The following is an 81,351-nucleotide window of genomic DNA, read 5'->3' as shown; positions in this document are numbered from 1 at the left end:
CCTCTTCCCCTACCCGCCGCTCTTCCTTTCTGCGGCGGCGCGGAGCGGAGCCCCGGGCGGTGGACCGCCGGGCCGGCCCGGGCCTGCCCGGCGGACCAGGGTCCAACACCCCCTAGGGCCGGCGCTTCTGGGCCGCGGCCGGCGGCCGCCTCCGCTGCTGCCCCATGTCCGCCACCTTCCGTACGCAGGTGATGAGCCCGGCGACGAGGGTGCCGCCGTACAGCCAGCCGGCGTGGACGGCGAGCGCCGTGACGACGGCCATGGCCTGGCCGCCGAGTCCCCCCGTACCGCCGGCGATGGGGACGACGCCGACGGCGAAGGCGATGGGTACGGCGATGGGGGCCGTGACCAGGTCGGCGGTACGGACCCAGAGGGCGGTGAGCGCGCTGACGGGCAGGAACAGCAGCCCGAAGGCGAGCGGCGAGCCGTCCAGGATCAGCCGGTCGAGGAAGCCGATCAACAGCATCGCGACGGAGGCGAAGAGCCCGGCGCCGAGCCCGGTCAGGCGCGGCGAGGGCAGCCGGCGGAGGGCGAGCGCGACGGGCGGTACGGACCGGGCGGCGGCGCCGCTCACCGCGGCCCGGCCGGAGCCGCCGGCCGCCGGCCCGGCGGCGACGGGCTCGAACCGGCCGGCGCCGACGGGCCGGGAGTCCGGACCGCCCCGCAGGCCTCGGGCGCGGTAGACGGCCGCGCCGCCCTCCAGAATCACGCCCTCCACCCGGGCACCCTGGGCGTCGGCGGGTGCCGCGGGCGCCTTCGGGGGCGCGGAAACGGGGTTCCGGGGCCGTCGGCGGCCGGTCGGCTGACTAGTCCTGTGCTGCTCCACACCACCAACGTAGGTCGGGGAGGGCCGGGAACCGGGTCCGGGACACGCCCTTTGGATGACCTTGACCGGAAGTCCGGCGGACGGCCGCCGTCACCGCCCACCGCGACCCGCCCGTAAACTGGGGGATCGGCCCACCATCCACACTTCAGGAAGTCGCCACCGTGTCGCTCACGATCGGAATCGTCGGTCTGCCGAATGTCGGCAAGTCGACCCTGTTCAACGCCCTGACCAAGAACGACGTGCTGGCGGCCAACTACCCGTTCGCCACGATCGAGCCCAACGTCGGCGTCGTCGGCGTCCCCGACGCCCGCCTGGACAAGCTCGCGGAGATCTTCGGCTCGCAGCGCATCCTCCCGGCGACCGTCGACTTCGTCGACATCGCCGGCATCGTGCGCGGTGCGAGCGAGGGCGAGGGCCTCGGCAACAAGTTCCTCGCGAACATCCGCGAGTCGGACGCGATCTGCCAGGTCATCCGCGCCTTCAAGGACGAGAACGTCGTCCACGTCGACGGCAAGGTCTCGCCGAAGGACGACATCGAGACGATCAACACGGAGCTGATCCTCGCGGACCTCCAGACGATCGAGAAGGTCCTCCCGCGCCTCCAGAAGGAGATGCGGATCAAGAAGGACACGGCGCCGAAGGTCGCCGCGGTCGAGGCCGCCCAGGCGATCCTGGAGAAGGGCGACACCCTCTTCTCCCAGGGCATCGTCCAGGGCTCGGAGAAGGCGGAGCTCCTCCACGACCTCCACCTCCTCACCACGAAGCCCTTCCTCTACGTCTTCAACGTCGACGAGGACGAGCTGACGGACGACGCCTTCAAGGCCGAGCAGAGCGCCCTGGTCGCCCCGGCCGAGGCCATCTTCCTGAACGCCAAGCTGGAGCAGGACCTCGCCGAGCTGGACGACGCGGATGCCATGGAGCTCCTCGAGTCCGTCGGCGCCGAGGAGCCCGGCCTCGCCACCCTCGCCCGCGTCGGCTTCGCCACCCTCGGCCTCCAGACCTACCTGACGGCCGGCCCGAAGGAATCCCGCGCCTGGACGATCAAGCAGGGCGCGACGGCCCCCGAGGCTGCCGGTGTCATCCACACCGACTTCCAGAAGGGCTTCATCAAGGCCGAGGTCATCTCATTCGCCGACCTGGTCGAAACCGGCTCCGTCGCCGAGGCCCGCGCCGCCGGCAAGGCCCGCATGGAGGGCAAGGAGTACGTCATGCAGGACGGCGACGTGGTGGAGTTCCGCTTCAACGTGTAGTCCCGTACGCGCACCAGAAGGGGCCGGGCTCTGTCGAGTCCGGCCCCTTCGCCGTCACCGGGTCCCGGGGCAGGGGTGGAGACGCGAGGGAGCGGGCGAGGTCGTGCCATGTCCAGGAGCGGTCAAGGCCAGCGCTTGATCCACGGCGATGTCGCCGCCCGACACGCACCCTCCTTCTTCCGCCCGGTCGATCCGCCGGGAGAACGAGACATGGGCCGGCTGTTCGGCGGTTCATCTTCGTCGGCGTGAACTCTGCCGAACGACCGATCAGCCAGGCTCACGCATCTGTGGAACCTTCCCGTGAGGAGCCGAGATGCCGCTCGAAGCCTTCGCCTTTCTGGCCTCCGCTGTCGCGGGCTCAGCGCGCCAGGCCCGTCTTCGCCCCCGCGCCGCACAGCGGGACCACCGTCAGGCCCGGGCGGGGTGGGGTTGACCGGACGGCCGCCCAGCAGGCTGCCGCCGTGGGTTCGACGAAGAGGCCGCGGTGGGCCAGGTCCTTTTGGGCGGTGCGGAGTTGGTCGTCGCTGACCGTTTCGAAGGTGCCGCCCGCGGCCCGTACCGCTTCAAGGATCTGGTGGGCCCTGGGCGGGGCGGTGATCGCGATTCCCTCGGCGAGGGTGGGGTGCGGAACGGCTGGTTCCGTGAGGTCGTCCGCGCCCGCGTGGAAGGCCTGGGACAAGGGGGAGACGGGCTCTGCCTGGACCGCCACCAGGGTGGGGCGGGAGTCGGCGAGGCCCTGGGCGTGGAGTTCGGCCAGGGCCAGGGCCGCGCCGAGGAGGAGGGTGCCGTTGCCCACCGGGACCACGATCGTGTCCGGCAGCCGGCCGCCCAGGTCCTCCCAGAGTTCGTAGACGTAGGTCTTCGTCCCCTGGAGGAAGTACGGGTTGTGGACGTGCGAGGCGTAGAAGGTGCGCGGGGCGTTCGCCGCCTCTCGGGCGGCGCTCGCTGTGTCCTCGCGGTCGCCCTCCACCTCGACCACCCGTGCTCCGTGCGCCCGGATCTGGTCCAGCTTCTTCGGGCTCGTGCCCTCGGGGACGTACACCGTCGTGGGCAGGCCCGCCCTCGCTCCGTACGCCGCCACCGCCGTGCCCGCGTTGCCGCTGCTGTCCGCCACCATCCGGTCCACCAGGCCCAGGCGCGCCAGGCGCAGGGCGTGGGCGGCGAGCATCACCGCGCCTCGGTCCTTGAAGGAGAGGGTCGGCATCAGGAAGTCGAGTTTGGCCGCGACGGAGTCGGTGAGGGGGACGAGGGGGGTGCGGCCCTCGCCGAGGGTGACCGCGGGGGCGCACGGCATCGGGGGGAGTGCTTCCGCGTAGCGCCAGAGGGAGTTCGTGCGGGGCGCCAGTGCGGGGAGTTGCGGGAGGGGGCGGTGGGGTTCCGCGGTCTCCAGGTCCCACGGGCCGCCGCACTTCGGGCAACACCAGGTCAGCGCGGTCGTGGGGGTGTGGACGTCGCAGTTCCGGCAGGTGTAGGTCTCCGTGGGTGCGCTCATGGGGTCAGCGTGTCAGCTGTGTGTCGTCCGCGTGTCCCGTTCGTCGTGCCCCTTGTGGGATTCCTATGGATCCGTCAATCTTTCGGTCGGCAGGCGGACTTGAAGAAACCGTTACTTGTCATGGGCATGCCTTTGCGTGGTGCCTGTGCGTGACGTCGGCTCGGCTGCCGTACCCCCACAGCAACGCACCACCAATGAGGAGGACCCCTCACATGTCAGTGATGCGTGATCCACAGCACCGCAGCCGGCTCGTGACGGCCGCCGCCGTCGCCGTCGTCGCCCTCGCCCTCGGCACCGCCTCCACCCTCCCCGCCGCCGCCTCTCCGGCCGCGGCCGAGGGCGTCATCGAGAACGCCGGGGCCGAAGGCACCATCCCCGGCAGCTACATCGTCACCCTCGACGAGTCCGCCCAGGCGGAGACGGCCAAGGGGCGGGCGGTCGCCGCCAAGTTCGGTGCGAAGATCGAGCGGACGTACACGTCGGCGCTCAACGGCTACGCCGTCGAACTCTCCGAGGCGCAGGCGAAGAAGCTCGCGGCCGACCCCGCCGTGAAGTCCGTCGTGCAGAACCGCGTCTTCACCGTCGACACGACCCAGCCCTCCCCGCCGTCCTGGGGCCTCGACCGCATCGACCAGAAGGCGCTCCCGCTCAACCAGAGCTACACCTACCCGGACTCCGCGGGCCAGGGCGTCACCGCGTACATCATCGACACGGGCGTACGGATCTCGCACACCGACTTCGGCGGCCGCGCCTTCAACGGCTACGACGCCATCGACAACGACAACGTCGCCCAGGACGGCCACGGCCACGGCACGCACGTCGCCGGTACGGTCGGCGGCACCTCGTACGGCGTCGCGAAGAAGGCGAAGATCGTCGGCGTCCGCGTGCTCAACAACCAGGGCTCCGGCACGACGGCGCAGGTCGTCGCGGGCATCGACTGGGTCACGCGGAACGCCGTGAAGCCGGCCGTCGCCAACATGAGCCTCGGCGGTGGCGTCGACTCCGCGCTCGACACCGCCGTCAAGAACTCGATCGCCTCCGGCGTCACCTACGCCGTCGCCGCCGGCAACGACAACTCCAACGCCTCCAACTACTCCCCGGCGCGCGTCGCCGAGGCCATCACCGTCGGCTCCACCACCAACACCGACGCCCGGTCCAGCTTCTCCAACTACGGCTCGATCCTGGACATCTTCGCCCCCGGCTCCAACATCACCTCGTCGTGGGGCACGGGCGACACCGCCACCAACACCATCTCCGGTACGTCGATGGCGACCCCGCACGTCGCCGGCGCCGCCGCCCTCTACCTGGCCGACAACCCGACGGCCACCCCCGCGCAGGTGTCCACGGCCCTCGTGAACGCCGCCACCCCGAACGTCGTCACCAGCCCCGGCACGGGCTCCCCGAACCGGCTCCTGTACGTCGGCGGCGGCACCACCACCCCGCCCGGGCCGCGCTTCGAGAACACCGCCGACTTCGCCATCGCCGACAACACGACCGTCGAGTCCCCGGTCACCGTCAGCGGCGTCTCCGGCAACGCCCCCGCCACCCTCCAGGTCCCGGTCAACATCGTCCACACCTACATCGGTGACCTCCAGGTCCAGCTGATCGCCCCCGACGGCACCGCCTACACGCTGAAGGCGTACGGCACCGGCGGCAGCGCGGACAACATCAACACCACGTACTCCGTGAACGCCTCCTCCGAGGTCGCCAACGGCACGTGGAAGCTCCGCGTCTCCGACAACGCCGCCGCGGACGTCGGCAAGATCGACTCCTGGGCTCTCCAGTTCTGACCCGTCACGCCGAGTGCCGGCAAGGGGGCGGTCTCCTTCGGGGGGCCGCCCCTTCCGTACGATGTGCGACCGATCGTTTGTTCGTTTCGATCGTCAGTCGTCAGATGTCGTCAGCCGTCAGTCGCCCCTAGGAGCGTTCCCGCCGTGGAGCCGACCCCGCCGCAGCAGCCCCAGCAGCCCCAGCAGGGCGGCTGGCCCGCCCCGCAGGCCCCCGGCCCGTACACCTCGCCCGGGATGCCGTACGCCCCGGGCCCCTACGGCGTCCCTCCCCGGCGCACCACCAACGGGCTCGCCGTCGGGTCCTTCGTCACAGGCCTCGTCTGCTGCCTCCCGCCGCTCGGGCTGATCCTCGGCCTCTTCGCCCTCCCGCAGATCAAGAAGAAGGGGCAGGCGGGCAAGGGGCTCGCGATCACCGGCATCGTCCTCTCCGCCGTCAGCTGCCTGCTCGTCGCCCTCGGCTTCGCGACCGGAGCCTTCGGCGCGATCGCCGACGAGTTCGAGGAGGGCCTGGACGAGGCGGCGCGCACCAGGTCGACGTTCTCGCTGCGCACCGGGCAGTGCTTCGACGACAACGGCGGGCCGGGGGCCGACTACTCGACCGACGTCGAGGTCCTCGACTGTGACGAGCCGCACCGGGGCGAGGTCAGCGGCTCCTTCAGGATCACCGGGCACGACGGCTGGCCCGGCGAGAAGGCGATCTTCCAGCAGGCCGACGAGCGCTGCGACGAGATCGGCTTCGCCTACGCGATGGACTCGTGGGCCATCCCCGGCGAGCTGTGGATCTCCTACTACTACCCGACCGACGACAGCTGGCGGGACGGCGACCGGACCGTGACCTGCACGTTCGCCAGTGACAAGAAGCCCGTCACGGGTTCGGTGCGGGCCGACGAGACCACCCTGACCGCCGACCAGCTGGCCTTCCTCAAGGCGCTCAACCCGGTCGAGGAGGTCGGCTCCCGGGAGCCCGAGGAGGACCCGGACGAGGACTTCGAGGGGAACAGGGCCTGGTCCGCGGAGATGCTGACGGCGATCGACGGCGCCCGCGCGGGGCTCGACGCCCAGAGCTGGCCCGGCGCCTCCACCGGCCCCGTCGCGGCGCTCGGCAAGGAGCTCGACGAGGCCTCGACGGTGTGGAGGAAGCTCGCCTCGGCGGCCGACGCGGAGGCGTACTGGGAGGCCTACGACACGGCATGGGAAGCCCTGCCCGAGGACCTGGGCGCCGACGCGCGGACGGGCCTCGGCCTGACGGACACCCTGCCGGAGCGGGACGGCACCGGCGACGGCGCGAGCGGCGGAAGCGGTGGCAGTGGCGGGACCGGTTCCGTCTGAGCGGCCGGCCGGTCCGCTCGGACTGTGTGTACGGGAACGGGGCCGGGCCTCCTTCGGGAGACCCGGCCCCGTCGCGTGCGGACCGGGTGCGGTGGCCCGGCGTGACGACGGTCCGTGACCGACCGTCGTCACCCCGGGGCGCACCGCCGACGGGGGCCGGTCCGCGGCTCGGGGGCGGGAGGGCGGCCGGGTCCGGGTGACCCGGCCGCCGTCCGCCTCTCAGCGGCGGGTGAGGCCCCGGTCGATCGCCGTGATCAGCTCGCCGTCCACCGTGTCGGCGTCGAGCGACCAGACCATGGCGCCGCCCAGGCCCTGCCGGCGGACGTACTCCGCCTTGGTGCGCAGCACCGTCGGGTCGTCGTAGGTCCACAGGGTGGTGCCGTCGAACAGCCAGGCGTGGCCGTTCCGGTGGCCGCGGTGGAGCGTGTACGTCCCCGAGTCGGCGAGCTTCTTGAGGTGCTTGTAGTCCTCCGTGCCGGCCACCCAGGTCGCCGGGGCGGGGCCCGTCGCGGGCTGGCCGAGGCCGTCGCCGCCGCCCGTGACGCCGGTCCATCCCTGGCCGTAGAAGGGCATGCCGACCACGAGCTTGTGGGCGGGGGCGCCGCGCCGCAGCCAGGACTTCACGGTCCCCTCGACGCTCCAGTCGTTCTTCGCGAAGAGCGCGGACTGCTGGGCCGTGGTCGTCTCGCCGGAGACGTGGAAGTCGTAGCCCTGGAGGTTGACGAAGTCGAAGTCCCGCATGATGGCGGGGACTTCGAAGCCCGCGTCGATCTTGGCGGGCGCCGTCGGCACGTACGCGCTGAGGTCGAAGCGCTTGCGCTTCGGCAGCGAGCGGCCGTACGCGTCGAGCTGCGTGCGGAACTCCCGTACGAGCTTGGTGAAGTTGGGCTTGTCCTCGGGGCGGATCACGTTCCCCGGGTTGCCCTCCGAACCGGGCCACTCCCAGTCGAGGTCGATGCCGTCGAAGACCCCGGCGGCGGCCCCGGCGCCGCCGCGGACGCCGTCGGCGGGGAGGTTCCCCTTGAGGAAGAGGTCGATGCAGGAGGCGACGAGCGCCTTGCGTCCCGCGTCGGTGCGCACGGCGTCGGAGAAGTGGGCCGAGCCGGTCCAACCGCCCAGCGAGATCATGACTTTGAGGTTCGGGTGGAGCGTCTTGAGCTCGCGCAGCTGGTTGAAGTTCCCGGCGAGCGCCTGCTCGGCGGAGTCGGCGACGCCGTCCACGGAGTTGGCGGCGTCCACCGGACGCACGTAGTCGGCCCAGGTGTCGGGGGTGGCGCACCTGCCGTCCGAACTGACGACGCCGAAGGCGTAGTTGATGTGGGTGAGCTTGGCGGCCGTGCCGCTCGTCTCCAGATCCTGGACCTGGAAGTCGCGTCCGTAGATGCCCCATTGGGTGAAGTACCCAACGCGCTTGAGTGCGCCGGAGGGGGAGGAGGCGGTGCCGGGGTGGCGGTCGTGGGCGCTCGCGGTGGGGGTCAGGGTGGCGAGGAGGCCGAGGGTGGCCGCGGCTGCGGCGCCGATGGTCAGCTTCGTGATGGCTCTGGGGCGCATGGGCTCGTTCCTGTGGAAGCGGGAGGGAGCTTGCGGGGTGGAGCGGCGTACCGCACAGGAAAGTATTGGTCTGGACCAATGAGGTCAAGGGGTCGGGCGCCACTTACTGGTGGTGACCGGTGGTAGCAAGCCCCCCACCAGCCAGTCATCACTTCGAGTGAAACTCTGGCCCATGCTTGCGCTCGGCGACCCTGGGTTGTCAATCTGTAGCTGTCAGTCAACCTGAGGGGAGTGTCCTGTGACGTTCGGTGAGCAGCCCGCCTATCTGCGCGTGGCGAGCGATCTGCGGGAGAAGATCGCGAACGGCTCGCTTCCGCCGCACACCCGTCTCCCGTCGCAAGCGCGCATCCGCGAGGAGTACGGCGTCTCGGACACCGTCGCGCTCGAAGCCCGCAAGGTGCTCATGGCGGAGGGCCTCGTCGAGGGCCGCTCCGGCTCGGGGACGTACGTGCGTGAGCGCCCGGTGCCGCGCCGGATCGCCCGCTCCGGCTACCGCCCCGCGTCCGGCGCGACCCCGTTCCGGCAGGAGCAGGCGATCGAAGGGGCGCGTGGGACCTGGGAGTCGAGCAGCGCGCAGGAGCCGGCCAGCGCCGAGGTGGCCGCCCGGCTCGACATCGAACCGGGCGACCGCGTCATGCGCACGCGGTACGTGTACCGGGACGGGGGCGAGCCGATGATGGTCTCCACTTCGTGGGAGCCCCTCGCCGTCACGGGGCGGACACCCGTGATGCTGCCCGAGGAGGGCCCGCTCGGCGGCTGCGGTGTCGTGGAGCGCATGGCCGCGATCGACGTCGTCGTGGACAACGTGGTGGAGCAGGTCGGCGCCAGGCCGGGGCTCGCCGAGGAGCTCGTCGAGCTCGGCGGGGTGCCGGGGCACGTGGTGATCGTCGTAGAGCGGACGTACTACGCGTCGGGGCGGGCCGTCGAGACGGCGGACGTGGTGGTCCCGGCGGACCGCTACCGCATCTCGTACCACCTGCCGGTCCGGTGACGGTCCGTCGGGCGACGCTCGGTCCGGTGAGCCCCGTCGGGCGGCCCGCGGTCCGGTGACGGCCCGTCGGGCGGCCGCAAGGCCGATGGCGGCCCGCACCCGGCGGCCCTCGGTCCGGTGAGCGGGGCTCCTCGTCCGGGTGGTGTTTCCGCGAGTTAACGGCGCGTCGGGGTGTGTAACAGCGCCGCAACCCCGCGTCATGACGAGTCGTCACGACCGGCTCCTACCTTCCTGGTCCGTACCCGCGATCCGGTCGGACCACAGGAGCCCTCATGACGGACACGGCCCTCACGCACGCTTCGGGGCAGGGGGCGGACTCCCCGCCGCCCCCGACCCCGCCCGCACCCCCGGCCCCGCCCGCACCCCCGGCGTCACCCCGCCGCAGCTACGCCAAGCTCGCCGCCGACGAGAGCCGCGAGGACTACTCGCTGCGCTACGCCCCGCACTCCTTCCGGCGCTGGTCGCCGGTGACCGTCGCCGGGACCGCGCTCGGCGGCATCGCCTACCTCGCCGACTTCGCGATCGGCGCCTCGATCGTCTTCACCTACGGCTTCACCAGCGGCCTCGCCTCGATCCTCACCGCCGCCGCGATCATCTTCCTCACCGGCATCCCCATCGCCCGGGCCTGCGCCAAGTACGGCCTGGACATGGACCTCATCACGCGGGGGGCGGGCTTCGGCTACTTCGGCTCCACCCTCACCTCCCTCATCTACGCCTCCTTCACCTTCATCTTCTTCGCGCTCGAAGGCTCGATCATGGCCCAGGCCATGCACCAGGCCGTCGGCCTCCCCGTCGAGATCGGCTACCTCGTCACCACACTGATCGTCATCCCGATCGTCTTCCGCGGGATGGGCGCGCTCGCCAAGGTCCAGGCATGGACCCAGCCGATCTGGATCGTCGGCATGGTCCTCCCGTTCGTCGTCCTCGCCTTCGAGGCCCCGGACGCCTGGGGGGCCTTCGCCTCCTTCGGCGGTACCGAGGGGGCCGGCGCGGGCTTCTCGTGGGTCGGCTTCGGCCTCGGCACCGGCATCGCGCTCTCCCTCATCGCCCAGATCGGCGAGCAGGCCGACTACCTGCGGTTCATGCCGGCGAAGACGGAGGCGAACCGCCGCCGGTGGAACCTCGCCGTGCTCGCCGCCGGGCCCGGCTGGGTCGTCATCGGCGCGGCCAAGCAGCTCGGCGGGGCCTTCCTCGCCTTCGTCGCCCTGGAGGCGGTCGGCAGGACCCACGCGCTGGAGCCGATCGCCCCGCAGATCGAGGCCCTCAAGCCCTGGCTCGGCACCTTCGCGCTGCCCGCCGCCGCGCTCTTCGTGATCGTCTCCCAGGTCAAGATCAACGTCACCAACGCGTACAGCGGCTCGCTGTCCTGGTCGAACTTCTTCTCCCGCGTCACCCACCGCCACCCCGGCCGCGTCTGGTACATCTTCCTCAACCTCGCCATCGCGCTGACGCTGATGGAGATGAACATGTTCGCGGCCCTGGGCAAGCTGCTCGGGTTCTACTCCAACGTCGGCATCGCCTGGATCGCCGCCGTCGCCGCCGACCTCGTCATCAACAAGCGGGCCGGCTGGAGCCCGCCGTACATCGAGTTCAAGCGCGCCTACCTGTACGCGGTGAACCCGGCCGGGTTCGGGGCGATGGTCATCGCCTCCGTCGTCTCGATCCTCGCCTTCTTCGGGCTCTTCGGCACGTACGCGGAGGCGTTCTCCACCTTCATCGCCGCCGGTCTCGCCCTCGTCCTCTGCCCGCTGATCGCCTGGGCCACCAAGGGCCGCTACTACCTGGCCCGCCCGAACCCGGTGAACGGGCCGGACGTCGAGGTCGCCGACGTGCGGGCGACCCACACGTGCGCCGAGTGCGAGACCGCGTACGAGCTCCCGGACATCGCCGACTGCCCGGTCCGGTCGGGCCCGGTCTGCTCCCTCTGCTGCTCGCTCGACGCGACCTGCGGCGACGCTTGCCGCAAGGACCGCGCCGGGGCCGGGACCCCCGTCCTCCTGCCCGTACCCACGCTGCCGAAGGCGTGACGAAGGGCGTGACGTTCGGCCTCCCTCCGTCGGTTACCGGCCGATCCGTATCTCTTTGTGCAAACACATATCCGCTGAGTGAAGGTCAGGCGTAAGCTCCGGCATATGCGGATTGCGGTTGCGGAGGGAGAAGCCTGATGGGCGACAGCGGAGCCCTTCTTACCTGGGTGGTCGTGCGACAGGACGACAACGGCAACCGCTATCGGGTGGGCCGGTACGAGACCGAGGCCGAGGCCCAGAAGATGGCGGACAGCCTCGATTCCCGGGGCCACAAGCAGCTGTACTGGGTCGAGCGGGTCGGCAGTCCGGCGCTCTGACCGGGTCCCGCACGGGCCGCACGGGCCGTGCCGACCGGCCGGGCCGTGCCGACCGCTGGGCTACGCTCGCGACCATGTCGGAACATGTCGTGGTCGTCGTCGCGGGAGCCGTGTACGACCGGGGGCGCCTGCTCGCCGCGCGCCGCAGCGCCCCCGCCGAGCTCGCCGGCCGCTGGGAGCTGCCGGGCGGCAAGCTCGAACCGGGCGAGAGCCCCGAAGAGGCCCTGGTCAGGGAGTTGCGCGAGGAGCTCGGCGTCGAGACGGAGCCCGTCGAGCGGATCCCCGGCGAGTGGCCGCTCAAGCCCGGTTACGTCCTCCGGGTGTGGACCGCCCGCCTGCTCTCCGGCGAGCCGCGCCCCCTGGAGGACCACGACGAGCTGCGCTGGCTCGCCCGGCACGAGCTGGACTCGGTCGACTGGCTGGACCAGGACCGCCCCGCCGTCGCCGAGGCGGGGCTGCGCCTTCCGGAGACCGCCGCCCCGGAGACCGCCGTCCCGGAGGCCGTCGTCCCGGAGGCCGTCGTCCCGGAGGCCGCCCCGACGCCCCCGGCGGCCTTCCCGGGCGGGACCGGCGCCTGATCCGAAGCGCGTGTGCGCCCCGCGGCCCGGTTTCTACGCCGTTCGTGCCACCGTGCGCCCGTGCCTGCGCCCTACGCGATATCCCGCCCCGAATTACGGGTATGTCCAGAATGACCCTCTGGGGGAGTGCTGGGGTCTTCCTGCTGACACACGGCTGGGGAAGTGATCGGGTGTGATCGACACCGACGGCGACCGTGCCGAGTGGACCTTCCCGGCAGAGGCCAACGCCGTGCGCACCGCCCGCCACGCGGTGCGCGAGGCGCTCAGGGCCTGGGACCTCGACGCGGCCGTGGGTGACGTGACCGTCCTGCTGGTCAGCGAGCTGGTGACCAACTCCCTGCGGTACGCCTCCGGACCCATCGGGGTCCGCCTCGTCCGCCCCGGCCCGACCGGCTCCGACCCCGGTAACGAGCCCGGCCCGTCCCCCGCCCTGCTCGTGGAGGTTTCCGATCCGCTTCCGGATCCCCCGACGGAACGGTCGGCCGGGCCCGAGGACGAAGGGGGGCGCGGACTCGGGCTCGTGGCCTGTTCCGCTCGGCGCTGGGGGACCCGTAAGGGAAGGACGGGCAAAACCGTATGGTTCGAGCTGGCTCTCCCTGGTGAGTAAACAGGGTGGGACAACGATCACCGGTACTCGCCGCGGAGGGGACGAAGCGACCGAGACCACCCTGTGATCGTGAACGTCGTGCCGTCGGGGCCCGCCGTATTGAATACTGCGGGCATGGCCGGTCCGGTGCGGTGAGCTGGAGGGGACGGTCGCGTGAGCGAGATATCCGAGACGGCGAGCGGCGTCGTGTGGCAGAGCAGCCCGCCCGGCTCGATCTATGACTACATCCGGGTCGCGTCCTTCTCGATCGGGTCCGACGGGCTCGTCGAGCAGTGGAGCAGGCGGGCCGTGGACCTCTTCGGCGTGACCGCCGAGCAGGCGATGGGGAAGGATCCCGTCGAGGCCTTCATGCCCCCCGACCTGCGAGAGCGTGCCCACCGGCGGGTCCGGGACATCCTCGACGGCAAGGAGTGGACGGGCCTGGTCCCCTTCCGCATGCCGGGTGAGGACGAGCCCCGCGGCATCGCCGAGATGTACGTGATGCCGAGTGAGACCGAGTCCGGCGAGCGGGCCGCGCTGTGCATCGTCGTCGACGTCCGCGCCCTGCGCCGCATCGAGACCGACCTCGCCGCCTCCCAGGCGATTTTCGGCCAGTCTCCCTTCGGCTTTCTCCTCTTCGGCACGGACCTCACGGTGCAGCGCACCAACCAGCGCTTCGCGACCGTCTTCGGCGGCTCCGCCGACGACCACCGGGGCCGTACCGTCCACGACTACCTCGCCCGCTCCGAGGCCGACCGGATGACCGCCGCCCTCCGCAAGGTCCTGGACACCGGCCAGTCCGTCACCGACCTCCAGATCGTCGGCGCCGCCCCCGGCGCCCGCGACCGGCGCCACTGGTCCATCAACCTCTACCGCGTCCACAGCGGAACCGGCCGCCCGATCGGCGTCGCCGGGCTCGGCGTCGACGTCACCCGGCGGCACAACGCGGCCCGCGAGGCCGCCAGCGCCCGCCGGAACCTCGCCCTCCTCAACGAGGCCGGAGCCCGCATCGGGAACTCCCTCGACCTGGAGGCCACCGCCCGCGAACTCCTCGACGTCGCCGTCCCCGGCTTCTGCGACCTCGCCTCCGTCGACCTCTACCAGGGCCTCCTGACCGGCGACGAGGCCCCGCCCGGCCGCTGGGGCAGCTCCCACGACGTCGGGTACGGGGCCGGCAGCGCCGAGCTCCGCCGGGTCGCCCACGCCAGCGCCGTGTCGGACACCCCCCGCAGGACCGACGAGGGCCACGGCCCCGACAGCGGCTGCGGACCCGTCCCCATCGAGGTCGGGGCCGTCCACCGCTTCCCCTTCAACTCGCCGTGCGCCGGAGCGCTGCGCACCGGCCGCCTCCGGACCGTGCCCGGCGGCGAGGGGGAGCTCGTCCAGTCCACCCTGGTCGTCCCGATGGTCGCCCACGACATCGTCGTCGGCCTCGTCCAGTTCTCCCGGACGAAGGGCAGCGAGCCCTTCGGGGAGCGGGACCGGGCCCTCGCCGTCGAGCTCGCCGCCCGCGCCGCCGTCTGCATCGACAACGCCCGCCTCTACCGCCGGGAGCACGAGCGGGCCCTCATCCTCCAGCGCAGCCTGCTCCCGCCCGGCGACCCCGAGGCGGCGGGGCTCGACATCGCCTGCCGCTACCTGCCCGGCACCGCCGCCACCGAGGTCGGCGGCGACTGGTTCGACGTCATCGAGCTGCCGGGCCACCGCACCGCCCTCGTCATCGGCGACGTCATGGGCCGCGGCCTGCGCGCCGCCGTCGCCATGGGCGAACTGCGCACCGCCGTCCGCACCCTCGCCCAGCTCGACCTGGAGCCGGCCGAGGTCCTCTCCCACCTCGACGAGATCGCCCGCGGCCTCGGCGCCCCCATCGGCGCCCAGCAGTCCCGCGCCCAGAAGTCGCAGAAGCCGCGCGGCCCGGAACTCTCCGAGGTCTACCTCGCGACCTGCGTGTACGCGGTCTACGACCCGGTCACCCGACGCTGTACGTTCGCCAACGCGGGCCACCTCCCGCCCGTGCTCGTCGCACCCGGCCGGGACGCCGTCCTCGTCGACGTACCGCCGGGGATGCCGCTCGGCGTCGGCGGCGAACCCTTCGAGGAGGTCGAGGTCGAGCTGCCCGAGGGCGCGCTCCTCGCGCTCTACACGGACGGGCTGGTCGAGTCCCGCGACCACCCGCTCGACGAGGGGCTCAGCGCCTTCCGGCGGGCCCTCGCCGACCAGGACCGCCCGCTCGAGGACGTCTGCGACCGGGTCCTGACCAGCCTCGACACCGGGCACGGCGAGGACGACATCGCCCTCCTCATGGCCCGTATCCAGGGACTGCCCGGCGACGCCGTCGGCGACTGGCGGCTCCCCAGGGAACCCCGCTCGGTGGGCAGGGCCCGCGAGCTCGCCCGCGCCCAGCTGCGCGCCTGGGACCTCGACCCGCTCGCCGACACCGTCGAACTCCTCGTCAGCGAGCTCGTCACCAACGCCCTGCGCTACGGCGAGGGGGAGATACGGCTCCGCCTGCTCCGCGACCGCACCCTCGTCTGCGAGGTCTGGGACGCCGGGCTCGTCCAGCCCCGGCGGCGCCGGGCCAAGGACACCGACGAGGGCGGCCGCGGGCTCCAGCTGGTCGGGCTGCTCAGCTCCTCCTGGGGATCGCGCCGCACCCCGCGCGGCAAGACGGTCTGGTTCGAGCTCGCCCTGCCGGACGGGGACGGGGCGGCGGCGGAGCCCACGGTGGAGCAGTTGCTGAGCATGTTCTGAGCCGGCCCGTCCGGGGGTGTCAGCCCTTCATGGCGGCCAGCCTGGCCTCGATCTCGGCGCTGTCGCCGAGCGCGTCCAGCTGCTCGAACTGCGCGTCCAGCGAGGAGGCGGCGAGCTCCTGCTTGCCCATCGCCTTCGCCTCCTCCCGGCGCACCTTGTCCTCGAAGCGGCTGAGTTCGCTCGTCGGGTCGAGGACGTCGATGTTCTTCACCGCGTCCATCATCGTGTTCTGGGCCTGCGCCGACTTCGCGCGCGCCACGAGCTCGTCGCGCTTCGCCTGGAGCTCGACCAGTTTGGCCTTCATCTGGTCGAGGCCGGACCTGAGCTTCGTCACCACCTCGGTCTGCGCGGCGATCGTGGGCTCCGCCGTGCTCGCCTCCTTCTCCGACTGGAGCTGGCGGCCGAGCGCCACCTTCGCCAGGTTGTCGAATCGGTCCGCCTCGGCCGTCTGCCCGCCGGCCCGCAGCTCGTCCGCCTTCCTGCTGGCGGCGAGCGCCTTGCCGCCCCACTCCTTCGCCGCGTCCACGTCCTCCTGGTGGTCCTGCTCCATCAGGCGGAGGTTGCCGATGGTGGTGGCCACCGCCTCCTCCGCCTCCGTGATGTTGTTCGCGTAGTCGCGGATCAGCTGGTCCAGCATCTTCTGCGGGTCCTCGGCCTGGTCGAGGAGGGCGTTGATGTTGGCCTTGGCCAGCTGGGTGACGCGGCCGAGGACGGTCTGCTTGCTCATGGCTGTTCTCTTCTCCCTGACGTAGTGGCGTGCGGGCTCAGAACCGGCCGCCGCCGCCCAGCCGGCCGCGCGTGCCGCTGCCGCCGAAGCTGCCGGGCCCGCCGCCGAAACCTCCGCCCCCCGAACCCCCGCCGAAGCCCCCGCCGCCGAGGCCCCCGCCCCGGGAGGGCCCGCCCCCGCCGAACAGGCCGCCGAGGATGATCCCGCCGAGCACGGCCCCGCCGAGCCCGCCGCCCCCGCCGCCCGCGACACCCGTCGTGCCGCCCATGCCGTTCGGGTTGCCGTACGTGCGGACGTCCTGCTCGGCGAGCTCCTGCGCGCGCCGGGCCAGCGCGTCCACCTGCTGGGCCTCCGCGAGCGCCGCCTGCGGGTCGTCGGCCGCGGACAGGGCCCGCGCCTTCTCCCAGCGCCGCTGCGCCTCCGCCAGGCGCGTACGGGCCTCGCTGCCCACGGCGCCCCGGTGGGTGGTGACGTAGTCCGAGGCCGCCCCGATCGCCGAGCGGGCCGTCAGCATCGCCTGGTCCAGGAGCGTCCGGGCCCGCCGGTTGCCCGACTCGCGCTCCCGCGCGCCCGCGAGGGCCTCGTCGAGCGCCGTGTCGGCCTCCTCGACCCGCCGGAGGGCGTCGATCGGGTCGTACCGTCCGGCCTCGACCCCGCGGCGCACCTCCGCGACGACGGACTCGGCGCGGGCGACACGGCCCTGGAGGTCGGCCGTCGAGACGCCCTCGGCCGTGCCGTCGAGGCCCTTCAGGAGCCCGCGCGCGTCGGCGAGGTCCGCGTCCGTCTCGGAGAGCGCGCTCGTCAGCTTCCCCACGGCCTCGGCCAGGTCCTGGGCCCGCCGGTCGACGGCCTCGACGAGCCGGGCCGCCTGGTCCACGGCGCCCTCGGCGGCCCGGATGTGCACGGCGGCGGCGCCGTTGTCGCCGTCGTCGATCAGCTGGCGGGCCTGGTTGACGTGGGTCGTCGCGAAGACGAGCCGGTCCTTGGCCTGTTCGACGCCGCCGGCGACCGGGGAGGCGGCGGTCTCGGCGTACCGCTCGCGCATCGCCCTCAGCGCCGCCTCGGCCAGCCCCATCCGCCCGTTCTGCTCGCGGAACGCGGCCTCGACGGCCGCGAGCGCCTGCGGGGCCGTCCGTTCCAGGTCGCGGAGCCGGTCGAACTCCTCGCTCTCGGCGTCGAGCCGCGCGTCGGCCTCGGCGCAGCGGCGGAGGATCTCGTCGAGCATCGAGCGGCGGGTGGCGTCGTCCTCGGGGAAGGAGTCGTCGAGCTTCTGCCGCAGCCGGAAGGAGGCGGTCAGCTGTTCCTTGGCGAAGGCGACCGCCTCCGTGAAGGGCCGCACGGCCTCGTCGCCGAACTGGGCGGTCGCGAAGCCCAGCTCCTCCTGGCTGGTGCGGACGGCGTCGTCGGTGGTGACGAGCGCGAGCCGCGCCTTCCCGTCGAGCTCCTCCAGGGACGGCGGCGGAGGTACGGACTCCTTCGCCTGGCCCCAGCCGGTCTGCTCCGCCCGGCCGCCGCCCGGGGTCGTACGGGTCCGGGCCCTGCGACGCCGCTTGGTGTACGCGTACGCCGCCACGGCCCCCGCGCCGCCGACGAGCACCACCGGGAGGACCAGGTCCGTCGCGGAGGTGCCGCTGTCCCCGGAGGCGCCGGGGTCGGCGGGCCCCGGGGTGATCGCGGGGGTGGGGACGGGCCGCCCGGCGAGGACGGCGGCGTACCCGTCGGCCGCGCCGATCGCGGCGCCCGCCCAGTCGTTCTGCCGCAGGGCGGGCTCGATCGCGGTGCTCGCCACGTCGTCCAGCTGCGCCTGGGTGAAGCGGGAGTCGGGGTCGGCGGAGTAGCCGTACTGCCGGTCGTGGGTGGCGACGGCGAGCAGCAGGTCCTCGCGGCCCAGCCCGTTGCGCTCGGCGGTGTCGTCGGCCCAGCTCTGCGCCGGGCGTCCGGAGAAGTCCCGTACGTACACGACGAAGAGCTGAACGCGCTGGTCGTCGTAGAGCTGGTCGAGGGCCCGGACGACCGGGGCGCGGCGGTCGCCGAGGGCTCCGACCCTGTCGGTGATCTGCCCGTCGCGGGACAGGACGACGGGATCGTCGGCGAAGGCACCGTGAACGGCGGGCACGAGGAGCCACCACGCCGCCACCAGTGCCGCGAGAAGGGTTCGGGCGGCTGTTCGCGTCACAAAGGTGAGGCTATGTCCGGGTATACGGCTCCGCGACTGGACCGATCAGCTCCGGAAACCGTTCGAAGGCCGTACGACGTCACTGTCAGTGGTCACCTCTACGGTGGCAACAGGTCGGTCGTGGAGGGGGAGCGGATGATGGCCGGACGAGGGAAACGCTGGTGGCGCCGGGGACGCTGGTTCGTCCTGGGGCTCGTGCTGCTGCTCGTCCTGCCCCCGCTCGCCGGCGCGGTCGCCCTGCGCCTCAACTTCACGGGGGACGTGCGGGAGGACGCGCGGACGCGCGGCAAGGACGCCATCTGGCTCGGCCACGCCTGGGTCGACGGCCGGAGGACGGACGCCGACCTCGCCGCCTTCGCCGAGCGGATCGAGGGCACCGGGATCCGCGACCTGTACGTCCACGCGGGACCCCTGCGCCACGACGGCACCCTGCCGGCGGCCAGGTATCCCCGCGCGAAGTGGCTGATCGACGCGGTCCACCGCACGATGCCCGGGATACGGGTGCAGGCCTGGCTCGGTGACGTCCTCGCGACCGAGGGGCCCGACGGGCTGCGCCTGGAGCGGCCGGAGTCGAGAGCGGCCGTGGTCGCCTCGACCCGCCAGATCCTCGACGCGGGCTTCGACGGGGTCCACTTCGACCTCGAACCGCTGCTGTCCGACGACGAGCACTACCTGTCGCTCCTCGACGACCTCGGGGCGGTCACCCGGGCCCGGAAGGTGCCGCTCTCGGTCGCCGCCCACCAGATCGACCCGGTGCCGGCCCTCCACTCCGTGAACGGCGCGATCAGCGGCAGCGAGAAGTGGTGGTCCCAGGAGTTCTTCGGCCAGGTCGCCCGGCGGGTCGACCAGATCGCCGTCATGTCGTACGACACGTGGATGCCGCTGGAGGGGATGTACGGCGGGTACGTGGCCCAGCAGACGAGCCTCGCCCTCGAAGTGACCCCCGAGTCCACCGACCTCCTGATGGGGCTCCCGTTCTTCCACGAGGACGACTGGGGCCACCACGAGAACGCGGAGACCGTCGCCGCCGCCGTGCGCGGCGCGCGACTCGGTCTCGGCCGGACGGACCCCGGCCGCGAGCGGTTCGGCCTCGCGCTGTACGTGGACTTCGCGGCCGAGGAGCGGGACTGGGCGGCCTACCGGGAGGGCTGGCACTGACAGGGCCGGGCCCGTGGCGGAGGATGGGCGCACGCGGACCTGACCGGGTCGCGTGACCGAGGGGGAGTGCGTACGCCATGACCAGCCGCATGCTGATGCCCATCCGTGCCGACCGGAGGCGGGGGGACGCGGACCGGGGACCGGGTTCCGGGACCGCCGACGTCGCCGGGTCGACCGCCGCCACGCCGGTCCTCGACCTCGGCCACCCCCGGGTCCGCGCGCTCGTCGCGCGGGTGGAGCGGGAGGCGGCGGCGCGGGGCGCGGTCACCGACCGCGACCGGCTCCGGACCGCCCACTCCCTCCTCGTCACCGCCGTCCGGCCGGTGTACTCCGTCGAGGACCTGCACCCGGTCTCGCGGACGCTCCGGCTCGGGCGCGGCTCGTGCAGCCAGCGCATGGCCGCCCTGGAGGCCGTGGCCCGGTCGCTCGGGGTGCCGACCCGGGTGCGGGGCCTGCTCGTCGACGGCGTCTTCTGGTACCCGCGCTTCCCGAGGCTGCGCTCCCTCGTGCCGGACGAGGTCCTGCTCGCCTGGCCCGAGTTCCTCCTGGAAGGGGCCTGGACGCCGATCGCCGAGCTGTTCGCCGGGCTGCCCGCCCCCGAGCACGGCGGCGGGTTCACCAACTCCGGGGCGGAGACCCTCTTCGAGGCCGTGGCCAGGACCTCCGTCGACTGGGACGCGCCCGCCGCGTGCGACGGCGCCACCTCCTGCGACCTCTCGGCCCACCTCCGTACCGACCTCGGCCACTTCGGCTCGCGCGACGAGCTGTTCGCACGGCACGGCCAGACGATGTGCCGCCTGGCCCGTACCGTCGCCGAACCCGTCCTCGGCCGCTGGAGCGCGGGCGCCGGGGGATCCGCCGCGCCGGTCAGTCCTTCCGCCGCCTGATCGTCCTGCCGAGCCGGACGAGCGGGTCGTACTTCCGGTCCACGACCCGCTCCTTCATGGGGATCAGCGCGTTGTCGGTGATCCGGATGGACTCGGGGCACACCTCCGTACAGCACTTGGTGATGTTGCAGTAGCCGAGCCCGTGCTCCTCCTGCGCGCTCGCGCGCCGGTCGAGGCCGCTCGCGGCCGCCGCGTCCAGCGGGTGCATGTCGAGCTCCGCGATCCGCATGAGGAAGCGGGGTCCGGCGAAGGACTCCTTGTTCTCCTCGTGGTCGCGGACCACATGGCAGGTGTCCTGGCAGAGGAAGCACTCGATGCACTTCCGGAACTCCTGCGAGCGGTCCACGTCCTCCTGCCGCATTCGGTACTCGCCGGGCCCCAGACCGGCCGGCGGCACGAAGGCGGGGACCTCGCGGGCCTTCGCGTAGTTGAAGGAGACGTCCGTGACGAGGTCGCGGACGACGGGGAAGGCGCGCATCGGCGTCACCGTGACCACCTCGTCCCGCGCGAAGACCGACATCCGGGTCATGCAGAGCAGCCGCGGCCGGCCGTTGATCTCGGCGGAGCAGGAGCCGCACTTGCCGGCCTTGCAGTTCCAGCGCACGGCGAGGTCCGGCGTCTGGGTGGCCTGGAGCCGGTGCACGACGTCGAGGACGACCTCGCCGTCCTGCACCTCGACCGTGTAGTCGGTGAGCTCCCCGCCGTCCGCGTCGCCCCGCCAGATCCGGAAGCGGGCCCGGTACGTGCCCGTGCGAGGCGTGCTCATGCGTCCAACTCCTCTTCCGCGAGGTACTTCGCCAGCTCTTCCCTCTCGAAGAGCGCGAGCAGGTCGGGTCTGATGGGCTCGGTCCGCACGCGTTCCAGGACGACTCCGGAGCCCTCGGCCCGGCACAGCAGGTTCACCGGCCGCCACGACCGGTCCATCGACGGCCGGTCCTCGCGGGTGTGCCCGCCCCGGGACTCGGTGCGCTCCAGGGCCGCGCGGGCCACGCACTCGCTGACGAGCAGCATGTTCCGCAGGTCGAGCGCGAGGTGCCAGCCCGGGTTGAACTGCCGGTGCCCCTCGACGGCGAGCCGCCCGGCCCGTTCCCGCAGGGCGCCGATCCGCTCCAGGGCCTCGGCCATCTCGCCCTCCCGCCGGATGATCCCGACGAGGTCGTTCATCGTCTGCTGGAGCTCCTGGTGGAGGGTGTACGGGTTCTCCTCACCGTCGCCGAAGGGGGCCAGGGCCTCCGCCCGGGCCGCCGCCACGTCGGCCTCGACGACCCCGCCGCCCGCGCCCGACACCGCGTACCGCGCCGCGTGGAGCCCGGCGCGCCGCCCGAAGACCAGCAGGTCGGAGAGGGAGTTGCCGCCGAGCCGGTTCGAGCCGTGCATTCCGCCGGCCACCTCGCCGCAGGCGAAGAGCCCCGGGACGCCGAGCGTGGCGGCCGTCTCGGAGTCGACGGCGACCCCGCCCATCACGTAGTGGCAGGTCGGCCCGACCTCCATCGCCTCGGCCGTGATGTCGACGTCCGCCAGCTCCTTGAACTGGTGGTACATCGAGGGCAGCCGCCGCCGGATCGTCTCCGCCGGCATGCGCGTCGACACGTCGAGGAACACCCCGCCGTGCGGGGAGCCCCGCCCCGCCTTCACCTCGGCGTTGATGGCCCGCGCCACCTCGTCGCGCGGCAGCAGCTCGGGCGGGCGCCGGTTGTGGTCGGGGTCCTCGTACCAGCGGTCGCCCTCCTCCTCCGACTCCGCGTACTTCTCCTTGAAGACGTCGGGGACGTAGTCGAACATGAACCGCCTGCCCTCGGAGTTCCGCAGGACGCCGCCGTCGCCCCGTACGGACTCGGTGACGAGGATCCCCTTCACCGACGGCGGCCAGACCATCCCGGTCGGGTGGAACTGCACGAACTCCATGTTCACCAGCGGTGCCCCCGCGAGCAGTGCGAGCGCGTGCCCGTCGCCCGTGTACTCCCACGAGTTCGAGGTCACCTTGAAGGACTTGCCGATCCCGCCGGTCGCGAGGACGACCGCGGGGGCCTCCAGGACGAGGAAGCGTCCGCTCTCCCGCTCGTAGCAGAAGACGCCGGAGACCCGCCCGTCCCCGTCCTTGAGGACGCGGGTGACGGTGAACTCCTGGAAGACCTTCAGACCGGACTCGTGGTCGCCGCTCTCGCGGCGGTCCTCCTGCTGGAGCCCGACGATCCGCTGCTGGAGGGTCCGGATCAGTTCGAGCCCGGTCCGGTCGCCGACGTGCGCGAGCCGGGGGTACTCGTGGCCGCCGAAGTTCCGCTGCGAGATCCGGCCGTCCGGGGTCCGGTCGAAGAGCGCTCCCCAGGTCTCCAGCTCCCAGACCCGCTCGGGCGCCTCCCGCGCGTGCAGCTCCGCCATCCGCCACTGGTTGAGGAACTTCCCACCGCGCATGGTGTCGCGGAAGTGGACCTTCCAGTCGTCGTGCTCGTTGGCGTTGGCCATGGCGGCGGCGATCCCGCCCTCGGCCATCACCGTGTGCGCCTTGCCGAAGAGGGACTTGCAGATCACGGCGGTACGGGCGCCCGCGCGGCGCGCCTCGATCGCGGCCCGCAGCCCGGCGCCGCCCGCGCCGACCACGACCACGTCCCACTGCTGCCGCTCCACGGGAACGGGGCTCGCATGACTCATCTCAGAAGAACCTCGGGTCGTCGAAGGTGCCGGTCGCGAGCAGGTACACGTACAGGTCGCAGACGGCGACGCTGACCAGCGAGGCCCAGGCGAGCTTCGCGTGCCGGGCGTTGAGCCGCCCCAGCCGGGTCCACAGCCGGTAGCGCACCGGGTGCTTCGAGAAGTGCCGCAGCCGGCCGCCGACGATGTGGCGGCAGGAGTGGCAGGAGAGCGTGTACGCCCAGATGAGGACGGTGTTGGCGAGGAAGAGGAGCGTCCCGAGCCCCGCGTGGCCCCAGTCGTAGGAGGCGTCGCGGAAGGTCAGGACGGTGTCGTACGTGAGGATCGCGGCGACCGGCACCGCCGCGTAGAAGAAGTACCGGTGGAGGTTCTGCAGCAGCAGCGGGAAGCGCGTCTCGCCGGTGTACGAGCGGTGCGGCTCGGCGACCGCGCAGGCCGGGGGAGAGGACCAGAAGGCCCGGTAGTAGGCCTTGCGGTAGTAGTAGCAGGTCAGCCGGAAGCCCAGCGGGAAGACCAGGATCAGCAGGGCGGGGGAGAGGACCCACCAGCTGCCGAAGAGCTCCCAGTTCGGCCCGCCCCGCATCGGGACGCAGTTCGACGCGAGGCAGGGCGAGTAGAAGGGGGAGACGTAGGGGGCGGCGTAGTAGTCGGCGTTGGCGAACGCCCGCCAGGTCGAGTACGCGACGAAGGCGAGCAGTCCGGCGGCGGTGGCGGCGGGGGAGAGCCACCAGCGGTCGGTGCGCAGATGGCGGGCGGCGACGGCGGCGCGCCCCGGGGAGCGCACCCCCGTCGCGGTCTCTCGGCTCGTGCGGGGTCCGGTACCAGTGGCCAACAGAACCTCCTCGGCTCCACGGCGGGGCCTTCGGAGTGTCCTGCGTCGCTCCGTACTTGTGAAGGCGTGCGGACGTGATCGCGTCGGTTGCGCCGCGCGGGTGGGCTTTGCCGCCGTGTCGCCGTGCCTCCGTGGCCGGAAAAGACCTGTCCCGTTCAGTGGATGAGCAAGAGGTCTGATTATCGCCAAATGGCATGAAAATGGACGAAGGGGTACAAGTCATGTCCCAGTTCGGCGCCCCTCGCGGGAGGACATGCTCCAGGAGCCCCCGCTCCCGCACGCTCCGCTCCGTCGCCGCCCTCACCAGCGCGGTGCTCGCCGTCACCGTGCTCGCCGGCTGCAGCTCCGACGAGACGACGGAGGGCGGACCGGCCGCGGCGCAGGACAACGCGCCCGCCGCACGCGAGGCCGTCGCCGACGGCGGCACCCTGCGCTGGGCGGTCGACGCCCTGCCCACCACCCTCAACGCCTTCCAGGCCGACGCCGACGGCGCCACCGCCCGCGTCGCCGGAGCCGTACTCCCCGCGCTCTACACGCTCGACGAGCGCGGCCGTCCGGTGATGAACCCGGACTACCTGGAGTCCGCGCAGATCGTCGAGGCCGAGCCCAAGCAGGTCGTCCTCTACAAGCTCAACCAGCAGGCGGTCTGGAGCGACGGGCGCGAGATCGGCGCCGCCGACTTCGTCGCCCAGTGGCGCGCGCTGAGCGGCCGCGACACCGCGTACTGGACCGCCCGCAACAGCGGCTACGAGCGGATCGAGAAGATCGAGCGGGGCAAGAACGACCTGGAGGTACGGGTCACCTTCGCGAAGCCCTACGCCGACTGGCAGTCCCTCTTCACCCCGCTCTACCCGAAGCAGGTCATGGGCTCCCCGGCCTCCTTCAACGACGGGGCGCGCACCACGCTCAAGGCGACCGCAGGACCGTTCCTGCTGAAGTCGACCGACCGCAGGAGCGGCGACATCACCCTCGCCCGCAACCCCCGCTGGTGGGGCCGGACGGCCAAGCTCGACAGCCTGGTCCTCAAGGCCGTCCCCCGCGCCGACCGGGCCGCCGCCCTGGCCTCGGGCAAGCTCGACCTGGCCGAGATCGACCGGTCCACCGCCGAGCGGATCGCCCTCGCGCTCCGCGACGCCCGCACCGGACAGGGCGGCGCCCAGGCCCCCCTCGCCCACGGCCCCGACTCGTCGACCACCCCGGCCAAGGCCCTCAAGTCCTGGGCCGTCGCGAACGGCTCCGACGAGGAGCGCGCCGAGGAGGTCCAGGCAGCGCGCGAGAAGAACCGGAAGGCCGTTGCCCGGTACGCGGGCGAGCAGAACGCCCTCGCGGGCTTCGCCGTCCGCAAGTCCCTGGAGCCCGCCTACACGCAGCTCTCCCTGAACGGCGAGTCCGGACCGCTCGCCGACGAACGGGTGCGCAGGGCGGTCGCCCGCGCGATCAACCGCCAGGAACTGGCCGAATCCGTGCTGGGGCCGCTCGGCCTCCCGGCCTCGCCCCCCGGCAGCCACCTCGCCCTCGCGGGCCAGGCCGCCTACGCCGACAGCAGCGACGCGCTCGGCGACCAGGACACCAAGGAGGCGCGCGCGCTCCTCGCCGACGCGGGCTGGGTCCCGGGCGGGGCGCAGCGCAGGCCCGCCGGGGCGAAGGACACCAAGGCGGCCGAGAAGAAGAAGGGGGAGGGCCCGGCCGACGCGAAGAAGCAGGAGAAGGGCTCGACCGACGCGAAGAAGAAGGCCGCGACCGGGAGCGACACCGCCTCCGACGAGGGCCTCTACATCGTCGGCGACGACAAGCCGGGCGCCGACGCCCCGGGAGCGGTCCTCGACGCGAGCAACGGCAGCGGCGTCGCCGGGGCCTACGCCCCGCTCGGCACCGCCGCCCCCGTGGCCGTGCCGCAGGCGGCGCAGGCCCTCGGCAAGGACGGCAAGGCGCTCAGCCTCCGCTTCGTCCTGCCCTCGGGTCCCGGCTCCGAGTCGCTGCGGGCGGTCGGTGACCGGATCGTGCGGATGCTGGACGCCGTGGGCATCCGCACCCAGGTCACGAAGGTCTCCGACGAGAGCTTCTTCAAGGACCACATCGCCTCCGGCGACTACGACCTGGCCCTCTACTCCTGGCCGGCCTCCGCCTTCCCGGCCACCGACGCCCGGCCGATCTTCGCCAAGCCGGAGCCCGCGTCGGACGGCTCGCTCCTGGTCGAACAGAACTACTCGCGCGTCGGCACCGACCGTATCGACCAACTGTTCGATCAGGCGGCGGGGACGCTCGACGAGGAGGAGGCCCGCGACCTCGTCCGCCAGGCGGACGCCCGGATCTGGGCCGCGGCCGGATCCATCCCCCTCTACCAGCGCCCGCAGCTCGTCGCCGCCAGGGCCGACGTCGTGAACGCCGGGGCCCTCGGCTTCGCCGCACCCCGCTACCAGGACATGGGCTTCAAGAAGCCCGAATCCGCCAAGGGCGCGGAGCGAAACCGCTGAAAGCTCCAGGCCCTCGGAAAACCCCCGGTCGCAACCTCAGATGACGCTCAAGTTCCTTGCCCGTCGGCGACCCCGGCGGGCAGGATCGCGTCGGCCCCTTGACCCGGCCCGTATGACCTTCCCCACACCCTCGAAACCCCCTCCGGGCCCGCGTGCGGACCCTCTCGGATCAGCCGGGGAAGCCCCTCGTGTGGCGGCCCCGTACCATAGGACATAGCCGTGGCGCGTCCGCCCGGCGGGCGTACGAGGAACTGACGCCGCATCCCACGATCCGAGAGAAGCGCAAGCACCCATGCCCACGCGCAACGACATCCGTAACGTCGCCATCGTCGCCCACGTCGACCATGGCAAGACGACCATCGTCGACGCCATGCTCAAGCAGGCCGGTGCTTTCGCCGCCCACCAGCAGCTCGACGACCGCATGATGGACTCGAACGACCTGGAGCGTGAGAAGGGCATCACGATCCTCGCCAAGAACACGGCGGTGAAGTACCACCCCAAGGACGGCGGGGAGCCCATCACGATCAACATCATCGACACTCCCGGTCACGCCGACTTCGGTGGCGAGGTCGAGCGTGGTCTGTCGATGGTGGACGCGGTCGTCCTCCTCGTGGACGCCTCCGAGGGCCCGCTCCCGCAGACCCGCTTCGTGCTGCGCAAGGCCCTCCAGCAGCGCAAGCCCGTCATCCTCTGCATCAACAAGACGGACCGTCCGGACTCCCGCATCGACGAGGTCGTCAACGAGACGTACGACCTCTTCCTCGACCTGGACGCGGACGAGGACCAGATCGAGTTCCCGATCGTCTACGCCTGCGGCCGTGACGGCATCGCCTCGCTGACCAAGCCGGAGAACGGCACGGTCCCGCAGGACAGCGACAACCTGGAGCCGTTCTTCTCGGCCATCCTGGAGCACGTCCCGGCCCCGTCGTACGACGAGGAGGCGCCGCTCCAGGCCCACGTCACCAACCTCGACGCCGACAACTTCCTCGGCCGCATCGCGCTGCTCCGCGTCGAGCAGGGCGAGCTCCGCAAGGGCCAGACGGTCGCGTGGATCAAGCGTGACGGCACGATCTCCAACGTCCGCATCACCGAGCTGATGATGACCGAGGCGCTCACCCGCAAGCCGGCCGAGGTCGCCGGCCCCGGTGACATCTGCGCCGTCGCCGGCATCCCGGACATCATGATCGGCGAGACCCTCGCCGACCCGGAGAACCCGATCGCGCTCCCGCTGATCACGGTCGACCAGCCGGCCATCTCCATGACCATCGGTACGAACACCTCGCCGCTCGTCGGCCGCGGTGGCACGGGCAAGGGCGCGGACGCCAAGTCCGCCGTCAAGAACCGCAAGGTCACCGCCCGCCAGGTCAAGGACCGTCTGGACCGCGAGCTGATCGGTAACGTCTCGCTCCGCGTCCTCGACACCGAGCGTCCGGACGCCTGGGAGGTCCAGGGCCGTGGTGAGCTCGCGCTCGCCATCCTGGTCGAGCAGATGCGCCGCGAGGGCTTCGAGCTGACCATCGGCAAGCCGCAGGTCGTCACCAAGCTCGTCGACGGCAAGGTCCACGAGCCCGTCGAGCGCCTCACGGTCGACGTCCCCGAGGAGCACATGGGCGCGGTCACGCAGCTCATGGGCGTCCGCAAGGGCCGCATGGACAACATGTCGAACCACGGCTCCGGCTGGGTCCGCATGGAGTTCGTCGTCCCGTCCCGCGGCCTCATCGGCTTCCGTACGGAGTTCCTCACCAACACCCGCGGTACGGGCATCGCCCACTCCATCCACGAGGGCCACGAGCCGTGGTTCGGCACGCTGACGACCCGTAACAACGGTTCGCTGGTCGCCGACCGCGCCGGCGCCGTCACCGCCTTCGCGATGACCAACCTCCAGGAGCGCGGCGTCCTGTTCACCGACCCCGGCACCGAGGTGTACGAGGGCATGATCGTCGGCGAGAACTCGCGCTCCGACGACATGGACGTGAACATCACCAAGGAGAAGAAGCTCACCAACATGCGCTCCTCCTCGGCCGACTCCTTCGAGGCGATCGTCCCGCCGCGGAAGCTCTCCCTGGAGCAGTCCCTGGAGTTCTGCCGCGACGACGAGTGCGTCGAGGTCACCCCGGAGGCCGTGCGCATCCGCAAGGTCATCCTCGACCAGAACGCGCGTGGTCGTGCGTCTTCCCGTGCCAAGAACGGCTGAGTAAGGTCTCACCCGGCCCAGCACGGACACGGAACCACCGAGCCCGGCCCCCCGCAGACAGCTGCGGGGGGCCGGGCTTTTGGGTGGGTCACGTCAAGTTCCGTCAACTCGATTTCCAAGATCACCTGTCCGGATATCGGCCATCGCTCTCCGGTACGTGTGTTAACGGTCCGTTTCGGGCGTGTCTGTCTGTGCTCAGTTTGTCCGGATTTCGGTATCTCGCGGCTTGGTGATGTTGTCAAAACGAGACCACTTAAGTGTGGTTTACAGCCCGGACGTACTTAATAGTTGGCTCCATTGAGCTCGGGTCAATGGGTCACGCACTGTGGGGAGTGCCGACTCACGAGCACACTCGGGGCACTTGAGTGCAGCGCCGTCAGGGGTGTCGGCGAAACTCGAAGTGCCCCTCTTGTAGTGACAAGTGGACTCATGAGGAGGAACCCATGCGCGGTGCCAAGAGCGCCAAGTGGGTAACGGGCGCGATCATCGTCGCCCTGGCTGCGACCGCCTGTGGCGGGGGTAAGGGCGACGACGCCGCCGGTAAGGGCGGAGCCGTTGACCCGAACGGAATCTTCTCCGTCGAGCTGGGCGAGCCTGAGAAGCCCCTGCTGACCGGTGACACGATGGAGTCCAACGGCTCCGCCGTCATGGACGGCCTGTTCTCGACGCTGGTCCAGTACAAGCCCGACGGCTCGCTCGAGATGATCAACGCCGAGTCGGTCACCACCACGGACTCGAAGCTGTGGACCGTCAAGCTCAAGCCGGGCTGGACCTTCCACGACGGCACCCCGGTGACCTCCAAGTCCTACGTGGACGCGTGGAACTGGAACGCCAGCCTGAAGAACGCCCAGGGCCTCGCGTCCTGGTTCGCGGACATCAAGGGCTACGACAAGGTCCACCCGGACGCCGAGGGCGCCAAGCAGACCGCCGACAAGCTCGACGGCCTGAAGGTCGTCGACGAGAACACCTTCACCATCGAGCTGTCGAAGGCCGTTCCGTACTTCGCGCACAAGCTGGCCTACATCGTCTTCGCGCCGATGGCCGAGTCCTTCTACAAGGACCCGACCAAGGGTGGCCAGGCTCCGGTCGGCAACGGTCCCTACAAGTTCAAGAGCTGGGACCACAAGAAGAAGATCGAGATCACTCGATTCGACGGCTACAAGGGCCCGAACAAGGCGAAGAACGGCGGTGTGGTCTTCAAGAACTACACCACCCTCGAGGCCGCGTACGAGGACCTGAAGTCCGGCAACGTCGACGTCCTGCGTCAGATCGCGCCGAAGGACCTCCCGGTCTACCGTCAGGACCTCGGCGACCGCGCCGTGGACCAGGCGTACTCCGCCGTCCAGACCATCGCCGTCGCCTTCTACGCCGACCAGTGGAAGAAGCCGAAGCAGGTCGACCCGCGCGTCATCCAGGGTCTGTCCATGGCGATCGACCGCGCGACCATCACCAAGACGGTCCTGCAGGGCACCCGTGAGCCCGCGACCGGCTGGGTCGCCAAGGGCGTCCTGGGCTTCCAGGAGGACGGCGGCAACGGCGTCACCAAGTTCGACCCCGCCAAGGCCAAGGAGCTCATCAAGGCCGGCGGCGGCGTCCCGAACAACGCCATCTCCATCCAGTTCAACGCCGATGGTGGCCACAAGGAGTGGGTCGACGCTGTCTGCAACAGCATCACCCAGTCCACCGGCGTCAAGTGCGTCGGCGACGGCAAGCCGGACTTCCAGGCCGACCTGACCGCTCGCAAGACCAAGCAGGTCAAGTCGCTCTACCGCTCCGGCTGGGTGCTCGACTACCCGGTGAACGCCAACTTCATCTCGGACCTGTTCCGCACGGGTGCGGCCGGCAACCAGGGCGACTTCTCCAACAAGGAGCTGGACGCCAAGATCGCCAAGGCTGACGGTGCGGCCACGCTGGACGAGTCGGTCAAGCAGTTCCAGGCCATCGAGAAGGACCTGAAGAACTACATGCCGTCCATCCCGCTCTGGTACTACAAGGTCAACGCGGGCTACTCCGAGAAGGTTTCGGGCGTGGCTTACGGCCAGGACGGCGACCCGATCCTGACCGGCGTCGAGGTCAAGAAGTAATCACCCAAGCGTAGTCCGCACGCCGTCACGGGACTGACGGACAGTCAGTCCCGTCTCGGTGCCTTACGCAGTGGCTGGGGGGCCCTTCCACGACACAGCCATGCCCGCATCCGGGCATGGTGTCGAGGAAGGGCCCGTCGGCTGCCGCCGCTACATCTCAACGGAGGCATGATGGGGCGTTATGTCGCACGACGACTGCTCCAGATGATCCCGGTATTCCTCGGGACGACCCTGCTGATCTTCCTCATGGTGCGCAGCCTGCCCGGTGACCCCGTGCTTGCCATGTTCGGCGACAAGGGCGCCGACCCGGCGACGCTCGCCGCGAAGCGCCATGAACTCGGTCTCGACCGACCTCAGTGGGTGCAGTACGTCACGTATATGTGGGACATGGTCTGGCACCAGGACTTCGGTACCCAGATCCGCAACGGGCGTCCGGTCACGGAAGTGCTCGGCGACGCGTTCCCCATCACGCTCCAGCTCGCCGCCCTGGCCTTCGCCATCGAGCTGATCTTCGGCATCGGCCTCGGCGTCATCGGCGGCCTCCGTGCCGGTCGTCTCGCCGACAACGTGATCCTGATCTTCACCCTGCTGATCATCTCGATCCCGGTCTTCGTGCTCGGCTACATCATCAAGATGGTGTTCGCCTTCAATCTGGGCTGGATCTCACCGAACGTCAGCACCGAACCGGTACTGAGCGAGATGATCGCTCCGGCCATCGTCCTCGGTGGTCTCTCCCTTGCCTATGTGGCGCGCCTCACGCGTACGTCCATGGCGGAGAACCTGCGCGCCGACTACATGCGCACGGCCGTCGCCAAGGGCCTCCCGCGCCGCCGCGTCATCGGCGTCCACCTGATGCGCAACTCGATGATCCCGGTCGTCACCTTCCTCGGCACCGACATCGGCGCCCTCATGGGCGGTGCGGTCGTCACCGAGGCGATCTTCAACATCAAGGGTGTCGGTGGCGTCATCGCCGAGTCGATCTCCCGGCGTGAAGGCGAGACGCTCGTCGGCCTCGTGACCATCCTGGTGATCGTCTACCTCATCACCAGCCTCCTCATCGACCTGCTGTACGCGGTCCTGGACCCGAGGATCCGGTATGCCTGACGTGACCAAGACCGCGACCGCCGTCGACCAGGCCGTCGCCGCCCCCGCGGCCGGCGTGTCCGCGCCGGTGGAGAAGCCGGAGAAGGCGCGCAGCCTCTGGGGCGACGCCTGGGCCGACCTGCGCCGCAACCCGTACTTCATCGTCTCGTCCGTGCTGATCGCCCTGCTGCTGATCATCTCGGCCGTGCCGAGCCTCTTCACCAGCGCGTCCCCGACGACCGGTGACCTGGTCCACCACTTCCTCAGCAAGCCGGAGCTCGGCTCCATAGGCTCGCCCGAGTGGCTGGGCTACGACCAGCAGGGCCGTTCCGTCTACGCCCGACTGATCTACGGCACCCGTGCCTCGATCATCGTCGGCGTCGCCGTGACCGCGATCGTCACCCTCGTCGGCGGCATCATGGGCATGATCTCCGGCTACTTCGGTGGCTGGGTCGACGCCGTGCTGTCCCGCCTGACGGACGTCTTCTTCGGCATCCCGTTCCTGCTCGGTGCCATGGTCGTCCTGCAGTCCTTCGTCGAGCGCACCGTCTGGGTCGTCGTCTTCGCCCTGGCGTTCCTCGGCTGGACCCAGATCACCCGCGTCATGCGCGGTGCCGTGATCACGATCAAGCAGGCCGACTACGTCCACGCCGCCAAGGCGCTCGGCGCGGGTACGAGCCGGATCCTCTTCCGGCACATCCTGCCCAACGCCATGGCGCCCGTGATCGTCGTCGCGACCATCGCGCTCGGCGGCTACATCTCGGCCGAGGCCACCCTGTCCTTCCTCGGCCTGGGCCTCGCCGCCCCGACCGTCTCCTGGGGTGTCGACATCTCCGCCGGTGTCGCCCAGATCCGAGTGGCCCCGCACGTCCTGCTCTGGCCCTCGATCATGCTGAGCCTCACCGTTCTGGCGTTCATCATGCTCGGCGAAGCCGTCCGCAACGCCCTCGACCCCAAGCTGCGCTGAGGAGGGCGTAAAAGATGAGCATCATCGACCAGACCGCGACCGTCCCGTCGCCGCGCGGCGACTCCGACCACAACGGTCCGCTGCTCGAAGTCCGTGACCTGCACGTCGAGTTCCACACCCGTGACGGTGTGGCCAAGGCGGTCAACGGCGTGAACTACTCGGTGAACGCCGGCGAGACCCTCGCCGTCCTCGGCGAGTCCGGTTCCGGCAAGTCCGTGACGGCGCAGGCCGTCATGGGCATCCTCGACATGCCCCCCGGCAAGATCCCGCAGGGCGAGATCCTCTTCCGCGGCCAGGACATGCTGAAGATGTCCGAGGAGGAGCGCCGGAAGATCCGCGGCCGGAAGATCGCCATGATCTTCCAGGACGCGCTGTCCTCCCTGAACCCGGTCCTCTCCGTCGGCTACCAGCTCGGCGAGATGTTCCGCGTGCACCACGGCATGTCCAAGAAGGACGCCAAGGTCAAGGCCATCGAGCTGATGGACAAGGTCAAGATCCCCGCCGCCAAGGCGCGGGTCACCGACTACCCCCACCAGTTCTCCGGCGGTATGCGCCAGCGCATCATGATCGCCATGGCGCTCGCCCTGGAGCCGGACCTGATCATCGCCGACGAGCCCACCACGGCTCTCGACGTGACCGTCCAGGCCCAGGTCATGGACCTCCTCGCGGAGCTCCAGCAGGAATACAACATGGGTCTGATCCTGATCACCCACGACCTCGGCGTCGTCGCCGACGTCGCGGACAAGATCGCCGTGATGTACGCCGGCCGGATCGTCGAGCAGGCGCCGGTGCACGAGCTGTACGCGCGCCCCGCGCACCCGTACACCCGGGGTCTCCTCGACTCGATCCCGCGCCTGGACCAGAAGGGCCAGGAGCTCTACGCGATCAAGGGTCTGCCGCCCAACCTCCTGAAGGTGCCCACCGGTTGCGCCTTCAACCCGCGTTGCCCCAAGGCCGACGACCTCTGCCGCACGGAGATCCCCGCGCTGGTTCCGGTCACCGAGCTGGACGGCGCGGACCTCCCGGGCCGCAAGAGCGCCTGCCACTTCTGGAAGGAGACGATCCATGGCTGACATCAACAACGAGGACGCCGTGGCCGCCGCCCTTGAGGCCCCCGTGGGCCGCGGGGAGCCGATCCTCCAGGTGCGCAACCTGAAGAAGCACTTCCCGCTGACGCAGGGCATCCTCTTCAAGAAGCAGGTCGGCGCGGTCAAGGCCGTGGACGGGGTCTCCTTCGACCTCTACCAGGGCGAGACCCTCGGCATCGTGGGCGAGTCCGGCTGTGGCAAGTCCACGGTCGCCAAGCTCCTCATGAACCTGGAGCGCGCCACCGCGGGCGAGGTCTTCTACAAGGGCCAGGACATCACCAAGCTGTCCGGCCGCGCCCTGAAGGCCGTCCGCCGCAACATCCAGATGGTGTTCCAGGACCCGTACACCTCGCTGAACCCGCGCATGACGGTCGGCGACATCATCGGCGAGCCCTTCGACATCCACCCCGAGGTGGCCCCCAAGGGCGACCGGCGCCGCAAGGTGCAGGAGCTCCTGGACGTCGTCGGTCTCAACCCGGAGTACATCAACCGGTACCCGCACCAGTTCTCCGGCGGTCAGCGCCAGCGCATCGGCATCGCCCGCGGCCTCGCGCTCAACCCGGAGATCATCATCTGCGACGAGCCGGTCTCGGCCCTGGACGTCTCCGTCCAGGCGCAGGTCATCAACCTGATGGGGAAGCTGCAGGACGAGTTCAACCTCTCCTACGTCTTCATCGCGCACGACCTGTCGATCGTCCGGCACATCTCCGACCGTGTCGGCGTCATGTACCTCGGCAAGATGGCCGAGATCGGTACGGACGAGCAGATCTACGAGCACCCGACGCACCCCTACACCCAGGCGCTGCTCTCCGCGGTGCCGGTGCCGGACCCGGAGGCCCGCGCGCACCGCGAGCGGATCATCCTCACCGGTGACGTCCCCTCGCCGGCGAACCCGCCGTCGGGCTGCAGCTTCCGCACCCGTTGCTGGAAGGCGCAGGAGAAGTGCGCGCAGGAGACCCCTGTCCTCGCGGTCCCGCAGCGCTTCCAGGGCCAGAACACCCCGGCCGCCCACTTCTCGGCGTGCCACTTCGCCGAGGAGAAGCAGGTCGTGCCGGTGCACTGACGCCAGTGCGCTGAAACACCCCGCAGCACGGCCGGCCCCCGGCGCCCGAGACGGCGCGGGGGGCCGGCCGTTTCGCACGCGCGCCCGGGGGAGGCGACCTGCGTCAGGGTGAAGTACGACCCCGGGCACGGCGGCGTCTCCACGTCCCGGCCCGTCGCCCGGGACATGGTCGTGCCCATGATCACCGCGACCGGACCGATGAACCCCCGCCGCCGCACGTTCCTGACCGGTGCGCTGACCGGCGCATTCGCCCTGGGCGCGACCGCCGCCCTGCCGCCCGCCGAGGCGCGCGCCGCCGCCCCCCTCGCGCCGCCGCCCCCGGCCCCCCTCGCGGAGCCGCGCGCCGCCGCCTCCGCCGAGCCGCCCGCCGCCTCCCCGCCGGAGCCCCCCGCCGTCGCGGACTGCGGAACCTGGGGCGCCGCCCCGCCGGCCGAGCCCCTCACCACCGTCCCCGCCCCGCCGGTCAAGATCCTCGTCCACCACACGGCCACGCCCAACGTCACCGACTACAGCCGGGAGGCGGCCTTCCGGCTCGCCCGCTCCATGCAGCACTGGGCGATCGCCGACCGGGGCTGGAGCGACACCGGCCAGCACTTCACCCTCAGCCGCGGCGGGCACGTCGTCGAGGGCCGGCACGGTTCCCTCGCCGAGCTCCGGCGGGGGACCCGTACGGTCGAGTCCGCGCACTGCACCGGACAGAACACCGTGGCCATCGGCATCGAGACCGAGGGCACGTACGGCTCCGTCGACCCGCGCGAGACGCAGTACGAGGCCCTCGTCGACCTCTGCGCCCACATCTGCCACCAGTACGGCCTGCGGGCGTACCAGATCTACGGCCACCGGGACTTCAACGCCACCGAGTGCCCCGGAGACCGGCTGTACGCCCTGCTGCCGAAGCTCCGCGCGGACGTGGCCGACCGGATCGGCGGCGACCCGGCGGCCCCGGAGTGGCCCGTCCTCCACCCCGGCGACTCCGGCCCGGCCGTGCGGGCGCTGCAGCACCTCCTGGCCGGCCGTGGCGCGCCCCTCGCCGCCGACGGCTTCTACGGCCCCGCCACCGACCGGGCCGTACGGGACTTCCGGGCGCTGGTCCGCGCGACCCCCGACGCGCTGGCGGGCCCTCAGCTCTGGCACCAGCTCTCCGCGCCGGTGCGGCGGGACGCGTCGGGCGAGAGCGTCAGGGCCGTCCAGCTGCTGCTGGCCGCGCGCGGCCTCCCGACCCCGCTCGACGGGGTCTTCGGGCCGGTGACGGAGAAGTCGGTCACGGCCTTCCAGGAGGGCGCGGCACTGCCCCCCGACGGACGCGTCGACGCCCGCACGTTCGCCCGTCTGCTCGCCTGAGCGGTGACGGCGCCGCACATCCGTCCCCTATCCGGACGCCGACAACATGCGTGCCTTCTGATTTCGGGTCATATTGAGCCCTAAGTCACACTTGAGGACATATGGGAGGCACTCCATGCGCGGAGCCACGCACGCCAAGTGGGCCGCACTGGCCACCGCAGTCGCCCTCGCGGCGACCGCATGCGGCGGCGGCGACGACAGCGGCGGTGGTGGAGGGGCCGACGGCATCGTGACCTCCTCGTGGGGCGACCCCCAGAACCCACTGGAGCCGGCGAACACCAACGAGGTGCAGGGCGGCAAGGTCCTCTCCATGATCTTCCGGGGGCTGAAGGAGTACGACCCGAAGACCGGCGAGGCCAAGGACATGCTCGCCGAGAAGATCGAGACGACCGACTCGACGAACTTCACCATCACGGTCAAGGACGGCTGGACCTTCTCCAACGGCGAGAAGGTCACCGCCAAGTCCTTCGTGGACGCCTGGAACTACGGCGCCCACCTGAAGAACAACCAGAAGAACGCGTACTTCTTCGGCCAGATCGAGGGCTACGACAAGGTCCACCCCGAGTCGGGCGAGCCGACCGCCGAGACCATGTCCGGCCTCAAGGTCACCGGCGACCGGACCTTCACGGTCAAGCTCACCCAGAAGTTCTCCACCTGGCCGGTGACCCTCGGCTACTCCGCCTTCTCCCCGCTGCCGAAGGCCTTCTTCGACGACCACGCGGCCTGGCTGTCGAAGCCCGTCGGCAACGGCCCGTACACGATCGACTCGTACGCCAAGGGCTCGCAGATGCAGCTCAAGCGCTGGGACGACTACCCGGGCGCCGACAAGGCGCAGAACGGCGGCGTGACCCTCAAGGTCTACACCGACAACAACACCGCCTACACCGACCTGACGGCCGGCAACCTCGACCTCGTCGACGACGTCCCCGCCGCCCAGCTGAAGAACGTCTCGGCGGACCTCGGCGACCGGTACATCAACGTCCCCGCCGGCATCATCCAGACCCTGTCGTTCCCGTTCTACGACGCCAACTGGAACAAGCCCAACCAGAACAAGCTCCGGCAGGGCCTCTCCATGGCCATCGACCGGGAGCAGATCACCGAGACGATCTTCCAGAAGACCCGCACCCCCGCCAAGGACTGGACCTCCCCGGTGCTCGGCGAGGACGGCGGCTACAAGGACGTCTGCGGCGAGTTCTGCCAGTACGACCCGGCCAAGGCCAAGGCCCTGGTCGCGGAGGGCGGCGGCATCCCCGGCGGCACGATGAAGATCTCGTACAACGCCGACACGGGCTCCCACAAGGAGTGGGTGGACGCGGTCTGCAACTCCATCAACCGCGCCCTCGGCAACAACACCGCCTGTGTCGGCAATCCGGTCGGCACCTTCGCCGACTACCGCAACCAGGTCACGACCCAGAAGCTGACGGGGCCGTTCCGCGCCGGCTGGCAGATGGACTACCCGCTCATCCAGAACTTCCTCCAGCCGCTGTACTACACGAACGCCTCGTCCAACGACGGCAAGTACTCGGACAAGGAGTTCGACAAGCTGGTGGACCAGGCCAACGCCGAGAGCGACACGGCCAAGGCGGTGCAGCTCTTCCAGCAGGCCGAGGGCGTCCTCCGCGACGACATGGGCGCGATCCCGCTCTGGTACCAGAACGGCAGCGCCGGCTACTCGGAGAAGGTCTCCAACGTGAGCCTGAACTCCTTCAGCGTGCCGGTCTACGACCAGATCAAGGTCAACTGACGTCGTAGAAGGTCGGCGGCGCACGGCCCGGCCAGCGGACACCCCGCGCCGGGCCGTACGCCGTTCCGGGCCCCACCCGGAGCCCACCACCCTCTACCCGGAGCCAACCCCCGGAGCCCCTCATGGGTCGTTATGTGATCCGGCGACTGCTGCAGATGATCCCGGTCTTCTTCGGCGCCACGCTGTTGATCTTCCTGATGGTGAACGTGATGGGCGACCCCATCGCCGGACTGTGCGGCGACCGCGCGTGCGACCCGGCGACCGCCGCCCAGCTGAGGAAGGAGTTCGGACTCGACAAGCCCGTCTGGCAGCAGTACCTGACCTACATGGGCAACGTCTTCACCGGAGACTTCGGCACCGCCTTCAACGGGCAGCCGGTCACCGAACTGATGGCCGCCGCCTTCCCCGTCACCATCAGGCTCACCATCGTCGCGATCCTCTTCGAGATCGTCATCGGCATCAGCCTCGGCGTGCTCACCGGCCTCAAGCGCGGACGCCCCGTCGACACGGCCGTCCTGCTGCTCACCCTGGTCGTCCTCGCCATCCCGACCTTCGTCACCGGCCTGCTCGTGCAGCTCCTCCTCGGCGTCAAGTGGGGCTGGATCAAGCCCGCCGTCTCGCCCGAGGCCCCCTTCAACGAGCTCATCGTCCCCGGCCTCGTCCTCGCCTCGGTCTCGCTCGCGTACGTCACCCGGCTCACCCGGACCTCGATCGCCGAGAACAAGCGGGCCGACTACGTCCGCACCGCCGTCGCCAAGGGCCTGCCGCGCCGCCGGGTCATCAGCCGCCACCTGCTGCGCAACAGCCTCATCCCCGTCGTCACCTTCATCGGCGCGGACGTCGGCGCGCTCATGGGCGGCGCCATCGTCACCGAGCGGATCTTCAACATCCACGGTGTCGGCTACCAGCTCTACCAGGGCATCCTCCGCCAGAACACGCAGACCGTGGTCGGCTTCGTCACCATCCTCGTCCTGATCTTCCTGCTGGCGAACCTGCTGGTCGATCTCCTGTACGCCGTCCTTGACCCGAGGATCCGCTATGCCTGAGCCGCTCGAACCCGTCGAAGAGGGCCGCTCCATCGCCGCCACCGGCGCCGGAGGCGCGACCGACCTCGCCATGGCCGAGGCGGAGACCCTCGAGAAGACCCCCGGGGGCCCCCGGGGCACGGGAACCGACAAGAAGCCCCGCTCCCTGTGGTCCGACGCCTGGCACGACCTGCGCCGCAACCCCGTCTTCATCATCTCGGGCCTGGTCATCCTCTTCCTGGTCGTCATCGCCATCTGGCCGCAGCTCATCGCCTCCGGCGACCCCCTCGACTGCGACCTCTCCAAGGCACAGGAAGGCTCCCAGCCCGGCCACCCCTTCGGCTTCAACGGCCAGGGCTGCGACGTCTACACCCGAACCGTCTACGGAGCCAGGGCCTCCATCCAGGTCGGCGTCTTCGCCACCCTCGGCGTGACCCTCATCGGCTCGCTCCTCGGCGGCCTCGCCGGCTTCTTCGGCGGATTCTGGGACGGGATCCTCTCCCGCATCACCGACGTCTTCTTCGCCATCCCCGTCGTCCTCGGCGGCCTCGTCCTGCTCTCCGTCGTCAGCAACGCCACCGTCTGGCCCGTCATCGGCTTCATGATCCTGCTCGGCTGGCCGCAGATCTCCCGCATCGCCCGCGGCTCGGTCATCACCGCCAAACAGAACGACTACGTCCAGGCCGCCCGCGCGCTCGGCGCCTCCAACTCCCGGATGCTGCTGCGGCACATCACGCCCAACGCCGTCGCGCCGGTCATCGTCGTCGCCACCATCGCCCTCGGCACCTACATCGCCCTGGAGGCGACGCTCTCCTTCCTCGGCGTCGGCCTGAAGCCCCCGACCGTCTCCTGGGGCATCGACATCTCCTCGGCGTCGCCGTACATCCGCAACGCGCCGCACATGCTGCTCTGGCCCTCCGGCGCCCTCGCGGTGACGGTGCTCGCCTTCATCATGCTCGGCGACGCCGTCCGCGACGCCCTCGACCCGAAGCTGAGGTAGGGACCCATGCTGCTCGAAGTGCGCAACCTGCACGTGGAGTTCCACACCCGCGAGGGCGTCGCCAAGGCCGTCAACGGCGTCGACTACTCCGTCGACGCCGGGGAGACCCTCGCCGTCCTCGGCGAGTCCGGCTCCGGCAAGTCCGTCACCGCCCAGGCCGTCATGGGCATCCTCGACATGCCCCCCGGCAAGATCAGCCAGGGCGAGATCCTCTTCCAGGGACAGGACCTCCTCAAGCTCAAGGAGGAGGAGCGCCGCAAGATCCGCGGCGCCAAGATGGCGATGGTCTTCCAGGACGCCCTGTCCTCGCTCAACCCCGTGGTCAGCGTCGGCGACCAGCTCGGCGAGATGTTCCAGGTCCACAAGGGCATGTCCCGGAAGGACTCCCGGGCCAAGGCCGTCGAGCTCATGGACCGCGTCCGCATCCCCGCCGCCAAGGAACGCGTGGGCCAGTACCCCCACCAGTTCTCCGGCGGCATGCGCCAGCGCATCATGATCGCCATGGCGCTCGCCCTCGAACCCGAGCTGATCATCGCGGACGAGCCCACCACCGCCCTCGACGTCACCGTCCAGGCCCAGGTCATGGACCTCCTCGCCGAGCTCCAGCGCGAACTCAACATGGGGCTCATCCTCATCACCCACGACCTCGGCGTCGTCGCCGACGTCGCCGACAAGATCGCCGTCATGTACGCCGGCCGGATCGTCGAACGGGCCCCCGTCCACGAGATCTACAAGGCCCCCGCCCACCCCTACACCCGGGGCCTGCTCGACTCCATCCCGCGCCTGGACCAGAAGGGCCAGGAGCTGTACGCGATCAAGGGCCTCCCGCCCAACCTGCTCGCCATCCCGCCCGGCTGCGCCTTCAACCCCCGCTGCCCCATGGCCCAGGACGTCTGCCGCACCGACGTGCCCCCGCTGTACGAGGTGACCGAGTCCCCGGTACCGCGCTCCAGCGCCTGCCACTTCTGGAAGGAGTGCCTCCATGGCTGACACGGCTGCCACGGCTGAGAAAGCCAGGACGTCCGAGGCCATCCTCGAAGTCCGGGACCTCCACAAGCACTACCCCCTCACCCAGGGCATCCTGTTCAAGAAGCAGGTCGGCGCCGTCAAGGCCGTCGACGGCGTCGACTTCACCCTCGCCGCCGGCGAGACCCTCGGCATCGTCGGCGAGTCCGGCTGCGGCAAGTCCACCGTCGCCAAGATGCTCGTCAACCTCGAACGCCCCACCTCCGGCGAGATCCGCTACAAGGGCGAGGACATCACCAAGCTCTCCCCGCGCGCCCTCAAGGCCGTCCGCCGCAACATCCAGATGGTGTTCCAGGACCCGTACACCTCGCTCAACCCCCGCATGACGGTCGGCGACATCATCGGCGAGCCGTACGAGATCCACCCCGAGGTCGCGCCGAAGGGGGACCGCCGCCGCAAGGTCCAGGACCTCCTGGACGTCGTCGGCCTCAACCCCGAGTACATCAACCGCTATCCGCACCAGTTCTCCGGCGGCCAGCGCCAGCGCATCGGCATCGCCCGCGGCCTCGCGCTCCAGCCCGAGATCATCGTCGCGGACGAGCCCGTCTCCGCCCTCGACGTCTCCGTCCAGGCGCAGGTCGTCAACCTCCTGGAGAAGCTCCAGCAGGAGTTCTCCCTCAGTTACGTGTTCATCGCCCACGACCTGTCGATCGTCCGGCACATCTCCGACCGCGTCGGCGTCATGTACCTGGGCCGGGTCGTCGAGATCGGCAGCGACGCCGAGATCTACGACCACCCCACCCACCCGTACACGCAGGCGCTGCTCTCCGCCGTCCCCGTCCCCGACCCGGAGGCCCGCGCCCACCGCGAACGGATCATCCTCACCGGCGACGTCCCCTCACCGGCCAACGTCCCCTCAGGCTGCCGCTTCCGCACCCGCTGCTGGAAGGCGCAGGAACGGTGCGCCCTGGAGGTCCCGCTCCTCGCCGTGCCCGCCGTCTTCCGCCTCACCGACAGCCCGGCGAAGCACGACTCGGCCTGCCACTTCGCCGAGGAGAAGCAGGTCGTCCCGCCGGAGGACACCGGCGGACAGGAGCCGCCCGGCGGCTTGGAGCCCCCGGCGGAGCCCGGCCCCAAGTCCCTTTAACGCACCGGCAATCCGGCGGAATCGGGACCGATATACGGACACGCGAGACTGCTCTGCGTACGGCCGTGCGGGTGCCGTGAGCCGGGCCGGAGGCGCGCCATGTCGCCCCCGGTCCGGCTTCCCGCATCCCCGGCCCCTCGCGTTACGCGGAACCGCTTGTTTCGCCGGGCCGCGACCGTGAGTATCGGGACCGTGACTGTGACGCGACCCGCACGTCTCACGGGCGCCGCGCTCTGCGCCGTGCTCGCCCTCGTCTCCGCCGTCTGGGTCCTCAAGGACCTCGCGGCGGTCGGTTCGCCCGCCGACCTCTTATGGGCCTGGGCCGGGGACTACCAGTACGTCGTGCGGGGGTCGGCCGCCACCTCCCTGCTCGACCCGCTGCTCCTCGCCGTCTCCGTCGCCGCCGCCGTCGCGGCCCTGCGCTCCGGCCACGCCGCCTCCGCGCTCGCCGCCGCCGGAGCCCTCACCCTTGCCGTACGCCTGCCCGGCGTCTGGGGCGGTGACAACGCGGCGCTCGTCACCTCGCTGCTCGACGTCGCCCTCGCCGTCGGCCTGCTGGTCGTCGCCGCCGCAGGCCGCCGCGACCCCCACTCGCCCGCCGAGCGGGTCCCCACCCGGCCGGTCCCGGGCAGGGCCGCCGGCGCGGGCGTCCTCCTCCTGGCCGGAGCGCTCGTCGTGCTCGGGTGGGAGATCTACGTCGCCACCGAACTGGACCTGCAGTACACGGTCGACCGCGTCCTCGGCGGCCGGACCGTCATGGCCGTGAGCCTCGCGCCGCCGCCCGCCTGGATGTCGCTGACCCTCCTCGGCCTGTACGCGACAGGGGCCTTCGCCGCATTCGCCCGCGCCGGGCACACCCGGGCCTTCGGGCTCCTGGGCGGCGCGGTCCTGGCCACGTACGGCCTCCTCGGGACCGCGCAGGCCCTCCGGGCGGGGACGTTCGTCCACGTCTGGGACGGCGGCGCGGCCCTGGAGGTCCTGTCGCTCCTCACCGTCGTCTTCGAGCTGCTCGCCGGGAGCGCCGTCCTGGCCCTCCTGGCCGGACGCGGCACCCCCGTCACCACGCCCGCCCGCCACGGCTCGTACGGCTCCTATGGCGGCGCGCCGGGCTCGTACGGCGCTCCCGGCTCATACGGTGCTCCCGGCTCGTACGGTGCACCGGGCTCGTACGGGCCGCCGCCCGGTTCCCACGGCCCGCCCGCGCCCCCGTCCTCCCCGCCGCCCGGCTGGTGACGGCAGGGCCCGACGGCCCTGCCGCCCGACCGGCCCGCCCTACCCCTCCATCCCCAGCGCCCGCTTCAGGAAGTCCACCTGAAGCAGCAGCAGGTTCTCCGCCACCTGTTCCTGCGGCGTCATGTGCGTGACCCCCGACAGCGGCAGCACCTCGTGCGGCCGGCCCGCGGCGAGCAGCGCCGACGAGAGGCGCAGCGCGTGCGCGACGACCACGTTGTCGTCGGCGAGGCCGTGCACCACCATCAGGGGCCGCACCGGCTCCTCGGGCGCGACGAGCCCGTCGTCGGTGAGCAGCGACTGCGTCGCGTACACCTCCGGATCGTCCTGCGGGGTGCCGAGGTACCGCTCCGTGTAGTGGGTGTCGTACAGCCGCCAGTCCGTCACCGGCGCGCCCGCGACCGCCGCGTGGAAGACGTCGGGCCGCTGGAGCACCGCACGCGCGGCGAGGTAACCGCCGTACGACCAGCCCCGGATCGCGACCCGCTCCAGATCGAACGGGAACCGCTCGGCGAGTGCGCGCAGCGCGTCCACCTGGTCGTCGAGGGTTGGCGTGAAGTCGCGCAGGATCGCCTTCTCCCAGGCGGGGGAGCGGCCCGGCGTGCCCCGCCCGTCCGCCACGACCACCGCGAACCCCTGGTCGGCGAACCACTGGGACGTCAGATGCGGGTTGTGGGACGCCGTCACGCGCTGCCCGTGCGGGCCGCCGTACGGGTCCATGAGGACCGGCAGCGGCCCGTCCCCCTCCTCGTACCCCGTGGGCAGCAGCACCGCGCACGGGATCCGCCGCGCGCCCGCCTCCGTGAGGCGTACGCGCGCGGAGACCACCGGCTTCTGGGCGTACGAGGCCACCACGGCGACCTCCTCGCCGTCCCGCAGCACCCGGGCCGTGCTCCCCGGCGCCTCCGGCCGCGCCGAGACGAGGACGGTCACCGGCCCGCCCCGTACGGCCCCGTGGACGCCGACGCCCTCGGAGAGCCGCTCGGCACCCCCGGCGGTCACCCGGTAGACGTGGATCTCGCCGGTCTCCGGCGCGGGCGCCGAGGCCCCCGCGGAGGCGGAGACGAGCACGTCGTCCTCACCGAGCCCGAGGACCGCCCGCACGTGCAGCGAACCGTCCGTCAGCGCCTCCTCGCCCACGACGAGCGCCCGCGCCCCGCTCTCGTCCGAGAGCCGCACGAGCCGCCCGTCCGGGGCCCACGCCGGCACCCCGGGGAGCAGTTCGAGCCAGGCCGGGTCCTCCTCGGCCCGGACGGCCGTCGTCTTCCCCGACGCGACGTCCACCGACAGGTTCAGCTGCGTCCGCTGGTCCCGGCCCTGGACGACGAGGAGCGGCGCGCCCGCCGACGACCAGTGCACCCGCGCCAGACAGGGGTACCGCTCGCGGTCCCACACGACCTCCGTGCGGTCGGCACCGGACGCCCCGCCGAGGCCCATGAGGAAGAGCCGCACCTCCGCGTTGGCCGTCCCCGCCGCCGGGTACGCGACCCGCTGCGGCTCCCGCTCCGGGTGCGCCGGGTCCGCGATCCACCAACGGCGTACGTCCCCGTCGTCCGCGCGCGCGACGAGCAACCGGTCGGAGGCGGGGGACCACCAGTACCCACGGTCTCTTCCCATCTCCTCCGATGCGATGAATTCGGCCAATCCGTAGGAGACGTTCCCGTCCTCGGGCCCGGCGACCTCCCGATCGCCGGAACCGTCCGCTCCGACCACCCGCAGCGCCCCCTGCGCCACGTAGGCCACCAGGCGCCCGTCCGGCGACGGACGAGGGTCGACGACCGGCCCCGGCACCGCCAGCTCCCGCGCCGTACCGGCCCGCAGCTCGGCCGTGAACAGCCGCCCCGACAGGGCGAACGCCGCCACCTCGACCGCCGAGTCCACCGCGTACGCGACGACCCCGGCCGAGCCCTCCCGGCTCCGCTCGCGCCGCGCCCGCTCCTCGGCGGACAGCTCCTCGGCCGCGCCGCCGAGCAGCACGGCCGGGTCGGCGGCCACCCGCTCGACCGGCGCGCCGTCGCGCGGCAGATCGAGAACCCACAGCTTGTGCGTGCGGTCGTCACCCGCGCCCGACCGGACGAAGACGACCCGCTCCCCGTCCGGGGAGACCGAGAAACCACGGGGAACGCCCAGCGTGAACCGCTGTGTCCGGGCGAACTGACGGGGGAAGGAGAGCGTCGCCCGGGGTGTGGGCGGCGTGTGCGGCGTAGAGGTCATGCGGCTGAAACTAGCGCCGTGCGCCCCCCTCGTGCCTCCGTCCGCCGATCGATGCGGTGGCACGGATAGTTATGATCCGTAGCGCTAGGTGGGTATGCAGTCCGATGTGTGAGGCGACCGGCACATGCCGCTTGCCCGTTCCGACCGAAGAAGCGTGGAGGTGAACCGCCGTGGCACTCTCGATTTCGGTGGTGGTGCTGCTGGCGATCGTCGTCTTCCTGCTCATCCGGAAATCCGGGCTGAAGGCGGGACACGCGGCGATCTGCGCGCTCCTCGGGTTCTACCTGGCGAGCTCCTCCATCGCCCCGTCCGTCAGCACCCTGACGACGAACGTGGCGAACATGATCGGCGGCATCAAGTTCTGACCCGTCAGGCTTCGGGAGCCCCCGCGACAGGGGTCTCGTAGGCTGGGGCCATGTCCGATCTCCCCGCCCGTCGTCTGCTCCTCGTGCACGCGCACCCCGACGACGAGTCGATCAACAACGGCGCCACGATGGCCAGGTACGCGGCCGAGGGCGCCCTCGTCACCCTGGTCACCTGCACCCTCGGCGAGGAGGGCGAGGTCATCCCGCCCGAACTCGCCCACCTGGCCCCCGACCGCGAGGACCGGCTCGGCCCGCACCGCGTCGGCGAACTCGCCGCCGCCATGGCCGAGCTCGGCGTCACCGACCACCGCTTCCTCGGCGGCCCCGGCCGCTTCCGCGACTCCGGGATGATGGGCGCCGAGCAGAACAAGCGCGACAACGCGTTCTGGAACACGGACGTCGACACCGCCGCCCCCCACCTCGTCGAGGTCATCCGCGAGACCCGCCCGCAGGTCCTCGTCACGTACGACCCCGACGGCGGGTACGGCCACCCGGACCACATCCAGGCCCACCGCGTCGCCACCCGCGCCGCCGAACTCGCGGCGGACGCCTCGTACCGGCCCGACCTCGGCCCGGCCCACGCGATCGCCAAGATCTACTGGAACCGCGTCCCGCGCCCGGTCGCCGAGGCCGGCTTCGCCCGCCTCCGCGCCGAGGGCTCCGCCTTCCCCGCCGTCGCCGAGGTCGCCGACGTCCCCGGCGTCGTCGACGAGGACCGCATCACCACCGAGATCGCCCCCGACCCGGTGTACGCGGCCCGCAAGACCGCCGCCATGGCCGCGCACGCGACCCAGGTCGCCGTCGACGGCCCCTTCTTCGCCCTCTCCAACGACCTCGCCCAGCCCGTCTTCACCACCGAGTACTACGAGCTGGTCCAGGGCGTCCCCGGCGCCCCCGAAGGCACCCGTGAGACCGACCTCTTCGCCGGAGTGACCGCCGCATGAGCACCGCGCCCACCCCGCCCGCCGCCGAGGTCTCCCCGGCCGCCCGCTACACCTGGTACGCCGTCCTCCTCGTCCTCGGCGCCCTCGTCGGCACCGCCGGAGCGCTCGTCCAGGCCGCCTGGTTCCCCGCCGGACTGCTCCTCGGCCTCCTCGCGACCGCCGGACTCTTCTACGGAGGGCTGCGCGCCACCGGCACCCAGCTCGGCGTCGTCGCCGCCGGCGTCGGCTGGCTCCTCGCCGTCATCGTCCTGAGCTTCGGACGCCCCGAGGGTGACGGCGTGTTCGGCGGCGGCCTCGGGGAGCTGCTCTTCCTCTTCGGAGGCATGGCCACCGCTGTGATCTGCGCCACGCTGTCCCGGCTGTCACGACCGCCCCTGTGAACAGCCGGACTTGAGGGCACGGGCGGCCCGACTTCGGCCGGAATACGCGTCGTCGGCCGCCCACGGGTCGGGTATGCGGCGGCGGTGTTCAGTATGGTGGTGCGCGCCGCCGAACCGCCCGGGTTACACGAGCCTCAGCAAGAGCGGGCGGTGGAGCCAACCGGGAGATCCTGCTTTGAGTCGTGAAACTGGTCGAGAGACTGACAGTTCGTCCTCCGGCGCCCAGGGGCGCGGTGGAGCCGCGTACCCGTCGGGTACCCAGCCGTACGGATCCCGCCAGTATCCGTCGCTCCACCCCACGCAGGACGCGCCGGAGGAGACCCCCGCCGCGCCCGAGCCGCCGGAGGAGCCCAAGACCGAGACGACGCTGACGACCCGGATCCGGATCAACATCCCGGGTTCGCGTCCGATCCCGCCGGTCGTGGTCCGCACCCCGGTCGCCGACGCGGCGGCCGACGGGGCCGCCGAGGCGGAGCCGGCACCGGAAGCGGCGGCCCCCGCCGTCGAGCCCGTGCCCGAGCCCGTCGCGGCCCCCGAACCGGTGACGGCCGAGGAGGCGCCGAAGGCGAAGCCCAAGGAGACGAGCGACTGGTTCGCCCCGCGCAAGGCGGCGCCCCCGGCGCCCCCGACCGCACCCCAGGCCCCGCCGGCCCCCGCCGCCCCCTCCGCTCCCGCGGCCCCCTCCGCCCCGTCGGTGACGGACACCCAGGCGATGGGCTTCGTGGGCTCCGCGACCTCCGGTGTCCCGACGGCCGGCGCGACCTCGACGAGCCGCCCGGTACCGACCCCGGCTCCGACCCCGTCCCCGTCCCCGACCCCGCAGGGAGCGCACCCGGGCGCGGGCAACCCGCTGTACGACATGGGCACGCCCGCCGAGGGCGTCCCGATGTACGACGGGACTCCGGCGGCGGGCACGCCGATGTACGACGGGACTCCGGCGGCGGGCACGCCGATGTACGACGGGACTCCGGCGGCGGGCACGCCCCTGTACGACGGCGGCCTCCCCGCCGGCCCCATGGGTGCCGGCCCCATGAACCCGCAGGCCCCCACCGGCCCCACCGCGGGCCCGGTCACCGGCACCGCGTCCCTCGGCGGCGGCGCCCCCGCCTCCCCGCCCGCCCGGACGGCGGCCCCGACGGCCCCGTTCCCCGGCACGGCCCCGACCCCGGCGGCGCCGTTCCCGGGCGGCCAGGAAGGCCCCGGCGCCCCGGCTGGCCCCGGCGCGCCCGGAGCCCCCGCCGCTCCCCGTCTCTCCGACGACACGGCGATCCTCACCCCGCAGGCCCCGGCCCCGCGCCCGCCCCAGGGCCAGGGCCCGCGCCCGGCGGGCCCCGGCGGCGCCCCGGGCGGCCACGGCCGCGTCCCCGGCGACACCCTGTCCGGCGGGATGCAGGCGGTCCCGCCCACGGCGGCCCGGCCCAACCTCACCCCGCGCATCGAGGAGCCCCGTAACCCGGCCCCCGCGCCCGCCCCGCGCCCGGCAGCCCCGGCCCCGAGCCGTGCCCAGGCGAAGAAGGGCCGCTCCAAGCTGGTCCTGGTGGCCGCCGGCGTCGTCGGCCTCGCGGGCGTCGCGTACGGCGCGGGCCTGCTCCTCAACCACTCCGACGTCCCCAAGGGCACCACCGTGCTCGGTGTGGACATCGGCGGCGGTACGAAGGAGGAGGCCGTCGCCACCCTGGAGGCGACCCTCGGCAAGCGCGCCCACGCGCCGCTCCAGCTCAGCGTCGGCGGCAAGAAGGTCGAACTCGCCCCGGACAAGGCGGGCCTCGCCCTGGACACCCAGGAGACCGTCCGCGCGGCCGCCGGCAGCGACTACAACCCGGTCTCCGTCATCGGATCCCTCTTCGGCGGCGAGCGCGTGGCCAAGCCCGTCTTCCCGGTCGACGACGAGAAGCTCGCCGTCGCCCTGACGGACATCGCGGGCCGCTCCGCGCAGGCCACCGAGGCGACCATCCGCTTCGCGCCGAACAAGATCACCCCCGTCGAGGGCAAGCCCGGCAGCGGCCTGGACGTCCGCCACTCGATGATCTCGGTCAAGGACGCCTTCCGCGCCCAGGTCGAGACGGGCCAGAAGCGGGTCGTCCAGCTCCCGGTCACCACGCTCAAGCCCTCGATCTCGAAGGCGGAGCTGGACCGGGCGATGAAGGAGTTCGCCCAGCCGGCGATGTCCGACCGCATCACCATCAGGGCGGGCGGCAAGGAGATCCAGTTCGGCCCGGCGCGCTCGCTGCCGCAGATCCTCACCATGCAGGCCGTCGACGGCCGCCTGGTCCCGGCCTACGACAAGAAGGCGATCGACCGTCTCCTCGACGGAGCCTTCGACGGCGTCATGATCACGAAGGCCGACGGGACCAAGCAGCAGGTCTCCGCCGACGACGTGGCCAAGGTGATGGGCGGCGCGCTGGTCGGCAAGACGAAGGCGGAACGGACGAAGACGATCGCCCTGACCGCCAACGGCTGACCGTACGAGCCCGTACGCCGCGGAGGAGCCCCGCCCGGACAGGGCGGGGCTCCTCCGCGTTCACTCACTACTCACCACTCGCCGCCGTACCGCTCCTGCTTCGCGCGCAGCCACTCCTGGATCTCCCGCGTCTCGACCGCGTTCGCGCGCCGCAGGTCGGCGGCCTTGATCGTGGCCACGAAGTGCGTGAACCGCACCCGCCGCTGCTCGCCCTCCACGCCGATGACCTTCCCCGGCCCGTACACGTCGGTACCGGTGTGGGCGACGAAGCTGCCAGTGTCGAGAGGGATTCCCATCACGCGCCTTTCCGCTCGTTCTCGCTGTGGTGTTGCTCCCGTCACACAGTGCCGTGTCCGTCCCCGGACCCGACGGGGACGCGCGAGAAGTCCCCTGCCGGGCGCTCCGTAAGGCCCCTGTCAAGCGGCACTCCGGTGGCGCGGGGGACTGCCATATGCTTGTCACTTCATTGACTGCGAACCGTCGTCCTCCTCGGCGTGCACCGCCGCCGGCTGTGGTCCGGCGACCGGCCCACCGGAGGGCGCCCGGGAATGGGAGCGAGAATGACATCTGGAGCCGTCGGGGACGCCCGTGCCTCGGGTGAGGACCTGCGGGCGGAGATAGCTCGCCTCGACCGCCGCGTCGCCGAGCTGGAGGCGGACCGTCGCAGGAGCTCCGGAGCCCTCACCCTCGACGAGTTCCTCGAGCCGGTCCGTCTCGCGCGCCGGTCCCTGGACCTGCGCCGGGCGAGCGGGGAGAAGCAGGACAAGGTCATCAAGGTGGTCCGGCCGGCCGCGGTGACGCTGCCCGAGTCCTCCTCCTTCCGCCGCAACCCGCCGCGCAAGCCGGAGGACCGGCAGCCCGAGTACCTCGAGCAGTTCGACGACCGCACCGTCTTCTACGACGTCTTCCAGTACGGCGACGACGTGTGGCTGAACGGCCCGCCGCTGAGCAACCTCAAGGCTCCGCTCGGCAACGGCGCCTGGCGCGTCGACGGCGCCGACGTCACGGGCGACCTCGACCTCCGCGACTGGGGCCGCACGCAGCGCTCGGTGATCACCGGGGCCGGCGGCGGCCGCGAGGTCTCCTTCAGCCTGGGCAACGACCGGTTCACCGCGGAGATCCAGCCGAACGAGTCGGACCTCTTCGCCGGGCAGCGCACGATCATCACGAAGTCCAAGGACAACGACCTGGTCTGGATCCAGGACTTCCTGCGCTACTACCACCTCGTGCACGGCGTGACGGGCATCGTCTTCTACGACAACAACTCCACGAGCTACACCCCGCAGGACGTCGCCGACGCCATCGCGGAGGTGGACGGCATCACCACGGCCGTCGTCGTGGACTGGCCCTTCCCCTTCGGCCCCCAGGGCGGCCCGAACAAGGTCTGGGACTCCGACTACTGCCAGTACGGGCTCCTGGAGCACGGCCGCTTCCGCTACCTGTCCCAGGCGGCCGGTGTGATCAGCGCCGACATCGACGAGCTGATGCTCGCCGACGACGGCCGGTCCGTCTTCGACCACGCCGCCGAGGCGGAGACCGGCGTCGTGATGTTCTCCGGCTACTGGATGGCCAAGGCGACCCGCACCCCGATGCCCGCCGACCGCCAGCGCCGCTTCACCGACTACCACCACCGCGCCAAGGGCACGACGACGGTGAAGTGGGCGGCCCTGCCGGCCGTCGTGGACGAGCTGACCACGCAGTGGCGCGTCCACAGCGTCGCGGGCTCGGGAGCCGTGAAGACCGACAAGATCCACCACCGCCACTTCGAGGGCGTCAACAGCGGCTGGCGCTACAACCGCTCCGAGGGCGTCGCCCAGACGGACGCCCACGTCTACGACGCGCGCATGAGCCGGGTCCTCGACCTGGTCTTCGGCTCCGACCCCGAGGGCGTCCCGGGCGCCTGGTAGGAGACACCGCCGTCGGCCACCTCCTCGGACGCGGAAGCGCCCGGGAAGGTGGCCGCGGCATGTGGGCGCGGGGCCCGGTCAGTTCATCCGGGCCCGCGCCGCCAGGGCCCTGCGGCGGATCGTCGTCGCCGACTCCGGGTCCACCGCGTCCATGATCTGGGCGTACGCCTCCATCTCCAGGGCGCCGGTGAGGAACTCCCCGCGCTGGACGAGCAGTTCGGCCCGCTCGTACCGCAGGCGGGCCGGGTGGGAGGGCAGCAGGAGCGAGAGCTCGACGGCCCAGAGGCCGACGTCCGAGCGTTCGGGGCGGGGGGCCGCCCAGGCGCGGATGTTGTTGAGGACGCGGAGCACGATCGCGCCGGGTTCGGCGGGCCGCAGCATCGAACGGTCGAGCGCCTCGCCCGTCGCGCCGGCCACGAGGAGCTCCGCGTCCGCGCCGGTCATCGCCCGGCCGCCGGCGAAGGGGTCGGCGAGGTCCAGGTCGGCGGGGTCGCCGAAGCCGACGACGAAGTGGCCGGGGAGGCCGAGCCCGTACACGGGCGCGCCCGCGCGGCGGGCGACCTCCATCCAGACCACGGAGAGCAGGATCGGCAGGCCCCTGCGGCGGCGCAGCACCTCGTGCAGGAGCGAGGACTCCAGGCGCTGGTAGTCGGCCGGCACGCCCTCGAAGCCCTCGCGGTCACCGAGGAGCGCGGCGAGTTCCGCGGCCCAGTCGCCGGTGAAGCGGGTCGCGTACGGGACGAGTCCGGCGAGCCGGTCGAGCTCCATCTCGGCCGCGTCGATGTCCGCGCGGGTGACGGTGGGGTCGGCGACGGCGCCGACGAGCAGGCAGAGCCGGGCCAGGTCGGGCCGCTCGGACCGCGCCTCCTCGGCGAACTCCCGCCGCCAGTCGGGTGCGTCCTCGGCCGGCGGGCGGTCGGGCGTCTCCGGCGTCACGTACTCCGGCGTCACGTACTCGGGCGCCGCGTAGTCGGGCGAGGTGTAGGGCGTCATGTACTCCGGCAGGGCGTACTGCACCGGCCCGGGTGCGTCCCCCGGCGGAGCGTCGTCGTCCCCGGACGCCGGCGCGTCCCCGGGGTCCCCCTCGGCCGCCGTCCCGCCCCCGGGTGCGGGGCTCCCGGCCGGATCCCCGGCTGGCGGCCCTTCCGCGCCCGCGGCGCCGTCACCCGCCGCGCCGCCGTCCCCCGTGCGTCCCTCGTCCGCCGGTCCGCCCGTCCCGGCTCCGTCCTCGGTCACGCCTCCGTCACGACTCCGTCCATCGGTAGTGGTGGTAGTGGTGATGGACCGCGAAGCCCATCCCGTCGTACAACGCCTGGGCGCCGTGGTTTTCCTCCTCCACCTGGAGCCAGGCCGCCGAGGCGCCCTCGTCGAGCGCCTGCCGGGCGAGCGCGGTCATGACGGCCGAGGCCAGGCCCTGCCGGCGCCGGTCGGGGGCGACCTCTATGGCCATGAAGCCCGCCCAGCGGCCGTCGACCACGCAGCGCCCGATCGCCGCCGGTACCCCTCCCGTGCCCGCCACGGACGCGAACCACACACTCGGACCGGCGCCGAGCACCGTGCGGACGACGGGGCGGGAGTCGCCGGGGCGGTAGCAGCGGAGCCAGGGCTCCTCGAGCGTCCGCGTGAGCCGTACGGCGGACACGTCCGCGTCCGCGTCGCCGATCGGGGCGAGCGCCGCGATCCGCACCTCGGCGGAGACCTCGCGCTTCCAGCCGTACCGGTCGAGCGCGGCGCCCAGCAGCTCCTGCGTCCCCTCGGCGCCGGTGGCGACCTGGACGAACGGGGGCAGGCCGCGGGCCGCGTACCACTCCCGTACGCGGTCGAGCGCGTCCGGCACGGGCATGCCGGGATCTCCGAGCGGGAGCACGGAGTTGGCGCGCCGGGTCAGGCCGTCGGCGGCCCGCAGGGTCCACTCCCCGAGCGCCTCGCTCTCGGACGGCTGCCACGCGCGCGCGGTGGCCCGGGCGAGCTCGGCGAAGGTGGCGGCGGGACCCTTCCGGCGGGCGGGAGCGGGGGGTACGACCTTCCCCGCCACCAGGGAGACCTCGTCGATTCTGACGGTCTCGCCGCTCTTTCGTGTGATCAGCAGCACACCGGAGTCCCACGATGTGAGAACTCCGACCGCGTCGGTGTACTTCTCACCCCTCGTCCCCGAGTCCGTCACGTACCGGACGGAGACGCGTTTTCCCACGTCAGCGCCGGTGACGCGGACCTCGAGCCGTCCTCCGCCGATGATTTCCACAGCTTCTCCGCCCCTCCTGTTCGGATCGCCCCCAAGAACGGAGATACTAGGTGCGGGCATCGACGACGCCGCGCTCCCGCGCAGACCAGCCCTATCGAGGAGGAACGACAGCGTGACTTACGTCATCGCGCAGCCTTGTGTCGACGTGAAGGACAAGGCGTGCATCGAGGAGTGCCCCGTCGACTGCATCTACGAGGGCAAGCGGTCCTTGTACATCCACCCGGACGAATGCGTCGACTGCGGGGCCTGTGAGCCGGTGTGCCCGGTGGAAGCGATCTTCTACGAGGACGACACCCCGGAGGAGTGGAAGGACTACTACAAGGCGAACGTCGAGTTCTTCGACGAGCTCGGTTCGCCCGGTGGCGCCTCCAAGCTCGGTGAGATCGACCGTGACCACCCCTTCATCGCCGCGCTCCCGCCGCAGAACGGCTGAGAGAACGACCGCGCTTCCGGTCCCGCACGGCCTTCGGTCGCCGTGCGGGACCGAGGCGTTTTCCCGCACGTACAGGAAGTGAGAGCCAACCCGTGAGCGCAGTCTCTTCGCGCCTGCCCGTCTTCCCCTGGGACAAGCTGGAGCCGTACAAGACGACGGCCCTGTCCCACCCCGACGGAATCGTGGACCTCTCGGTCGGCACGCCCGTCGACCCGGTCCCCGCGCTGATCCAGGAGGCCCTGGTCGCGGCGGCGGACTCGCCGGGCTATCCCACCGTGTGGGGGACGAAGGAGCTCAGGGACGCGCTCACGGGCTGGTGCGAGCGGCGCCTCGGGGCGGTCGGCTTCGCCCACGAGAACGTCCTGCCGGTCGTCGGCTCCAAGGAGCTCGTGGCCTGGCTGCCGACGCAGCTCGGTCTCGGCGCCGGTGACGTCGTCGCGTACCCGCGCCTCGCCTACCCGACGTACGAGGTGGGCGCGCGGCTCTGCGGCGCGACCCCCGTCGTCTACGACGACCCGGTGGCCGACCTCGACCCGGCCGCGGTCAGGCTGCTCTGGCTCAACTCCCCGTCGAACCCGACCGGCAAGGTCCTCGGCAGGGACGAGCTGACCCGGATCGTGGCCTGGGCTCGCGAGCACGGCGTCCTCGTCTTCTCCGACGAGTGCTACCTGGAGCTCGGCTGGGAGGCCGAGCCGGTCTCCGTGCTGCACGAGGACGTCTCCGGCGGCTCGTACGAGGGCATCGTCGCCGTCCACTCGCTCTCCAAGCGCTCCAACCTGGCCGGCTACCGCGCCGCGTTCGTCGCGGGCGACGCGGCCGTCCTCGGCGAGCTGCTCCGGATCCGCAAGCACGGCGGCATGATGACCGCCGCGCCCGTGCAGGCGGCGACCGTGGCGGCGCTCGGCGACGACGCGCACGTGGCGGAGCAGCGCGAGCGGTACGCGGCCCGGCGGGCGGCGCTGCGGGCGGCCCTGGAGGCGCACGGCTTCCGGATCGAGCACAGCGAGGCGAGCCTGTACCTGTGGGCGACCCGGGACGAGCCGTGCTGGGAGACCGTGGCGTACCTCGCCGAGAAGGGCATCCTCGTGGCGCCCGGCGACTTCTACGGCGAGGCCGGGGAGCGGTTCGTGCGGGTGGCGTTCACGGCGACGGACGAGCGCGTGGCGGCCGCGGTGAAGCGGCTCGGGTAGCCCGTCCCGTCCGCACGCGTGCGGGTACGCCGGAGGCCCGGGGAGCAGGTGACGCTCCCCGGGCCTCCGGCGTACCGCGTACCGGCGTACCGGCGTCTCGTGGGTCAGCCGATCGGCAGGCCCGACGGGAGGCCGTTGGTCGGCAGGCCGCCGCCGACCGGGAGGCCGCCGAGGGACGGGGCGGCGGGGGCCGGGGAGCCCGCGCTCTCGGCGGCGGCGCCGGCGGTCTTGCCGACGGCCTCGCCGGTGCTGCCCGCGGCCTCGCCGGCGACCTCCTGGGCGGCCGGGGTGGCGGTCTTGGCGGTCGCGCCGACGGTCTTGCCCGCGGCCGGGACGGCCGTGCCGACGGCCTCGCTGCCGGTGGCGCCGACGACGCCCGTGGCGGCCTGCGAGGCGCCGTCGACGGCGCTGCCCGCTCCGGCGGCGTCGAGGGCGGAGAGGCCGCCGACGGCGCCCACGGGCGAGCTGTCCAGGGCGCTCGCGGAACCGGCCGCACCGACGACCACGGGGGCTCCGGCCGCGATGAGGAGGGCGGCGCGGGCGATCCGGCGGGTCAGGGGGAGGGACATGGTGCTCCTTCGACAGGGTGCGACGAGTGGTGTTCGGACGCAGTGACAACCGGCCCTGGGGGAGGGTTGGTTGCGGAAGTCGAAGGTAAAGAGTTGGCAATGCGTCGTATTGTCGGGTGGGGAGGAAAGCGGACGAACGCGATCATTGAGCGAGAGATTGGCGAACCGTCACTTCCCTTGTCCCGCAAGGGAAGTGACGGGTCCAACCATGGCGTGCGCGGGACGGCGTGAAGTGCCGTGGAAACACCGGGAATTCGCGCCGGGCGCGTGACACGGGAGAGTGAAGGCCCGCACGGGCGAGCGCACCGAGGGGAACGCCGGACGGCTACTTCGCGAGCCGGACGCGCACCTGCGCGGTGTCGGAGGAGGCGCCGTCCCCCGGCGACCCCGAGGACCCCGAGGACTTCTCCCACCCCCCGGACGCGTCGGCGGCACGCCAGACCCGCCCGTCGTACGCGACCTCGACGACGCGGAGCTCGTCCGCCCGCGCGACCGCCCACTGCGCGAGCTCCCACCCGCGCCGCTTGCCCGCCCCCGAGTCCGCCTTCGCGCCGACCGGCACCACGAGCAGCGGCGGCTCCGCCGCCGAGCGGCCCGCGCTCGACCCGCCGGTGACCGCCGTGGGCGCCGCCCGCTCGCCGAAGGCGCGTACCAGCTCCGCCCGCACCTTCGACGGATCGCCGGGCTCGCCCTTCAGGTCGCTCGCCGTACACGTCAGGGCGGCCGGGGCGCGGCCGGTGAGCGCGGCGGAGAGGAGGGTCGCGTCGGGCTCGTGCTTCGCGTACGCCTGCGGGAAACCGCTCTTCTGCACCTTCTGCGCGGCCACCGTCAGCGGCAGCCGCGAGTATCCGGGGACCTTCTCCAGGCCCTCGTAGAACTTCCCGGCGGAGTAGACCGGATCCATGATCTGCGCGGGCGTCCCCCACCCCATCGACGGCCGCTGCTGGAAGAGGCCGAGGGAGTCCCGGTCGCCGTGCTCGATGTTCCGCAGCGCCGACTCCTGGAGCGCGGTGGCGAGCGCGATCGTCACCGCCCGCTCGGGCAGCCCGCGCGACGTCCCGACGGCCGAGATCGTCGCCGCGTTGGACGCCTGCTCCGGAGTGAACTCGTACCGGTTGTCACCCGTCCCGACGCTGCACCGAGGCGTGCCCTTGCTGCCGGTGACCTGATGGAACGCCACGTACGAGGCAAGGCCGGCGAGCGCGACGAAGGTGGCCGCGGTGCGGGCGAGACGACCGCGACGGGCGGGCCGGCGGCGACGGGCGGTGCGGGTGGGCTCGGACACGGGGCCCACCGTACTGGAGGGCGGGTTAGGGTCGGCACATGGCTGACATCACTCCGCACGGGACCCGGCTGGACCTCTTCCAGGACGGAGCCGCGCTCACCGCCGCACTCGTCGACTTCCCGTCCGTGAGCGGTACGGAGGAGCCGCTCGCGGACGCCATCGAGGAGGCCCTGCGCGCCCTCCCGCACCTCACCGTCGACCGGTACGGCAACAACGTCGTCGCGCGCACGAACCTCGGCCACGGCGAGCGGGTCGTCCTCGCCGGGCACATCGACACCGTGCCGATCGCCGACAACGTGCCCTCGCGGCTCGACGAGAACGGCATCCTCTGGGGCTGCGGGACGAGCGACATGAAGTCCGGCGTCGCCCTCCAGCTCCGGATCGCCGCCACCGTCCCCGAGCCCAACCGGGACCTCACGTTCGTCTTCTACGACAACGAGGAGGTCGCCGCCGACCTCAACGGCCTCGGCAAGATCGCCGGGGCGCACCCGGACTGGCTGGAAGGCGACTTCGCCGTCCTCCTGGAGCCCTCGGACGCGCAGGTCGAGGGCGGCTGCCAGGGCACGCTGCGGGTGATCCTGCACACCGCCGGCGAGCGCGCCCACTCCGCGCGCTCCTGGATGGGCTCCAACGCCATCCACGCCGCCGCCCCCATCCTGGCCCGCCTCGCCGCGTACGAGCCGCGCAAGCCGGTCATCGACGGCCTGCAGTACCACGAGGGCCTGAACGCGGTCGCGATCCAGGGCGGCGTCGCCACCAACGTCATCCCCGACGCCTGCACGGTGACCGTCAACTACCGGTACGCCCCCGACCGCTCGCCGGCCGAGGCCCTCGCGTACGTCCGCGAGTACTTCGACGGCTGCGGGATCACCGAGCTCGTCGTGGACGACGAGAGCGCGGGCGCGCTGCCCGGCCTCTCGCACCCGGCGGCCGAGGCGTTCATGAAGGCCGTGGGCGGGAGCGCGCAGCCGAAGTTCGGCTGGACGGACGTGGCGCGTTTCAGCGCGCTGGGGGTGCCGGCCGTCAACTACGGTCCCGGCGACCCGATCTACGCGCACAAGCGCGACGAGCACGTTCCGGTGGAGCGGATCCACCACTGCGAGGCACGCCTCAGGGAATGGCTCACCGCCTGACTTCCGTAATTTCGTGTTTCGTCACCTCTGTCGTCCTACGCTGACCCAACCAGAAGATCAGTGGATCGGCGGAGGGAGCAGGCCATGGGCATTCCCGAGGGAATGGCGAAGCCCGAGGAGCAGCGTCTGGGGCCGGTGCTGAGGCGCAGGGACCAGGTCCAGCCGGGCACCACGGACCAGCGGCTGCTCGACACCGAGGGCGACTCGGAGTGGGTGCACACCGACCCCTGGCGGGTCATGCGGATCCAGTCCGAGTTCGTCGAGGGCTTCGGCGCCCTCGCCGAGCTCCCGAGCGCGATCAGCGTCTTCGGCTCGGCCCGCACGAAGCCGGACTCACCGGAGTACGAGGCGGGCGTGCGGATCGGCCGCGCGCTCGTCGAGGCCGGCTTCGCCGTCATCACGGGCGGCGGGCCGGGCGCGATGGAGGCGGCGAACAAGGGCGCGCGCGAGGCCAAGGGCGTCTCGGTGGGCCTCGGGATCGAGCTCCCCTTCGAACAGGGGCTCAACCCGCACGTCGACATCGGCGTGAACTTCCGCTACTTCTTCGTCCGCAAGACGATGTTCGTGAAGTACGCGCAGGGCTTCGTCGTCCTGCCCGGCGGCCTCGGCACCCTCGACGAGCTCTTCGAGGCCCTGACCCTGGTCCAGACCCGCAAGGTGACCCGCTTCCCGATCGTGCTGTTCGGCACGGAGTACTGGAAGGGCCTGGTGGACTGGCTGAAGGACTCGGTGGTGGCGGGCGGCAAGGCGAGCGAGCGGGACCTGCTGCTCTTCCACGTGACGGACGACGTGGACGAGGCGGTCGCCCTCGTCACCAAGGAGACGGGCAAGTAGCCGCCTCACCCGCCGGCGGGTGAGGCGCGGGGTCCGGGGCCGGGGCGCGGCCCCGGACCCCACCCGCGCCCGCCCCGCTACGCCAGCCCGCGCCGGGCGACGGCGGGAGCCCGGTGCCCGGCGATCGACGCGACCATGTCGAGCACCTGCCGGGTCTCGGCGACCTCGTGCACGCGGTACACCTGCGCCCCCAGCCACGCCGAGACCGCCGTGGTCGCGAGCGTCCCGAGCACCCGCTCCTTGACCGGCCGGTCGAGCGTCTCCCCGACGAAGTCCTTGTTGGACAGCGAGACGAGCACCGGCCAGCCCGTCTCGGTCATCTCCCCGAGCCGCCGCGTGGCCTCCAGGCTGTGCCGCGTGTTCTTCCCGAAGTCGTGCCCCGGGTCGATCATGATCGCGTCCCGCCGCACGCCGAGCGCGACGGCCCGCTCCGCGAGCCCGACGGTGACGCGGAGGATGTCGGCCATGACGTCCTCGTACTCCACCCGGTGCGGCCGCGTCCGCGGCTCCGCGCCGCCCGCGTGCGTGCACACGAGCCCCGCGCCGTACTTGGCGGCGACCTCGGCGAGACCGGGGTCGACGCCGCCCCAGGCGTCGTTGAGGACGTCCGCGCCGGCCTCGCAGACGGCCGCGCCGACGTCGGCGCGCCAGGTGTCGACGCTGATGATCACGTCGGGGTGGCGGCGGCGTACCTCCGCCACGAACCCGACGGTCCGCCGGGCCTCCTCCTCGGCCGTGACCTCCTCGCCGGGGCCGGCCTTGACGCCGCCGATGTCGACGATCGCCGCGCCCTCGGCCACGGCCTGCTCCACGCGCGCGAGGGCGGGCTCGTCGCGGAAGGTGGCGCCCTGGTCGTAGAAGGAATCCGGGGTCCGGTTCACGATCGCCATGATCACCGGCTCGTGCGGCCCGAATTCACGCCGTCCCAAGCGCAGCATCCCTTTTGTCCTCCCTCGTCTTCGTTCGCCTGCGACCCTAGCCGTCGGCGGCGCATGGCACGATCGGCACGGGACGTTTTCCACTCCGGGGAGAGGCGCGCAGTGTTCTGGTTTCTGCTCATCACGATGGTCGTGGTCGTGGCCGCGGTGACGCTGGCCGTGGTCGGCGGCGGGGACAGCGAGGTGCTGCCCGAGGTGGCGCCCGAGCAGCTCGTCGACCCGCTGCCGACGGCCCGCCCGGTCGACCGCGCGGACGTCGAGGCGCTGCGCCTGCCGGTCGCGGTCCGCGGCTACCGCATGGCGGACGTGGACGACGTCCTGGTCCGCCTGGGCGCGGAGCTGGCGGAGCGGGACGCGCGGATCGCGGAGCTGGAGGGCGCGCTCGCCGGCGCCGCCGCCCCGGCGGCCCCCGCCCCGGCCCCCGCGCCCGGAGAGGACGAGCAGGCATGACGACCACCGACCCGGCCCCCGCGGCCCCCACCGAGACGGTCCCCGGCGCGGCGATCCCCGGCCCGGACGGCCTGCTGCGCTGCCCCTGGGGCCTGTCGACCGAGGACTACACGCCGTACCACGACGACGAGTGGGGACGCCCGGTCCACGGCGACGACGCGCTCTTCGAGCGGCTCTGCCTGGAGGCCTTCCAGTCGGGCCTCTCCTGGATCACGATCCTGCGCCGCCGCGAGGGCTTCAGGAAGGCCTTCGCGGGCTTCGGGATCGCCAGGGTGGCGGGCTTCGACGAGACGGACCGCGAGCGGCTCCTGGCCGACGAGGGCATCATCCGCAACCGCGCCAAGGTCGACGCGACCCTGGCCAACGCGAAGGTGCTCGCCGAGTGGTCCCCCGGCGAACTCGACGCCCTGATCTGGTCGTACGCCCCCGAGCCGGGCCGCCCGGCCCCCCGTACGGTCGCGGAGGTCCCCGCGATCACCGACGAGTCGACGGCCCTCTCCAAGGCCCTCAAGAAGCGGGGCCTCCGCTTCATCGGTCCCACCACGGCCTACGCCCTGATGCAGGCCTGCGGACTGGTCGACGACCACGTGGAGGGATGCCTGGCCCGGGGCGGGCGGTAGGTACCCACCGCCCCGGCCGGCCCCGGCTCACCTGCCCAGGTACTTCGGCTTCTCCTTGGCGATGAAGGCGCGGACCGCGATCGTGTGGTCCTCCGACGCGCCCGCGAGGGACTGGAGTTCGTCCTCCTTCTCCAGGGCCTCGGTGAGGGAGTGGTCGGCGCCGTAGGCGAGGGACTCCTTGAGGGCCGCGTAGGCGACCGTGGGGCCCTCGGCGAGGGTGCGGGCGACCTTCTCGGCCTCGGTGGCGAGGTCGGCGGCGGGGACCAGACGGTTCGCGATGCCGAGCTCGTACGCCTCCTGGGCGCTGATCGAGCGGGGGAAGAGCAGCAGGTCCGAGGCGCGGCTCGCGCCGACGAGGCGGGGGAGCGTCCAGGACATGCCCGAGTCCGAGGTGAGCGCGACCCCCGCGAAGGACGTGTTGAACGCGGCCGTGTCGGCGACGACGCGGAAGTCCGCCGCGAGCGCGAAGCCGAAGCCCGCCCCCGCCGCGACGCCGTTCACGCCCGCCACGACCGGCTTCCTCATGCCCGTGAGGGCCCGCACGATCGGGTTGTAGTGGTCGCGGACGGTGTTCATCGTCTCGCGCGTGCCGGACTCGGCGTCCGCCATGAGCAGGCCCACGTGCTCCTTGAGGTCCTGGCCCACGCAGAACGCCCGGTCGCCCGCGGCGGTGAGGAGGACCGCCCGGACGGCGGAGTCGGCCGCCGCGGTTTCGACGGCGTCGCGGAGGGCGACCTTCGTGGCCACGTTCATCGCGTTCATGGCCTCGGGCCGGTTGAGCGTGATGGTGGCGAGCCCGTCGCTCACCTCGTACAGCACCGTGTCGGCCATGATGTGTGGGTTTCCCTTCGCCTCATTGCGTGGTTGACCCGCCCAGCATGGCGGAGATCACCCGCGTCGCCCATGTGAGCTGCGTCAAAGATTTCCGCTCTCCGCCTTGATCCGGCGCGGCGCAGTATCGCAGGCCGACCGCCGAAATGTGTGGTTTTGCGCGAGCGCGTTGCCCAAGCGATGCGGATCGATGTTGGTCATCGGGTGCTGAGATGCGGGATAATGACCTGGAAGCAATGTGTTCGAAGCCGGTGAAGCGTGCTCCGCATCAACGAGCTGCCCGGCTGACAATGAGCTGGTTTCAGGAAGGGGAACAAGCATGGCGGCCATGAAGCCGCGGACGGGTGACGGCCCGCTCGAGGTGACCAAGGAGGGGCGGGGCATCGTCATGCGCGTTCCGCTCGAAGGCGGCGGTCGGCTTGTCGTCGAGCTGACCCCGGGTGAGGCCGAGGCGCTGGGCGACGCCCTCAAGCAGGTCGTCGGCTGACGACCCGACCCCTCGATTCCTGAACCACTGCCCCGGACGGTCCGCCGTGCCGGGGCAGTGGCGTACCCGGGGGGCGGTCCCGCGTACGGGCTCCGCGCTCCGCGTACGAGCTTCGCGTACGGGGCGTCAGCCCCGGCGCACCGCGCACAGCAGGCCGTCGCCCACCGGCAGCAGGCTCGGCACCAGCTCCTGGCTCTCCCGCACCGCCCGGAGCAGCTCCCGCACCCGCAGGACCTCCGGCGGCTGCGCCGCCGAATCCACCGTCCTGCCGTCCGCGAAGACGCCCTCGAAGCAGACAAGACCCCCAGGTCGGAGCAGGCGCAACGATTCAGCGAGATAGTCCAGGTACTCCAGCCGGTCGCCGTCGCAGAAGACGAGGTCGTACCCGCCGTCCGCGAGCCGCGGCAGCACGTCGAGCGCCCGCCCCGGAATGAACCGCGCCCGGTTGCCGGCGAAACCCGCCGCACGGAACGCCGTCTTCGCCAGCTGCTGGCGCTCCGGCTGGAGGTCCACCGTCGTCAGGACCCCGTCGGGCCGCATCCCGGCCAGCAGGTAGATGCCCGACACGCCCGTGCCGGTACCGATCTCGGCCACCGCCTTGGCGTCCGCCGTCGCCGCCAGCAGACGCAAGGCCCCACCGGCGGACGGGGACACCGAAGGCAGCCCTGCCTCCCTGGCCCGGTCCCGGGCCCAGCGCAGAGCCTCGTCCTCGGCGACGTAGGCGTCGGCGAACGACCAGCCCGTCTGCCGGTTGGCGGTAATGGCCCTCTCCTGTCCCCGTAGTTGACGCAACGGTGACTGTATCCGCTGTCAGCGGGAACCCGCAGATGGGACCGGGCGTTCACAGGGGGCAGGCAGCGACGTCGGGAGCCGGGCGAGTCCACTCCCAAATTCGCGTAAAGATTCTTATCCGGAGCTAACGGGCGAGGTGGCTATGGTAGGGACTCCACTGGACACCACCAGAGCCGACAGGGGAGGTGCGGCTGCGCCTGTGGATCGGGGAGGGCGGCTTCGACGTCTTCTCAGGTCGGCGGGTGAGCCGAAATCCGTGACAAACACCGCTGACCGAATCCGCACCGCCGACTCCGCACCCACCACCGCGACCTTCGCATCGGACGCGGAATCGCAGGCGTGGACCCCTCCCACGTGGGAGGAGATCGTCAGCACGCACAGTGGCAGGGTCTACCGCCTCGCCTACCGCCTCACGGGCAACCAGCACGACGCCGAGGACCTCACCCAGGAGGTCTTCGTCCGCGTCTTCCGCTCGCTGTCGACGTACACCCCCGGCACCTTCGAGGGCTGGCTCCACCGCATCACCACCAACCTCTTCCTCGACATGGTCCGCCGCAAGCAGCGCATCCGCTTCGACGCGCTCGCCGACGACGCCGCCGAGCGGCTTCCCAGCCGTGAGCCCTCCCCGCAGCAGGTGTTCAACGACACCCACTTCGACGCCGACGTGCAGCAGGCACTCGACACCCTCGCGCCCGAGTTCCGCGCGGCCGTCGTCCTCTGCGACATCGAAGGGCTGTCGTACGAGGAGATCGCCGCGACCCTCGGCGTGAAGCTCGGCACCGTCCGCAGCCGTATCCACCGCGGCCGCTCCCACCTGCGCAAGGCCCTCAAGCACCGCTCGCCCGAGGCCCGGGCGGAGCGTGCGCTGGCCACCGTCGGATGGGAGGCCGGGACAGCGTGAGCGGCACACGTCCCTCCTCGTCGAGCTCCGCGGAGCACCACCTCGGGGACCGGCTCGCCGCGCTCGTCGACGGTGAGCTCGGCCACGACGCCCGCGAGCGGGTGCTCGCGCACCTCGCGACCTGTCCGCGCTGCAAGGCCGAGGCCGACGCGCAGCGCGCCCTGAAGAGCGTCTTCGCCTCCGCGGCGCCCCCGCCGCCCTCCGAGGGCTTCCTCGCGCGCCTCCAGGGGCTGCCCGGGGGACCAGGTGACCCGTCGGGCGGACCCGGCGGATCCGGCGGACCCGGAGCCCCCCGAGGGCCCCTCGAAGAGCTCCTCGGCTCCGCCGTCCTGAAGTCCGACGGGTTCGCCACCGCCGCCGTGGTCACCCCCGGCGCCGGCCGCTCCACCGGCGGCTTCCGGGTCCACGACGTGGGCGACCGCGCCTCCGGCCCGTCCGGGCGCGGACGGCGCTTCGCCTTCGCCGCGGCCAGCGCGGTCTCCTTCGCGGCCATCGCCCTCGGCGGCACGCTGCCCGCGGAGACCTCGGTCACCGCGAGCGGCCGCGGCGGCCAGGGCACGGGCAGCGCCGTCACCCCGGTGCGCACCTCCACGTCCGGCGGCGCGGGCGGCACCACCTCGGCCGTGCGCGGTACGCGCTCCGGCGAGCGCGGCGCCCAGACGGTCGCCGAGGAGCCGTTCGTCCCGCTCGTCCCGCTCGCCGCCCACAGCGGCGCGCCCGTCTCCCGGGCGGCCGGTACCGGCACCGTCCCCTCGGGCGCGGTCCCGGTGGACGTGCGGCGGTCCGGCGGCGGCTCCGAGGCGCAGGCGCGGCTCCGGGACCAGGCCATGCGGTCGTTCTTCGCGCTCTCGCCGTTCATACGGCCGACGCACCAGGCCCTCGATCTGTCCTTCGCCCCCGCGCCCGGCCCGGTCGCCAGCCCGACGAACGTGCCTCTCGGCTCCCACCGCTGACCCCCGACCTGGTTGAATCCAGGGACAGCGACGCCCGCGTCAGGGGGCGCGGACGGGTCAGCGGTTGCGGGGAGAGCATGAACGACGGGAAGCCGAACTGGTGGAGCCGGCCTTCGACGGCACCGGAGCCTGCCCGGGAGCCGGCGCCCGACGGGGCCGACGGCGACTTCCCGCTGCCCGCGCCCCAGCCGCCGGGTGACATATCCGGTGCGGCGGCCGAACCGGCCGCCGCCCCGGCGACGCCGTCCGCCCCGGCGACGTCCGCCGAGCCGGCCGGTGCCGCCGAGGCCGCCGCTCCGGACGTGTCGGCCGAAGCCGCCGGATCCACCGCCCCGGCGGCGCAGGCGGAGCCTGCCGGGCCGACCGCACCGGCCGCGCCCGCGGCCGGCCACGGCGAGCCCACCGAGCCTGCCGAGCCCACCGTGCTCCTGACCAAGGGCGAGCCCGCCGCGCCGGCCGAACCGGCCGCCGCGGAACACGGGACGGCCGCCCCCGCGCAGGCCCAGCCCCTGCACGCGCCCGACGAGTACCGGACCCCGCCGTACGGCGAGCCCGGGCCGTGGGCGCCCGCGCCGCCCGTGCAGCATCCCGCCGCCGCGCCCGCCGCGCCCGCGCCCGCCTCCGTACCGCCACAGGGCGCCGTGCCTCCCGTACCCCCGCAGCAGGGTGCCGGCGCGCCCTGGATGCAGTACGACCCCTGGGGCGGGCCCGCCGCCGCCCCGCAGCCCGCCGCCGCGAAGAAGTCCCGCAAGGGGCTCGCGGTCGCCGGTGCCCTGGTGTTCGCGCTGATCACCGGGGTCATCGGCGGCGGCGTCGGTGCGTACGTCGAGCGGAACAACGGCCTCACCACCGTCGAGCTGCCGCAGGCCGAGGCCGGTGAGCTCGACCGTGCCCCCGAGAGCGTCGCCGGCATCGCCGCCGGCGCCCTGCCCGGCGTCGTCACCCTGCACGTCAGCGGCGGCGGCTCCTCCGGCACCGGCACCGGCTTCGTCCTGGACACCAAGGGCCACATCCTCACCAACAACCACGTGGTGGACGCCGCCGAGTCCTCCGGCGAGATCTCGGTGACCTTCTCCAGCGGCGAGACGGCCCGCGCCAGGCTCGTCGGCAAGGACTCCGGCTACGACCTCGCCGTCGTCCGGGTCACCGGCGTCTCCGGCCTCAAGCCGCTCGCCCTCGGCAACTCCGACAACGTCCGCGTCGGCGACCCCGTGGTCGCCATCGGCGCCCCCTTCGACCTCTCCAACACGGTCACCTCCGGGATCATCAGCGCCAAGGAGCGCCCGATCACCGCGGGCGGCGAGAAGGGCGACGGCACGGACATCAGCTACGTCGACGCCCTCCAGACCGACGCCCCCATCAACCCCGGCAACTCCGGCGGCCCGCTGCTCGACTCCAAGGGCCGGGTCATCGGCATCAACAGCGCCATCCGCGCCGCGGGCGGCGGCGGCTCGGGCGACGGCGAGGGCAGCGCGAGCCAGCCCGGCTCGATCGGCCTCGGCTTCGCGATACCGATCAACCAGGGCAAGCGGGTCGCCGAGGAGCTCATCAACACCGGCAAGGCCACCCACCCCGTCATCGGTGTGAGCCTCGACATGCAGTACACCGGCGACGGCGCCCGCGTCGGCGAGAAGGGCAAGGACGGCGCCGCCTCCGTCACGCCCGGCGGTCCGGCCGCCAAGGCGGGACTCCGTCCGGGTGACGTCATCACCAAGGTCGACGGCCAGCGCGTGCACAACGGCGAGGAGTTGATCGTGAAGATCCGCGCCCACCGTCCCGGCGACCAGCTGGAGCTGACGCTGACCCGCGGCGGCAAGGAGCTGAACAAGACCCTGACCCTGGGGTCCTCGCAGGGAACCTGACGGAAACCCGACGGAACCCGACCGCCATGTGGTGGTCGCCACGAGGTACCCGACCGACAGGTTCGGCGGGTACCGTGGACCGGGCCTCGGACCGGCGAGAAGGAGCTACTAGGTGTTCAGCGACATAGGCGCACTCGAGCTGGTGACGCTCGTCGTCCTCGCCGTGCTCGTCTTCGGGCCCGACAAGCTGCCCAAGGTGATCCAGGACGTCTCGCGCTTCATCAGGAAGGTCAAGGACTTCTCCGACAGCGCGAAGGAGGACATCCGCACCGAGCTCGGCCCGGAGTTCAAGGACTTCGAGTTCGAGGACCTCAACCCGAAGACGTTCCTCAAGAAGCAGCTGGACGGCAACGAGGACCTGCGGGAGCTGAAGGAGCTGCGCGGCACCTTCGACCTCAAGAAGGAGATCAACGAGGTCGCCGACGCGGTCAACGGCCGCGAGACGGCCCCGGCGACCGCCCCCGCCGCCCCCGCGACCGTCAACGGATCCTCTCCCGACCTCCTCAAGAAGCAGGACAAGCCGGACGCGCCCGAGCGCCCGCCGTACGACTCCGACGCCACCTGACGACGGCCTGTCACCGTACGACTGCGTCCCGGTGGCTATCCTCCCTGTGTTGATGCAACGAGGAGGCTGCCGGAATGACGACGACGAGTCGGGTGGAAGCGGAAGGGTTCCTGCGCGCGCCCTTCGCCTGGTACGGGCTCGACGAGGCGTTCACCGGGCCTCGCCGGCTCATGCAGGTCGGTACGGCGGCGGACGGCTCCGTCCAGTACGGATCCGTCGGCCACGGTGACGAGCCGTCGATAAAGTCCGAGGCCGGCGGTGCGGAGAAGGAGCGCTTCGCGGTCGTCGTGACGGTCGCGGCGAGCCCGGTCCGCAGGACCGGCGACGGTACGGGCGTCCTCGACGCGACCACGGTGTCCTCGGCCGCCTGGCTGGCCGGCTCCGGGCTGCTCGTCCACACCTGGCCCGCCTCGCTCGACCACGTGACCCGCGACAACTGGCTCGACCAGCAGACGGAGACGGCCTTCGAGCTCGCCGACGACCTCGACGGGCCGGCCTGGTCGGTCCTCTCGCTGCCCGTCGACGGCGTGCCGATGCCCTTCCACTACCGCGAGACCGAGTTCGGCTGGGTCCTCGCCGGCTCGGCCGCCGGGGTCCACCTGGGGGCGTACGGGCGGGGGATGAGCGCGTACGGGCTCGGCTTCGCGCAGATCCCCGACCTCTACGCGTACGCGTAGACATGACGGAGTAGGCGCGGCACGGCAGGCACGGCAGGCACGGCAGGCACGGCGAAGGGGCGCCCCGTGAGGCGCCCCTTCGTCATGTCGTGTCTCAGAACTTGTTGCGCGGCGTGATGCCCAGGCTCATGCCCGACAGGCCGCGCTGACGGCCGCCCAGCTTGCCCGCGATGGCGCGCAGGGCCGCGCCGGCGGGGGAGTCGGGGTCGGAGAGGACGACCGGCTTGCCGTCGTCGCCGCCCTCGCGGAGCCGCACGTCGATCGGGATCGAGCCGAGGACCGGGACGGTCGCGCCCGTGGTCTGGGTCAGGCCGTCCGCGACCTTCTGGCCGCCGCCGGTGCCGAAGACGTCCACCATCTCGTCGCAGTGCGGACACGGCAGGCCCGCCATGTTCTCGACGACGCCGACGATCTTCTGGTGCGTCTGCACCGCGATCGAGCCGGCCCGCTCGGCGACCTCGGCGGCCGCCTGCTGCGGGGTGGTGACGACGAGGATCTCCGCGTTCGGGACGAGCTGCGCGACCGAGATCGCGATGTCGCCGGTGCCCGGGGGGAGGTCGAGGAGGAGGACGTCGAGGTCGCCCCAGTACACGTCGGCCAGGAACTGCTGGAGCGCGCGGTGGAGCATCGGGCCGCGCCACACGACCGGCGCGTTGCCCGGGGTGAACATGCCGATGGAGATGACCTTCACGCCGTTCGCCGACGGCGGCATGATCATGTTCTCGACCTGGGTCGGACGGCCGTCCGCGCCCAGCATGCGGGGCACGCTGTGGCCGTAGATGTCGGCGTCGACGACGCCGACCTTCAGGCCGTCGGCGGCCATCGCCGCGGCGAGGTTCACGGTCACGGAGGACTTGCCGACGCCGCCCTTGCCGGACGCGACCGCGTACACGCGGGTCAGCGAGCCGGGCTTCGCGAAGGGCACCTCGCGCTCGGCGCCCGTGCCGCGCAGCGCCGCCGCCAGCTCCTTGCGCTGCTCGTCGCTCATGACGTCGAGGGTGACCTCGACGCCGGAGACGCCCTCGACCCGGGACACGGCCTCCGTCACGCGCTGCGTGATGGTCTCGCGCATGGGGCAGCCGGAGACCGTCAGGTAGACCGTGACGGCGACCCCGCCGTCCGGACCGATCTCCACCGACTTGACCATGCCGAGCTCAGTGATCGGCTTGTTGATCTCAGGGTCGTTCACCGTCGCCAGTGCTTCGAGCACCGCGTCTTCCGTAGCCATACGGACGATGGTACGGCGCCGGGCACCGGCCCATGGAGGCGTGTCAACGGTCGGGTACGTCACTTCCGCGCGCGTCGTCCGGCGGGAATAGATCGCGCCGCCCGTCGAGGCGTTCCGCCAGGCGCTCGTCGAGGCGCTCCTCCATGCGTTCCTCCAGCTCCTTGAGCATGTCCTGCAGCTCGGAGCGGATCCAGTCGCGGGTGGCGACCTCGCCGAGGCCCATCCGCAGCGCGGCGATCTCCCGCGTGAGGTACTCGGTGTCCGCGATCGACCGCTCGTTCTGCTTCCGGTCCTGTTCGAGGTTGACCCGGTCGCGGTCGTCCTGCCGGTTCTGCGCGAGGAGGATCAGCGGAGCCGCGTACGAGGCCTGGAGGGACAGGACGAGGGTCAGGAAGATGAACGGGTACTGGTCGAACTTCAGCGAAGCCGGCGCGAAGATGTTCCACGCGACCCAGACGACGATCGTCACCGTCATCCAGACGAGGAACCGGCCCGTCCCCAGGAAGCGGGCGATGCGCTCCGAGAGCCGCCCGAAGGCCTCGGGGTCGTACTCCGGCAGCAGTCTGGCCCGGCGCTCGCGCGGGAGGTCGAGCCGGATGCGCGCCATCGGCCGCTCCCGCTCCCGGTCCCTCTCCTGCGTACGCTCAGCGGCCATGCGTGGTCCCCTCCTGGTGGAACTCGGTCTCGCGCCAGTCCTCGGGCAGCAGGTGGTCGAGCACGTCGTCGACGGTGACCGCGCCGAGCAGCGAGCCGGTCTCGTCGACGACGGGCGCGGCGACCATGTTGTACGCGGCGAGGTAGCTGGTCACGGCCGGCAGCGGGGTGTCCGGACCGAGCGGCGGCAGGTCGCTGTCGACGACCGAGCTGACGAGCGTGAACGGCGGGTCGCGAAGCAGCCGCTGGAAGTGGACGGTCCCCAGGTACTTGCCCGTCGGCGTCTCGTCCGGCGGCCGGCAGACGTACACCTGCGCGGCGAGGGCCGGTGACAGGTCCTGCTGGCGGACCCGGGCGAGCGCGTCCGCGATGGTGGCGTCCGGGCGGAGCACGATCGGCTCGGTCGTCATCAGACCGCCCGCGGTGTTCTCCTCGTACGACATCAGGCGGCGCACGTCGGCGGCGTCGTCCGGCCGCATCAGGGTGAGGAGCCGTTCCTTCTCGTCCTCGGGGAGCTCGGAGAGCAGGTCGGCGGCGTCGTCCGGGTCCATCGCCTCCAGGACGTCGGCGGCGCGCTCCTCCTTGAGTTCGCCGAGGATCTCGATCTGGTCGTCCTCGGGGAGCTCCTCGAGGACGTCGGCGAGGCGGTCGTCGTCGAGGGCCGCGGCGACCTCGACGCGCCGCTTGGGGGAGAGGTGGTGCAGGGCGTTGGCGAGGTCGGCGGGGCGGAGCTTCTCGAAGGTGGCGAGAAGGCTCTCGGCGCCCTGGCCGTGCTCCTCCAGGGAGAAGCCGGTGACGGCGGACCACTCGACGGTCAGAGTCTCGCCCTTGCGGCTGAGCACCCCGCCCTTGCCCTTGCGGACGAAGACCTTGTCGATCTCCCAGTCGCGGCGGGCGGGCATCCGCTGGATGGCGACGTCGAGGACGGTCACCTCCTCGCCCGAGTCGACCAGGGTGACCCGGCGGTCGAGGAGCTCGCCGAGGACGAGCCGCTCGGTGGGACGGCGCTCGAAGCGGCGCATGTTGACGACGCCGGTGGTGATGACCTGGCCGGAGGCGACGCCGGTGATCCGGGTCATGGGGACGAAGACGCGGCGGCGGCTGAGCACCTCGACGACCATGCCGAGCAGGCGCGGGGGCCTGCGGCCGACCCGGAGCATGGCGACGAGATCGCTGACGCGGCCCACCTGGTCGCCGACGGGGTCGAAGACGGGGACTCCCGCGAGGTGGGAGACGAAGATCCGGGGGGCGCCTGCCGCCATGCCACGCGCCTCCTGGATGCCGAACGATTCGAGTCGTCGCCGGACCGCCGTCCGACCGGTGGCCTTGCTTTGCCGGGGATTGCAGAGCTTTGCCGGGTTCAGGCTAGCCCGTGCCGATCATCCCCGCTCCGGCAGCGCCTCCGTCCGGCTGGCCGTCGGCGGCTTCATCCGGCCCGGGTACGCTGCGGTCTGCCGTCCCCCCACTCGGCCCAGAAAACGGACCCGGTCATTCCGGACGCTCCGGACAGCGGTCGCCCACGGCACCCCGCCCCCACGATTCGAGAGGCAGCGCTGATGGCCGTACGTTCCCCGGCGTCGCGTATCCGCAGGACCGTCGCGCCCCTGGCGCTCTGTGCCGGTCTCACGGTCGGGCTCGGTGCCTGCGCCGCCGATCCGGACGAGGGGACCAACGGGGTGGGCAGGCTCTCCGCCCCCGAGATCGAGCAGAAGGCGCAGACCGCCGCCGACTCCGCGAAGGCGGTACGGCTCGCGGGCACGCTGGTCAGCAAGGGCGGCACGTACAAGCTCGACATGCGGCTCAAGCAGGACGGCGCCACCGGCTCCGTCGCGACGAAGAACAGCACCTTCGAGCTGCTCAGGGTCGGCGACGCGCTGTACCTGAAGGCGGACGCCGACTTCTGGGCCCATGAGGAGACGGCGACGGCGGAACCGACCGACGCGGACGCGGAGGCCGCCGACACCCTCGACGACATGTACGTGAAGGTGCCGCAGGACGACCCCTCGTACAAGCAGCTGCGCGGCTTCACGGAGATGGACGTGCTCCTGGACGGCCTGATCGGGCTGCACGGGACGACCGTCAAGGGCGACCGCGACCAGATCGGCGGAGTCCGCACGGTCAAGGTCAAGGGCGGCGAGGACGGCGAGGGCGGCACCCTCGACGTGGCCCTCGACGGCTCCCCCTACCCGCTGAGGTTCGCGCGCGGCGGGGGAGCGGGCGTCGTGGTGCTCTCCGAGTGGAACAAGGAGTTCCCGCTGGAGGAGCCCTCCCAGGAGGAGACCCTCGACTACGGCATGCAGCTGCCCCGGACCTGACCCCGGGCCCGATCGCTACTTCCCGCGGCGCTTCTTCTTCAGGAGCAGCTTCGGGAGCGCCGCCGGGACCGGCCGGCGGGTGGTCGCCGGTGACGGCAGCGGTACGGCGGCGAGGGAGCCGTCCGGCAGGTCGGTCGTCGAGGCGACCGGGTCGAGCCGCAGGACCCGGCACTCGCGCGCCCAGCGGTCCGGCACGGCCTCGCCGTCGGAGGCGTTCAGCCGCTTGCCCTTGAGCTCGGTGACGGCCGCGTCCCACTCCTCCGTCCGCGGGGCGATCTCGCGCACCGAGGCGGTCCAGGCGACGATCCGGCCGCCCTTGTCCTTGCTGCGGACGGTCACCTCGGCCGTACCGCCGTCGGCGAGGCCGGGCAGCGGCTGCTCGCCGGGGCCGTCGCCGACGACGTGCGCCGCCCCGTCGTGCCAGACGTGCCAGAGGGCGCGGGAGGGCCCGGTGCCGCGCACCCAGACGAGGCCGGACTTCTTGGTGGCCTCCTCGACGAGGGCGCCGGTGAGCAGCGTGTCGGTCATGGGCCGAAGCCTATCCAGAGGGGCGGGCCCTACAGCCAGCCGTTGCGCTTGAGGGTGCGGTGGATGGTGAGGCAGACCGCGATGATGCCGGTGAGCACCATCGGGTAGCCGTACTTCCAGTGGAGCTCCGGCATGTGGTCGAAGTTCATGCCGTAGACGCCGCAGACCGCCGTGGGGACGGCGACGATCGCCGCCCACGAGGTGATCTTGCGCATGTCCTCGTTCTGCGCGACGGTCGCCTGCGCCAGGTTGGCCTGGAGGATCGAGTTGAGCAGCTCGTCGAAGCCGACGACCTGCTCCTGGACGCGCGCGAGGTGGTCGGCGACGTCCCGGAAGTACTTCTGGATGTCGGGGTCGACCAGCCGCATCGGCCGCTCGCTGAGCAGCGCGAGCGGGCGCAGGAGCGGGGTGACGGCCCGCTTGAACTCCAGGACCTCGCGCTTGAGCTGGTAGATCCGGCCGGTGTCCGTACCGCGCGTGGAGCCCTTCTTCGCGGTCGGCGAGAAGACGTCGATCTCCAGCTGGTCGATGTCGAGCTCGACGGCGTCGGCGACCGCGATGTAGCCGTCGACGACGTGGTCGGCGATGGCGTGGAGGACGGCGGACGGGCCCTTGGCGAGGAGCTCGGGCTCGCCCTGGAGGCGGTGCCGGAGGTTGCGCAGGGAGCCCTGGCCGCCGTGCCGGACGGTGATGACGAAGTCGGGGCCGGTGAAGCACATGACCTCGCCGGTCTCGACGACCTCGCTGGTCGCGGTGAGTTCGGCGTGCTCGACGTAGTGGATCGTCTTGAAGACGGTGAAGAGCGTGTCGTCGTACCGCTCCAGCTTGGGCCGCTGGTGGGCGTGGACGGCGTCCTCGACGGCGAGCGGGTGGAGTCCGAACTCGGCGGCGATTCCGGCGAATTCGGCCTCGGTGGGCTCGTGGAGCCCGATCCAGGCGAAGCCGCCGCTCTCCCGCACCTGGCTCATCGCGCCCCGGGGCGTGAGGCAGGAGCGGTCGTCGACGCGCTGCCCGTCGCGGTAGACGGCGCAGTCGACGACGGCGCTGGAGGCGGAGTGGTCGCGGGTGGGGTCGTACGCGGTGTACGTGGTCGGGGTCTTGCGCAGGCCGGGCCGCAGGCTCGGACGGACGGCTGCGCGCAGGTCACGGATCATCGACATGGGCATGCTCCCTCACGGAGTGGCCGTCGGCGCGATGCGTGGCACAGCCCGGAATGGGGACGTGGAGCTACGTCGTCCACAAAGCGGGCGGCACCGGGAACCACGGTGACGGCGTTCGCTACAAGACAGGCAAAGGCGAAGTTGCTCTTCCGTCGAGCGAGATGCCGGAGGGGCGGGTCCGAGCCGGACCCGGGAATCACCGGAGAGAAGGCCGCACCGGGCGGGGGTGCGAGACGGCGGAAGAGCGGCTGGTACTGCCCGACCGACTTCGGTCCATCGCAGTCCCACCTCCTCCGGCCGGTCCCCCGTGGGGGATGACGTGTGACGAGTAATCAGGAGTTCGGGACTCCCGACCAGCGGCCAAGACTATCAGCCGACAGAGGGTCAATCCTTGACTTTGCCCGTTCCATACGCGCTTTATGCTCAACCCATGGGAGAAGTTCTTGCTCTGGTCGAGGCCCGGCTGCGGACGGCGCTCGGCGAACCGGACGCGCGGGCCGCGGTGACCTTCCTCGGCACCGACCGGATCGAGGTCCTCCGCTTCGTCGAGGGCGACCTCGTGCGGTACGCGACCCTCGGCATGTCCGCCGCGCCGATGGCCGACCCCACCGCCGCGCTCGCCGACCCTGTCAAGGGGCCGCGCGCCGAGCTCGTCCTCACCGTACGGGCCGGCCTCGCCGACACCGACAAGGTGCTCCGCCCCCTCGCAGTGCTCGCCGCCACCCCCCAGGTCGAGGGCGTGATCGTCGCCCCCGGCGCCTCGCTCGACGTCGGCGAGCCCCTCTGGCCCGGCGCCTCCTTCACCTCCGTCCTCGTCGCCGAGTCCGGCGGGCTCGTCGAGGACCTGGAGCTCGACGACCCGATGGACCCCGTCCGCTTCCTGCCGCTGCTGCCGATGACCTCGAACGAGGCCGCGTGGAAGCGGGTGCACGGGGCGCAGGCCCTGGAGGAGCGCTGGCTCGCCGGGGGGACCGACCTCCGGGATCCGCTGCGCAGGTCCGTCGCCCTGGACTGACCCTCGGAAGGGGCTCGTGTGACCCCTGTGGGCACTGCGGGTGAACGGCTCGGGCCGGACGGGTGATCGTCCCCCGGCGTCCTTGACGCGGGGCACGAGGGGTAGGACCGTTGAGCCCTATGAGGGGCGAACCCAGTTGTCCGAAGTGCGGTGGCCGGGTCAGGGCGCCCGGTCTCTTCGCCGACTCCTGGCAGTGTGACGTGCACGGCTCGGTGCACCCGCTCCAGCCCGTGATCCCGCCCAGCGTCGAGGCCCTCGGCGTCGTGGTCCACCGCTCCCACGTGCCCGTGTGGATGCCGTGGCCGCTGCCCGTCGGCTGGCTCTTCACCGGCGTCGCGTACGCCGGCGACGACCGCAGCGGCGGACGGGCGACCGCCGTCGCCTGCTCGGGCCCCGGCCCGCTCGGCGGCATCGGCGAGCTGATCCTCGTCGCCGAGGAGCTCGGCGTCGGCCTCGGCGCGCGGTACGCGGGCATCGACGGCCTCGACCCCGGCTCCGGCATGGCCATCGACAAGCCGCCCGCGGCCAAGGTGCTCGCCGCCGGCCGCCCCACCCCGCTCTGGCACGTCACCGGCACCCCGCACGACCGCGCCGTCTTCGCGGGCGAGGCGCGCGGCCTGTGGCTCTGGGCGATCGTCTGGCCCGAGCAGTCGGGCCTCCTCATGTACGACGAGCTCGTCCTGACCGACCTGCGCGACGCCGGCGCCGAGGTCGAGCTCGTGCCGTGCGGCGCGCTCACGCCGAGGCTCCTGGGCCCCGTCTGACCGCGGGCGCGGGGTCCGGCCCGCCCGGCACGCGCGCTCCGGACGCCGCCCGGGTCCCTGACGGTCCGTACGGGAGTGTTCGATTCGCCCGTTATGCTGGAGCGTCCCTCGTCCGTCCCGAGCCCCCGGAGTACCGCGTCGTGCGCATCGACCTGCACACCCACTCCACGGCCTCCGACGGTACGGACACGCCCGCCGAGCTCGTCAGGAACGCGGCCGCGGCCGGGCTCGACGTCGTCGCGCTCACGGACCACGACACCACCCGCGGACACGCCGAGGCGATCGCCGCGCTGCCCGAGGGCCTGACCCTCGTCACCGGAGCCGAGCTCTCCTGCCGCCTCGACGGCATCGGCCTGCACATGCTCGCCTACCTCTTCGACCCCGAGGAGCCCGAGCTCCTCGCCGAGCGCGAGCTCGTCCGCGACGACCGCGTGCCGCGCGCGCAGGGCATGGTCGCGAAGCTCCAGGAGCTCGGCGTCCCGGTCACCTGGGAGCAGGTCGCCCGCATCGCCGGAGACGGCTCCGTCGGCCGCCCGCACGTCGCCGAGGCGCTCGTCGAGCTCGGGGTCGTCCCCGACGTCTCCGGCGCCTTCACGCCCGAGTGGCTCTCGGACGGCGGCCGTGCGTACGTCGGGAAGCACGAGCTCGACCCCGTCGAGGCGATCCGGCTGGTCAAGGCCGCCGGCGGCGTCACCGTCTTCGCGCACCCGGCCGCCGTCAAGCGCGGCCAGGTCGTGCCGGAGAGCGCGATAGCCCGGCTCGCGGAGGCCGGACTCGACGGCATCGAGGTCGACCACATGGACCACGACGAGGCGACGCGCGCGCGGCTTCGCGGGCTCGCGAAGGAGCTGGGTCTGCTGACCACGGGCTCCAGCGACTACCACGGCAGCCGCAAGACCTGCCGCCTCGGCGAGTACACCACCGACCCCGAGATCTACGGCGAGATCACCCGCCGCGCGGCGGGGGCCTTCCCGGTCCCCGGCGCCGGGGGAGCCGTGTAGCTCCTCTTCGGGGGTGAGGCCGGTGCCGGGCGGTTGCTCCCGCGCCGGTCGGGCTCGTCCGCGTCCGCCGTCACGGTTCCGGCTCCTGGGCCCCGCGCGCTCCGCGCCGGGCACACGAGCGGCCCGCAGCCGTGCGGGCGTCCCGTACGGCGTGCTGTGCGCCGTCCCTGACCTGCCGCGCGTCCGCCGCCGTCCGTCCCGGACCGGTGCGCCGCCGCCCCCGCCCCGTACCCCGCAAGCCAGCCCCGTGCGGCCCCGAGCCGCGCGGTGGTGGCGCTCCTGCCGCCCTTCTTCCGGAATCTCTTGTTCCGGTCGACGGGCGCGACACCCCACTGTTCGACCTCTCCCGCAAGGCACCCTCACCGTGTTCGACGCCGCCGTCTTCGGCTCGCTGTTCCTGACCCTCTTCGTGATCATGGACCCCCCGGGGATCACGCCGATCTTCCTCGCCCTCACCTCCGGCCGCCCGGCCAAGGTGCAGCGCCGCATGGCCTGGCAGGCCGTCGCCGTCGCCTTCGGCGTCATCACCGTCTTCGGCCTGCTCGGTCAGCAGATCCTCGACTACCTGCACGTCTCCGTCCCCGCGCTGATGATCGCGGGCGGCCTGCTCCTGCTGCTCATCGCGCTCGACCTGCTCACCGGCAAGACCGACGAGCCGAAGCAGACCAAGGACGTCAACGTCGCGCTCGTCCCGCTCGGCATGCCGCTGCTCGCCGGGCCCGGCGCGATCGTCTCGGTGATCCTCGCCGTCCAGAACGCCGACAGCGTCTCCGCGCAGGTCTCCGTCTGGGCCGCGATCGCCGCCATGCACGTCGTGCTCTGGCTGACCATGCGCTACTCGCTCGTGATCATCCGCGTCATCAAGGACGGCGGCGTCGTCCTCGTGACCCGCCTCGCCGGCATGATGCTCTCCGCCATCGCGGTGCAGCAGATCATCAACGGCGTCACCCAGGTCATCCAGAACGCCTGACCGCCCTCCCCGGGCGGACACCACTGCGCCCCCGTACGGATTCCGCTGTGCGGAGTCCATGCGGGGGCGCGGTGCGTGGTGCGGACCTGACCGGTTATGAGGCCGAGGTCTCGGCGGGGCGGATCCAGATGCGCTGGCCGATCGCGGCGGCCTGCTGCACGATCCGATTGACGGAGGCGGCGTCCACGACGGTCCGGTCGACGGGCGTGCCGTCGATGTCGTCCAGTCGCAGAATTTCGAAGCGCATGGGCTTCTCCCTTCGTCTGAGTTGATCCTCCTGGAGGAGAACTGCGTTACGTAGAGATCCAACGGACGGCATGCCGGAAACATTCCTTACGCTAAGGAAAATTTTCGGATGGCTAAATACTGGCTGGTAGAAAGGGCCGTATGAACGACGAGGACACGATCGGCGCCCGGCTTGAGCGCACCAATGAGCTCCTGCAACGGATGCTTGCCGAGGTCGCCAAGACCCCCTCCACCCACGCCATCTTCGTCGACGCGGGTTACGTCTATGCGTCGGCCGGGTTGCTGGTGACGGGAACCGAGGACCGGCGCTCCTTCGACCTCGACGCCGAGGGCCTCATCGAGGCCTTCATCGACAAGGCCCGCACGATCTTCGCCGACAGCCGGCTCCTGCGCGTCTACTGGTACGACGGCGCCCGCCGCCGCATCCACACGCCCGAGCAGCAGGCCATCGCCGAGCTCCCCGACGTCAAGGTCCGCCTCGGCAACCTCAACGCCAACAACCAGCAGAAGGGCGTCGACTCCCTCATCCGCACCGACCTGGAGTCCCTCGCCCGCCACCGCGCCATCAGCGACGCCGCCCTCGTCGGCGGCGACGAGGACCTCGTCTCGGCCGTCGAGGCCGCGCAGGGCTACGGCGCCCGCGTCCACCTCTGGGGCATCGAGGCCGCCGAGGGCCGCAACCAGGCCGAGGCCCTCCTCTGGGAGGTCGACAGCCAGCGCACCTTCGACCTCGACTTCTGCCGCCCGTACGTCACCCGCCGCCCCGTCACGACGTACGAGAACGAGGGCGAGCCGCCGCCCTCCCGCGAGGAGGTCCGCTTCGTCGGCGCGCAGATCGCAGCCACCTGGCTCGCCGAGCGCGGCCGCGACCGCCTCGCCGAGCTCCTGCCGGGCGCGCCCTACCTGCCGGGCGCCGTCGACCAGGACCTCCTGGTCGAGGCGGAACGCCTGCTCAGCCGCTCCCTGCGCGGCCACGCCGCCCTCCGCAGGGCCCTGCGGGACGGCTTCTGGCAGCACCTCAAGACGCAGTACTAGCACCCGTACGGGAACCGGCACGGGCGACGGCGTCGGCGTCGGCCCGGTCCCAGAAGGCCGTCAGCCGCTCCGCCAGCTCGCGCGGGTGCGAGACGTTGGGGGAGTGGCCCGCGCCCGTGACCACCGAGTGGTGCGCGCCGGTGCGGGCCGCCGCCGCGGCCAGCTCCGCCGTGGGCCAGACCATCTCGTCCGCCCCGTACGCGAAGTGCAGCGGCATCCGCAGGTCGAGGAGTTCCTCCGTACCGTCCCTGGTGGCGACGAGCAGCCGGCCCGCGCCCGAGAGCTGCGCGATCCTGGTCCGCATCCAGCGCCGCCGCAGGAAGCGGGTCAGCTCCGGCGCGTCGACCGCGCCGGGCTCCTCGCCGCGCGCGTCGAGACGGCACATCGCCTCCCACACCCGGTCCTTCGGCAGCACCGCGAGCGCGCCCCGCAGCATCCGCACGCGGACGCGCTGGGGGCGGGCCACCCGGCCCGTACCGGAGGAGAGCAGGGTGAGTGAGCGGAAGGCGGCCGGGGCGAGCGAGGCCGCGGCGCGGGCCACGAGCCCGCCGAAGGAGTGGCCGAGCAGGTGCACCGGCCCCTCGCCGAGGGCGGCGGCCTGCGCGACGGCGTCCAGCGCGAGCGCCTTCCGGCGGTACGCGGCCCGGCCCCGGGGACCGGGCGTCTCGTGCTGGCCCCGCCCGTCCACCGCCACCGCCCGGTAACCGGCGTCGGAGAGCGGTCCGAGCAGCGCGAGGAAGTCCTCCTTGCTGCCGGTGTACCCGGGCAGCAGCAGCACCGTCCCCCGCCGCTCGCCCGCCGGGGCCGTGTCGAGCACGGCGAAGTCACCACGGGCGGTGACGAGACGACGGGCCTGGGTGCGGGGAGGGAGGGCGAGGGACCGGGGCTTGCTCATGTACGGACTGTAATCCCGCCGCCCCCGGCCGGCCCTCCGGGGGCGGCGGCGGAACGGCCGTGCGGCCCGACCCCCTCTCGGGGGCGGGCCGCACGGTTTCCGCTGTTCCGTTGTCCCGTGTCGGGCGCGGGATCAGTCCTCGGCCGTGGCCGCCGCCTTCTTGGTGGTGCGGCGGCGCGGAGCCTTGGGGGCCTCCTCGGCCGGGGCCGGAGCCTCGGACGCGACGGCCTTCTTCGTCGTGCGCCGACGGGTCGGCGTCTTCGGCTCCGAGGCGTCGGGCGCCTCGGCGGCGACGGCCTTCTTCGTGGTGCGGCGGCGCGGAGCCTTCGGGGCCTCCTCCGTCACCGGCGCCTCGACGACGGCCTCGGCGACCGGCTCGGCGGCGGCCTTCTTGGCCGTACGGCGGCGGGGGGCGGCCTTGGGGGCCTCCTCCGCGGCGACCGGGGCCTCGACGACCGGGGCCTCGGCGACCGGGGCCTTGGCGGCGACCGCTTCCGCGGCCGCCTTCTTCGTCGTCCGGCGGGCGCGCGGGGCCTTGGGAGCCTCCTCGGCGACCGGGGCCGGAGCCTCGGCGGCGGCCTTCTTCGTCGTACGGCGACGGGAGGGCGCCTTCGGGGCCTCCTCGACGACCGGCGCGGCCTCGACGACCGGGGCGGCCGGCTCGACGACGACCGGGGCGGCGGCCTCGGCGGCGGCGACCGGCGCACCGGCGGCGCGACGGGCCGTGCGGCGGGCGCGCGGGGCCTTGGGGGCCTCCTCTGCGACCGGCGCGGCGACGACGGGCGACTCGACGACGATGACCGCGGCGGCCTCCGCGTTCACCGGCGAACCGGCGGCGCGACGAGCGGTGCGGCGGGCGCGGGGAGCCTTGGGGGCCTCCTCGACGACCGGCGCGGGCTCGGCGGCCGGGGCCTCGACGACCGCCGGGGCGGCCTCGGGGGCGCCCGGCGAACCGGCGGCGCGGCGGGCCGTGCGGCGACGGCGCGGGGCCGGAACCTCGGCCGCGACCTCGGCGGCCGGCGTCTCGACGACGGGGGCCTCGGCGACCGGGGCCTCGACGGCGGTCTCGACCCTGGCGGCCTCGACGACCGGCTCGGCGGCGGCCTTCCTCGCCGACCGGCGCGCGCGCGGGGCCTTGGGGGCCTCCTCGGCGACCGGGGCGGCCTCGGCGACCGGGGCCGCCG

General features: G+C 72.2%; 72 protein-coding genes and 1 pseudogene. 48 read left to right on the top strand and 25 right to left on the bottom strand.

Annotated elements, in window-relative coordinates:
* Window positions 1–112 precede the first annotated feature (112 nt).
* Window positions 113–574, bottom strand: coding sequence for a DUF6542 domain-containing protein (locus tag AB0G79_RS29480; protein ID WP_360811758.1), 462 nt, complete (start codon window positions 572–574; stop codon window positions 113–115).
* 413 nt (window positions 575–987) lie between these two features.
* On the opposite strand from AB0G79_RS29480, the gene ychF reads away from it, so the two are divergent.
* Window positions 988–2,076: a redox-regulated ATPase YchF gene (gene ychF / locus AB0G79_RS29475; RefSeq protein ID WP_360811746.1), complete on the top strand. Its 1,089-nt coding sequence runs from the start codon at window positions 988–990 to the stop codon at window positions 2,074–2,076.
* A gap of 358 nt (window positions 2,077–2,434) precedes the next feature.
* Here the strand turns inward: ychF and AB0G79_RS29470 are convergent, their stop codons facing one another.
* Window positions 2,435–3,568 (bottom strand): threonine synthase, encoded by a 1,134-nt coding sequence (locus AB0G79_RS29470; RefSeq protein ID WP_360811744.1) that lies wholly within the window; start codon window positions 3,566–3,568, stop codon window positions 2,435–2,437.
* Window positions 3,569–3,780: 212 nt separating this feature from the next.
* Here AB0G79_RS29470 and AB0G79_RS29465 point away from each other — a divergent pair, with 212 nt between their 5' ends.
* Both AB0G79_RS29465 and AB0G79_RS29460 read left to right on the top strand, forming a co-directional pair.
* Window positions 3,781–5,358 (top strand): S8 family peptidase, encoded by a 1,578-nt coding sequence (locus tag AB0G79_RS29465; protein ID WP_360811742.1) that lies wholly within the window; start codon window positions 3,781–3,783, stop codon window positions 5,356–5,358.
* 144 nt (window positions 5,359–5,502) lie between these two features.
* Entirely contained in the window at window positions 5,503–6,687 is a 1,185-nt protein-coding gene (locus AB0G79_RS29460; protein WP_360811740.1) for a DUF4190 domain-containing protein, read from the top strand.
* Window positions 6,688–6,906: 219 nt separating this feature from the next.
* Here AB0G79_RS29460 and AB0G79_RS29455 read toward each other — a convergent pair whose 3' ends face one another.
* Entirely contained in the window at window positions 6,907–8,238 is a 1,332-nt protein-coding gene (locus AB0G79_RS29455) for a glycoside hydrolase family 18 protein (protein WP_360811738.1), read from the bottom strand.
* 238 nt (window positions 8,239–8,476) lie between these two features.
* Here AB0G79_RS29455 and AB0G79_RS29450 point away from each other — a divergent pair, with 238 nt between their 5' ends.
* From AB0G79_RS29450 to AB0G79_RS29425, 6 genes are all read left to right on the top strand, one after another.
* The gene (locus AB0G79_RS29450) at window positions 8,477–9,229 is read left to right on the top strand and encodes a GntR family transcriptional regulator (RefSeq protein ID WP_360811736.1); all 753 of its coding nucleotides are present in this window, start codon (window positions 8,477–8,479) and stop codon (window positions 9,227–9,229) included.
* Between the two features lie 272 nt (window positions 9,230–9,501).
* Entirely contained in the window at window positions 9,502–11,256 is a 1,755-nt protein-coding gene (locus AB0G79_RS29445; RefSeq protein WP_360811734.1) for a hypothetical protein, read from the top strand.
* A 137-nt stretch (window positions 11,257–11,393) separates the two neighbouring features.
* Entirely contained in the window at window positions 11,394–11,573 is a 180-nt protein-coding gene (locus tag AB0G79_RS29440) for an SPOR domain-containing protein (protein ID WP_360811732.1), read from the top strand.
* Window positions 11,574–11,647: 74 nt separating this feature from the next.
* Window positions 11,648–12,151 (top strand): (deoxy)nucleoside triphosphate pyrophosphohydrolase, encoded by a 504-nt coding sequence (locus tag AB0G79_RS29435; RefSeq protein ID WP_360811730.1) that lies wholly within the window; start codon window positions 11,648–11,650, stop codon window positions 12,149–12,151.
* Window positions 12,152–12,323: 172 nt separating this feature from the next.
* Complete coding sequence (locus AB0G79_RS29430) at window positions 12,324–12,758, top strand: ATP-binding protein (RefSeq protein WP_360811728.1); 435 nt, start codon at window positions 12,324–12,326, stop codon at window positions 12,756–12,758.
* Between the two features lie 153 nt (window positions 12,759–12,911).
* Window positions 12,912–15,488 (top strand): SpoIIE family protein phosphatase, encoded by a 2,577-nt coding sequence (locus AB0G79_RS29425; RefSeq protein WP_360811726.1) that lies wholly within the window; start codon window positions 12,912–12,914, stop codon window positions 15,486–15,488.
* A gap of 19 nt (window positions 15,489–15,507) precedes the next feature.
* On the opposite strand, the gene AB0G79_RS29420 is transcribed toward AB0G79_RS29425, so the two are convergent.
* Window positions 15,508–16,215 carry a PspA/IM30 family protein gene (locus AB0G79_RS29420; RefSeq protein WP_360811724.1) on the bottom strand — a complete coding sequence of 236 codons (708 nt, stop codon included), beginning with the start codon at window positions 16,213–16,215 and terminating at the stop codon, window positions 15,508–15,510.
* A 37-nt stretch (window positions 16,216–16,252) separates the two neighbouring features.
* A complete protein-coding gene (locus tag AB0G79_RS29415; protein ID WP_360811722.1) occupies window positions 16,253–18,391 on the bottom strand; it encodes a TPM domain-containing protein in 2,139 nt (712 codons plus the stop codon).
* Window positions 18,392–18,529: 138 nt separating this feature from the next.
* Between AB0G79_RS29415 and AB0G79_RS29410 the strand changes: the two genes are divergently transcribed.
* Entirely contained in the window at window positions 18,530–19,549 is a 1,020-nt protein-coding gene (locus AB0G79_RS29410; protein WP_360811756.1) for a hypothetical protein, read from the top strand.
* Window positions 19,550–19,644: 95 nt separating this feature from the next.
* Window positions 19,645–20,436: a transglutaminase domain-containing protein gene (locus tag AB0G79_RS29405; protein ID WP_360811754.1), complete on the top strand. Its 792-nt coding sequence runs from the start codon at window positions 19,645–19,647 to the stop codon at window positions 20,434–20,436.
* Here the strand turns inward: AB0G79_RS29405 and AB0G79_RS29400 are convergent.
* The 3 genes from AB0G79_RS29400 to AB0G79_RS29390 are packed head-to-tail and all read right to left on the bottom strand — an operon-like array spanning window position 20,417 to window position 23,917.
* Window positions 20,417–21,202, bottom strand: a complete 786-nt coding sequence (locus AB0G79_RS29400; protein WP_360811720.1) for a succinate dehydrogenase/fumarate reductase iron-sulfur subunit — start codon at window positions 21,200–21,202, stop codon at window positions 20,417–20,419. The two genes, AB0G79_RS29405 and AB0G79_RS29400, sit on opposite strands and share 20 nt — an antisense overlap.
* The gene (locus AB0G79_RS29395) at window positions 21,199–23,085 is read right to left on the bottom strand and encodes a fumarate reductase/succinate dehydrogenase flavoprotein subunit (protein WP_360811718.1); all 1,887 of its coding nucleotides are present in this window, start codon (window positions 23,083–23,085) and stop codon (window positions 21,199–21,201) included. The genes AB0G79_RS29400 and AB0G79_RS29395 overlap by 4 nt, the downstream gene beginning before the upstream one ends.
* Before the next feature lies 1 nt (window position 23,086).
* Window positions 23,087–23,917 carry a hypothetical protein gene (locus AB0G79_RS29390; protein ID WP_360811716.1) on the bottom strand — a complete coding sequence of 277 codons (831 nt, stop codon included), beginning with the start codon at window positions 23,915–23,917 and terminating at the stop codon, window positions 23,087–23,089.
* Window positions 23,918–24,138: 221 nt separating this feature from the next.
* Between AB0G79_RS29390 and AB0G79_RS29385 the strand changes: the two genes are divergently transcribed.
* The 14 genes from AB0G79_RS29385 to AB0G79_RS29320 all read left to right on the top strand — a co-directional run bounded on the left by AB0G79_RS29385 (window position 24,139) and on the right by AB0G79_RS29320 (window position 43,326).
* Window positions 24,139–26,391, top strand: coding sequence for an ABC transporter family substrate-binding protein (locus AB0G79_RS29385; protein WP_360811714.1), 2,253 nt, complete (start codon window positions 24,139–24,141; stop codon window positions 26,389–26,391).
* A 292-nt stretch (window positions 26,392–26,683) separates the two neighbouring features.
* Entirely contained in the window at window positions 26,684–28,585 is a 1,902-nt protein-coding gene (gene typA, locus AB0G79_RS29380) for a translational GTPase TypA (protein ID WP_360811712.1), read from the top strand.
* Window positions 28,586–29,028: 443 nt separating this feature from the next.
* A complete protein-coding gene (locus tag AB0G79_RS29375; RefSeq protein WP_360811710.1) occupies window positions 29,029–30,669 on the top strand; it encodes an ABC transporter substrate-binding protein in 1,641 nt (546 codons plus the stop codon).
* A gap of 171 nt (window positions 30,670–30,840) precedes the next feature.
* Complete coding sequence (locus tag AB0G79_RS29370; protein ID WP_360811752.1) at window positions 30,841–31,773, top strand: ABC transporter permease; 933 nt, start codon at window positions 30,841–30,843, stop codon at window positions 31,771–31,773.
* A complete protein-coding gene (locus AB0G79_RS29365; RefSeq protein ID WP_360811708.1) occupies window positions 31,766–32,719 on the top strand; it encodes an ABC transporter permease in 954 nt (317 codons plus the stop codon). Before AB0G79_RS29370 ends, AB0G79_RS29365 begins: the two co-directional genes overlap by 8 nt.
* Window positions 32,720–32,733: 14 nt before the next feature.
* Complete coding sequence (locus tag AB0G79_RS29360) at window positions 32,734–33,792, top strand: ABC transporter ATP-binding protein (protein ID WP_360811706.1); 1,059 nt, start codon at window positions 32,734–32,736, stop codon at window positions 33,790–33,792.
* On the top strand, window positions 33,785–34,870 hold the full coding sequence (locus tag AB0G79_RS29355) for a dipeptide ABC transporter ATP-binding protein (RefSeq protein ID WP_360811704.1): 1,086 nt from the start codon (window positions 33,785–33,787) through the stop codon (window positions 34,868–34,870). Before AB0G79_RS29360 ends, AB0G79_RS29355 begins: the two co-directional genes overlap by 8 nt.
* A gap of 108 nt (window positions 34,871–34,978) precedes the next feature.
* Entirely contained in the window at window positions 34,979–36,211 is a 1,233-nt protein-coding gene (locus AB0G79_RS29350; RefSeq protein ID WP_360811702.1) for an N-acetylmuramoyl-L-alanine amidase, read from the top strand.
* 115 nt (window positions 36,212–36,326) lie between these two features.
* Window positions 36,327–37,955 (top strand): ABC transporter substrate-binding protein, encoded by a 1,629-nt coding sequence (locus AB0G79_RS29345; RefSeq protein ID WP_360811700.1) that lies wholly within the window; start codon window positions 36,327–36,329, stop codon window positions 37,953–37,955.
* A 122-nt stretch (window positions 37,956–38,077) separates the two neighbouring features.
* Entirely contained in the window at window positions 38,078–39,001 is a 924-nt protein-coding gene (locus tag AB0G79_RS29340; protein ID WP_360811698.1) for an ABC transporter permease, read from the top strand.
* Window positions 38,994–39,980: an ABC transporter permease gene (locus AB0G79_RS29335; RefSeq protein WP_360811696.1), complete on the top strand. Its 987-nt coding sequence runs from the start codon at window positions 38,994–38,996 to the stop codon at window positions 39,978–39,980. Before AB0G79_RS29340 ends, AB0G79_RS29335 begins: the two co-directional genes overlap by 8 nt.
* Window positions 39,981–39,986: 6 nt before the next feature.
* Window positions 39,987–40,970: an ABC transporter ATP-binding protein gene (locus AB0G79_RS29330; protein WP_360811694.1), complete on the top strand. Its 984-nt coding sequence runs from the start codon at window positions 39,987–39,989 to the stop codon at window positions 40,968–40,970.
* Complete coding sequence (locus AB0G79_RS29325) at window positions 40,963–42,093, top strand: dipeptide ABC transporter ATP-binding protein (RefSeq protein WP_360811692.1); 1,131 nt, start codon at window positions 40,963–40,965, stop codon at window positions 42,091–42,093. The genes AB0G79_RS29330 and AB0G79_RS29325 overlap by 8 nt, the downstream gene beginning before the upstream one ends.
* Before the next feature lie 192 nt (window positions 42,094–42,285).
* Complete coding sequence (locus tag AB0G79_RS29320) at window positions 42,286–43,326, top strand: hypothetical protein (RefSeq protein ID WP_360811690.1); 1,041 nt, start codon at window positions 42,286–42,288, stop codon at window positions 43,324–43,326.
* A 39-nt stretch (window positions 43,327–43,365) separates the two neighbouring features.
* On the opposite strand, the gene AB0G79_RS29315 is transcribed toward AB0G79_RS29320, so the two are convergent.
* Complete coding sequence (locus AB0G79_RS29315; protein WP_360811688.1) at window positions 43,366–45,537, bottom strand: alpha/beta fold hydrolase; 2,172 nt, start codon at window positions 45,535–45,537, stop codon at window positions 43,366–43,368.
* A gap of 170 nt (window positions 45,538–45,707) precedes the next feature.
* Here AB0G79_RS29315 and AB0G79_RS29310 point away from each other — a divergent pair, with 170 nt between their 5' ends.
* The 4 genes from AB0G79_RS29310 (at window position 45,708) to AB0G79_RS29295 (ending at window position 49,687) form a co-directional block, all read left to right on the top strand.
* Window positions 45,708–45,902, top strand: a complete 195-nt coding sequence (locus AB0G79_RS29310) for a hypothetical protein (RefSeq protein WP_360811686.1) — start codon at window positions 45,708–45,710, stop codon at window positions 45,900–45,902.
* Between the two features lie 50 nt (window positions 45,903–45,952).
* Window positions 45,953–46,846 carry an N-acetyl-1-D-myo-inositol-2-amino-2-deoxy-alpha-D-glucopyranoside deacetylase gene (gene mshB / locus AB0G79_RS29305; RefSeq protein ID WP_360811684.1) on the top strand — a complete coding sequence of 298 codons (894 nt, stop codon included), beginning with the start codon at window positions 45,953–45,955 and terminating at the stop codon, window positions 46,844–46,846.
* Window positions 46,843–47,226, top strand: a complete 384-nt coding sequence (locus tag AB0G79_RS29300) for a DUF6113 family protein (RefSeq protein ID WP_360811682.1) — start codon at window positions 46,843–46,845, stop codon at window positions 47,224–47,226. The genes mshB and AB0G79_RS29300 overlap by 4 nt, the downstream gene beginning before the upstream one ends.
* Window positions 47,227–47,299: 73 nt before the next feature.
* Window positions 47,300–49,687, top strand: a complete 2,388-nt coding sequence (locus tag AB0G79_RS29295) for a hypothetical protein (RefSeq protein WP_360811680.1) — start codon at window positions 47,300–47,302, stop codon at window positions 49,685–49,687.
* Between the two features lie 71 nt (window positions 49,688–49,758).
* Here AB0G79_RS29295 and AB0G79_RS29290 read toward each other — a convergent pair whose 3' ends face one another.
* Window positions 49,759–49,983 (bottom strand): hypothetical protein, encoded by a 225-nt coding sequence (locus AB0G79_RS29290; RefSeq protein ID WP_360811750.1) that lies wholly within the window; start codon window positions 49,981–49,983, stop codon window positions 49,759–49,761.
* 264 nt (window positions 49,984–50,247) lie between these two features.
* Here AB0G79_RS29290 and AB0G79_RS29285 point away from each other — a divergent pair, with 264 nt between their 5' ends.
* Entirely contained in the window at window positions 50,248–51,594 is a 1,347-nt protein-coding gene (locus AB0G79_RS29285) for a capsule biosynthesis protein CapZ (RefSeq protein WP_360811678.1), read from the top strand.
* A 78-nt stretch (window positions 51,595–51,672) separates the two neighbouring features.
* Here AB0G79_RS29285 and AB0G79_RS29280 read toward each other — a convergent pair whose 3' ends face one another.
* Together AB0G79_RS29280 and AB0G79_RS29275 are read right to left on the bottom strand one after the other, a co-directional pair.
* Window positions 51,673–52,530, bottom strand: coding sequence for a transglutaminase-like domain-containing protein (locus tag AB0G79_RS29280; protein WP_360811748.1), 858 nt, complete (start codon window positions 52,528–52,530; stop codon window positions 51,673–51,675).
* 307 nt (window positions 52,531–52,837) lie between these two features.
* Window positions 52,838–53,836 carry a GNAT family N-acetyltransferase gene (locus AB0G79_RS29275; protein ID WP_360811676.1) on the bottom strand — a complete coding sequence of 333 codons (999 nt, stop codon included), beginning with the start codon at window positions 53,834–53,836 and terminating at the stop codon, window positions 52,838–52,840.
* A gap of 112 nt (window positions 53,837–53,948) precedes the next feature.
* On the opposite strand from AB0G79_RS29275, the gene fdxA reads away from it, so the two are divergent.
* On the top strand, window positions 53,949–54,269 hold the full coding sequence (fdxA, locus tag AB0G79_RS29270; protein ID WP_360811674.1) for a ferredoxin: 321 nt from the start codon (window positions 53,949–53,951) through the stop codon (window positions 54,267–54,269).
* A gap of 92 nt (window positions 54,270–54,361) precedes the next feature.
* On the top strand, window positions 54,362–55,459 hold the full coding sequence (dapC, locus tag AB0G79_RS29265; protein ID WP_360811672.1) for a succinyldiaminopimelate transaminase: 1,098 nt from the start codon (window positions 54,362–54,364) through the stop codon (window positions 55,457–55,459).
* Between the two features lie 104 nt (window positions 55,460–55,563).
* Here dapC and AB0G79_RS29260 read toward each other — a convergent pair whose 3' ends face one another.
* A complete protein-coding gene (locus AB0G79_RS29260) occupies window positions 55,564–56,028 on the bottom strand; it encodes an ATP-binding protein (protein ID WP_360811670.1) in 465 nt (154 codons plus the stop codon).
* Window positions 56,029–56,353: 325 nt separating this feature from the next.
* Entirely contained in the window at window positions 56,354–57,313 is a 960-nt protein-coding gene (locus AB0G79_RS29255) for a hypothetical protein (RefSeq protein ID WP_360811668.1), read from the bottom strand.
* A gap of 38 nt (window positions 57,314–57,351) precedes the next feature.
* On the opposite strand from AB0G79_RS29255, the gene dapE reads away from it, so the two are divergent.
* Window positions 57,352–58,446, top strand: coding sequence for a succinyl-diaminopimelate desuccinylase (gene dapE / locus AB0G79_RS29250; RefSeq protein WP_360811666.1), 1,095 nt, complete (start codon window positions 57,352–57,354; stop codon window positions 58,444–58,446).
* Window positions 58,447–58,530: 84 nt separating this feature from the next.
* On the top strand, window positions 58,531–59,280 hold the full coding sequence (locus AB0G79_RS29245; RefSeq protein WP_360811664.1) for a TIGR00730 family Rossman fold protein: 750 nt from the start codon (window positions 58,531–58,533) through the stop codon (window positions 59,278–59,280).
* A 77-nt stretch (window positions 59,281–59,357) separates the two neighbouring features.
* On the opposite strand, the gene folP is transcribed toward AB0G79_RS29245, so the two are convergent.
* A complete protein-coding gene (gene folP / locus AB0G79_RS29240) occupies window positions 59,358–60,218 on the bottom strand; it encodes a dihydropteroate synthase (protein WP_360811662.1) in 861 nt (286 codons plus the stop codon).
* 102 nt (window positions 60,219–60,320) lie between these two features.
* Here folP and AB0G79_RS29235 point away from each other — a divergent pair, with 102 nt between their 5' ends.
* Window positions 60,321–60,668, top strand: a complete 348-nt coding sequence (locus tag AB0G79_RS29235) for a hypothetical protein (protein WP_360811660.1) — start codon at window positions 60,321–60,323, stop codon at window positions 60,666–60,668.
* Window positions 60,665–61,288 carry a DNA-3-methyladenine glycosylase I gene (locus AB0G79_RS29230; RefSeq protein WP_360811658.1) on the top strand — a complete coding sequence of 208 codons (624 nt, stop codon included), beginning with the start codon at window positions 60,665–60,667 and terminating at the stop codon, window positions 61,286–61,288. Before AB0G79_RS29235 ends, AB0G79_RS29230 begins: the two co-directional genes overlap by 4 nt.
* Window positions 61,289–61,315: 27 nt before the next feature.
* Here AB0G79_RS29230 and AB0G79_RS29225 read toward each other — a convergent pair whose 3' ends face one another.
* On the bottom strand, window positions 61,316–62,119 hold the full coding sequence (locus AB0G79_RS29225; RefSeq protein ID WP_360811656.1) for an enoyl-CoA hydratase-related protein: 804 nt from the start codon (window positions 62,117–62,119) through the stop codon (window positions 61,316–61,318).
* A gap of 319 nt (window positions 62,120–62,438) precedes the next feature.
* On the opposite strand from AB0G79_RS29225, the gene AB0G79_RS29220 reads away from it, so the two are divergent.
* Window positions 62,439–62,606 carry a DUF3117 domain-containing protein gene (locus AB0G79_RS29220; RefSeq protein ID WP_360811654.1) on the top strand — a complete coding sequence of 56 codons (168 nt, stop codon included), beginning with the start codon at window positions 62,439–62,441 and terminating at the stop codon, window positions 62,604–62,606.
* Between the two features lie 126 nt (window positions 62,607–62,732).
* Here the strand turns inward: AB0G79_RS29220 and AB0G79_RS29215 are convergent, their stop codons facing one another.
* Complete coding sequence (locus AB0G79_RS29215; RefSeq protein WP_360811652.1) at window positions 62,733–63,398, bottom strand: O-methyltransferase; 666 nt, start codon at window positions 63,396–63,398, stop codon at window positions 62,733–62,735.
* Window positions 63,399–63,540: 142 nt separating this feature from the next.
* Here AB0G79_RS29215 and sigE point away from each other — a divergent pair, with 142 nt between their 5' ends.
* The 5 genes from sigE to AB0G79_RS29190 all read left to right on the top strand — a co-directional run bounded on the left by sigE (window position 63,541) and on the right by AB0G79_RS29190 (window position 68,356).
* Window positions 63,541–64,299 (top strand): RNA polymerase sigma factor SigE, encoded by a 759-nt coding sequence (gene sigE / locus AB0G79_RS29210; protein ID WP_360811650.1) that lies wholly within the window; start codon window positions 63,541–63,543, stop codon window positions 64,297–64,299.
* Window positions 64,296–65,252 carry a zf-HC2 domain-containing protein gene (locus AB0G79_RS29205; RefSeq protein WP_360811648.1) on the top strand — a complete coding sequence of 319 codons (957 nt, stop codon included), beginning with the start codon at window positions 64,296–64,298 and terminating at the stop codon, window positions 65,250–65,252. The genes sigE and AB0G79_RS29205 overlap by 4 nt, the downstream gene beginning before the upstream one ends.
* Before the next feature lie 77 nt (window positions 65,253–65,329).
* Window positions 65,330–67,114, top strand: a complete 1,785-nt coding sequence (locus AB0G79_RS29200; RefSeq protein ID WP_360811646.1) for a trypsin-like peptidase domain-containing protein — start codon at window positions 65,330–65,332, stop codon at window positions 67,112–67,114.
* Between the two features lie 112 nt (window positions 67,115–67,226).
* On the top strand, window positions 67,227–67,679 hold the full coding sequence (locus tag AB0G79_RS29195) for a sec-independent translocase (protein ID WP_360811644.1): 453 nt from the start codon (window positions 67,227–67,229) through the stop codon (window positions 67,677–67,679).
* Between the two features lie 74 nt (window positions 67,680–67,753).
* Window positions 67,754–68,356 (top strand): hypothetical protein, encoded by a 603-nt coding sequence (locus AB0G79_RS29190; RefSeq protein WP_360811642.1) that lies wholly within the window; start codon window positions 67,754–67,756, stop codon window positions 68,354–68,356.
* A gap of 94 nt (window positions 68,357–68,450) precedes the next feature.
* On the opposite strand, the gene AB0G79_RS29185 is transcribed toward AB0G79_RS29190, so the two are convergent.
* From AB0G79_RS29185 to AB0G79_RS29175, 3 genes are read right to left on the bottom strand one after another with little or no spacing between them, the layout of a single operon-like run.
* Window positions 68,451–69,584, bottom strand: a complete 1,134-nt coding sequence (locus tag AB0G79_RS29185) for an Mrp/NBP35 family ATP-binding protein (protein ID WP_360811640.1) — start codon at window positions 69,582–69,584, stop codon at window positions 68,451–68,453.
* Window positions 69,585–69,627: 43 nt separating this feature from the next.
* On the bottom strand, window positions 69,628–70,239 hold the full coding sequence (locus AB0G79_RS29180; RefSeq protein ID WP_360811638.1) for a DUF1003 domain-containing protein: 612 nt from the start codon (window positions 70,237–70,239) through the stop codon (window positions 69,628–69,630).
* The gene (locus AB0G79_RS29175) at window positions 70,229–71,500 is read right to left on the bottom strand and encodes a CBS domain-containing protein (protein WP_360811636.1); all 1,272 of its coding nucleotides are present in this window, start codon (window positions 71,498–71,500) and stop codon (window positions 70,229–70,231) included. Before AB0G79_RS29175 ends, AB0G79_RS29180 begins: the two co-directional genes overlap by 11 nt.
* A 294-nt stretch (window positions 71,501–71,794) precedes the next feature.
* Between AB0G79_RS29175 and AB0G79_RS29170 the strand changes: the two genes are divergently transcribed.
* Entirely contained in the window at window positions 71,795–72,553 is a 759-nt protein-coding gene (locus AB0G79_RS29170) for a hypothetical protein (RefSeq protein WP_360811634.1), read from the top strand.
* A 15-nt stretch (window positions 72,554–72,568) separates the two neighbouring features.
* Here the strand turns inward: AB0G79_RS29170 and AB0G79_RS29165 are convergent, their stop codons facing one another.
* Together AB0G79_RS29165 and AB0G79_RS29160 are read right to left on the bottom strand one after the other, a co-directional pair.
* Window positions 72,569–73,081 carry a hypothetical protein gene (locus AB0G79_RS29165; RefSeq protein ID WP_360811632.1) on the bottom strand — a complete coding sequence of 171 codons (513 nt, stop codon included), beginning with the start codon at window positions 73,079–73,081 and terminating at the stop codon, window positions 72,569–72,571.
* 29 nt (window positions 73,082–73,110) lie between these two features.
* Window positions 73,111–74,241, bottom strand: coding sequence for a magnesium and cobalt transport protein CorA (locus tag AB0G79_RS29160; protein ID WP_360811630.1), 1,131 nt, complete (start codon window positions 74,239–74,241; stop codon window positions 73,111–73,113).
* A 430-nt stretch (window positions 74,242–74,671) separates the two neighbouring features.
* On the opposite strand from AB0G79_RS29160, the gene AB0G79_RS29155 reads away from it, so the two are divergent.
* From AB0G79_RS29155 to AB0G79_RS29140, 4 genes are all read left to right on the top strand, one after another.
* A complete protein-coding gene (locus tag AB0G79_RS29155; RefSeq protein ID WP_360811628.1) occupies window positions 74,672–75,256 on the top strand; it encodes a suppressor of fused domain protein in 585 nt (194 codons plus the stop codon).
* Window positions 75,257–75,375: 119 nt separating this feature from the next.
* A complete protein-coding gene (locus AB0G79_RS29150) occupies window positions 75,376–76,020 on the top strand; it encodes a DUF6758 family protein (protein WP_360811626.1) in 645 nt (214 codons plus the stop codon).
* Between the two features lie 140 nt (window positions 76,021–76,160).
* Window positions 76,161–77,021 (top strand): PHP domain-containing protein, encoded by an 861-nt coding sequence (locus AB0G79_RS29145; RefSeq protein WP_360811624.1) that lies wholly within the window; start codon window positions 76,161–76,163, stop codon window positions 77,019–77,021.
* Window positions 77,022–77,385: 364 nt separating this feature from the next.
* A complete protein-coding gene (locus tag AB0G79_RS29140; RefSeq protein ID WP_360811622.1) occupies window positions 77,386–77,991 on the top strand; it encodes a MarC family protein in 606 nt (201 codons plus the stop codon).
* A gap of 94 nt (window positions 77,992–78,085) precedes the next feature.
* Here the strand turns inward: AB0G79_RS29140 and AB0G79_RS29135 are convergent, their stop codons facing one another.
* The gene (locus AB0G79_RS29135; protein WP_086823662.1) at window positions 78,086–78,238 is read right to left on the bottom strand and encodes a hypothetical protein; all 153 of its coding nucleotides are present in this window, start codon (window positions 78,236–78,238) and stop codon (window positions 78,086–78,088) included.
* Between the two features lie 140 nt (window positions 78,239–78,378).
* Here AB0G79_RS29135 and AB0G79_RS29130 point away from each other — a divergent pair, with 140 nt between their 5' ends.
* Window positions 78,379–79,272, top strand: a complete 894-nt coding sequence (locus tag AB0G79_RS29130) for an NYN domain-containing protein (RefSeq protein WP_360811620.1) — start codon at window positions 78,379–78,381, stop codon at window positions 79,270–79,272.
* Here the strand turns inward: AB0G79_RS29130 and AB0G79_RS29125 are convergent.
* Together AB0G79_RS29125 and AB0G79_RS29120 are read right to left on the bottom strand one after the other, a co-directional pair.
* Complete coding sequence (locus tag AB0G79_RS29125; RefSeq protein ID WP_360811618.1) at window positions 79,256–80,167, bottom strand: alpha/beta hydrolase; 912 nt, start codon at window positions 80,165–80,167, stop codon at window positions 79,256–79,258. The genes AB0G79_RS29130 and AB0G79_RS29125 overlap by 17 nt on opposite strands.
* A gap of 132 nt (window positions 80,168–80,299) precedes the next feature.
* Window positions 80,300–81,351: pseudogene (locus AB0G79_RS29120) on the bottom strand (DEAD/DEAH box helicase); the annotation flags it as partial.

The sequence above is a fragment of the Streptomyces sp. NPDC020807 genome (genome assembly GCF_040641575.1).
GTDB lineage: Bacteria > Actinomycetota > Actinomycetes > Streptomycetales > Streptomycetaceae > Streptomyces.
This window is presented reverse-complemented; position numbering and strand designations above follow the sequence as displayed.

Coding starts and splice junctions, on each gene's coding strand:
- AB0G79_RS29470 (WP_360811744.1), bottom strand. CDS start 3,568: ATGAGCGCACCCACGGAGACCTACACCTGCCGGAACTGCGACGTCCAC.
- AB0G79_RS29465 (WP_360811742.1), top strand. CDS start 3,781: ATGTCAGTGATGCGTGATCCACAGCACCGCAGCCGGCTCGTGACGGCC.
- AB0G79_RS29455 (WP_360811738.1), bottom strand. CDS start 8,238: ATGCGCCCCAGAGCCATCACGAAGCTGACCATCGGCGCCGCAGCCGCG.
- AB0G79_RS29445 (WP_360811734.1), top strand. CDS start 9,502: ATGACGGACACGGCCCTCACGCACGCTTCGGGGCAGGGGGCGGACTCC.
- AB0G79_RS29440 (WP_360811732.1), top strand. CDS start 11,394: ATGGGCGACAGCGGAGCCCTTCTTACCTGGGTGGTCGTGCGACAGGAC.
- AB0G79_RS29435 (WP_360811730.1), top strand. CDS start 11,648: ATGTCGGAACATGTCGTGGTCGTCGTCGCGGGAGCCGTGTACGACCGG.
- AB0G79_RS29420 (WP_360811724.1), bottom strand. CDS start 16,215: ATGAGCAAGCAGACCGTCCTCGGCCGCGTCACCCAGCTGGCCAAGGCC.
- AB0G79_RS29410 (WP_360811756.1), top strand. CDS start 18,530: ATGGCCGGACGAGGGAAACGCTGGTGGCGCCGGGGACGCTGGTTCGTC.
- AB0G79_RS29405 (WP_360811754.1), top strand. CDS start 19,645: ATGCCCATCCGTGCCGACCGGAGGCGGGGGGACGCGGACCGGGGACCG.
- AB0G79_RS29400 (WP_360811720.1), bottom strand. CDS start 21,202: ATGAGCACGCCTCGCACGGGCACGTACCGGGCCCGCTTCCGGATCTGG.
- AB0G79_RS29395 (WP_360811718.1), bottom strand. CDS start 23,085: ATGAGTCATGCGAGCCCCGTTCCCGTGGAGCGGCAGCAGTGGGACGTG.
- AB0G79_RS29385 (WP_360811714.1), top strand. CDS start 24,139: ATGTCCCAGTTCGGCGCCCCTCGCGGGAGGACATGCTCCAGGAGCCCC.
- typA (WP_360811712.1), top strand. CDS start 26,684: ATGCCCACGCGCAACGACATCCGTAACGTCGCCATCGTCGCCCACGTC.
- AB0G79_RS29375 (WP_360811710.1), top strand. CDS start 29,029: ATGCGCGGTGCCAAGAGCGCCAAGTGGGTAACGGGCGCGATCATCGTC.
- AB0G79_RS29370 (WP_360811752.1), top strand. CDS start 30,841: ATGGGGCGTTATGTCGCACGACGACTGCTCCAGATGATCCCGGTATTC.
- AB0G79_RS29365 (WP_360811708.1), top strand. CDS start 31,766: ATGCCTGACGTGACCAAGACCGCGACCGCCGTCGACCAGGCCGTCGCC.
- AB0G79_RS29360 (WP_360811706.1), top strand. CDS start 32,734: ATGAGCATCATCGACCAGACCGCGACCGTCCCGTCGCCGCGCGGCGAC.
- AB0G79_RS29355 (WP_360811704.1), top strand. CDS start 33,785: ATGGCTGACATCAACAACGAGGACGCCGTGGCCGCCGCCCTTGAGGCC.
- AB0G79_RS29345 (WP_360811700.1), top strand. CDS start 36,327: ATGCGCGGAGCCACGCACGCCAAGTGGGCCGCACTGGCCACCGCAGTC.
- AB0G79_RS29340 (WP_360811698.1), top strand. CDS start 38,078: ATGGGTCGTTATGTGATCCGGCGACTGCTGCAGATGATCCCGGTCTTC.
- AB0G79_RS29335 (WP_360811696.1), top strand. CDS start 38,994: ATGCCTGAGCCGCTCGAACCCGTCGAAGAGGGCCGCTCCATCGCCGCC.
- AB0G79_RS29330 (WP_360811694.1), top strand. CDS start 39,987: ATGCTGCTCGAAGTGCGCAACCTGCACGTGGAGTTCCACACCCGCGAG.
- AB0G79_RS29325 (WP_360811692.1), top strand. CDS start 40,963: ATGGCTGACACGGCTGCCACGGCTGAGAAAGCCAGGACGTCCGAGGCC.
- AB0G79_RS29315 (WP_360811688.1), bottom strand. CDS start 45,537: ATGACCTCTACGCCGCACACGCCGCCCACACCCCGGGCGACGCTCTCC.
- mshB (WP_360811684.1), top strand. CDS start 45,953: ATGTCCGATCTCCCCGCCCGTCGTCTGCTCCTCGTGCACGCGCACCCC.
- AB0G79_RS29300 (WP_360811682.1), top strand. CDS start 46,843: ATGAGCACCGCGCCCACCCCGCCCGCCGCCGAGGTCTCCCCGGCCGCC.
- AB0G79_RS29295 (WP_360811680.1), top strand. CDS start 47,300: ATGCGGCGGCGGTGTTCAGTATGGTGGTGCGCGCCGCCGAACCGCCCG.
- AB0G79_RS29290 (WP_360811750.1), bottom strand. CDS start 49,983: ATGGGAATCCCTCTCGACACTGGCAGCTTCGTCGCCCACACCGGTACC.
- AB0G79_RS29285 (WP_360811678.1), top strand. CDS start 50,248: ATGACATCTGGAGCCGTCGGGGACGCCCGTGCCTCGGGTGAGGACCTG.
- AB0G79_RS29260 (WP_360811670.1), bottom strand. CDS start 56,028: ATGTCCCTCCCCCTGACCCGCCGGATCGCCCGCGCCGCCCTCCTCATC.
- dapE (WP_360811666.1), top strand. CDS start 57,352: ATGGCTGACATCACTCCGCACGGGACCCGGCTGGACCTCTTCCAGGAC.
- AB0G79_RS29245 (WP_360811664.1), top strand. CDS start 58,531: ATGGGCATTCCCGAGGGAATGGCGAAGCCCGAGGAGCAGCGTCTGGGG.
- folP (WP_360811662.1), bottom strand. CDS start 60,218: ATGCTGCGCTTGGGACGGCGTGAATTCGGGCCGCACGAGCCGGTGATC.
- AB0G79_RS29230 (WP_360811658.1), top strand. CDS start 60,665: ATGACGACCACCGACCCGGCCCCCGCGGCCCCCACCGAGACGGTCCCC.
- AB0G79_RS29225 (WP_360811656.1), bottom strand. CDS start 62,119: ATGGCCGACACGGTGCTGTACGAGGTGAGCGACGGGCTCGCCACCATC.
- AB0G79_RS29220 (WP_360811654.1), top strand. CDS start 62,439: ATGGCGGCCATGAAGCCGCGGACGGGTGACGGCCCGCTCGAGGTGACC.
- sigE (WP_360811650.1), top strand. CDS start 63,541: ATGGTAGGGACTCCACTGGACACCACCAGAGCCGACAGGGGAGGTGCG.
- AB0G79_RS29200 (WP_360811646.1), top strand. CDS start 65,330: ATGAACGACGGGAAGCCGAACTGGTGGAGCCGGCCTTCGACGGCACCG.
- AB0G79_RS29190 (WP_360811642.1), top strand. CDS start 67,754: ATGACGACGACGAGTCGGGTGGAAGCGGAAGGGTTCCTGCGCGCGCCC.
- AB0G79_RS29185 (WP_360811640.1), bottom strand. CDS start 69,584: ATGGCTACGGAAGACGCGGTGCTCGAAGCACTGGCGACGGTGAACGAC.
- AB0G79_RS29180 (WP_360811638.1), bottom strand. CDS start 70,239: ATGGCCGCTGAGCGTACGCAGGAGAGGGACCGGGAGCGGGAGCGGCCG.
- AB0G79_RS29175 (WP_360811636.1), bottom strand. CDS start 71,500: ATGGCGGCAGGCGCCCCCCGGATCTTCGTCTCCCACCTCGCGGGAGTC.
- AB0G79_RS29170 (WP_360811634.1), top strand. CDS start 71,795: ATGGCCGTACGTTCCCCGGCGTCGCGTATCCGCAGGACCGTCGCGCCC.
- AB0G79_RS29165 (WP_360811632.1), bottom strand. CDS start 73,081: ATGACCGACACGCTGCTCACCGGCGCCCTCGTCGAGGAGGCCACCAAG.
- AB0G79_RS29160 (WP_360811630.1), bottom strand. CDS start 74,241: ATGTCGATGATCCGTGACCTGCGCGCAGCCGTCCGTCCGAGCCTGCGG.
- AB0G79_RS29155 (WP_360811628.1), top strand. CDS start 74,672: ATGGGAGAAGTTCTTGCTCTGGTCGAGGCCCGGCTGCGGACGGCGCTC.
- AB0G79_RS29150 (WP_360811626.1), top strand. CDS start 75,376: ATGAGGGGCGAACCCAGTTGTCCGAAGTGCGGTGGCCGGGTCAGGGCG.
- AB0G79_RS29135 (WP_086823662.1), bottom strand. CDS start 78,238: ATGCGCTTCGAAATTCTGCGACTGGACGACATCGACGGCACGCCCGTC.
- AB0G79_RS29130 (WP_360811620.1), top strand. CDS start 78,379: ATGAACGACGAGGACACGATCGGCGCCCGGCTTGAGCGCACCAATGAG.
- AB0G79_RS29125 (WP_360811618.1), bottom strand. CDS start 80,167: ATGAGCAAGCCCCGGTCCCTCGCCCTCCCTCCCCGCACCCAGGCCCGT.